Genomic DNA, 112,504 nt, shown 5'->3' with positions numbered 1-112,504 from the left:
GTCGGGGTCCTGACGAACGTCGAACAGCTGCGCGGGACCGTCGACGTGATGGATGTACTTGTACGCGCCGCGACGGATCATGTAGACCGCGCGGGTCGACCAGCTCGAGTGGTACTCGCAGAAGATCTCGCGATCCGCGTCATCCGCGTTCGCCAGCCGCACGAGCGACGTGCCCGTCAGCGAGGCGTCCTCGGGGAGGTAGCTCGCGCCGGCGCTCTCGACGATTGTGGGGAACACGTCGATGAGTGAGACGTTCGTACCGCTCACCTTCCCGGCCGGCACATCCGGCCCCGCCAGGATCATCGGCACGCCCGCGCTGCTCTCGAGCATCGTCCCCTTCTTCCACGCGCCGTGCTCGCCCAGGTGATCGCCGTGGTCCGACGTGTAGAGGATGCGGGTGTTCGCGAGGAAACCCTGCTCCTCGAGAGTCCGTAGCACCTCGCCGATCAGATCGTCTACGAACGTGGCGAGGGCGGCGTATGCGCGCAGTGCCTCTAGGGTCTGCGGGGGAGTCAACGGCACATCGAGCGCGTGCTGACGACGGAAGAACTCCAGAGCGGGATGCCGCGACCAGACCGTCGGGTCACCGCTGACCGGAAGGGTCAGATTCGCATCGCGATACATCTCCCAATACTCGGGCGGCGCGATGTACGGGAAGTGCGGCGCGACGAAGGAGACGACGAGGGCCCACGGCCGGTCGAGCCGCGATGCCTCCTCGCGGATCCACTGACACGCGAGGCGCGCGACCTCGCGGTCGTACTCGTGGTAGTCCGTGCTGCCCTCCCCGGCGTCGGTCACGTGCCGACGACTGGCCTCGTGGGTGGGGCCTCGGCCGCGCAGCAGCCCCTTGAGATTGCCAACGCCTTCCTTCACGTGGAGCGGGATCCGCTGATCGGGGAAGCCGGTCGGGTCGTCGGCGGAACGGTAGTGGAGCTTGCCAATGGTGACGACGGTGCTCCCGTTCGCCGTCAGCCGATGCCCCCAGCTGTCCCCCTCGGGGCCGAGGTACGGCGACGCGTCGTCCCAGGTCCGCGTCTCGTGCGGAGGTCGACCCGTCGCCAGGCTGGCACGCGAGGGAACACACAGAGGGCTGGGGCAGTATGCCGCGTCGAAGAGCGTGCCGGCTTCCGCCAGACGATCCAGATTCGGCGTTCGGACTTGGTCGTGCCCATAACATCCGAGATACTTGCGGCTGTGCTCGTCTGCCATCAGCAGGACGAAGTTGGCGGGCTTCATAGTCGTCTCCTGTCGTCGTCGTCAGTGGCGCACGTCGACATCGAAGTGCTCGTGGTGGAACGCTGGGTAGCCGCGAGCTCTCCGCTCGTTCGTGGTGTCTCCCTGCAGCTGCCGGACGGGGAGATCGTCGTCCTCGATGAGGTGCGCGGCCTCGCTGCGGACGCGTGCCAGGAGCCTGGAGCGCAGATCGGAGATCCGGTCGGCGTGCTCCTCCCCGAGGGCCAGGTCCATGAGCTCGTCCGGATCCGCCGCGAGGTCGAACAGCTGCTGCTGAGCTCCTTCGGGATACCAGATGTACTTCCACTGGCCGGTGACCAGCGCGAGGTACTGGATGGAGGCGCTCGGCTCAAAGCCGCTGCTGGCACCGACGAGTTCGAGGCGCTCGGTGTCTGCGAGGAGGTCGCGACCGTCGCAGTCGTCGGGCGCCACGGCACCCGCAGCGCCCAGCAGCGTCGGTAGGATGTCGGCCTGGCAGACGAGGTCGTCGCGGATCTGACCGGGGTCGAAGCCGCGCCCCTTCGGCGGACGGATGATGAAGGGAATGTGACTCGAGGGCTCGTGGAACATGAACTTGCCGCCCGAGCCGTGATCGCCCAGGTACTCGCCGTGGTCGGAGGTGAACAGCAGGAGCGACTCGTCGAGGAGCGAGCCTTCGACGCGCGAACTCTCCATCTCCCGCGTCTCTCCCGCGGGGAGATCGTGCAGAGCGGCGAGGACGCGCCCGATATTGTAGTCGATCTGTGTGACCAGCCCGTAGTACGCGGCGCGCGCTGCGCGGATCGTCTCGGGCGGGATTAGATCGGCCGACCAGCGCTGCCGGAACCTCGAAAACGCCTCGGGTGCCGTGCCCTCCTCGGCCCAGTCGCCGCGAATCGCCTCAGGGATCGGACTGTCGCGGTACATCGAGTAGTACGGCTCGGGCGGGTCGAGCGGCGGGTGCGGCTTGGAGAACGACACCCATAGGAAGAACGGAACCGTAGGGTCGCGGCGGTGCCAGATGTAGTCGACCGCGCGCTCGGCGATCCACGACGTCAGGGTCATGGACTCCGGGACGGTGGCCATTCCGGGGTACAGCTCGTTCTGACCGAGACCGTGGCGCATGGGCTGAATGCGCGACCCGCTCTCCGCCATCTCGCGGTAGTAGTCGGCCGGCAGCACCATTTCGTCGAACCCGTGCCGGGCACGCTCCGGCGTGAAGTGCATCTTCCCGATCGCGGCGGTTTGATACCCCTGCGCACGCAGCAGCGCCGGCAGGGTTCCGAGCCGGCCCATGACGGTGGAGGTGCCCGCGTTCCCCGCCATGCCGTGCCGTAGAACGGTCTTGCCCGTCATGATCGACACTCGGGCGGGGACGCAGACCGGGTTGTCGGCGTATGCCCGCGTGAAGCGCATCCCCTCGCGAGCGAGATGATCGAGATGAGGGGTTCGCAAGAACGACGGCGATCGCTCGCCGATCGTGTCGGATCGCTGCTGGTCGGTCGTGATCAGAATCAGATTCGGGCGGCTAGGCATGGAGATCCTCGGTCTCGGACGATGGTTTGTGTTCAGCGGACGCGTTCGGCGCGTTCGGCGGTCTTCATCCGGTTCAGCCGGATGCTCACGACCACCGGCGGCACGAGCAGGAGGAGCGCCGTACCGATCAGGAGCGCGAGGGAGAGCGGACGGGTGAAGAACAGGGAGAGGTCTCCCCGCCCCATCGACGAGCTCTGGATTAGCGCTGTCTCCATCATCCCGCCGAGGATGAGACCCAGGACGAGCGGCGGCGCGGGATAGCCGAATCGAGCCATCAGCAGGCCGACCGCTCCGAAGAGCACGACCATCCAGACATCCAACATCGAGTTAGCGATGGAAAATCCGCCGAATAGGCTGACCGCGATGATGACCGGGTACAGCAGCGAATACGGGATGCGCAGCAGGCTGGCGAATGCCGGGACGAACAACAGCGCCATCACCAGCAGCAGCACATTGCCGAGATAGAACGACGAGATCAGACCCCAGACGAGCTCGGGCTCATCGTTGAGAAGATTCGGCCCCGGTGCGATGCCGTAAAGGATCATCGCGCCCAGGAGGATCGCCGTCGTGGCGGAGCCCGGGATGCCGAGCGTGAGCGCCGGGATGAAGGCGCCGTTTACGGCGGAGTTGTTGGCCGCCTCGGGGGCCGCGACCCCCTCGATGGCGCCCTTCCCGAACTGAGCCCGGTTTCTTCCGATGCGCTTCTCGACGTCATACGCGAAGTACGAGGCGATCGTCGCACCGGCGCCGGGGATCGCCCCGAGGAAGAAGCCGAGGAAGGTCGACCGCCCGATGGGTGCGGCGGTGTCCTTCACGTCCTTGCGCGTGAGCAGCATGTCGCGGAAGCGCGTGCGGATCGGCTTCTCGGAAGGTGTGCCGACCTGTCGGAGAACTTCGGCGATGGCAAAGACACCGATGACTACGGGGATGAAGGCGACGCCGAGGAGAAGTTGATCGACGCCGAACGTGAAGCGATCCTGCCCCGTCTGCGGGTCAAAGCCGATGGTGGAGATCCAGACGCCGATCGCGCACGCAGCGATGCTCTTCGCCCGTTGGGACCGCGCGGTCATCGTCGCCACGCTGATAAGGGCGAAGAGCATCAGTGCGAACAGCTCGGGCGGGCCGAAGCTGAGCGCAAGGGAGGTGAGCGCGGGAGCGAGCACCATGAGCAGGGGGATGGTCAGGGTGCCCGCAACGAACGAGGCCACCGCGCTGATCGCGAGCGCGCGGCCAGCCTGCCCCTTTCGGGACATCTCGTATCCGTCGATCGCGGTCATCACGCTCGACGCCTCGCCCGGGGTGCGCAGCAGGATGGAGGTCACGCTGCCCCCGTACTGAGATCCGTAGTAGATCCCGGCGAGCATGATGAGCGCCGTCAGGGGGTCGAGCGAGGTCGTGAGCGGGATGAGAAGGGCGATGCCCGTCGCGGGCCCGAGTCCGGGCAGCACGCCCACCACCATGCCGAGCGTGACGCCGATCACGAGAAAGAGCAGATTCTCAGGACTGAACGCCGCCGCGAACCCTGCGAGAAGGTAGGAGAACGAATCCATGGCTCAACCCCCGAAGACGATGCCCGCGGGGAGCGGCACCATGAGGAGCTGGGTGAAGACGCCCCAGAGTAGTAGGCCGGTGACCGCAGCGGTCATAGATGACGCGAGGATGCTGCGCTTCTCTACGAAGAACGTGACGACGAAGACCATGAGCGTGCAGGCGAGCGCGAATCCGATGATCGGGATGACAAGCACGGTGGCGATGATGATCGCAAGCACGATGAGGATGCGGTGCGCGGGCCGAAGGCGTCCTGCTTCGACGTCGACGGTCGCCGCTCGTCGCTCCTCGGCTTCGCCGCGCTCGACGGCCGCGATCGCCTCCGCGTGGACCGCCGCCACCGGCGCCGTGCGGTGTAGGGCGATGGCGGCAGCGCTGGCGAGCACGGCGAGCCCGGCCAGGCCGGGAAGGAAGCCCGGACCGATCCTGCCGTCCGCGACCCAGATGTACCTGAGTGAGCCTGCGATGATGGCGATCCCGATCAGTCCGACGACGGCCCCTTCTACGAGCTGGTGTCGCCGCTCCGCTGTCATGATCCCGTCCCCGACAGCGCTTCCTCTGCCGTCGCGGAGAAGGTCTCGAGAAGCTCGGTGAAGTCGGCTCCGATCCGGATCTGCTCGACCGCGTTAGTGGCCTCCATGTACTCGGCGAATTCGGGCGTCTCGGTCCACTCCTGGAAAAGATCTGTCCAGTAGGCGGCTTCTGCGTCACTGAGATCGGGTGCTGCCCACAGACCCCGCACTCCCTCTACGACGACATCGAAGCCTTGTTCAACCGCGGTCGGGACGTCCGCCAGCTCCCCGGACAAACGTTCCGGACTGAACATGGCGAGCGCATGGATCGATCCGTCCTTGACGAACTCGATCGAGTTCTCGGGCGCGCTGATCGCGAAGTCAACGTCACCGGTGAGCGCGGCGCGGGTCATCTCCGGTCCGCTTGTGAAGATGACGAACTCGAACTGAGCGTCGCTGTTCTGCGCGAGCAGGTTGCTGGCGATGGCGCCCAGGTCGGCTGTTCCCCCGACGCCGACGGTCAGCGTGCGCTCCTCGGCCTCATCGATCACGTCCTGCAGGTTGTCGAAGCTCCCCGTCCGCGTGACGGCCATCGCCTCCTGCGCGGCAGGCTGGCCGACCGGGGTGAAGTCGAAGACGTTGTAGGGGACTTCGCGCTCGAGCGGGACAGTCACGATGTTCGAGCCCGAGATGAGCAGGCGGTGCGGGTTGCCCGCCTGCTGGAACACCTCGGAAGTGCCGATTGCCCCGGATGCGCCTTCACGGTTCTCCACGACGATGGTGAGACCTGGGCGGAGATCCTCGAACGCGTCGGCCATAGTGCGCGCGAACGTGTCGTTGCCTCCACCGGCTGCGAAGGGAACCGACATCGTGACATCCCGCGTCGGCTCCCAAGACTCCTCTTGGTCCTCCGGATTCGCCTGGCCGCCGGCCGCGCAGCCGGCGAGGCCGAGAGCGCCGATGAGCGCGAACGCGCCGAGAGCGCTCCACCGGCGATTGTTCGTGTGTGTGTTGCGCATGTGAATACCTCCATTGGTATGACTGCTCGGTGCGCCCGAGCGGTTATGACGGACCAGTCGGCCGCGCTGGGTGGTTCTCCGGGTCAGGTATGGGTGCGGGTGATCCGATCGCAATCCGTGAAGGAGAGGACGCGCGATCAGCGGCGCCCAGCCGTCGCGAGATCTGGCCGGCCAGCGCCGAGACGACGGCGCCGTACTCGTCTGTTCGGGGACCGACGCGGTCAGTGGGACCGGCGACGCTCAGCGCACCGAGAGGCGCGCCCGTCCGCCCGATGATGGGCGCTGCGACGCACGAGACGCCGATCTCACCCTCCTCGCGGTCGATCGAGTATCCGCGACTCCTGGCGGATTCCACGTCGAGGTCGAGACTCGCCCGATCGCCGATCGTGTTGGAAGTGAGGCGTGTGATCTCGAGCGACGACGCGATCCGCTCGTACTCCTGAGGAGACAGCGCGGAGAGAAACGCCTTCCCCAGGCCAGTCGCGTGAAGGGGGCGGCGACTGCCCATCCGTGCGCTGAGCTGGATCGTGTGCACTCCCTGCTCGCTATGCATGTACACCATCGCGTCCTCGTCATAGACAGCGAAGAAGGCCGTCTCCTGTGTCGCTTCGACGAGTTCGCGCAGATGGTCACGCACGACACGGGTGACATCGACGGTGGCATTGGCGGCGGCACCGATCTCGGCAGCCTTGATGCCCAGCCGCAAGCGGCCCGGGACGCCGGCGCCCTCGACCCAGCCCCACTCCTCAAGCGTGTGCATGAGGCGATACGCCGTGCTGCGGGTCAACTGCAGCGCATCTCCGATTTCGGCGACGCTCGCGGTCTCGCGCGCTGCGAGGACCTCGAGCGCGGCGATTCCTCGGGCGAGACTCCCCACCGGCGCACCATTGGCGAGCGGGCTCACGCGCCGGAGCACCTTTGGCGCTGTCCCACTGGTTGCGACACTGTCCCACTGCATGCTACGAATTACATACCGACCTCTGTCGCGATGTCAAGTTGCGGCTGAGGAATGTTCGACAACGACTCAGGCTCGCGTCGAGGCGGCCCGAGCCGTGCCGAACAGGCTTTCGAAGAAAAGGACCGTGCTTTCCATGCGCATCATGTCGCTCTCCACCGACTACTTCCGTCTCCCCCTTCCCCCCTCGGAGGACGGTGGGCACGGCGCGATCGACACCGAGGAGTTGGTGTTCGTGAACGTGCACACGGACCTGGCAGACGGATTCGGCTACGCGTACACGATCGGCAAAGGCGGGCGTGCGATCCGATCCCTCATCGATCACGAGATCGCAGATGCGGTGATCGGGCTCGATTTCGCTTCACCGGAGGACGCGTGGCGTCACGTCTGGCGCCGCATGCTCTACATCGGCCGGGGTGGACTCACGTCGTTCGCGATCGCGGCGCTGGACATGGCGCTATGGGATGCATACGCGAAGGCGGACGGTGTTCCGCTGTATCGCGCTATTGGGGCGCAGTCGAAGGAGCTCCCGACCTACGGCTCGGGGGTGGATCTGCAGAAGTCGACCGAGGACCTGCTCGAGCAGATCGACGGCTACAAGGCACGGGGCCTGCGTGGCGTGAAGATGAAGGTCGGCCGCCCCACTCTGAGTGAGGACATCGAGCGCGTGGCGGCCGTGCGCGACCACCTCGGGACCGCGGTCGATCTGATGGTCGACGCGAACATGGCGTGGGACCGCGACGAGGCTCTCGAAGCGGCACGGCAGCTCGAGCCATTTGAGCTTCGCTGGCTCGAGGAGCCGCTCACCCCGGAGGACATCGAGGGCCACGCCCACCTGCGCCGCGAGACGAGCACCCCGCTGTCGGTAGGAGAGAGCTTCCACTCGCCCGCGGAATTCCACGCGTACGCGAGAGCCGGCGGCAGCGACGTCTTCCAGGTGGACCCGGTCACCAATGGCGGTGTGACCGTGGCAATCGAAGCGCTGCGAGCCGCGAATGCGGCCGGTATCGATGCGAGCAGCCACTACGCGGACGAATTGAACGCACACATCCTGTGCCTCGCGGAGCGCCCAGTCTTCCTCGAGAAGCACGCGTTCGCGCTCGACGCTTATCTGGAGGATCCTCAGGAGATCGTCGACGGCTTCGTGCGCCCCTCGGAACGACCCGGGCACGGGATCGCGTTCCTCGCGGAAGCCGTCGAGCCGTTCCGGGCTGACTGATGGAACCGGGGTCCAACGGGGTGGCAGGAGCCACGCAGCGCGTGCCCCTTCCCGAATCCACCCGGCGCCAAGGCGTCATCGCCGTCGTCCGGACGCGCGACGTATCGCAACTCTCGCCGCTCCTTGAGGCCCTATGCGAGGCCGGTCTGGCGACAATCGAGTTAACCATGACGACTCCCGGGGTGCTCAATGAGCTAGCGGCGCTCATCCGTCGGTTCGACGAAGCCTGCATCGGCGTCGGCACCCTCCACGCCGCGGACGATGCCGAGCGCGCGCTCGACGCGGGAGCCCGATTCCTCGTCACGCCGTCCGCCGCCCCCGCGGTGGCAGAGATCGCTCGCCCGCGGGGCGGCGCGCTCCTTGCCGGAGCGCTCACGCCGACCGAGATAGTCCGCGCGTGGAACGACGGCGCCAGCTGTGTGAAGGTGTTCCCTGCCCAGACGGTCGGCCCGAACTACGTCCGGCACATCCACGGTCCGTATCCCGACATCCCGCTAGTTCCATCTGGAGGGGTCGGACTCGAGGACATCGTTCCGTGGATCACCGCCGGGGCGGACGCCGTGAGCATCGGCGGCCCCTTGATCGGTGGAGCTACAGAGGGTGACCTGACGGGCCTCTCGGCGAGAGTCCGCCGTGCGCTTGATCTGGTCGTGGCGGCGAGGTCATCGTGACTACCGAGCCCGCGTCGGTCGTGACCTTCGGAGAGACAATGGCGATGTTCGCCGCACGCGATGACGGTCCGCCCAGCCGAGGCGACGAATACAAGCTCAGCATGGGCGGGGCCGAATCGAATGTCGCGATCGGACTCGCCCGGCTCGGGGTTCGATCGTCCTGGGTCGGAAGGGTCGGAGACGACGCGCTCGGTCGCCTGATCGAGCGGGAGCTCCGCGCCGAGAAGGTCACCGCCCACGTGACCATCGACGATGCGTCCACCGGGCTCATGCTCAAGCATCGCCGTACGGCCCACACGCAGCAGGTGGACTACCACCGCACCGACTCGGCCGGGTCGCATATTCGCCCTGCCGATTTGGAAGGGCGGCTGACCGGCGCGAGCGTCGTCCACATGACGGGGATCACCCCGGCTCTGTCGGCGTCTGGAGCGGACGCCGTGCGCCTGGCCGTCCGAAGCCCCGCGCAGTTCGTCTCCTACGACCTGAACCATCGGACGTCACTGTGGTCGGCGACGGCCGCGCGCGCGTTTCACCAGGAGATCCTCGCCGATGTCGACGTAGTATTCGCCGGGCTGGACGAAGCGCGGCTCGTCCTCGACAAGGATTGCTCCGCCGAGGACGCTGGGCGAGGACTGCAGGAACTAGGGCCGCGCATCGCGGTCGTCAAGCTTGGATCCCGTGGCGCCCTAGCCTCCACGGGCGAGGGCATTATCGAACGCGCTGCAAAGTCGATCGTCGCGGTGGACACTGTGGGCGCGGGCGACGCGTTCGTCGCCGGATGGCTGGCCGGACACGTGGAAGGCAGAGACCTCGCAGGATGCCTGGACCTCGGTAACGCCGCCGGAGCATTCGCCTGTATGTCGTATGGCGACTGGGAGGGGTACGGAACGCGCGAAGAACTGCGGATGCTGGACCACGACGACCCCGTCACCCGCTGACACCGCCGGGATCGAGCAGGAAGGCGAGCCCCGGCGGCTAGCAAGGCCGCGCCACTAAGCCCCGCCGAACGCGAGATAGATCCCGCCCGGAGTGCCCCCGCGTAATCGCGGATAAACCCCGTCATGGGATAGATCTGAGCGCTCACAGTGCGCCGTGCTGACTGATCGACGAAGAGGCCCAAAGCGGATGCAGCGGTGGAAGAGTCTGGAATCTTTCGGCACCGTCAAGCCCGTCTCCCTGCGGCGAGACGAACCGAACTGTTGGCAGGGACTTCGTGAGGCGATGTTCGAACTGACCGAGGATGAGTTGCGACCTGAAGATGCCGCCTACCGTGCTGACCGACGACGCACTCTCGCCCTCTACGCGGGCGAGACTGGCCACGACCGACGCCGCGAGCTCCCGAGCCGCACGTTTACAGATTCGAGCCGCCACTGCGTCAGTGGATGCCAGTTCCGTCACGTCCTTCGCGAACGATGCGACTGCGGAGACCCGGAGCGGATCGGACTGCAAGCGAATGTACGCCGTCTCCGGATCTGCCCAACGGTCACGTAGCCTGTGCAGCAGTTGGGTCCGTTCGCCGCGACCGTCGTGGGCGCGCATCGCCGCCTCGAGCCCCTGGCGTCCGATCCAGTAGCCGCTGCCGGCGTCTCCCATGATGTTTCCCCAGCCGTCCACACGCGCGACATGCCTGTCCCCGACCGCAAGGGTGACCACCCCTGTGCCGGCCGCGACGACGGCTCCTCGGTCGGTGCCCAGTGCACCGAGATACGACGTGACGGAGTCGTGAGCCAGGAACACTCGATCCACGTGCAGATCTCCGAGCAGAGCCGTCAGCGCTGCGGCGTCCGAGTCATCGGCAGTCAGTCCGGAGACGCCCGCCGAGATGACCTCGACACGTGCGCCGGGGGTGTCTGTCAATGCCTTCACGACCGCAGCCAGTTGGGGCAGCAGCGGTTCGTGGGTGCGCACGCCGGGCATGACGTGTTCCGCACTCAGCGCGCCAGCTCGACGCACCCGCACCCTTATGCCGGTCTGGCCAGCATCGATCGCCAGCGCGTAATCGCCGTCGTCGGTCGTCGTCATCCTCGCCGCCTCGAGGTCGCTTGGCGCAGGGCGTTGAGGATGCGGTGCGAGCGACGGTCGGTTACCCCACCCATCTGGCTTGTCAGGAACGCGAATCCCATCCTGCGCTCGGTGTCGGCGAACGCGAGCTGCCCACCCGCGCCGTCGTGACCGAAGGACGTGGGGCTCAGAAGCGGGCGGCCCGGAGCATCCACCTGGAATCCCGTTCCCCAGCGCGGAGTTGGCAGGACCGGACTTCCCAACCGCGGCTTTCCCGAGGTGCGCGGCCGCGTCATGTCTGCCCGCACCGCTGCACTCAATGGGCGGACGTCTTCGGTTCCTGTCACCAGCGAGGACCAGACAGCGGCGACCCCGACTGCGCTGCCGATCCCGCCGGCCCCGGGGATCTCGGCGACCTGCAGGTCGGGATCGTTGAAGCCGGTGCCGTCTCCGACGAGGCTGTCCGGCAGCGCGCCGTCGAGCGTCAGCGCGCGCATCACGTTGCGGCCTCCGGGAAGTCTCTTAATGAGGTTGATGGTGAAGCGATCCATGGGTTCGACGCGTGCGACGCTTCCCAGGATGGTGCGGGGTACGCCGAACCACACGTCAGCGTGCGTGGGCGTGGCGACGATGTCGGCGAAGGCCTGGCCCACGGTGAGGCCGGTGACGCGCCGTACGACTTCACCGACGATCCATCCGAAGGTGATGGCGTGATACGACCAGCCCTCACCCGGTTGCCACAACGGCACCTGCGCCGCGAGGGCGGCGACGACGGGGTCCCACTCCACCATGTCGCTCTTGCTGACCGGCGTCGTCAGATGACTGAGGCCCGCCGCATGGGACATCACCATTCGCACTGTGACTTCGCGTTTCCCCCCTTGCGCGAACTCTGGCCAGTAGTCCACGACGGGAGCGTCAAGGTCGATGCGGTCAGACTCGACCAGACGGGCCACGAGGACCGCCAGCAATCCTTTACTGCACGAGAACAACACGGTCGGCGTGTCACGGGTCCACGGCCCGCGTCCCGTGTCACCGCCCCAGAGGTCGACAACCGTGACCCCGTCGACCATGATGCACAGGGCTGCCCCACCGCGCGGCGACGATGCGAGCGCGCTGAAGAACGCCTCCGCGACGCCTTCGTAGCCCTCGGACACTTCTCCGTGTGCGGAGCCCGCCATCGTGACCATCAGCGCACGCTCCCCACATAGCTGCCGACCACGAGATCTTGTGGTTCGAACCCGTGGGGAAGGCCGGACACCCGGATGGTTCGAACGGTGTGAGGTGGGAGGTCGAAGTAGTTCTCGCTGAAGCGCGCGCCTGGGTGTGGGGAGGTGACGCGTGTCAGGTAGGTGAACGCGCTGGACTCGACAGCCACCTCCGCGGTCGTGTCGCCTGTGATCGTCACCGTCGAGCGCAGGTCGCTCGCGGGAAGCGGGAGGTCTTTGACGTCACCGAAGAACAGGCGATTGGCCGGGAATGCGTCGTTGTCGCTGCTCACCCAGGCGTACAGCTCCGGGTTCGCGCGCAGCGGGACGGACCACACCGCGCGGGAAGTGGCCGCCTCGATGGTCAACGGGAGTTGTTCCTCGAGCATCACCGACCCGTCGAATCCACCGACGGACACGGTTGCGACGGTGACGACGGCGTTGAGCCCCGAGTTGGACACCCACAAGCTGAGCACGCCGTCCTGATGCACGAAGCTCGCGATGACGGGTGCGTAGGCTCGGGCACTCGCGTAGTAGGCAGCCTTCGGCACCGTGTCGTAGTCGATCAGCGACCAGGTGATCCCCGGCCACACGTCGTTGAACTGCCACACCAGCGTGCCGCTGCAGTTCGGCTGCCGACGCCGGTAGTGCTCGATGCCGAACTTCATGCCCTCTGCTTGAGAGACCATTGTGAAGTCCACGTACTGCTCGATCGTCTGCGGAAGCCCCGTCACGATCTCGAGCAGAGCGTCGCCCTTGTCCTTCGGGTGGTCTTTATTGTGAGCATCGAACGAGGAGCTGTGAACCGACAACTCCGACGCCGGGATCCATCTCGCGAGCGTGGAGAGAGCGGGCGACGAGTGAATGCCGAATTCGCTGATGAACCGGCCGCGGTCGCGGGCGTATCGGCGGAAGTGACGAGCCTCGCCCACGCTCGCGTAGTCAACACCCCCGCCGGCGCCGGCGTCGAAACCATGCCACACCTCCCAGGCGTGCCGGTCACCATCGAGCACACCATTGACCGCCATGAACCCTTCCGGGGTGTCCTCGCCCCAGGGGCTCCCCGGCCAGTACGTCGCGGTGGGGTCCCAGCGGCTGACCGCGTCGGGAAGGATGCGGTGAAAGATCTGCCAGCCCCAGTTTCCGGGTTCGTACTGCTGATACGCGAAGCCATGCAGCAGTTGCACCTCGTTGTTGCCGCACCACAGCGCGATGCAGGCGCGGTTGCGCAGCCGGCGTACCTGATGGTGAGCCTCCGACTCCACTTCACGCTGCAGCTCGGGGTTTTCGCTCTCATAGTCCGCGCACGCGAACATGAAGTCTTGCCAGATGAGCACACCGTTAACGTCGGCCTCGGCGTAGAACGCGTCGGACTCGTAGATGCCTCCGCCCCAAACCCGCAGCATGTTCATGCCGCCGGCCCGCGCGAGACCCACCAGCTCTCGGTAACGATCGGCGGGAATGGAACCGACCATCGTGCTCGCCGGCAGCCAGTTGGCCCCTCGCGCAAACACGGGCACTTCGTTGAGGACGAACTGGAAGAGGCGTTGGCCGTCCGGCCCCGCCGAACGGTTCAGCGCGATAGTCCTGATGCCCACCCGGTCGCTGAGGGCATCGCAGAGTTCGTCGCCATCGAAGATTTGGATCCGAACGTCGTACAGCGATGGCTGACCCAGGTCGTGTGTCCACCACAGATCGACGTCTGAGATCGTGAGCCGCCCGACGGCCTCCCCGCCGCTGACCGGGACGGTCAGGCGGTTCTTCTGGCCGGTAGGGGAGGTGAGTTCTATCTGCGCGGTCAGGGCGTGGCCGGGGCGTGTGATGTCCACTTCCACCGCGACCGTGACCTCCGCGGTTGCGTCAGCCGGGTCGATCGCATCCGTTCGAACGTGATGGCCGACGATGCGTGCGCGGCGGGTCACGACGACCTCCACTCCGCGCCAGATGCCGATCGAGGGCACGCGAGGACCGAAGTCCCAGCCCCACGAGAACATGGCCTTCCGTCGCTGCGAAGCGATGGTCAATTCCCGTGACGGACCCAGCGCGGTGACGTCCAGGTCCTCGGGAAGATCGGGCATCAGCGCGCCGGCGACTCGGCGAAGCTGCGCGACCGCGGGCTGCGAGGTAGTCAGACCCGCGAGGGGCGGGGAGAATCGCAGCACGAGGGTGTTGGATGCCTCGAGCTGCCCGTCGATCCGATACTCCGCGGCCCGGAACATGTTCTCGTGATGGCCGAGCAGGGCGCCGTTGAGCCAGATGTCGACGACCGTGTCCAACCCGTGGAACAGGAGGCTGACGGCGTCGCCCGGCCGGAGGTCGTCGGGGGTGGCGAACGTGGTCCGGTACCACCAGTCCCGGTCCTCCATCCACCGAACGGATGCCTCGTTCTGATCGAAGTAGGGGTGCTCGATCAGGCCTGCGGCCAGAAGCGACTCGTGCACGCCGCCTGGAACGATCGCGGGGGTCCACTTCACCTCGCCATTGGCGACAGCGTCCGGCGCGAGGCCGCGATTGCTGTCCGCCAGCTCGAAATCGCTGATCGGAACTCGATAGGTGGTCGATTGCGCGCTCATGGGGCACTCCCTTGTGTCTTCCGTATGGAAGTTACACCATTTTGGTAGTGACTACCAAATAGGAGTTTGCGTAGGAGCCTCTTTCCTAGGGGACAGCGTGGATGACAGGGAAGCGGATCGCAGCATGAGGGAGCTGGCCGAGGACGGCTGTCGTCACTTGGAGGTGCGGCGGTGACGGGTTGGTCTGCGCGCTCGTCACGTCGATGATCTGGAGAAGCTCCAGCGTCATGGCGGCCGTCACCCGAACTCCGAGATCGGAAGCCGGCAAGCCTTCACGCTCCGCGATCGCAACCGTGAGCTGCTCGCGGGCCTGCAGGAAGTAGTCCCACAGCTTCGCACGCGGCCCGGGAGAGCTGTCAATCAGAGATCTCAGCGATGCGATGTTGCGACCGGGATCGTCGACCGCCTGAGCGATATCGAGCAGCACTTCGCCGAGGGAAACATCGAGTGGCTCCGCGTCAGGCCTCGCCCGAAGCCGGCTCGCGCAGTCGAGAACGTCCGCGAATTGGTCCAGGAGCAACAGTTCCTTGCTCGGGAAGTAGCGGTACAACGTCGTCGTGCCGACCTCGGCCTGCTCCGCGATGCTCTCCATCTTGGTCGCCTCGTAGCCATCCCGCTCGAACAACGCGATCGCGACATCCAGCATCCGACGACGCGTTTGCGCCGCCTTTCTCTGCCTGAGATTCATGCGAAGAACACTAGCTCCTCCCAAAAGGAAGTAACTACCGAAAGGTTGACATCCAGGAGGATAGGAAGTATTAGTAGTCACTACCAAGTGGTAGCCAATACCTCTTTTTTGAGCACATAGGAGTGTCATGTCTGTCCCAGCTTCCGCCGTCGCGGCCGGCACAATTGATGCGGCGAGCACGCCCGTCGGCCGTCTTCTCCCGGCCATGTTCATCTCCAACGTCAGTGCCTTCATCGGCTTGCTGACTCCTCTTCAGGTGCTGATGACCTTGCAGTTGACGCGGATCGCGGGCCCAAGCGCAGCCGCAGCGTTCGGCATCATCACGGGGTTTGGTGCGCTCGCTGCACTCGTCGCCAGTCCTCTCGGCGGCCGGATCAGCGACCGGACAGCCGCCCGATTCGGGCGGCGCCGCACGTGGATCCTCACCGGCGCGATCGGAGGAGCGATCGCCGTCTTCGCGATGACCGGTGCCACCGAGGTTTGGCAAATGGCTCTGCTGTGGTGCGCGATTCAGGCGCTGTTCAACTTCCAGCTGGCGGCTACCAGTGCGCTCATGGCAGACCAGGTCCCCCAGCGACGGCGAGGTACGGCATCTGGGCTTCTTGGTCTATCCGCCGCGGTGGGACCTCTCGTGGGAGTGGCGGCGGTGAGCGCGGTCAGTGATCCTTTCCTGCAGTGGGTCGTCACCGCCGTGGCTGCGGCGTTCCTCGCGGTCGTCGCAGTTCTCCTGCTGCGGGACAAGCAGCACACCCCGGTCGCAGGCGGCTCCCGATTCAGCCTGCTCGAACTCGCCAAATCATTCTGGGTGAACCCGTGGCGACACCCCGCATTCGGGTGGGCTTGGCTGGTGAGGTTCCTGGTGTTCTGCGCCGTCGCGAGCTCGACCTACAACGCGTTCTTCCTAATGGACCGGTTCGGCATCACCGCAGAAGCGGTCCCGCCGACGGTGCTCGTCGTGACGCTCATCAATGTCGCAGCCCTCGCGCTGACCAGCGTCGTCGCGGGCCCGCTGTCCGACCGCCTGCAGCGCCAGAAGCCCTTCGCCGCCGGCGCGGGGATCGCGGCCGCGGCCGCTCTGACACTCATGGCCATCGCGAGCGAGATGTGGTTGGTGTACGCCGCGGCCGCGTTGCTCGGCGTGGCGATCGGTCTGGTGGGCTCCGTCGATCTGGCTCTCTGCGTGCGCGTCTTGCCGAACCGTGAGAGTGCCGGAAAGGACCTCGGCGTCATCAACATGGCCGGCTTGCTTCCGCAGTCGATCGTGCCGTTCGTCGCACCCGCGTTCATCGCCCTGGGCGGGTATTCGGCGCTCTATATCGCGCTAGGCATCACAGCGCTCCTCGGCGCTCTCGCGGTCGCGCGGATCCCAGAAGTGGGGCGTGAGAACGAGTTGCGATTCGCGCAGATCACCCGCGGCATCCCCGTAGACGCGTGACCGCCCGGCCACGTCGATGACGATCACGTCGCTTTCTTCGTACAGCCTCCGTGAACGACTCGGACCTATCGCCGCCACGTTCAGGGGTGACGACGGGACCGAGCGTGTCTTCCGTCAGGAGTTCCCGCGATCAATGAGCATGGGCGAGTTCCCTCTGCAGGTCGCGGAGCGTTGCGGCGCGACGGCGGTCGAAGCCGTCGCGTTTCAGTTCGACGGAATCGCGGACCCCGCCATTGACCTGTTCGCGGTCCACGCGCGCAGCGTCGGACTCGACCTCGTGAACGCGGCCGTCGACGACGGGGACCTGCTCGATGCAGACCCCGGCCGGCGTGCGACGGACGTCGATGTGATGAAGCGGTGGATCGGACGATTCGCCGGCGTCGGATTCCGCCACGTCCGCGTCAATGCAGGGTCGCCGTTTAGTGAGCGCAGAACCGCTCGTCCGCCGGGCTATCTCGTCGACGCTCTCGGCGATCTGGGCGCGTACGCCGCATCACACGGAGTCCGGCTGCTCGTCGAAAATCATGGAGGCTCATCGAGCGATCCGGCCTGGGTCGCCGAACTCCTGAGCACCGTCGGGGCGGACAACCTCGGTCTGCTCCTGGACACCGGCAACTTCGACGCGATCCTGACGCCGATGCTCGCCGCCTCCCTCCATCCAGACGAGAACCACGGCCTCTCGCTCGATGCACTGGATCTCAGCTCGGTGTACGACGGGATCGCTGCTCTCGCTCCACATGCGGAGTTGGTCCACATGAAGGCGCACTGGGCGACAGACTCAGGCGCCAGCGGACCTATCGACATGGACTTCGTCGTCGCAATCCTGTCCAGCCACGGGTATTCCGGGCCCCTCACACTCGAGTATGAGGGCGTCGGCGGCGATCCGTGGGCGAAAGTCAGCGCGATCATTGACCGGCTTGGTGTGGGGGCGCGGTAGATGCGGAACCGCTCTCAGTCGCACCGACCGTAGCGGGCGGTCGTGCGCGCATCGGTCCAGAAGTTCTGAGGTTCACCGGATGGCGTTGCCGATGACCGAGAGAAGCTGCAGCTTGTCGTAGCTGTCGCTGCCAGGCACCGCGGTGTACACCAGCAGCAGATGCGAGTGGTCCGGGTCGAGCAGCGTCTGGCATTGCAGGTCCAACAGCCCCACCTCTGGATGCATGAACCGCTTCCCCGAGGCGGGCCGCAGGCCGACCTCGTGGCGTTCCCACAGCTTTCGGAACTCCTCGCTCTGCTCGAGAAGGAGTTCGGCGAGGTGAGCAGCGGGTGAGTGCGGTCCGCGTCTGGCGGTGACCTCGCGTAACCCGGATACGTAGATCCTGGAGAGCTGGTCGTGGTCGTGCGCTGCGTAGCGGGCGCGCGTGGCGGGATCGGTGAACCATCGGTAGCCGAGGCTCCGTGCCGGACCGGAGTAGCCTGTCAGGTCGCCGGTAAGCGCCACGCTCATCCGCGTCTGCCGCAGAGTTTCGCCGATCTCGGTGACGACCTCGGCCGGGGTGTCGTCAAGTCGCTCCAGGATGCGCAGCAGCCCGGGGGCGATGTGCTGCTCGCTCCCGGTTCCGCGCACGGGAGGTGCGTGCCCGGCAAGGCGGAAAAGGTGGTCGCGTTCCTGATAGTTCAGGTGCAGGCCCTGCGCGATCGACGTGATCATCTGCTCGGAGGGCTGAGGACCGCGGGCGCGTTCGAGGCGAGCGTAGTAGTCCGTCGACATGTGGCACAGCGCCGCAACCTCTTCGCGACGCAGCCCGTCGGTGCGGCGCCTCTGTCCGCGGGTCAGCCCGACGTCTTCCGGTTGCAATGCCTGTCGTCTGTGGCGCAGGAACTCTGCCAGCCCCTCCCGGTCGATCTCCATGCCCGCCCTCTCGTCGCCTCTGAACCATCTTCGACCCTCGCGGGCACGTCAGCCAGGACCTGCCGATCCACCGCTCGGTCCATGATTCGGTGGAGCGGGCAACCGCGGATCGTCAGGCCGTGGATGGGATCGCACCGATGACCGACAGTCGATGAAGACCGCTACATCGGGGAAGTTGCTGCTGAACATGTGGGGAGCTCCGTTGCTTCCTCGCCGACGTCAGGCCGGGTGGCCCGTGACCAGCGTCTGCGTCGGCAGCGCGTCTCGGTCCACCGGGGTCCCGTCCTTATATACGGCATCGATCGCGCGGAGATTGCGGATGTCGTCGGTCGGATCGGCGTTCAGCAGCACGAAGTCGGCGACCTTGCCGGCTTCGATAGACCCGAGGGCGTCACCCTTGCCGTAGGAGCGGGCCACGTTGATGGTGGCCGCGGAGATCGCCCCGAGCGGCGTCATGCCCTTTTCCACCATGCTGCGTGTCCAGTGGAAGTGGTCGCCCCCCAATGTCCAGGGGCGGTCGTCACGCTCGGCATCGGTGAGATCCGCGAGATGATCGTTGCTGGCGCATCCCGCGTCGGTCCCCATAATGATCTTGGCTCCTGCCCGCACGAGGGTCCGTTCATTCTCGGAGAACGCGCCGCCGCCGAGCACCGCGGCCCAACTACCCGCCTCCTCGAGCACGTGACGGTGCTGGTCGTGCACCGTCTGTAGCTCTGCCCAGGAGTCGCTGGCGACGATCTTGTCGACAAGTTCATGAGGGTACGGCTGACCCATTGTGTAATTGGCGTGAATGAGCACGTCTGCTCCCAGCTCCAGCGATGTCTCGAGCGCCTCGACCGACAGACTGTGGGTGAGCACCGGCACGCCTGCCGCGCGGGCCTCCTCAACGATGACGTCGAGGACTGGACGCGAGAAGGTCTGGTAGCTGCGGTCTAGACCCACCGTCATGAAGATGTGATCGCTGACGGCGATCTTCAGCAAATCAACTCCGCGCTGCAGGTAGTCTCGCACCGCCGCACGCACCTCATTGCGTGGCAGGAGGCTCAGCTGATGACCGACGCCCGCCTCGAACTGGGCATCGATTCGGTTGACGAACGTCTGCGTGGCGGCGCGACGGCCGGCGAAGTGGAAGTCGGCGCTGAAGGGGCCACCCATTCCGACGATGGCACCGGCTGCGTAGATGCGGGCGCCCTGCGAGCGACCCGCGTCGATGCGATCACGCGCCGCAAGGACGTGCTCGACGGCGTTATAAGTGTCAAAGACCGTCGTTACGCCGTTGCGAAGCACCAGCTGTGCAGCCTCCTCGATCACCTCCACGTAGCGCCCCTCCCACCGGGCGAGGTACTCGATCGTGCCTGGACCGACCATGAACATCCATGCATCGAGCAAGTGCACGTTGCCGTTCACGAAGCCAGGGGTCATCCACCGTCCCGTGCCGTCGATGATCTCGGCGCCGGCCGGGATCTGCACATCGGCGGAACGGCCGGCGGTCGTGAATCGACCGTCCGTGACGAGAACCGTCGATGGGGTCAACGGGTGCCCGCCCAGACCGTCGATGAGAGTGACGTTTGTGATGGCAAGTGTTCGGGTGTTCATGCCACACCTCCTTCGCGTTGTTGAACCGACAGTATCCGAAACGATCGATTCGGTAAAGAGCGGGTTGCTCGCTCGTACACTGAGACGGTGACGGAAACGGGGCGCGAACCGGCTCTCGCCGTTGACGGTCGCGCCAAACGGTGGGAGAACCACCGCCCCGCACTCCTGCACGCCGCCACCGAGTACGCGCTGGAGACCGGCGTGGCCGAACTCACGCTGCGCCCGCTGGCGCAGGCGATCGGCACATCGATCACGTCGCTCGTGCGCCAGTTCGGTAGTAAGGATGAGCTCATCCACGAGATCTGCCGCGATCTGCAGGCCCGCATGGTCACGGCCCTGCAAGAGCTCTGGCGAGCCACCGCGGGCGACCCGGCAGAGGTTTTGCGGGCACTGTGGCAGATGTGGCTCACGCCGGAGTACATGCGCCAGTTCGCCTTCCTTTTCGAGCTATACGGGCTGGCTCTTCGACACCCCGATCGGTACGAGTGGTTTGCTAACTCCGTCGTCGAGGAGTGGATGACACCCTTCGAGGATGCGCTCATCGCTCAGGGCCACGATCTGGACCGCGCCCGCAATCTGACAACCCTCGTCTTGGGCATCGTGCGCGGACTACACCTCGATCTCGCCGCGACGCAAGACGTCGACCGCGTGAACGCGGCCTTCGAACTCTCCCTTCGAGCTTTGGCGCCTGCGCTGGCGGCCACGCAGAGGAGTAGTCCCGCGCTGGACTAGATACAGCGGGCAGGGACGTTGGTGACGTTGTAACGGTGGGCGGACTGGACTGTGGCAGCTGTGTAGTTCCCGAGCTGGGCGTCGATATGCTGCGGGAGAATCCGCGCGGAGGCGTCGGTCCGCCAGCTCGCCGGGCCGCTGGCCGGCCGGGACTGGCCCCGGATTGAATCTGCACCGTGAGCGCCTTGCCGTCCGAGACTGCGACCTGACGCATGGTGCCTCAAGTCCGGCCTGGCTCCATCGTCCATCTCCCCAGCGCAGCGGGCGTCAGCATCCAACGCGTCGGCGGAGCATAGACGGGAGATCAGCGAACGTGCAGGCCTTAGTCCATCGTTTGTCTCCAGATCGGCGAGGGTCAGACGGCGAAGCGCGCGCCGACGAGGGCCTCGGAGGCATCCCACACCCGCGGGGCGTTCTCCATGCTGGCGAAGGGAGTCCACAGTGACACTCTGGCCGGGGGGCCGCCAACGGTGCGCCGCGGGCCGTAGAACTCATCACCGCGGGCAGACGGGTCGGTGGCGGCCATGAGGGCCGGCAGCGCCGCCGACTCGGGGGTACCGGTGATGCCGATTCGAGAGAGGAATCGGATGACACGACGGCCCCCCAGCTCACGGTCGCGCCCGAGCCCGGGCTGCGCGTTCAGCAGGTTGGTCGGCGATACCCCCGGGTGGGACAGGTTGCTGGAGATCCCCCAATCGTCCCTGCGGCTGCGGGCGTCGAGCTCGCGGGCGAAGAGAGCGACGGCTATTTTGGACGACCTGTACGCCTTCATCGCGTCGTAGTCGCGCTCGGAGTTGAGGTCGTCGAACAGCACCTCGCCGTTGCGAGCCGCGATGCTCGTCTGGTGCGTGACGCGTGCGCGACCCGCGCGCAGCAGCGGCAGCAATCCGAGGGTTAGGGCAAAGTGACCGAGGTGGTTCGTGCCGAACTGCAGCTCGAATCCGTCCTTAGTGACCTGCCGATTGGGCGGGGTCATCACGCCGGCGTTGTTGATGAGGAGGTCGATCGGCCGCCCCTCCTTAGTCAGCTCCTGCACCAGCGCGGCTACCGAATCGAGTGACGAGAGGTCCAGCGAGCGGGCGGACACCTTCGCGCTGGACACTTCCTGACGGATACGCGACAGCGCCTTCTCGCCCTTCGCCGCTGATCGTACGGGGGTTATGACGTCGGTACCGGCCGCTGCGAGACGTAGCGCGATGTTCAGACCGATCCCGTCGCTCGCGCCCGTGACGACGGCGAGCCTGCCCCGCATGCCGGGGATGTCGAGGGTGGGTGCCATAATGGCTCCTTCGTTCGGAGTGGTTTTCAGCCAGGTGGACGTGATCCATGCTCCAGCCCCACCCAAACCGCATCCAGGGCTTCGCGATCCACTGTTAACGAATCCACGGCAGCGCCGCGCCGCGCCGCGAGCGCGGTGCCCGCGATGTCGGTGTTCGGCGCATGCTCTCCCCGATGTGCGCGCTGGCGATCGTTGGTGGCCTCCTCGTCGTGCTGTTCATCGCAGAACGAAACCTCCCAGACGCCGCTGCCTGACCCAGGAACATCGGGTCCGACCCTGCGCACTCCGTAAAGAAACGACTGAGGGACGATTCCCAACGAACGATGGGGCGCGAATCTCGTCCATCGCACAGCCCACGCGGTGTAGTGACCATCCATGAGTTCGTCGGTCGTGACGGGTGACGATGGGACAGATGCCCACGGTAGGGAGCCCGCAAGCCTCGGAATCACGCGGATTCAAACACTTCAAGCACGTCGTCGGGAGGGAAGGGGAAAGAATACGCCGCGCCAGTGTCCCCGAAAGCCATCCCGGCAGAAAACCCCGATAAACGGGGGCTTTCTGGCGGTGACGGTGGTGTCGGGTTTCAGGACATCGTTGACAGCTGATCGCGCGGATTCCGCTCGTGATCGTTGACGGCTGAGTCGCGACATCGTTGACACCGCGGGGCCCGTGATCGTTGACCGGTGAGTCGCGACATCGCTGACGGGGACCGCGGACACGATGGGGCGTGAAACCGAAGAACCTCGTCATCGTCCGTGCCGTCCGTGAACAAGGTCTCTCCCATGCCGAGGCCGCTGCCCGATTCGGCGTGACCCGACAATGGGTCCATACACTCGTCCGCCGTTACGACGCCGAAGGACCCGACGGTGTCGCACCGCGTTCGCGGGCTCCGCAGACCCGTCCCGGGGCCACGCCGCCGGTGATCCGCGAGCGGATCGTCCAGTTGCGTCGGGAGCTGGTCGCTCAAGGCGCGGACGCCGGCCCTGCCACCATCGCCTGGCACCTTGAGCAGGCGGGCTTCCGGGTGCCCTCGACGGCCACGATCCGCCGCATCCTGCACGCCGAAGCCCTGATCACCCCGGCACCCGAGAAGCGCCCCCGCAGCTCCTACATCCGCTTCCAAGCTGATCTGCCCAACGAGTGCTGGCAAGCCGACATCACCCACTGGCTCCTCGCCTCCGGCACCCGGGTCGAGATCCTCGACTTCCTCGACGACCACTCCCGGCTCCTCCTCGACATCCGCGCCGCGCCCGCGTTCACCGGGCCCATGGTCGTCACGCGATGACCGAGCTGATCAGCCGATACGGACCACCGATGTCCACCCTCACCGACAACGGGCTCGTGTTCACCACCCGCCTCGCACGCCACAAGGGCGCCCGCGGCGGGTTCGAGAAACTCATCGCCGCGCACGGCATCACCCAGAAGAACGGCCGCCCCGGACACCCGCAAACCCAAGGGAAGATCGAGAGATTCCACCAGACCCTGAAACGCTTCCTCGCCGCCCGACCACTGCCCGCCACGATCGACGACCTCCAGCAGCTGCTGACCGAGTTCCAGAACTGGTACAACACGAAACGCCCACACCGATCCGTCGGCCGCCGAACACCCCTCGAGGCCTACACCGCACTCCCGAAAGCCACCCCCACCGGTCCGCGGACCACAGAATGGCGCTCCCGCACCGACAAGGTCGACACGCACGGCAAAGTCACCATCCGCTACGCCGGCAAACTCCGACACCTCGGCATCGGCAAAGCCCACACCGGCACACCCGTGCTCATGCTGATCCACGACCGCGACATCGTCACCAGCAACGCGAACACCGGCGAAATCATCGCCGAGCACACCATCGACCCGACCCGGGACTACCAACCCCGGAAGCCATGAGACGCGCCGTCAACGATGACCCGACTCACCGAGCAAGCGTCACCGTCAACCCCACGAACCCACAAAAAAGTCCTGAGTCGCGACTCGTTCGTAAACGATGTCGCGACTCAGGACAATTGGCGGTGACGGTGGGATTTGAACCCACGGTAGGGGGTTACCCTACACAACTTTTCGAGAGTTGCACCTTCGGCCGCTCGGACACGTCACCGCCGACAAGCTTACGACACGCGGGCGGATGCCGCGAATCGGCGCCGAACCTCGGCTACGACGGCGCCGGGGCCCCGGCACGATGGCGTCGGCACAGGCTCACGCGTCGAGGAACGCCTCGTGGTGGTACCCCTCGGGGTCGAGCACGGCGACGGTCGACTCGGGGACCTCGAGGAAGACGCCGGGAAGGTCGTTGAGCGGCTCAGACACGACGACCTGCGCGCGGTCGCCGAAGAGCGAGAGCCGGTCCGCGTCGGGGTACATGGCCCGGATGGTGGGAACGTCGGCCGAGTGGAACAGCGAGCGCGAGCGCCCCTGTGACGAGTACCGGAACGCCCACAGCGTCTCGCCGTCCGACACGGCGAGCGTGCCCTGCATCGGGAACTGCACGCCGGCAGCGTGGCCGGCCTCCTCCACGCGACGGATCGCCGCCCCGACGGCGCCGATCGGATCGTCCGCGAGACCGAAGGTCAGCGCAAGATGGAAGAGCACCTCGGTGTCGGTCGTGCCCTGCATCAGCGGGTACAGCGACGGGTCCACGGCGAGCGCGAGCTCCCGCTTGATCAGGCCGAACTGCGAGATCGCGCCGTTGTGCATGAACAGCCAGTTGTCGTGACGGAACGGGTGGCAGTTCGTCTGCTGGATCGGCGGACCGGCGGCTGCACGCACGTGGGCGAAGAACAGCGGGCTCACGACGGCCCGGCTGATCTCGCGCAGGTTCTGGTCGTTCCACGCCGGCTCGATACTGCGGAAGACGGACGGATGCCGCAGCCCGGCGGCATCCCCATCCGCGACGGGATACCAGCCGAAGCCGAAGCCGAAGCCGTCGCCGTTCACCGTCTCGGCGCCCAGCGGCGAGTTCTGCGCCATCGCGACGACCGAGTGCTGGGCGTCGAGGATGAGGGCGGCCGGTTGCAGCGGCTCCCCCGTGTAGGCCAGCCAGCGGCACATCGCAGCCTCCCGGGTCGTCCGTCGACACCGCGGCGCGGCGCTGCCGCCATCGTAGGGCGGTGCGGTCGCTCCCGATAGCCTCGTGCGACCAGGCGGCCCTCGGTGTCGTCGGCCGGGTCTAGCGTGGGCTGGTGACCGATCATCAGCCTGCCCCCGGCACGTCGGCGCCGGTGAGCCCGATGACCGCCATCCAGCGGTCGGTGCTGTGGATCGCCGTGCTCGGCTCGTTCGTGGCCTTCCTCGACGGCACGATCGTGAACGTCGCGCTCCCCTCGATCAGCGAAGAGCTGGGTGGCGGGATCACGACGCAGCAGTGGGTCGTCGACGCCTACCTCATCACGCTGGGCGCGCTCATCCTCGTCGCGGGCTCGGTCAGCGACGCGTATGGGCGCGTACTCGTCCTGCGCATCGGGCTCATCGGTTTCGGCATCGCCTCGATCGCGATCGCGGCGGCGCCGACGGCCGAGTTCCTCATCGTCGCCCGTGCGGTGCAGGGTGCGGCGGGCGCGTTCCTCGTCCCGAGCTCGCTCGCGCTCATCACGTCGAACTTCACCGGCCCCGCGCAGAGCCGCGCCATCGGCATCTGGACCGCGATGACGACCTCCGCCATGATCGTCGGCCCGCTCATCGGCGGCGTGCTGGTCGACCTGGCGTCGTGGCGGCTCGCGTTCCTGATCAACGTGGTGCCGATCGCCGTGACGCTCGTGCTGCTGGCGCGCGGCGGGTTCCGCGACACCCGGCATCCGGGAGCATCGATCGACTGGATCGGCGCAGCACTGTGCACCCTCGGCCTCGGCGGAATGGTCTACGCCCTCATCGAGCAGCCCAACCTCGGCTGGGGCTCGCCCGTCATCTGGCTGACGCTGGTGCTCGGCGCCGGGATGTTCGCGGCGTTCATCCTCCGTCAGCGCACCACACGACACCCGATCCTGCCGCTCGACCTGTTCCGGGTGCGCAACTTCTGGACGGGCAATGTGGCGACCGCCTTCATCTACGGGGCGCTAGCCCTCAACGGCCTCGTCGTCGTCGTGTATCTGCAGGAGGGCGCCGGCCTGCCGGCCACTCTCGCGGGACTGGCGAGCCTGCCCATGACGATCCTCATGATCCTGTTCAGCTCGCGCGTCGGCGCCCTCAGTGGTCGCTGGGGTCCGCGGTTCTTCATGACGGTCGGCCCGATCACGATGGGCATCGGCGCACTGCTGCTCCTCACGACGACCACAGAGTTCTCGTACTGGTGGCAGATCCTGCCGAGCATGATCGTGATGGGCGCCGGCCTCGCCCTCACCGTCGCGCCGCTGACCTCGGCGATCCTCGGCGCGATCGAGCCCGAGCGATCGGGCATCGCGTCGGCCGTCAACAACGCCGTCGCGCGCGTCGCCGGGCTCATCGCCGTCGCCCTGCTCGCCACCATCGTCGGCGGCAGCCTCGACCTGGACGGCTTCCATCGCGCGGCCATCGTCACCGCGGCGCTCATGATCGCCGGCGGCGTCACGTCGTTCCTCGGCATCCGCAATCCGCAACGCGCGGCGACCGCGCCGCCCGCACTCTGACGACGACGGATGCCGCCACCCGGCGATGGGAGTGGGCGTGGGCACCGCCCCCTGCAAGACTGGCTCCATGGCCGTCATCGAGAACTCGAAAGTCACCATCGTCGGAGCCGGCAGCGTCGGCTCGAGCGCCGCGTACGCGGCGCTGATCCGCGGGTCCGCGCGCCATGTCGCGCTCTACGACATCGCTACGCAGAAGGTGGAGGCCGAGGTCCTCGACCTCGCGCACGGCACGCAGTTCACCGGATCGAGCGACATCATCGGCGGCAGCGACCTCTCGGTCGTCGAAGGATCGCACGTGGTCGTCATCACGGCGGGCGCGAAGCAGGATCCCGGCCAGACGCGCATCGAGCTCGCGGGAGTGAACGCCCGCATCATGAAGACGATGATGCCGCAGCTGCTCAGCGTCGCGCCCGACGCCATCTACGTCATCGTGACCAACCCGTGCGACGTCCTCACCGTGCTCGCCCAGGAGGACACGGGGCTGCCGTCCGAGCGCATCTTCGCGTCGGGAACGGTGCTCGACACCTCGCGTCTCAGGTGGAAGCTCGCCCAGCGCGCAGGCGTCTCGACGTCGAGCGTGCACGCCTACATCGTCGGCGAGCACGGCGACACCGAGTTCCCGCTGTGGTCGAAGGCGACGATCGGCACGGTGCCGATCCTCGAATGGGTGACGCCCCGCGGCGACCGGCTGACCGTCGAGGAGCTCGACCAGATCGCGATCGACGTGCGCGACGCGGCCTACAAGGTCATCCAGGGCAAGGGTGCGACGAACTACGCGATCGGCCTGTCCAGCGCCCGCATCATCGAGGCGATCCTCAACGACGAGCGCGCGGTCATGCCCGTCTCGCCGGTGCTGCGCGACTTCCACGGCGTCGACGGCGTCGCGCTGTCGGTCCCCTCGATCGTCAGCGCGGCCGGTGCAGTGCCGATCCGAGAGACCCAGTTCGACGCCCACGAGCTCGAGCTGTTCCACGCCTCCGCCGATGCGCTGAAGCAGGTCGCCGACTCGCTGCGCTGACCGCACGGATTCGCGTGCGGGCGACCGGCGCGATCGGCGCTGCCGACGCCCGGCCCGCCGCCGACGCATGTCGTGCCCTCGCCGTACGCTGAACCCATGCCCGCCGCCAGACGCCCGACGCAGACCGCGCCCTACCGGTGCACCGAGTGCGGCTGGACCACCATCAAGTGGGTCGGGCGTTGCGGCGAGTGCCAGCAGTGGGGAACAGTGGTCGAGGCCGCCGAGCAGACCGGCATCCTGCGCTCGATCACCCCGGTCTCGCCGGGTGCCGCGCGGGCGGCGCAGCCGATCACCCGCATCGACACGTCCGATGCACCCCGGCGCACGAGCGGCGTCGGCGAGTTCGACCGCGTCCTCGGCGGCGGGCTCGTGCCGGGCGCCGCGATCCTGCTGTCGGGCGAGCCGGGCGTCGGCAAGTCCACGCTGCTGCTCGAGGTCGCGGCGCGGTCGGCGAAGGCCGGGCGCCGTGTGCTGTACGCGAGCGCTGAGGAGTCCACGGCGCAGGTGCGCCTGCGGGCCGAGCGCACCGGCGCGCTGCACGACGAGCTGTACCTCGCCAGCGAGACGGACCTCGCGACCATCCTCGGGCACGTCGACGAAGTGGCGCCCGACCTGCTGATCGTCGACTCCGTGCAGACCGTGTCGTCGGCGCTGTCCGAGGGCATGGCGGGGCATCCGTCGCAGGTTCGCGAGGTTGCGGCGACCCTGATCCGCGTCGCGAAGGAGCGCGGGCTCCCGACTATCATCGTGGGCCACGTCACCAAGGACGGCTCGATCGCCGGACCGCGCATCCTGGAGCACCTGGTCGATGTGGTGTGCCAGTTCGAGGGCGACCGGCAGACGTCGCTGCGGTTCGTGCGCGCGCTCAAGAACCGCTTCGGCCCGACGGACGAGGTCGGCTGCTTCGACATGACCGGCGCAGGCATCACCGAGGTCCCCGATCCCAGCGCGCTGTTCCTCGGCCATGGCAGCACCGAGCCGGGCACGTGTGTCTCGATCGCCCTCGAGGGGCGTCGCGCGCTCCCGGTCGAGGTGCAGGCGCTGACGATCGACAGCAAGTCGGGCAACCCGCGGCGCATCGTGAACGGTGTCGATGCCGCGCGCGTGGCGACCGTGCTGGCGGTGCTCGAGAAGCGGATGAAGATCAAGACCTCGGATCAAGACGTGTACGTCTCGACGGTCGGCGGGGTGAGATTCGTCGAACCGGCGGCCGACCTCGCCATCGCGCTCGCCGTGGCCAGCGCGGTCGAGGGATGGACGATTCCCCGTCACATCGCCGCGGTCGGCGAGCTGAGCCTGGCCGGCGAGGTACGGCCCGTCACCCAGGCGACGCAGCGGCGCAGCGAAGGCGCGCGTCTCGGGTATCGGGACGTCATCGACCACCGCTCGGGGTCGCTGGGCGGCGCCGTCAGCGACGTGCGGGCTCGGTCCAAGGGCCGGCCGGGGGAAGACATCCCCGAGTTCTGAGGTTCGGCCGGTCCGCTCAGCGACCCCGAGTCCGGCGTCGACGCGAAGGGTCGGCGTACCCGAGCACGATGGGGATCACCAATCCGGCCGCGCACACGATTCCGACGAGCAGGAATTCCACCCGGCGAGTCTGCCCCGTCGTCCCCGGTGATGCAAACCCTTCGCCCGGAGAGTCCGACTTCTGTCGCGCGGGTGCCTGCCGGCGCATCAGGGTTTGGGGCGCCGAATTGTCGTTCGGGGCGCACCGGACGCGCCCCAAACGGGCGCGACGCGCCCCAAACCCGGTGAGGCTCGGCGCTGGTCGCGTCAGGCGTCCAGTGCGGCGATGAGGTCGGTGGGCGAGGCCTGCATCGGGTGCGGGCCCGCGATGTCGAAGAAGACCGTGGTGATCTCGTCCTCGTGCGCGGCGAGGAACGCCCGCAGCCACGCCGGCGCCTGGAGCGCGACCCCGGGCGGCAGCGACGCGGGCTTGTGCGCAGCGTCGCTGAACAGCAGCAGGGCGATGTCTCCGGTCTTCGGGTCGCGGTACGTCCACACCTCGCCGACATCGAGCGGGTTGTCGCGATCGCCGGGGCGCATCAGCGGCGCCACCGTTGGGCCGTGGCGCAACGCGAAGGCGACAGCGGCCATGTCCTGGGTCTGCAGCGCGTCCGCGAGTTGCGTGTTGCGGAACTCGAGCGGTTCCTTGTGCTTGTTCGCGCGCTTCTTGCCTGCCACCTATCCAGCGTAATCGCCCCGAGGACAGGTGGCGGGGCGGCCGATCAGGCGAGGAAGCCGCGCAGCAGCGCCTCCGAACCGGCGAGATGCTCGAGGATCGCCGCTTCGGCGGCATCCGGTCGTCCTGCGAGGATCGCCGTCACGATGCGCTCGTGCTGCGCGTTGGAGTGCTCGATGTTGCGCGGCAGCAGCGGGAACGTGTCGAGCCACTCGTTGACGCGGGCTCGGTTCTCCGCCGCGAGTGCGACGAGCGACGGGATGCCGGCGAGCTCGGCGATCGAGAGGTGCAGCAGCGTGTCGAGGCGGCGGTAGTCGGATGCCGATGCCTCGGCGACGACCTCGTACCGCGCCCACAGCTCGTCGCGCGCGGCGGCGTCGAGGCTTCGGGCCGCGGCGGCGCGAGCGGCGCCCGCCTCGAGTACGCGACGCAGGCCCAGGACGTCTTCGAGCTCGGCCGCCGTCACGTCGCGAGGATGCGGGGGCTGCGGAAGCGGGTCGGCGACGAACGTGCCGCCGTACCGGCCGCGACGGCGCACGAGGTAGCCGGTGTCGGCGAGTTCGCGGATCGCCTCACGCACGGTGTCCCGACTCACCGCGTACAGCACGGCGAGCTCCCGCTCCGACGGCAGCGACTCCCCCGGCGCGACGACGCCGAGCCGGATCGTCTGCACCAGGCGCGCGACGGTGTCCTCGAGTGCGTTGCCCTCGCGCACCGGCCGGTACACGGCCCTGCGCACCTCATGCAGCGGGGCGTCGGTCACGCGGTCACCGCCCATCCCCGTTCCGAACTCAGGATCGGAAGGCGCGAAGCGCCGCGACACGCCGTTCGGGGCGCCCGTCGGGCGAAGACATCCTGAGTTCGGTACATCGCGCCAGACCTCACAGGGGCGTGACGTACGCGTTGGTGATTCCGCCGTCGACGACGAACGCGGTGGCGGTGATGAACGACGCGTCGTCCGAGGCGAGGAACGCGACGGCGGCGGCGAGCTCCTCGGGCTCAGCGAAGCGGCCCATCGGCACGTGCACGAGCCGGCGCTGCGCGCGCTCGGGGTCCTTCGCGAACAGCTCCTGCAGCAGCGGCGTGTTCACCGGGCCGGGGCACAGCGCATTCACGCGGATGCCCTGCCGCGCGAACTGCACCCCGAGCTCGCGGGTCATGGCGAGCACGCCGCCCTTCGACGCCGTGTACGAGATCTGCGACGTGGCGGAGCCGAGCAGCGCCACGAACGACGCCGTGTTGATGATCGATCCCGTGCCCGCCGGCACCATGTGGCGCAGTGCCGCGCGCGAGCACAGGTAGACGCTCTTGAGGTTGACGTCCTGCACACGGTCCCACGCGGGCAGCTCGGTGGTCTCGATCGAGTCGTCGTCGGCGGGCGAGATCCCCGCGTTGTTGAACGCGATGTCGATGCGTCCGAACTCGGCCGCGACGCCGTCGAACACCGCGTTGACCTGGGTCTCGTCCGCGACATCCACCGCCCGGAACACGCCGCCGACCTCGTCCGCCGCGACCTCTCCGGTCGCCGGATCGAGGTCGGCGATCACGACGCGCGCACCCTCCGCGGCGAAGCGTCGCGCGGTGGCGAGGCCGATCCCGGAGGCGCCTCCGGTGATGATCGCGACCCGGTCCTTCAATCGCTGGGTCAGGTCCATGCTCTTCCCTCTCAGTCCGTCGCGAAGAAGACGTTCTTGGTCTCGGTGAACTCCTCCGCGGCGTCGGGGCCGAGCTCACGGCCGAGCCCTGACGCCTTCATGCCGCCGAACGGCGTCCAGTACCGCACTGACGAGTGCGAGTTCACCGACAGCACGCCGCTCTTGACGCCACGCGACACCCGCACGGCACGGCCGAGGTTCTCGGTCCAGATGGAGCCGGCGAGACCGTAGGCCGTGTCGTTCGCCAGCCGGATCGCGTCGGCCTCGTCGTCGAACGGGAGCACCGCGACGACCGGGCCGAACACCTCTTCGCGCGCGATGCGGTCTTCCGGCTCGGCGAGCACGACGGTCGGCGCGAACCAGAAGCCGTCACCCTCGGGTGCGGAGCCGCGGAAGGCGACGTTCGCCCCGTCGAGGAATCCCGCGACAGTGGAGCGATGGGATGCCGAGATCAGCGGTCCCATCTCGGTGCCCTCGTCTGCGGGGTCGCCGACCCGCCACGCCCGCACCGCCGGCTCGAGCAGCTCGAGGAACCGGTCGTACACCTTCCGCTCGACCAGGATCCTGCTGCGCGCGCAGCAGTCCTGCCCAGCGTTGTCGAACACCGCTGCCGGCGCGGCGGCCGCCGCCTTCTCGAGGTCGGCGTCGGCGAACACGATGTTGGCGCTCTTGCCGCCGAGCTCGAGGGTCACCGGCTTGAGCTCGCGCGCGCAGCCGGCGGCGACATCCGTCCCCACCGACGTGGAGCCGGTGAAGACGACCTTGCGCACGTCCGGGTGCGACACGAACCGCTGCCCGACGACCGAGCCGGAGCCGGTGATCACCGTGAACAGCCCGTCGGGGAGGCCCGCCTCGAGCGCGAGCTCACCCAGGCTGATCGCGGTGAGCGGTGTGAGCTCGGCGGGCTTGAGCACGACGGCGTTGCCGGCGGCGAGCGCCGGCGCGAAGCCCCACGACGCGATCGTCATCGGGAAGTTCCAGGGCACGATGATGCCCACGACGCCGTACGGCTCATGGAACGTCACGTCGAGCCCGCCAGCGACCGGGATCTGCTGACCGCTGAGGCGCTCCGGGGCGCCGGCGTAGAAGTTCAGCACCTGGGCGACGTGCGACGCCTCCCACCGGGCGGAGCCGATCGGGTGCCCCGAGTTCAGCACCTCGAGCTGGGCGAGCTCCTCGACGTGCGCCTCGACGACACGGGCGAAGGCACGAAGCGCGTCGGCTCGGGCCACCGGCGGCAGTGACGCCCACGAACGCTGGGCGGTGACGGCACGCGCGATGGCTGCATCCGTCTGCGCCACATCGGCGCGCGCGATCTCGCGGATCGGCTGAGCGGTCGCCGGGTTGATCACGGTGAACGTCGACGTCATGCGAGGACCCCGTTCGACGGCTGGGCGCGTTTCGTCTCGCTCGCGGTTCCTGAGCTTGACGTAGGGCGCTCGCTCAACGACCGGGAACCCCGCTGGGCGCGTTTCGTCTCGCTCGCGGTTCCTGAGCTTGACGAAGGGCGCTCGCTCAACGACCGGGAACCCGGCTGGGCGCGTTTCGTCTCGCTCGTTCCTCGCTCGCTCGACGACCGGGAACCCGTCACGGCATACACCGACGCCTGGGCGACGAGACCGGCGAAAAGGCGGCGGTCCTCGCGGTTCTCCTCGGGGTGCCACTGCACGCCGAGGACGTACCCCTCGCCGTCCGACTCGAACGCCTGCACGAGGCCGTCGTCGGTGCGCGCGGTGGCGATGAGCCGCGCGCCCAGCTGATCGATGCCCTGGTGGTGGTAGCTGTGCACGTCGAGTCCCCCGGGTCCGACGAGCTCCGCGAGACGCGACCCCTCGTCGACGACGACCTCGTTCGTCGCGAACACACCGCCGCCGACGCGGAACCGCTCGGTTCCGAGCGCCTCGGGCAGGTGCTGGTGCAGCGTGCCGCCGCGCGCGACGTTGACGAGCTGGAGCCCGCGGCAGATCGCGAGCACCGGCATGCGGCGCTGTTCCGCCCCGCGGAACAGGGCCAGCTCCCACGCGTCGCGCTCGGGACGCGCCGGGTCGGTGAGCGGATGCCGCTGGGCGCCGTACAGCGACGGGTCGACGTCGAGCCCCCCGGTGAGGATCAGACCGTCGAGGCCCTCGAGCACCGCCCCGGCTGCGGCATCCGGCTCGGGCTGCGGCGGCAGCAGCACCGCGATGCCGCCCGACGCCGTCACCGAGTCGAAGTACTGCTGCGGCAGGAAGGCGGCGCGGACGTCCCAGACCCCCTGCTTCGCCTGCTCGAGGTAGGTCGTCAGGCCGATGACCGGTCGGCGCCCTGTCCCGTCAGAGCCGTTCGAAACCACGGACTCTCTCCCAATCGGTCACGGCCGCGTCGTAGGCCTCGACCTCGATGCGCGCCTGGTTCAGGTAGTGGTCGACCATGTCGTCGCCGAAGGCGGCGCGGGCGATGGCCGACTCGTCGAACAGCTGCGCGGCCTCGCGCAGCGTCGTCGGCAGGTAGTCGACGCCGGACGTGTACGCGTTGCCCTCGAGCCGGTCGGGCAGCCGGAGCTCGTGCTCGATGCCGTGCAGGCCGCCGGCGATGATCGCCGCGATGCCGAGATACGGGTTGACGTCGCCGCCGGGCACCCGGTTCTCGACGCGAAGCGACTGACCCCGGCCGATGACCCGCAGTGCGCACGTGCGGTTGTCGATCCCCCACGCGATGCCGGTGGGAGCGAACGAGCCCTTCGCGAACCGCTTGTACGAGTTGATGTTCGGGGCGAACAGCAGCGTGAACTCGCGCAGGGTGGCGAGGATGCCGGCGATCCAGTGCTCCATGAGCGGACTGAAGCCGTGCTCGCCGTCGCCCGCCATCACGGGATCGCCGGCGACCGACCGCACCGAGAGGTGGATGTGGCAGCTGTTGCCCTCGCGCTCGTTGAACTTCGCCATGAAGGTCAGTGCCTTGCCGTGATGCGCGGCGATGGCCTTCGCGCCGTTCTTGTAGATAGCGTGCTGGTCGGCGGTCTCCTGCACCTCGGCGTAGCGGAACGCGATCTCCTGCTGGCCGAGGTTGCACTCGCCCTTGACGCCCTCGGTGTACAGGCCGGCGCCATCCATCGACAGACGGATGTCGCGCAGCAGCGGCTCGAGACGGCCCGAGGCGAGCAGGTCGTAGTCGACGTTGTAGTCGGTCGACGGGGTGAGCCCGCGGTAGCCCTTGGCCCAGGCATCCCGGTACGTGTCGTCGAAGACGATGAACTCCAGCTCGGTGCCCGAGAATGCCACCAGACCGCGGTCGGCGAGCCGGGTGCGCTGGCGGTTCAGGATGTCGCGAGGCGACTGCACGACGGGCTCGCCGTTGTCCCACGTGAGGTCCGCCATGACCAGCGCCGAGCCCGGGAGCCACGGGATGCGGCGGAGCGTCGCGACATCTGGTCGCAGCATCATGTCGCCGTACCCGGTCTCCCAGCTCGACATCGCGTAGCCGTTGACGGTGTTCATGTCGACGTCGACCGACAGGAGGTAGTTGCACGCCTCCGCGCCGTGCGGAAGCACCTCCTCCTGGAAGAGGCGCGCCGAGACGCGCTTGCCGACAAGGCGCCCCTGCGCATCGGCGAAGGCGACGACGACGGTGTCGATGTCGCCCGCGGCGATCCCGGCGTTCAGCTGCTCGACCGTGAGGTTGCCCGGCACCCGTTCCTCCTCCTGTGTCGACGTGCGACGAGACTCGTGAGCGCGGTCCCCCGAACCGCGTTCACCCGCACACTCTAGCCAAAATCCGTTTCAAAGGTAGACACAGCCCACCAATAGGCGCCACAATCGGCGGAAAGCGCGTGAGCGCACCCGAGCGCACCCCCTTCGCTAATCCTTGGAGGACCGATGTCCCAAGCGAGCAGTGCACCACAGCCGGAGTCACCGGCATCCCACACCGACAGTTCGTCGAAGGTCGCAGGGGCGACCTATAGGCGAGCCGGTCAGGACTATTTCCAGAAGCGCACCCTGAAGCGCTCGGCCGGCGTCTGGGGCCTGTGGGGCCTCGCCGTCGCCGCCGTCATCTCGGGCGACTTCTCGGGATGGAACTTCGGCATCGGCTACGCCGGCTTCGGCGGCATGCTCATCGCCTTCGCCATCCTCGTCGTCATGTACTACGGCATGATCTTCTCGATCGGCGAGATGGCGGCCGCGATGCCGCACACCGGCGGCGCGTATTCGTTCGCGCGATCCGCGATGGGGCCGTGGGGCGGCCTGGTCACCGGCGCCGCCGAGACGATCGAGTACGTCGCGACGACCGCGGTCATCGTGTACTTCTCCGCGTCCTACGCGGACGCCATCACCAGCGAGCTGCTGAGCTTCTCGATGCCGACGTGGGTGTGGTGGATCATCCTCTACGCGGCCTTCATCGCGCTGAACGCCGCCGGCGCCGCGATCTCGTTCAAGTTCGCGATCGTCGTCTCGATTATCTCGATCGCCATCATCCTGGTGTTCTCGGTGATGGCGCTCTTCTCCGGTCAGTTCAGCTGGGACAAGCTGTTCGACATCGCGCCGGATCCCGGCCAGAGCGCGTTCCTGCCGCACGGCGTGATCCCGATCCTGTTCGCCCTGCCGTACGCGATGTGGTTCTTCCTCGGCATCGAGGAGCTGCCGCTCGCGGCGGAGGAGTCGCACAACCCCGAGCGGGACATCCCGCGTGCCGGCTTCATCGCCCGCACGACCCTCATCGTCACCGGCCTGCTCGTGCTGTTCCTGAACACCGGCGTCGTGGGCGCCGAGGCGACCGGCAGCGCGGGCGAGCCGCTGCTCGACGGCTTCCGGGCGATCGTCGGCGACGAGCTGGCGGCCGTGCTCGCCCTGTTCGCCCTCATCGGCCTGCTCGCCTCGCTGCAGGGCATCATGTTCGCCTACGGGCGCAACATGTACTCGCTGTCCCGGGCGGGCTACTACCCGAAGTTCCTGTCGCTCACCGGCAAGCGTGCGACCCCGTGGGTCGCGCTCGTGGTGGGCGCGGTGATCGGCTTCATCGCCCTCGTGCTCGTCGACTCGCTCGGCGGCACCGGCGGCGTGGCGGGAGCGATCGTGCTGAACATCGCGATCTGGGGAGCGGTCATCGCCTACGCGCTGCAGATGACGTCGTACGTGATCCTGCGCCGCAAGTACCCGAACGCGAATCGTCCGTACCGCAGCCCGTGGGGCATCCCGGGTGCCGTCATCGCGGGCGCCGTCTCGGTGCTGATCTTCTTCGGCTTCTTCATCAACGAGCCGGCGCGGCCCGCCATCGTCGCGATCGCCATCGTCTACGTCGTGATCCTCGTCGGATTCGCGGTCTACTTCCGCCACCGTCTCGTGCTCTCTCCAGAAGAGGAGTACGCCCTCTCGGGCGGGAAGCACGGCGACCCGCAGGCGGAGGGGTACGACGCGATGGAGACCGAGGTGTTCGGCGACAAGCCCTAGCGGAGTTCGGCCAGAACCTCACGTGGGGGAGAGGAGCGGGGCGGTCTGGGGGCCGCCCCGCTTCGTCGTTCGCGCTCCTCAGTACAGGAGGAACTGCTTCGGCTCGGTCGACGCGATGCCGCCGATCTCGACCGAGAGGTGGTACGACGCGCCACCGCCGGGTGCCAGCGGGCGGTTGCCGTCGGCGCAGGTGCCCACGGCCGAGCGCGTCCGGTCCCACGTGAGAGGAGCGGCACTCGACACCGTCTGGCCGGCGGCGATCAGCACCACCATGTCGCTCGGCTCGCTCTGGCAGTCGGTCGAGCGCCACCAGACGTCGTCGCCGCTGGTGACCGTGAACGACTGCGCGGTGGTGCCCACGTTGAGGGTGCAGTCGGCGCCGTTGTTGGTGAGGCTGATCGAGAACTGCGGGTTCTGGTCACCCGCGTAGGTGTCGGCGCTCGTGACGGCCTCGACCGTGATCTCGCTCGCGACGCAGGGCAGCGCTGCCGGGGTCGCACCGGGAGTCGGCGTCGCACCTTCGACCACCGCGCCCTCGACGGCGCCGGTCTCGGTGCCGCCGGTGGTCGCCTGCCCGGATGGCACCGGAAGGGATTCGGCCGTGCTCTGCTGCTGCCCGGGGTCGGGCTTGTCCGACGAGTCCGTCGCGGCGACCGCCCACGGCTGGGCGATGAGGAGCCAGACGACGCCCGCGATCACGAGCAGCGCGATCAGCAGCACGACAAGACGCCGTCGACGGTACACCGCCCGAGAGGGGCGACGTCGCGGAGTGGTGCCGGTCATGCTGACAGGTTAACCGCGGCGCCTATGTTCTGCGGTCGGCGCGCCCCGCATCCGGCGAGCCGGTGCCTGTCGGCGTTGCGAACAGGGTCAGAGGCGCTTCATCATGCGGGTGTTGCCGAGGGTGTTCGGCTTCACGTGCGCCAGGTCGAGGAACTCGGCGATGCCCTCGTCGGGCGAGCGGATGAGCTGGGAGTACACGTCCGGGTCGACGACCTGCTCGCCGATCGGCTCGAAGCCGCGCCGCGTGAAGAAGTCCACCTCGAATGTCAGGCAGAACAGCCGAGACAGGCCGAGGGCTCGGGCGTTCTCCTCGAGCGCCTCGACGATCCCCCGGCCCACGCCGTGGTGCAGCCAGCCGTCCGCGACGATCAGCGTGCGGACCTCGCCGAGGTCCTCCCACATGACGTGCAGCGCGCCGCAGCCGATGAGCTCGCCGTCCGCATCCTCGGCGACGAGGAACTGCTGCGTCGCCTCGTAGAGGACGACCAGATCCTTGCCGAGCAGGATGCGCCGCTGCACGAACGGCTCGAGGAGCGCCTGGATGCGGCGGACGTCGCGCGTGCGCGCGGGCCTGACCGTGAACTCTGCCACCCGTCCAGCGTAGATGCCCACCCTCGGTCGTTGAGCGAGGGAGCGCCAGCGACCGAGACGAAACGTCGCTGGTCGGGTGCGGAGCGTTTCGTCTCGCTCGTCCCTCGCTCGCTCAACGACCGGGATCGCGGTGCACGCCCCACACCCCGGACGACGAAGAGCGGATGCCGCGGCCTGTGGCCGCGGCATCCGCTCTTCGTGAACCAACCGGTCCCTGAGCTTGTCGAAGGGTTACGCGTTCGCCGCGAGGTCGGGCGTGGCGGTGATCTCGCCGTTGTGGACGACGCCCACCGCGACCTTGTCGCCGCGGGGACCGTGCTCGAAAGCGAACTCGCCGTTCTCGACGTCGACCTTCACGTGGTCGCCCGCGTCGAGCTCGCCGTGCAGGATCTTCTCCGACAGGCGGTCTTCGACCTCGCGCTGCATGGCGCGACGAAGCGGACGGGCGCCGAGCGCCGGGTCGAACCCGATCTCGATCAGCTTGTCCTTGGCGGCATCCGATAGCTCGATCGTCATGTCGCGGTCGAGCAGCCGCTCGCCGAGGCGCTTGGTGAACAGACCCACGATCTGGCGCAGCTCATCCTTGTCGAGCTGCGGGAAGACGATGATGTCGTCGACGCGGTTCAGGAACTCGGGCTTGAAGTTGCGCTTGAGCTCTTCGTTGACCTTGCCCTTCATCCGCTCGTAGGTGGTGCCGCTGTTGCCCTCGACCTGGAAGCCGACCGGCCCGCCGGCGATCGCCGACGAACCGAGGTTCGTCGTCATGATGATCACCGTGTTCTTGAAGTCGATCACGCGACCCTGACCGTCGGTCAGGCGACCCTCTTCGAGGATCTGCAAGAGCGAGTTGAAGATGTCGGGGTGGGCCTTCTCGATCTCGTCGAAGAGCACGACCGAGAACGGCTTGCGCCGCACCTTCTCGGTGAGCTGGCCGCCCTCTTCGAATCCGACGAATCCGGGAGGGGCTCCGAACAGGCGCGACACGGTGTGCTTCTCACCGAACTCCGACATGTCGAGGGCGATCAGCGCGTGCTCGTCGTCGAAGAGGAACTCGGCGAGCGCCTTGGCGAGCTCGGTCTTTCCGACGCCCGTGGGGCCGGCGAAGATGAACGAGCCCGACGGACGCTTCGGGTCCTTGAGACCCGCGCGCTGACGGCGGATCGTCTTCGACAGAGCGGCGATCGCCTCCTCCTGGCCGATGACGCGCTGGTGCAGCGCCTTCTCCATGAAGACGAGACGGCTCGACTCCTCCTCGGTCAGCTTGAAGACCGGGATGCCCGTGGCCTGGGCGAGCACCTCGGCGATCAGGCCCTCGTCGACGACCGCGTGGGTCGCGACGTCGCCCGAACGCCACTGCTTCTCGAGGCGCAGGCGCTCGGCGAGGAGGGACTTCTCCTCGTCGCGCAGTGACGCGGCCTTCTCGAAGTCCTGCTCCTCGGAGGCGAGCTCCTTGTCTTCGCGCACCTTGGCGATCTTCTCGTCGAACTCGCGCAGCTCGGGCGGGCTGGACAGGATCGACAGGCGCAGGCGGGCGCCGGCCTCGTCGATCAGGTCGATCGCCTTGTCGGGAAGGAAGCGGTCCGAGATGTAGCGGTCGGCGAGGTTCGCCGCCGCGACGATCGCGCCGTCCGTGATCTGCACCTTGTGGTGCGCCTCGTAGCGGTCGCGCAGCCCCTTCAGGATGTTGATCGCGTGGGGCAGGCTCGGCTCGGCGACCTGGATCGGCTGGAAGCGCCGCTCGAGCGCGGCATCCTTCTCGAAGTGCTTGCGGTACTCGTCGAGCGTGGTGGCACCGATGGTCTGGAGCTCGCCACGGGCGAGGAGCGGCTTCAGGATCGACGCGGCGTCGATCGCGCCCTCGGCGGCGCCCGCACCCACCAGGGTGTGGATCTCGTCGATGAAGACGATGATGTCGCCGCGCGTGCGGATCTCCTTGGTGACCTTCTTCAGGCGCTCCTCGAAGTCACCGCGGTAGCGGGACCCGGCGATGAGCGAGCCGAGGTCGAGCGAGTAGAGCTGCTTGTCCTTGAGCGTCTCGGGCACGTCGCCCTTGACGATCGCCTGCGCGAGGCCCTCGACGACCGCCGTCTTTCCGACACCGGGCTCGCCGATGAGGACGGGGTTGTTCTTGGAGCGGCGTGACAGGATCTGCATGACGCGCTCGATCTCCTTCTCGCGCCCGATCACCGGGTCGAGCTTGTTGTCGCGCGCGGCCTGCGTGAGGTTGCGGCCGAACTGGTCGAGCACCTGCGAGCCGCCCTGGGTGGTCCCCTGGGTCTGCTCGCCCGCGCCGCTGGCGACGCCGGCGGGCTCCTTGCCCTGGTAGCCCGAGAGCAGCTGGATGACCTGCTGTCGCACCTTGTTGAGGTCGGCGCCGAGCTTGACGAGCACCTGTGCGGCGACGCCCTCGCCCTCGCGGATGAGGCCGAGCAGGATGTGCTCGGTGCCGATGTAGTTGTGGCCGAGCTGCAGCGCTTCGCGCAGAGACAGCTCGAGCACCTTCTTGGCGCGCGGCGTGAACGGGATGTGGCCGGTCGGCTGCTGCTGGCCCTGGCCGATGATGTCCTGCACCTGCTCGCGCACGGCGTCGAGCGAGATGCCGAGGCTCTCGAGGGCCTTGGCGGCGACGCCCTCACCCTCGTGGATGAGACCGAGCAGGATGTGCTCGGTGCCGATGTAGTTGTGGTTCAGCATCTTCGCCTCTTCTTGGGCGAGGACGACGACACGACGGGCACGGTCCGTGAATCTCTCGAACATCATTCACTCCTCCAGGGCGATGCGGGTCTGCTGAGCCCACTTCGCCATACATCGAGGGTAGCCAGCGGGTGGATGCCGCATACCCGTGTTCGCCGTGGGCATAGCGCGCCGTTTCTCCGTCGGTGAGCGGGCGCGGAATGCGTGGGGAGGAACACCGCGGGATCGACGGATGCCTTGACCCGCGGCATCCAATGGGCATATCGTTCTTCGATAACAACGTTTATCGATATGAAAGGCCGACGATGTACGCCACACAGCGGAACTCGACCACCCGAGCGGAAGGGATCGCGCTCGGAGTCATCGCCACCGGTGCGATCAGCGTCGCCATCGTGGCGGTGGTCGCGATCGTGCAGCGCGCTTTCGCAGTCTTCGGGGCCGACGTCACGGTGCCGCTGCCGGTCACCGGCGGCGATGTGACCGTGCTCGACGGCGTTCCCGGCATCAACGATGCGCAATACACGTCCGCGGACGTGACCTTCGCCACCGTGCCGGCCGGAACCAGCTGGATGCTGTTCCTCGAGGGTGCACTTCCTGCCCTCGCGACCATCGGCGTCTGCGGCGTGACATGGTGGCTCGGCGTCTCCCTGCTCCGCGCGCGCCCATTCCGCAGGGCGATGTCCGTGGCTATCGGCGTCGCCGCGTGCCTGGTGATCGCGGGCGGCATCTTGGGCCAGCTGTTCGGAGCGATCGGCCGGGCCATCCTCGTCGAACAGCTCGTGGAGGTGCAGGCGGCCGGGGACGCCGCCGTCTCCGAGACATTCTGGACCTTCCTCCTGCAGGTGGATCTCGCCCCGTTCGGCTGGGGTCTGGCGCTCGCGCTCATCGCGGCGTCGTTCGAGATCGGCGCGCGCCTGCAGCGCGAGACGGAAGGACTGGTGTGATGCGTGAGACGACGACCAAGGAGCGCAACGACATCCTCTCGACCCTCGTGGTCGCCGGCGTGGTCGCGGCGATCGTGGTGCTGACATCGGTTCTGCGGTGGTTCGAGACGTTCACCCTTGACGGGGTGTCGGTCCCCGTGCCGTTCGCGGGCGTGCCCGCGGACTTCGCACCCGCCGACGGCGTGCCCGAGACGACGGTGCGCGTGACGGAAGGCGACGTGATCGCCGAGGGTGTGAACGCCCTCTCCACGGTCTCGATCGGTGCGTCGATCATCGTGGGCGCGATCGCGTGGCTCGTCGTGATCGCGCTGTTCGGAACACTGGCGCTGCGGTTCCTCAGAGGACGGTTCTTCGACCCGGCCAATCCGCGCCTGCTCGACGCCGCCGGCTGGACGATGTTCGGCGGGGCGCTGGCGGTCTCCCTCCTCGATACGCTCGGGCGCAACGGCGTCCTCGCCGCCGCGGGGCTCGGCGACTTCCAGCCGAATTCCTGGGCGACCACGGCGTCGTTCATCCCGATCTGGATCGCCGCGACCGTGCTGGGTCTGATCTCGCTCGCGTTCCGCCGCGGCATCCGTCTGCAGCGCGACACGGACGGGCTCGTATGACTCCCGCCGAGGACGAGGGCCCGTCGGGCGTGCACTGCCGGCTCGACGAGCTCCTGGCCGAGCGCGGCATGACGCTCACGCGCCTGTCGGAGCTCGTCGGCGTCTCGGTCGTGAACCTCTCAATCCTGAAGAACGACCGCGCGCGCGCCATCCGCTACTCGACGCTGTCGGCGATCTGCCGGGCCCTCGACTGCGAGATCGGCGACCTCCTCGTCCGCGCCGACTGACCTCTCGGGACGTCAGTCGCTGCCGATGATGGGGATGCGGACGTTGTCGAACTCGGCGCCGGTCAGGATCGCGAAGGCTTCGGAGTCGTCGTCGAGACCGTCGACCTGGACGAGGGCGCCGCGTGGAGCCATGTCCATGGTGCAGACCTGATTCGCGGGCGGTGTCGCGAAGGTGACCGTCGCCTCGTTGCCGGCGGCGGTGGCGCTCTCGACGGTGGGAACACACGTCGACGAGCCCCAGGTCAGGACGACGAACTCGCCGTCCTCGCCCGTGAAGCCGGCGCTCGGCAGGTAGTCCGTCTCAGCACCCGGGGTGAGTCCAGGGACGCCGTCGAGATCGGTGTCGCCGTTGATGCTCTCGCCGGTCACGCGGATCTCGAGCTCCTGCGTCGGGTCGATGCCCTCCGGCAGGCCGACGACCGTCACGCGCGGGACCAGGTCCCTCGTGCAGGCGGTGTCGCCCGACGGCTCGACCAGCTCGACCGTGAGCACGCCGTTCTCGTACGTGGTTTCACCCGCGTTCGGAACGCACGTCGACGAGCCCTCGGTGACCAGGCCGATCATGCGACCGCCGTCGAGCCAGGCGGCATCGACCTCGATCTCGGTGGTCTGGCCCGAGGAGCCGGACGGCCGGGAGGGCGCCGGAGTTCCGCCGGAACCGGCGGGCGTGGCGCACGCGGTCAACAGGCCGGCGGCGAGGAGCGCAATGCCGGCAGCGACGATGAGTGAACGGGAGCGGACGGGCATGCGAGGCCTCCTGACGTTCGCGGATGCTCATCCCCGCGGCATCCGTCACCCCTATGGTGTCGCAAGCGGCGCCGGAATCTCAGCAACCGTGGTCACGCGCCGATCACGATCCGCCGGGAGAATGCCTCACTGCAGCGCGGAGGTGAGCCGCGCCAGATTGTCGAGCACGGTCGATCGGAGCGGCTGCTTCTCCCACTCCTCGAGAGTCAGCTCGCGGCTGAGCGAGCGATACATGTCCTCCACAGTCCGCATCTCGCGCACGAATTCCTCGCCGCGCACGAACAGCGAGATCTCCATGTTGAGACCGAAGGAGCGCATGTCCATGTTGCTCGACCCGATGATCGCCACCTCGTCGTCGATGGTGAGGCTCTTCGTGTGCAGAATATAGGGTTTCTCGTACATCCAGATCTTGACGCCCGCCCGCAGCAGCGCCTCGTAGTAGCTGCGCTGTGCGTGGTAGACGATCGCCTGGTCGCCCTCCTCCGACACGAACAGCTCGACATGGATGCCGCGCTGGCACGCCGTCGTGATCGCGAGCAGCAACGCCTCGTCGGGCACGAAGTACGGGCTGACCACGATGATCTTCCGCTGCGCGGCGTAGAGCAGGCCGGCGAAGAGCTTGAGGTTGTTCTGGAATTCGAAGCCCGGACCTGATGGCACTATCTGGCAGTCGAGGTCTCCTGGCCCGCTCGTCACGTCGAAGAGGTCGATCTGCTCGGTGAGGACCTCGTCGGTCTCGCTGTACCAGTCGCTGAGGAAGACGGCGTTGACCGATGCCACGACCGGACCCTCGATGCGCGCCATGAGGTCGACCCAGTGCAGGCCGCGGCGGATGTTCTTGCGCAGGTTGTACGTGGAGTCGGTCACGTTCTGCGATCCGGTGAAGGCGACGCGCCCGTCGACCACGAGCAGCTTGCGGTGGTTGCGCAGATCAGGACGCTGGTACTTGCCGCGCAGCGGCTGCACGGGCAGCATCAGATGCCACTGTGCGCCCATCGCGCTGAGCCGCTTCAGCGTCCGCCGGTAGTGCGGCTTGCCGCGGTTCGCCCAGTGGTCGAGCAGCACGCGCACCGTCACACCGCGTTCGGCCACCTCTTCCATGGCCCGGAAGAAGTTGTCGGTCGCGGCATCCGCCTGGAGGATGTAGAACTCGACGTGGACGAAGCGCTCCGCCTGACGGATCGCGTCAGCCATCGCATCCAGGCTCTCCTGGTAGACGGGGATCAGGTGCGCCGCGTTGTCGCCGGCGAGGGGCATGGCGCCGAGGTTGCGGTTCAGCGTGACCAGCGACGTGAACCAGGACGGGGCGTGCGGGCGCAGCGTGCCGAAGTCGAGCGACGCGCTGGTGTCGTGGATGTAGTCGTTGATGCGCTCCTGCTTGCGCCGCCGCTTGCGCGGCAGTCGTGGGTTGCCGATCAGCAGGAAGAGGAACACGCCCACGATCGGGATGAAGTAGATCGCGAGCAGCCACGCCATCGCTGCCGTCGGGCGCCGGTTGCGCGGGACGATGATGATCGCCGTGACACGGATCACGATGTCGACGATGAAGACGAGCACCACCCACCACGTCGCATCGAACGTGATGGTGATCATCGAGCGGGGCCTCTCGGCGAGGGTCGGCGGACCGAATTGATCGAACGGACCGGCGGATCGGACAGTGTGCTCACACTATCGGGGGTGACGGACGCCGCCTCGCACGCGGGACTGTCGGGCGCCCGGGTGCGGCGGCATGCAGCGTCGTTGCGCGCCGCGGTGCGGCGCGCGGCGGAGTACGCGTCAGCCGTCTGCGGAGGTGGAGCCGGAGGCGACCGGCGGGAGTCCGCGCTTGGCGCGCTCCTCGGCCTCGACCTTCGCGTACACGCGCCGTTCGGTGCGGTCGGCGCGGATGATGCTGCGGAGCACGAAGAAGAAGATCAGCGAAACGAGGACGGTCGGCAAGAGCGTCCAGAGCGCCGCGACCCAGTAATCCATGCCTCCAGGATACGCGGTGCGGGTATCCCCTTCCTCCCCGGGAGTTGCACGCAGGCGGACGACCGCACTTTCTCCACACAGGCGGCTCCCTTCCTCCACAGAAGGCCCCGAGTGAGACGTACTCGCGGGCTTCGACAGCTCGGCCGCATCCGCCTCCCGCGCACGACCCTCATTCGTCAGGCTCGTCACTCATGACCCCCACCGTCGTGAAAGCCGCGGATGCCGCGCAGTTCCTATCCTTCGTCCCGCGCATGCTGGGCTACCACCCGACCCGGAGCCTCGTGGTCATCCCGTTCCACGGTCCGCGGAGCCTCGGCGCCATGCGGTTCGACCTGCCCGACGGCGACGCCGAGTCGGTCGACAGCGTCGCCGCGACGGTGACCGGCATGGCGTGCCGACTGCCAGAGGCAGATGCCGTCGCCGCGATCGCGTACACCGACGTGCGGTTCCACGAGAGCGGACGGATGCCGCACCGCGAACTCTTCGCCGCGCTCGAGCGCAGAGCCGACGCCTGCGGTCTGCGGGTCACCGACCTGCTGTGCGTCGCCGTCGACGCGTGGGGCTCGTATCTCGACCACGACTGCCCGGCGGAGGGCAGGCCCCTCGGCGACCTGGCCTGGAACGGACCGAGCGGCGTGCCCGCACCCGCCGGCGACCAGGGGACAGGGGCCGAACTGCCCGAGTGCTCGGCCGAGGAGCGCGCAAGCGTGGCGAAGGCGATGGTCGCTTTCGGCGACGCGGTGGCTGTGCTGTGCGGTCCGGATGCGGGCGGCGGCCCGGATGGGGGCGGAGGTCCGGATGCGGGCGGCGGCCTGGCCGCAGACGGGGAGCCGCCCGAACGGGTCGCACGGCGGACGGCGCCGGGCTCCGGGATGCCGGAGCGCTCCGGCGTCCCGGAGCGCTCCGGGCCCGCACCGACGCGAGCCGCGGTCGGCACCGGCGACCTCGGGCCCGTTCCCGCACCGGTGACCGGCATCGTCGAGGAATCGGCATCCGTCGGCGGTGCCCCCTCGCGGGTCGACCCGCAGGCGCTCGCGGCCGTCTGCCGGCTCGACGATCTCCCGGGGTACTTCGAGGACGCCCTCTCACGCCCGCTCGACGGCGCGGCCGTATACGACACCGCCGCCCTCGTGTGGTGCCTCGCCCGGCCGTCGCTGCGGGATGTCGCGCTGGTGCAGTGGAGCGGCAACCTCGCGCAGGGCGATGAGGCGTTCGACGCACAGCTGCGCTGGGAATCCGGCGAGGAGTACCCGGCGCATCTCGCGATGCGCATGTGGGGCGAGGGCGATCCGCCGGAGCTGTCCCGGCTCGAGACGGCGCTCGCGCTGTCGCGCAGGGCAGCTGCCGTCGCGCCGCGTGAGGCGCGGCCGGGCGCGCTCGCCATGTGCGCGTGGCTGTCCTGGGCGCTCGGACGCTCGACGCACGCCGCCGCGTACGCCGAGCGGGCGTGCGAGATCGAGGCCGAGCACGGACTGTCGCAGATCGTGCTGTCGTTCGTGCACGCCGGCCACCTGCCCGACTGGGCGTTCCGGCGCGCGGGCGCGCGGTGACGCCCCGGGAGGTGCGCGCGGGCGCGCTACTTGACGAGCGGGAAGAGGATCGTCTCGCGGATGCCGAGACCGGTGACCGCCATGAGCAGACGGTCGATGCCCATCCCCATGCCCCCGGTCGGCGGCATGCCGTGCTCGAGCGCCCGCAGGAACTCCTCGTCGATGCGCATGGCCTCCAGGTCGCCGCGCGCCGCGAGCTTGGCCTGCTCGACGAAACGCTCACGCTGGATCACCGGATCGACGAGCTCGGAGTATCCCGTCGCGAGCTCGAAGCCGCGCACGTAGAGGTCCCACTTCTCCACGACGCCGGCGATCGAGCGGTGCTCGCGCACGAGCGGGCTGGTGTCGAGCGGGAAGTCCATCACGAACGTGGGGCGGGTCAGGCCGGGCTTGACGAAGTGCTCCCACAGCTCCTCGACGAGCTTGCCGTGGATCGCGTGCGGCGGCAGGTCGACACCCTCGGCCTCGGCGAGCGCCACGAGCTCGTCGAACGGCGTCTCGGGCGTGATGGTGCGACCGGCCGCGTCCGACAGCGATCCGTACATCGAGAGGCGGTCCCACTGGCCGCCGAGCTCGTACTCCGTGCCGTCAGCCCAGGTGACGGTGGTCGACCCGGCGACCGCGATCGCGGCGTTCTGGATGAGCTCCTGCGTGAGGTCGGCGATGCCGTTGTAGTCGCTGTACGACTGGTAGGCCTCGAGCATGGCGAACTCGGGGCTGTGGGTGGAGTCGGCGCCCTCGTTGCGGAAGTTGCGGTTGATCTCGAACACGCGGTCGATGCCGCCGACCACCGCGCGCTTGAGGAAGAGCTCGGGCGCGATGCGCAGGTAGAGGTCGGCGTCGAAGGCGTTCGCGTGCGTGATGAAGGGACGAGCGGACGCGCCGCCGTGCTGCACCTGCAGCATCGGCGTCTCGACCTCGATGAAGTCGCGCGACGCGAACGTCGACCGCAGGCTCGCGTTCACCTTCGCGCGGGCGACGACCGTCTCGCGCGCGCGGTCGCGCACGATGAGGTCGAGGAAGCGGCTGCGGACGCGGCTCTCCTCGCTGAGCTCGCCGTACACGTTCGGGAGCGGCAGCACGGCCTTCGAGGCGATGCGCCAGTCCGTCACCATGATCGACAGCTCGCCGCGACGGCTCGAGATGACCTCGCCCGACACGAAGACGTGGTCGCCGAGGTCGACGAGCTCCTTCCAGGCCTGCAGCGACTCCTCGCCGACGGCCGCGAGCGACACCATCGCCTGGATGCGGCTGCCGTCGCCGGCCTGCAGGCTCGCGAAGCAGAGCTTTCCGGTGTTGCGGCTGAAGACGACGCGACCCGCGATCGAGGCGGTCACACCGGTCTCGGCACCGGCCTCGAGGTCGCCGTAACGCTCACGCAGCGCCGGGATCGTGTCGGTGATCGGCACGCCGACCGGGTACGCACCGCCCGCGGCATCCGTCCGCTCCGCGATCAGACGCTCGCGCTTGGCCAGCCGCACGGCCTTCTGCTCGAAGACTTCTTCTTCGGTCGGCTCGGCGGTCTCGGCAGGCGAGGTCGTGTCGGTCACGGGATGGGCTCCTCAATGGGGTGTTCGCCGCGGAACGCGGACCCCCAAGTCTATCCGCGAGCGCTTCGCACCTTTCTGAGCGTCGGTCGCCGGGCGATCCCGCACCGCAGGACGCTCCCCCGACCGGACTGGGCACGACTCTTGGCCGGGTGGCTCCCGACGAGTAGGGTCGGGGGCGCTTCTCAGGGCGCTCCCTCGGCCGAACGGATCGAGACCATGTCGCGAGCTCACTCCACGATGTCGGATCGCAGCGGGTTCTGGGCCGTGGCGGCCGCCTTCACGACCGTGACCGCGTATGCGACGGTCCCGACGCCGCTGTACCCGCTCTACCAGGCGGCGGACGACTTCCCCGTCCCGGTGGTGACGCTCATCTTCTCGGCGTTCGCCGTCGGCGTCGTGTTCAGTCTCTTCTTAATCGGCCACATCAGCGACTGGGCGGGAAGGCGGCGAATGGCCATCGTCGCAGTTCTGATCTCGGCCGGTGCATCCGTCGTGTTCATCCTGTGGAGCTCCGTGCCCGGTCTCATCACCGCCCGCTTCATCGACGGCGTGAGTGTCGGAACGCTCACCGCCGCGGCGACAGCCCACCTCGCCGAAATGCGCGCGCGAGCACGACCCGCAGAAGCCGCGATCATCGCCGCCTCCGTCGCAGGAGCGGCCAATCTCGGCGGACTCGCCCTCGGCCCGCTCATCGGCGGGCTCTTCGCCGAGTTCCTCCCCGACCCTCTCGAGCTCCCGCACATCGTGTTCCTCGTGCTCTTCCTCGCCACGGCGGCGGTGCTCCGCGCCGTGCCGGAGACGATCGACACCTCCGCGGCTCGTCCGGCGTACCGCCCGCAACGGCTCGCCTTCCCGTCCGGATCCCGCTCGACATTCGCAGCGGCAGGCATCGGCGCGGCCGCCTCGTTCGCTCTCTTCGCTCTGTTCACCTCGCTCACGCCGACCTTCCTGCACGAGACCTTCCACGTGTCGGACCACCTCGTCGACGGCGCGACGGTCTTCGCGATCTTCGGCGCTGCGGCAACCGCCCAGCTCGTGCTCGTGCGCGTCGCACAACGGACACAACTCGTCATAGCGATCGTGTGCTTCATCGTCGGGCTCGTCTCGATCTCGGCAGGCGCGGTCGCGCCTGTGCTCGCCCTCTTCATCGTCGGCGGCATCGTCGCCGGTGCCGGCGCCGGGATCATGTTCCGCGCGGCCATCGCCGGCGCGGGAGCGCTGGCCGCGCCCGGCCGGCGCGGTGAGACGCTCGCACTCCTCTTCCTCATCGCCTACGGAGGACTCGTCGTACCCGTACTGCTCGTCGGGTGGAGTCTGACGTTCGCGGACGAGACGACCGTGCTGCTCGTCTTCGCCGCGGTGGTCCTCGTCGCAACGCTCGGCGCCGGCATCGCCATGCGTCGTCAGCTGCCCGAGGCGCGCGCGCAGTCGGGGGAGAGCGCGCGATGAGAACTCAGCCCAGAGAGCGCCTCCGGGCTTCCCGCACGCCCGGTGGGCCCGATCGGACGCTCAGGGGAAGTCGATCGGCTCGCCGAGCGGCGCCCACCGGACGCGCTCGCGCACCGCTCCGGGCGCTGCCGCCAGCACTCGGGTCGCCTCGTCCTCCTGCTGCGAGAAGTGGCTCCAGCCCTCGACGTGCACGGGCACGGCCGCACCCGGTTCGGCGAGTCCGATGAGCTCGATCGCGTCGTCGGCATCCATCGTGTAGGCGAGCGGTCCGGTGAGCGGGAACCTCACCGCACCGATGTGCACCAGGGCGACATCGGGGTGCATTCCGGCTGCGACGCGGCGCAGCGCGGGGTACATCACGGTGTCGCCCGTCATCCACAGCGCCGGGTGCGCGGCGCCCACGCCCGCCAGCGCGAAGCCGACGACCGGACCGACGATCGGACGCGTGAACGGGGCGCCGTGCCGGCACGGGGTCGCCGTGACGACGAGGTCGGGCTTGCCCTCGGCGGTGAGGGTGACCGTGTCACCGGCGCGCAGGCCGCGTGCGTCGGGGTGCGCACCCGTGGCCGACAGCCGCTTGGCGCCGGCGACCGTCGTGAGCACCGTGCGCCCGACTCCCAGGCCCGCACGGCCGGCGTCGTCGAGGTTGTCGGCGTGATCATGGTGACTCACCAGCACGAGGTCGACGTCGCCGATGTCGGCGAGCGCGATCGCGGGGCCCGTGGTCTTGCGCGAGGTCGTCCCGAGCGCGAAGGAGTAGGTGCGCCCCGGCGGGTCGAAGGTGGGGTCGGTGAGGATCCGCCACCCTTCCCATTCGACGAGAGCCGTCGGACCGCCGATCCGTGTGATGCGCATGTCGTCTCCTCGGTCCGGTGTCCGCGCTCAGCCCAGGTAGATCTCGGCGTTGTCGATCAGCCGGTGGCCCGCCACCGTCGCGGCGATGAGCGCGAGCGCGGGTCCGCTGGTGCCTTCGTCGACCGGAAGGAACGTCGCCGGATCGACGACACTCAAGTACTCCAGGCGGATGCGCGGCTCACCCATGAGCGCCGACTGGGCCGCGGCTATGCACGCGTCGATGCCACGGTCGGCGTTCGCGGCGGCGGCGTCGAGCGCCGCCGGAAGGAGTGCCGCGGCCGCGAGGTCACGGTCCTCGAGCATCCCCACCCGGGTCGACACGGGAAGGCCGTCGTCACCGCGCACGGTCTCGACCGTCGCCACCTCGACCTCGAAGAACAGGTCGCGGATCATGCGGCGCACGAGGAACACGCGCTGCCGATCCCGCTCGCCGTACACGGCGACGTCGGGCTGCACGAGATGGAACAGCTTCGCCTCGACGGTGAGCAGGCCGTCGAAGTAGAACGGGCGCGAGCGCCCCTCGTACCGCAGGCCGAGATCGCCGGCGGTGACCTTCGTCGTCGCCGAGCCGTCGGGGAGCAGCTCCTTGGCGTCGGGCGCGAAGACCACGTCGACCCCGAGCGACTCCAGCAGTCGGGCGTCGTCGTCGGGGGTGCGTAGATACGCGGCGAACTCCGCCTGCGAGGCGAAGCGCAGCGGATTGACGAACACCGACACGACGACGATGTCGGCGACCTCACGCGCTCGGTGCACGAGGTCGATGTGGCCGTCGTGGAGCGCCCCGATGGTCGAGATGAGTGCGACGCGGGCCTCGGGTGCGGCGGCGCGGACCTCGGCGAGCCGAGCACGCAACTCGTCGATGGTGCTGATCATCCTTGGATCGTAGCGGGGGGTTCGCCGGTCACCGGACCAGAGCCGGCCTCGGCGAGCGCGTGGTCGAGCGTCGTGTGCGCGAGCGCCGACAGGAACGAGCCCGGATACGGGATGCCCGCGTCCGCCAGCAGAGCGGCAGCCTGGTGCACGATGGACCGCGAGAAGACCCGCGCCGTCGCGATCGCCTCGCCGTACGCCGGCCGTGCCGATTCGTCCACGACGACGGGCTCGCAGCCGAGTTCCACGGCGAGGGCCTGCGCGATCGGAAGAACGGGTCCGGGTGCGGTGACGGCCGCGTAGGCGCTGGCGAGGGCGCGCAGATCCATCGACGTGCCGCTGAACTCGATCGCTGGATGGACCGCGAGCGGGATCGCGCCCTTGGCCACCGCAGGAGCCAGGATGCCGGCACCCCAGGCCGGATCCGTGTGCAGCACGAGCTGTCCCGGCTGCCACGCCCCGACCTCGGCCAGACCCGTGACGAGCCCTTCGAGCTGGTCGTGCGGCACGGCGATGATCACGAGCTCGCTGCGCCGGGCGACCTCCGTCGCGTCGAGTACCGGGACGCCCGGCAGGATCGCCTCGACCCGCTCCTGGTCGGAGCCCTGCGTGATCCCCACGAGCGCGTGTCCGGCGCCGCCGAGAGCGGCACCGAGCACCGGTCCGACGCGACCGGCGCCGATGATGCCGACTCCGAGTCGTCCGTCACGGGTCATGTGCGATCCTCCCCCGCATCCGCGGCCGGGGGCGCGCCGGCACCCGCGGGCGCCGGCGCGGGGTCCGCGGGCATGAGGTCCGCCGGCTCCGGTGCGCCCGTGTCGTCCTGGGCCCAGCGGTGGGTGCGGTCGGTGAACGCCGCGCGCACCGAACCACACGCAACGCCGTCGAACAGCGCCAGCGCGCTGTCGCGGTCCACCGCCGCCAGGAACGGCGACACCGGCCCCGCGACGACGTGCGCACGCACGTTCGTCACGCCCGATGCACGGTCGAGGGGCCCCTGGTACAGACCGATGCTCTGCAGGCGGGCGAGCGGCAGGATCACGAGTTTGCGCCACACGATGCCCCGACGCATCAGGAGCACGTCGTCCGTGAGACGGAAGCCGTTGCGCCGGTAGGACAGCGGCACGATCCACCACGCACGCTTCGGCGTGTTCGTGAAGGTGTCGGTCTCGCCGGGTCCGAACATGCCCTCCTGCACGACGAGCGCCCGCTCCTCGTCGGGCAGCCCCGGCTGCAGCAGCCGCAGCACGCGCTCGACGTCGGCGGCCGTGCCGACCGGCAGCGTCGTGGTGAACTGGTCCGTGCTGCCGTCGGCCGCGCTGCGGCCGGTGAGCCTGTTGATGCGGACGGTCCACCAGCCGGCGGGGCGCCACATGATCGGCTGCGTCACCTCGACCGCATGCACGCGGCCCGGGGGGACGATCTCGGTGATGGTGGTGAAGAGGCCGAACGTGATCCGGACGCCGTCGGGCGTCGGGGCGATCGCGTACCGCAGCGAGCGGACGATCGAGCGCAGCCAGTAGGCACCGAAACCGATGATCGCGGGGACGAAGCCGAACAGCAGCCACGTGATGCCCTGGCCGACCCCGATCACGATCGCGATGATCGCGAACAGGAGCCCGAGCGTCGACATGCTGAGGATGTGGGAGGCCACGAGCCGGCCCACCGGGATGTGGACGACCGACTCGAGCTCGGTCACCGGCGCTTCGGGGCCCTCGATGAGGCCGGTGATCTCACGCCCTACCGTCTGGCTCAGCGTCGCGACCCTGCCCGCGCGCCGGGGGCCGGGGGCGCCCGCGGGACCGGCGGCCGCCGACAGGCGACGCCCGGAAGCGAGGCGCAGGATGTCGGCGCGGACGGCTTCCGCGTTGGCCGTGGACAGGTACTCGAGCTTGACGTTGGCGTCGGCCCCTGCGCCGACGACCTCGAGCTTCGCCATGCCCAGCAGCCGCGCGATCATGGGACGGGTGAGGTTGACGCCCTGCACGCGGTCGAGCGGGGCGCGGCGCTGCGTGCGGAACAGGATGCCGCTGCGCACCTCGACGTCGTCGTCGGTGATCCGGAACGTGTGGAAGCGCCACGAGGTGTAGAACACCGCGACGAGCACGATGAGGGCCGCGAGCACCGCGAGTCCTGCCAGCACATAGAGGTTGTTCGCGATGATGAAGTCGATCGGGTCGCCGCCTGCGCCTTCCCACTCGCCGACCTCTTCCTCGATGTCGGGGGCGAGCCACGGCAGGAAGATGAACACGAGGCGATCGCGTAGGTTCGCGAACACGATGCCGATGACGACGATCAGGAACAGCCCGCCGCGCAGCAGCGGCGTGAGCGGGTGGAGGCGATGCCACTCGCCGTCGCTGAGCGGAGAGCGCACAAGCTGCGACGGGGGCGCGCCCGGGACGCCGGGCGAAGCGCCAGGGGCGCCGGGCGACGCGCCCGGGGCGCCGGGCGACGCGCCAGGGACGCCGGGCGACGCACCGCTGCCTTCGACGGGGCCGGGGATCGAGGTCATAGACCCGTGCGCCGACTCTCGGCGACCTCGACGAGGTGGTCGCGGAGCGTCTCGGCGGTGGACTGCTCGAGCCCGGGGATGACCACGCCGGTCGCCGCGGCCGCGGTGACGAACTTCAGCTGGGCGATGCCGAAGCCCCGGTCCAGCGGGCCATGGGTGATGTCGATCAGCTGCATGCGGCCGTAGGGGACGGCCACGAAGCGCTGCCACAGGATGCCGCGGCGGAACACCAGGTCGTCGTCGCGGAGCTGGTACCCGATCGAGCGGGCCTGGCGCGGCAGGATCACGAGGGTCCACGCGAGGATCACCGTGAGGATGCCGCCGGGGATCCACGCCCACAGCTGGTGCATGAGCAGCGTGAGCACCAGAGTGGCCGCGATGACGAGCAGCAGGAACGAGCCGGTGGAGATCAGCTGCACCGTCACGTACTTCGGCGAGATCTGATGCCAGACACCGCTTTCGAGCACGAGCCGGTTCTCGGAGCGCGGCTCGGCGATCCGCCCGAACGTGCTCCCCGCCTCAGTGGTCGTGGAGGCGGGGCTCGAGTCCGGGGTCGTCGCCTCCGGGCTGTTCGTCATCGTCGTCCTTCCGGATGGTGCACAGGTGCTCCGCGACAAGACCCGCGGCGACCAGCAGGGCGCCGCTCACGGTCGTCGCGATGACCGCTCCCAACGAGCCTAGCGAGGGCGCGACGGGCCGGGTCGCCAGGAAGACCCACAGCCCTGCTCCCACCCCGCCGACGGCGGCGCCCACGATGCTGGAGGCCTTCGCCAGCATCGCGATGCGCACGGCGCGGAAGGGGTCCACCTTCGACGTCGAGGTGCCGCGCGTGGCGCGGCGGATCGGGATCGCGAGCGCGATGACGAGAGCTCCGAGCAGCACGAGGAGGATCGGCAGGGTGACGGCCGGAGTGAAGGTGGGGCGTCCCGCCGACGTCAGGAGCTGATCGACGATGAAGCCGGCCGCGACGCCGAGGATGGCGGAGATGGCCAGCACGCCGGCACCGGTGCGCTTCATCGTCCTCCCGCCTCACGCAGCCGCCGGAGGGCGTCGTCGACACGCCCCGTGCCGGGAAGCACGGCATCGGGGTCGACGGCGAGCCACGGTCCGAGCACGAAGTCGCGCTCGGCGGCACGCGGGTGGGGCAGCAGCAGTCGCGGGTCGTCGCTGACGACATCCCCGTAGGCGATCAGGTCGAGGTCGAGCGTGCGATCCTCCCAGCCGGGCTCGCTCGCCGTGCGAGTCGCAGAGCGCACGCGTCCGTGCCGCTGCTCGATCGCGTGGAGGTAGCCCAGCAGCACCGACGGGGCCAGGCGCGTGGTGAGGATCGCCACGGCGTTCAGATACGCCGGCGCGGCGGCATTCGGCCCGTCCGGCTTCATCGCGACCGACTCGATCGGCTCCGACACCCGCACGGCGTCGACGAGCGGCACGCGGGCCAGGTCCTTGATCGCGGCCGTCATCGTCTCGGCGCGCTCGCCCAGGTTCGCCCCCAGGGCCACGACGGCCTCGACGGGTCCGCGCGGATGACGCTCGACGTCGCCGTCGAAGCCCTGAGCCAGGCGGCGGTTCATGCAACCTCCCCATCGAAGAGCTCTTCGCGCCGGGCCCGCCGGATCGTGACCGACACGTCGGCGAACGGCACCGTGATGGGCGCCTGGGGCTTGTGGACGGTGACCGCGACCATCCTCACGCCGTCGCGTGCGAGCAGGTCGTCTGCGATGCGGGCCGCGACGCCCTCGATGAGGTTCAGCGGCTCGCCGCCGACCATCTCGACGATGCGTTCGGCGACCTCGCCGTAGTGGACCGTGTCGGCGACGTCGTCGGACTCCGCCGCCTGCGCCGTGCTGACGTAGAGGGTCGCGTCGATCACGAACTCCTGGCCTTCACGACGCTCCTCGGCGAATACGCCGTGGTACCCGAATGCACGGACACCGGTCAGCGTGATCTCGTCGATGAAGTCCATCGGCTTCCTTCCTGCCAGGCGCGCGCAACGGTGAGAGCATCGCGCGTGCCGGCGACATCGTGCACGCGCACCGCCCACGCTCCCGCCTGGGCGGCGAGCGCGCTCGTCACCGCCGTCGCGAGATCCCGGCGGGCTTCGGCGGCTTCGGCGGGGTCGTCCGCGAGTGCCTCCGCGAGGAACTTCTTGCGGCTCGTGCCGAGCAGCACGCGCGGCCCGACACCGACGAGCCGGTCGAGCCCGCGCAGCATCGCCCAGTTCTGGGCGCCCTTCTTGCCGAAGCCGATGCCGGGGTCCACGATCACGCGCGACGGGGCGATGCCGGCGGATGCCGCCGCCTCGATGCGCGCGCGGAGCTCGGTGACGACCTCGTCGACGACGTCGCCGTACTGGGCCCGCGCGTACATGTAGGTCGAGTGCCCGCGCCAGTGACTGAGCGCGATGTCGGCGTCCGTGGCAGCGACCGCCGCAAGCATCTCCGGGTCGGCCAGGCCGCCCGACACGTCGTTGACGATGCGCGCCCCTGCCTCGACGGCGGCGACGGCGGTGGGGGCGTTCATGGTGTCGATGCTGACCACGACTCCCGCGTCGGCCAGCGCCCGCACGACGGGGAGCACGCGCTCCCGCTCGACGCGCGGGTCGACGCGCTCCGCGCCGGGGCGGGTCGATTCGCCGCCGACATCGAGCAGGTGGGCGCCGTCGGCGCGCAGCCGCAGCCCGTGGGCGACCGCGTCGGCGGCATCGAGGTAGCGTCCGCCGTCGCTGAACGAGTCGGGCGTCACGTTGACGATGCCCATGATGAGCGTCATCCGCGGATCCCCGAAGGCCGCGATGCCCCGATCAGCGCGACCAGCTCGGCACGCGCCGCGGGCTCGGCCAGCTCGCCGCGTGCGGCGATCGTCACGGTCGAGGCATCCGGCTGGCGCCCGCCGCGCATCGTCACGCACTCGTGCGTCGCCTCGAGGACGACCAGCACACCGCGCGCGTCCAGGGATGCCGCGATCACATCGGCGATCTGCTCGCCGAGACGCTCCTGCACCTGCGGCCGCGACGACAGGATCTCGACCACCTTGGGCAGCGCCCCGAGCCCGACGACCTGCTCGCCGGGCAGATACGCGAGGTGCGCATGACCGCGGAACGGCAGCAGGTGGTGCTCGCACACCGAGCGGAACAGGATGTCGCGCAGCATGACCGCACCGGACGGCAGCGTGTCGGGTGCCGGCCCGCGCGACACCGAGATGGTGCGCGCGAGCGGGGCTGCGGCATCCTCTCCGACTCCCGCGAAGAACTCGGTGTACGCGTCTGCCACGCGCTCGGGCGTCTGCCTCAGGCCGGGGCGCTCGGGGTCTTCGCCGATCGCCTCCAGCAGCTCGCGCACGAGCGCGGCGATGCGCTCACGGTCGACGGCCACAGGCCGAGCCTACGCGGTCGCGGGGCGCGCCTGTCCGGACGGACGACGCTTGGGCGCCTTCTCGGCGGCCGGCTGCTCGGCCTCGACGCTGGCTGCGAGGCCCGCGTCGTCCCGGCGCTGCGGCACGTCGATCGGGGGCAGGGTCGACGGCGGGCGCTGCTCGCTCGACAGCCACTGCGGGCGCGGCGGGAGGCGCTTGACGTCCTTGAAGATCTCGGCGAGCTCCAGGTGGTCGAGCGTCTCCTTCTCGAGGAGCTCCAGGGCGAGCTTGTCGAGCACGTGGCGGTTCGCGTTGATCACCTCGTAGGCCTCGTTGTGGGCCTGTTCGATGAGGTCGCGCACCTGCGTGTCGACGCGCTCGGCGATCCGCTCCGAGAACTCGCGGCCGTGACCCATGTCGCGGCCCATGAACACCTCGCCCGACGACTGCCCGAGCTTGACCGGTCCGATGTCGCCGGTCATGCCGTACTCGGTCACCATCTTGCGGGCGATGCCGGTCGCCTTCTCGATGTCGTTCGACGCACCCGTGGTCGGATCGTGGAACACGATCTCTTCCGCGACGCGACCGCCCATCGCGTAGGTGAGCTGGTCCTGCAGCTCGTTGCGGGTGACGGAGTACTTGTCGTCGAGCGGCAGCACCATCGTGTAGCCGAGGGCCTTGCCGCGCGGGAGGATCGTGACCTTCGTGACGGGGTCGGTGTGGTTCATCGCCGCCGCCGCGAGCGCGTGTCCGCCCTCGTGGTACGCGGTGATGAGCTTCTCCTTGTCCTTCATCACCCGGGTGCGGCGCTGCGGGCCGGCGATCACACGGTCGATGGCCTCATCGAGCGCGCGGTTGTCGATCAGCTGCGCGTTCGAGCGCGCGGTGAGCAGGGCGGCCTCGTTCAGCACGTTGGCGAGGTCGGCACCGGTGAAGCCGGGGGTCTTGCGGGCGACGACCTCGAGGTCGACGCCGTCGGCGAGCGGCTTGCCGCGGCCGTGCACCTCGAGGATCTTGGTGCGGCCCTTGAAGTCGGGCGCGTCGACGCCGATCTGGCGGTCGAAGCGGCCCGGACGCAGGAGTGCGGGGTCGAGGATGTCGGGGCGGTTGGTCGCCGCGATCACGATGACGTTGACCTTGGGGTCGAAGCCGTCCATCTCGACGAGCATCTGGTTGAGCGTCTGCTCGCGCTCGTCGTGACCGCCGCCCATGCCGGCGCCGCGGTGGCGGCCGACGGCGTCGATCTCGTCGATGAAGATGATCGCCGGGGAGTTGTCCTTGGCGTTGTTGAACAGGTCGCGCACGCGGCTGGCGCCGACGCCGACGAACATCTCGACGAAGTCCGATCCCGAGATCGAGTAGAACGGCACACCCGCCTCGCCCGCGACGGCGCGGGCCAGGAGCGTCTTGCCGGTTCCGGGAGGGCCGTACAGCAGCACGCCCTTCGGGATCCGGGCGCCGACAGCCTGGAACTTCGACGGGTCCTTCAGGAAGTCCTTGATCTCTTCGAGCTCTTCGATCGCCTCGTCGGAGCCCGCGACATCCTGGAAGGTAACCTGGGGCATCTCCTTCGTCACGAGCTTCGCGCGCGACTTGCCGAACTGCATGACCTTGCTGCCGCCGCCCTGGGCGCTGGACATCAGGAACCAGAACAGCAGGCCGAGCAGCAGGATCGGGAGCAGGAGCGACAGGAATCCGTCGAACCAGGTGGCGCGCGGCACCGCGTCGTTGAAGCCGTCCTCCGGGTCGGCCGCGTTGACCGCGTCGACGACCTCGGCGGCACGGGCGGTGACGTAGTAGAACTGCACGTCCGTCGCGCCGTCGTACTCCTTCGAGAGCTTCATGTCGACACGCTGATCGCCGTCGGTGTTGACGACCTCGGTGACGGTGTCACCGGAGAGCAGCTCGAGGCCCTCCTGCGTGGAGATCTGCTTCGCACCGTTCAGGCTCGAGATGAGCGAGAACCCCACGATGAGGAAGACCCCGATCAGCAGGACGTAGAAGAGCGGGTTGCGGGTGATCTTCTTGAAGTCCATGGCGCGGGCGAGAGCCCGACCCCTTTCGTCGACGTGCCATCGAGGACAGGAGAGCGCCCGTCGACGGTTGAATCAGGGTATCGCGCGCTTCCTAGGCGTCGACTGTGCATTCGCCCCGGGCGTAATCCCCGCGTCCACGGCGCTGACTACGAGTAGACGTGAGGTGCGAGGACCGCGACGTCGCGGAGGTTGCGGTACTTCTCGGCGTAGTCGAGGCCGTACCCGACGACGAACTCCGTCGGGATGTCGAAGCCGACGTACTTGCAGCGCACCTCGACCTTGGCGGCCTCGGGCTTGCGCAGCAGTGCGAAGACCTCGACGGATGCCGCGCCGCGGGCCGCGAAGTTCTCCAGCAGCCAGCTGAGCGTGAGGCCCGAGTCGATGATGTCCTCGACGATCAGCACGTGCTTGCCGAGGATGTCGGTGTCGAGGTCCTTGCGGATCTGCACGACACCGCTGGACTTGGTGCCCGCGCCGTACGACGAGACGGCCATCCAGTCCATCGTGATGTGCGTGGTGAGCGCACGGGAGAAGTCCGCCATCACCATGACCGCGCCCTTGAGGACGCCGACCAGCAGCAGGTCCTCGTCCGCGTAGTCCGCGTCGACCTGCGCCGCGATCTCGTCGAGCTTGGCTCGGATCTCCTCCTCTGTGACGAGGACTTCCGTGAGGTCGCTGGAGACGTCGGCCGCGCGCATGGGGACGAGTCTACGTGCCGGAGGCGTCGGCGCCGCGGACGGTCTGCGGGCTCACCACGAGCACCTCGACGACTTCGGCCATCTCCGGCCGCGTCTGCACCCACGTCACCTCGATGTACCACTCGCCGCCGTCGAGGTCCTTGCGGTACCCGTCGGTGATGCGGGCGCCGCCCTCGGTCTCGCGGACCTTCGACTCACGCCAGCCGTCGGCGGTAAGCCCGGCGGCGATCGCCGCGGCCGCGTCGGCCGAGGCATCCGTCTCCGCCGCGAGGTTGAGGCTCTCGCGGGCCTGCCACCAGGCGGGGTCGGATGCCGACGCCGATCCCTCGGCCGGGGCGTATCTCGGTTCGGACTCGGCGAAGCCGGACTCGGGATCGAGGTCCGCCGGAATCAGCGCCACCGTCTCGCTGAGGAGGCGGTCCGCCTCGGTCTGGTACTCGTCGAGCCGGCTTTCGGGCGTCATGCTGCATCCTCCCAGGGCGAGCGCGAAGAGGGCGACGGCGACGGCGGCGAGGAGTCGGCGCACGGCTCAGTCGACCTCCGTGTAGACGGGTTCGTAGTCGTCGCGGTCGATGCCGTCGATCACGATCGGCTGCCCGCCCGCGACGATGATCTCGTTCTCGGCGTACACCTCGGCCTGTCCGCCGGTGATCACCGCGACCATGTTCTCGAACGCCGTCGATCCGGGTGTGTACAGCGAGCTGTGGCTGTCGATCGCCGACGGCATGCCGTTGCCGGCGACGTTGTAGTCCTCGATGTCGTCGCTGTCGGCGCGCGCGGCGTCGATCACGCCCGTCTCGAGGCGCGTGACCCCGCCGGCGGTGAGAGTCGACTGCCCGTGGAGGGCGTGCAGGTCGCCCTCGCTGCCCTGGATGAGCCCGACGACCATGTCGTTGCGGCTCATCATCGCGTAGTGGGGCACGTCTGAAGTATGCGGGAAGTCGTCCACTCCCGAGACACCGTCGCCCATGCCCGCTGCGGCGACGTAGAGCACCCGGTCGGCGCGCAGCCCCGCCGCTTCGGCGAGCCCGACGGCCGCTCCGCCGTAGCTGTGGCCGAGCACGGTCAGCGTCGCGCTGCCGGGGACGGCGATGCCGGCGGCGAAGTCGCGCAGCCGCGGCGCGAGGTCGTGCGAGTACGACGTGCTCATCGCCTCGGGGATGGACTGCGGGAACGCCCCGCCCGCCCACTGGAACACCGCGGTGCTGGGGCCGGCGGCCGCCTGCAGGTCGGCGGCGCGGTCGTCGCCGAAGTCGGTCATGTTGGATCCGGTGCCGGGAACCGAGATGGCCACGGAGCGCACCCACGACGGAATGTCGCCGGTCACGGGGTCGAGGGGCCCGTGATACGTCGCGATGGCCTGGTGCGCCGGGTCGAAGACCACCACCCGGGCGCCGGTCTCGGTGCGCACCGCCCCGGTCTCGTCGACGACCTGGATCTCCTGCGTCAGCAGACCCTCGTAGTAGTCGATCAGGCGCTGCTGCTCGGCGATGAGGTCGTCGTACACCTGCTCGACGGCGCCCTGGCCCTGGTAGGAGCGGTCCACCGCGGCGTCGCGCAGCCGTTCCAGCCGCTCGATCTCCGCCTCGCGGGCAGCGATCTCGTCCTCGATGTTGAGGCGGTTCGCGGCGACGCGGTCGCCGATGGGGATGCCGTCGAGATTGCCGATGACGTGCGGGGACGCCGCGATCAGCGCATCCTTCTCCGCCCGGTCGAGGCTGTCCCAGACCTGCCTGATGAGCTCGGGGTCCCCGAGCGCGGCGATCTGCTCGGCTGTGACGGCGTCGGTGTCGCCGGCCCACAGCGCCGTAGCCGCGACGAGGCCTCCGGCATCCACGACACCATCGTGGGTGATCTCCGCGATGAGCGGGATGCCGGCCAGCCGAGCAGCCGTGTCGTGGTCGAGCTGGTCGCGCTCGTCGCGCAGCGCGTTGTACGCGTCGCGCGAGCCGCGGTAGTCGTCGATCGCCCCCTGCCAGCGGTCGAGGAGCGAAGGGTCGTCGAGATAGAGCCACGACGGGAGCACGTCGTCCCACTCCAACGTCCAGCCCACGACGAACTCCGACGCCGCGTTCAGCGCGATGGAACGCCGGGTCTGGATCGCCGCGTGATCGGACTCGGCCTCGTCCCGCGCCGACGCGGCGCGGCGCTGCAGGTCGGCCAGCGCGTCGGCGTGCTCGTCGAGCACCACGGCCGCCTCGTCGGCGGCGTCCGCGACGTCGGTGAAGCGGCCGGCGGCCACGCTGATGGGCGGCCTCAGCGCGTCCACGCTCACGGCCGTGACAGCGGTGAGCGCGCGCAGCGCGCTGTGCGCGTGGGTGCTGCGGTCGCGCTCGGCACCGGCCCGGGCGCGGAAGAACGCGGCGAGGTCGCGGATCCCGTCGACACTGCCCTCGCCGGGGTCGGCCGCCAGGCCCGGCAGCGTCATCCGGAGGCCCCGGCCAGCTGGGCGTCGAGTGCGCGGAGCTCGGTGTGGACCGTGTCGACGTCCACGGAGAGGTCGTGGCCGACACCGGCGAGCGCGCTCATGGCATGACGGATGACGGCGTCGATATCGCCGAGGGCCGACTCGACGACCGGCGACCCGAGGACGCCGAAGGCGGGACAGAACCCGTCGACCGGGGCGTCGCCCGCCTTCTGCAGGCTCCGCACCGCCTCGGCGAAATCTGAGTCTGCGAACTCGACGTCTGCCATGATCGCCACCCTATCCGGGCGCGGGCAGGCGCCCGGAGGGGACAATTCCCCATGCTCAGCCGGGGCCCGCATGCGTCGCCGTGTCTGAGCCTGCGGCTGTCCGCAGGTCAGCGCGCGGCGAACTCGATGCGGCCGCCGACGCGACGAGCGCGGCATCCGGGCAGATCGATGGGCCCCTGGCCCGACCAGTCGGTGGCGAGGCGCGCCACCTCGATCGTCTGCGACCGCGTCAGGCTCTGGTGGAACTCGCTGGCCACCACGTGCCGGATGATGCGGTTCCGCAGCGCGGCAGGGTTGGCCGCGAGAGCCGCGACCGACACCGAGATGCCGGCTTCGGCGTGCTCGACGATGTCTTCGATCGTCTCGTCGATCATCTCGTCGAAGGCCTCGGCGTCTTCGCGCAGCTGCGCGGCCGTGCGAGCGAGCGCCTCGGCGATGCCCGGCCCGAGCTCGGCCTCGAGCACCGGCAGCACAGTCTCGCGCACGCGCACCCGCGCGAAGCGGGGATCGCCGTTCTGCGGGTCGTCCCAGGGGTCGAGCCCCTCGGCCGCGCACGCCGCGCGCGTCGTCGTCCGGCGCACGTCGAGCAGCGGGCGCAGCACGAGAACGCCGTCGAGATCGGCGCCTGCGGCCATGCCCTGCAGGCTGGCGGCGCCGGCGCCGCGCGCGAGTCCCAGCAGGACCGTCTCGGCCTGGTCATCGAGCGTGTGGCCGAGCAGGATCGCCGTCGCGCCGGCGGCGCGGGCCGCGTCGAGCAGGGCGGCATAGCGCGCCTCACGAGCGGCGGCCTCCGGCCCGCCGGCTCCGGTGACCTCGACGCGGACGACGCGGGCGCCGAGTCCGAGCGCCTGCGCTTTCGCCATGGCGGCGGCCGCGGCATCCGTCGACCCGTCCTGCAGTCCGTGGTCCACCGTGACCGCTGCGGCACGCAGACCGAGCTTCGGCGCCTCGAACGCGGTCGCCGCGGCGAGGGCGAGCGAATCGGCGCCGCCAGACAGCGCCACGACCAACGTGGCACCCGGCTCGAGGCCGGTGAGTGCCCGCCGCACAGCGAGGCGCACCTCGGCGACGGCGGGGTCGAGTCCGGGTCTGCGCTCCTCCACCCGCCCACCGTACCCGGCGACCGAGGCGAATCGCCTAGCGCCTCACGACTCCGCCCGGTGCAGCGCGTTTCGTCTCGCTCGTTCCTCGCTCGCTCAACGACCGGACAACGCCGACCCCGCTTCGTCTCGCTCGTTCCTCGCTCGGCGGATTCAAGCGGTCATCGCAACAGGACAGATTTGATGATCTCATTCGGGGTCTGAAACTCGAGTCGCTTGCGGGGTCGGTCGTTGAGTTCGTGGGCGACGGCGTCGAGCTGTCCTTCGGTGAACCCATCGAGGCTGGTGCCTTTCGGGAAGTACTGGCGAAGCAGCCCATTGGTGTTCTCGTTGATGCCGCGCTGCCAGGGCGAGTGCGGGTCGCAGAAGAACACGTCGATGCCGGTATCGATGCGGACCTGTTCCCAGTCGCGCATCTCCGGACCCTGATCCCACGTCAGCGCGCCACGCAGCTGCACCGGGAGCTGTTGAATCTTCCGCGTCAGCGCGGGAGCGACTTGGTCGGGTCTGTAACCGTCGGGCAGGTGAACGAGCATCGTGAAGTTCGAGTGCCGTTCCACGAGAGTGCCGATCGCAGACAAGTTCCCCGCGCCGATGATCAGGTCGCCTTCCCAACTTCCTGGGACGGCGCGGTCGCTCGCCTCCGGCGGCCGCTTCGAGATGTTGACCATGTTGGGGATCCGGTTCTTCCTCTGTCCCACCTTTCGGCTCGGGTGGCGTAGCCCCCGCCCGGTGCGTAGATACCGGGTCAGCTCCTGTTTCAGCGCCCCACGGGACTGCACGTAGAGCGACTGGTAGATCGTCTCCGCGCTCACCTGCATCTCCGGCTCATCGGGGAACTCTCGCCGCAGCCGGCCGGCGATCTGCTCCGGCGATCGGCGCTTGGCCAGGTCCTGCTCCACTCTCGCACGCAGCGGCAGGTTGGTCGCGAGCTTCGCGGGCTTCGGCCTCTCTGCGCGACCGATCGCCGTCATCTGCGCCGTCGACGCCCGATACCGTCCGCGCACGGCGTTGCGGGTCAGTTCCCGCGACACCGTCGACGGCGCGCGTCCGATCCGTCTTGCGATCGACCGCACCGACTCGCCGCTGGCGACGCCGACCGCGATCTCTTCCCGCTCGACGAACGACAGATACCGCCCCTGCAGATTCCGGCCACGACGCGGCCTGACCCCGCCGGCAGCAACGAGCATCCGTTTCGCGGTCGTGCGATTCACGCCGATCTGCTCACCCACCTCGCTCGCGAACAGGCCGGCCTGAAAGCCCGCCCACGCCTGCTGAACCGCATCCAGCCGAAACCGCAACGCCAACTCCGCCACAACACTCTCCACTCAGTAAGTGTTGCGACCACCGCAAGAACCCAAGGCTCGCTCAACGACCGGACAACGCCGACCCCGCTTCGTCTCGCTCGTTCCTCGCTCGCTCAACGACCGGGATACCTGTACCCCGGTCGTTGAGCGAGCTTGCGAGACGAAACGCCCAGAACCTCCGGACTAGGCTTGTCGCGGCATCCCACGTCTTTCCGAAGGAGTACCACTATGGGCGCGTACGACGCCGTCATCGAGATCCCGCGCGGCAGCCGCGTGAAGTACGAGGTCGACCACGGCACCGGCCGGGTCTTCCTCGACCGCATCCTCTACACCGCGTTCGGGTACCCCACCAACTACGGGTTCTTCGAGAACACCCTGGGCGAGGACGGCGACCCGCTCGACGTGCTCGTGCTGCTCGACTTCGACCTCGCCCCCGGCGTGCTCGCGAGCGTCCGCCCGGTCGGCGTGCTGAAGATGAGCGACGAGGCCGGCGGCGACGACAAGGTCGTCGCAGTGCTCGGCAAGGACCCGCGCTGGGCGCACATCCAGGACGTGAACGACATCCCGGAGTTCACCCGCAAGGAGATCGAGCACTTCTTCGAGCACTACAAGGACCTCGAGCCCAACAAGTGGGTCAAGGTCGACGAGTGGGCGAGCGCGGCCGAGGCCGAGCGTCTCGTCGGCGAGGCCTTCGACCGCTTCAAGGAGCACGAGGGCCAGACCGCGACCCAGGGTGAGGGCGTCGCACCGAACACCCTCTGACCACTGTTGTCAAGCGAAGAGCGGATGCCGTCGGCATCCGCTCTTCGTCGTTTCAGAGTGTGTGGGTCAGACCGAGACTCCGCGGTCGGCCATGAAGTAGATCGGGTTCACCGGGGAGTTGTTGACGTACGTCTCGAAGTGGACGTGGCAGCCGAACGAGTTGCCGGTGTTGCCCTCGCTCGCGATGAGCTGGCCCGCATTGACCCACTGCCCCACGCCCACGAAGATTCCGCCGCTGCGGATGTGGCCGTAGCCGCTGCCGATGCCGCCGCCGTGGTCGATCTTGATGTAGTTGCCGTAGCCGCCGTTCCAGCCGGCGTACACGACGCGTCCGGCCGAGGCGGCGTAGATGCCCGCCCCGCAGCCGGCGGCGAGGTCGACGCCATAGTGGAACCCGCTGGAGCAATAGCTGTTGCCGCACTGCACGGTGCGGGGGCCGTAGCCCGAGCTGCGCCAGCCCGACGATGGACGCGCCCAGCCGGATCCGACGACGGCTCCGGCGCCGCCGCCACCTCCGCCGCCACCGCCGTTCTGCTGGGCGAGGCGATCGGCCTCGGCCTTGGCTGCTGCGGCGGCCGCGGCCGCGGCGGCGGCTTCGGCCTCTTTGCGGATGCGCTCGCCCTCTTGATAGTCGGCGACCGTCTTGGCGACCGTGTCCTGCAGGGCGGCGAGTTGCGCCTCGAGCTCGCCGCGCTTGGCGTTCTGCGCGTCGAGTGCGGCCTGTGCCTCTTCGGCAGCCTTCTGCGCGGCGACCATCTTCTCTTCGGCGACCTTCTGGAGCCGGTCGCGCTCGGCACGCTGCACCGCGGCCTGATCGCTCAGGCTCTGTGCCGAGTCGCGGGCGGTCACCGCCTGCGCGTAGACGTCCTGGTTGCGCTGCACGAGCTTGTCCATCGTGCCCAGGCGAGCGAGCAGGTCGTCGGCCGACGAGGCCGAGCCCGCGAAGAAGAGCTCAAGCGATGTGTCGTCGCCACCGTTGCGATACAGCTGGGCGGCGACGCGGCCGGCCTTGTTCGCGGCATCCACCGCAGCCGCCCCCTGCGTGTCGGCCTGCTGCTGCAGCTGGTCGGCACGCAGCGCCGCGTCGAAGTACGCCTGCTGCGCGACGTAGAACTCGTCGGCCAGCTGCTGCGCGATCTGCTGCTTGGCAGCGACATCGGCCTCGAGCCCGGCGATCAGCTGCTGGATCTTGGTGACCTCGGCGGCCTTGGCCGCCTCGTTGTTCTTCGCGGCGACGACGTCGTCCCACGACGGGTAGTCCGCGGCGTACGCGGGGCTGACGAGCGGGCCGACCGTGCCGGCGGTCGCGCTCAGCGCGGCGACGCCCAGAATGCCCAGTCCCAGCGCCGTGCGCCGGTTCATCGCGGGCCATAGCCGCCGCTGCTCGCTCGCGGAAGGGGCGCACCCGCACTCCGCGCCGTCGTCGGCAAGGGTCTTCACGGTGACGTTTTCGGGCTGCACCGGGTCCTCCCCTCGCGGCGTCAACTCGTTTCACACTAGCAACATCAGTAACATGCGCAACCCCCAGTGGCGCATGTCGGCCGCCGCCTCGGGCAGCGGTCACCCGGTCAGTCTGCGCCCGGGCGACGGGATCCACAAGGGCGCCACGCCCTCGATTCGCGTTTTGCCCAGTGATTACGTATGCTTGGTCCTCGGCAGTGAGCCCCAGGGTTCACCCGGCCCCATCGTTTAGCGGCCTAGGACGCCGCCCTTTCACGGCGGTAGCACGGGTTCGAATCCCGTTGGGGTCACTCCCAAAATTCAAAAGCATGGCCCTGTAGCGCAGTTGGTTAGCGTGCCGCCCTGTCACGGCGGAGGTCGCGGGTTCAAGTCCCGTCAGGGTCGCTCCGAGCGACGGGCCCTTTTTTCGAAGAGGGCCCTTCGTCTAGGACGCGGCAGGTCTTGTATGAGATGCCGCGCGGCTCTGTAGCTCAGTTGGTAGAGCGTTCGACTGAAAATCGAAAGGTCACCGGATCGATGCCGGTCGGAGCCACTGAAACCCTCTCCTAGCTTCTACATGGAGGGGGTTTCGTCCTTCCCGAGGAATTAGGCGGATCTCGCGGCATCTCCGGCTGGTGATCGAGCCGCAGATTCGACCAATTCTCGTGGTCAAAGCGAAGGGTTCGGACCGTCGTCGGAAGCTCTTGCCCACGGTTTGCCCACGAACGAATCACGCGCCGCACGGTCGAGAGCGATCGAGACGGACGTCAGATCCTCCGGAAACAGGTCTGCGTACACATCGAGCGTCATTGCGGCTGACGCGTGACAGAGCATTCGTTGCAGAATCTTCACGTTCGCGCCGGCAGAGATCGCGAGGCTCGCGGCCGTGTAGCGGAGGTCGTGAGGAGTGATGTGAGGGAAGCCATCAGGCGCCGAGAACTGAAGCTTGGCGACCGCCGGCGCGAACCCGCGCCGACGGAAGTTTCCGCCCCGGAGCACCGCGCCCTCCCGGGTTGAGAAGAGGAGATCGTTGCGCCGTCCGGTCGCGAGGTGAACGGCGATTCCTTCGTCGAGCAGAGACGGATAAGGAACGATGCGCTGCTCGTGGGTGTTCGGGGTGCCGAAGACAGGGGAGCCACGCACGTCAGCAACCGCGCGACGGACGTGCACAACTCGCTTCGCCACATCTACGTCTGCCGCCCTGCACGTGGCTCAGGCAGTGACGCTCCGCCTTCGAGAGCCTTGGGAGCTCAGGTGCATGAGTTAACAGATGCCGCAGGGGAGTGGGGCGCGCTTGTGAGATGCGAGGGCACCCGACACGACGAGAAAGACATTCCGCGTCGAGGACGCGGAATGCGTCGTCGATAGCCGGGCCACCCCCGATTGCACCTGCGCGTGGTCGATGTCGACGATCCTGACATCGACCCATTCGGGCAACACATGCTTGTCCAGCGAGTTTCGGTAGCCCGACCGAGTCGGCTTGACCCGAATCTTGCTGGCGTACCACGCCTCCGCGATCTCCGAGAAGCGCACGCGTGAGCGACTCGGGTCTACCCACTCGCCTCGCAGCTTCGGCGTCTCGACGGAGGCAAGGAAGTTCTCCGCCTCGCGCTTGGTGCGAAACCCCCGCTTGTCCGTTTGTCGGGGCGCCGGTAGCGCACGCGGTACCGACGACCAGACTTGGACTCGTGGGACTCGACGCTTCCCATATGCATAGCGTACTTTGTTCGTGTGGAACGCCCACAGAGTTAAGCAATATGAGGTCGGACGGTCGAGCAATGCCCGGTCTGGCGGCGAATCTACGTCGACCACTCTCCACCGATCGCCGCCTGCTTCCCAATTAACGGCCACGGTCTCGATGCCTTTCCCAAGCATGGATCCGGGCGCGGGCGGGTGAGCTCGTGCCGCGAGCGGCGCGACCGAGCGCAAACAGATCGACCACCAGGAACAATGCGAACAGCACCCACCAGGGCTGACCGCGATCAACGCGTTCTCGACGGGCTAGATGACGGTTACCATCGCGTCATCCCCATCCGAGCAGCGACACCACGCCGAGCGCGGCGGCGGCCACGAGCCCCGTCCACAGAACGATCGCCACGACCTGCCAGAGGATCACCCAGCCCTTATTGACGCCCGATGCCACGAAGAATGCGGCGGTGAGCTGCGTCGGTAGTGCAAGGGGTGCGAGGATGCTCGCTCCCGGAACGCCGAACCGCACCATCCAGGCGCCGAGACGCTGGCGGCCTTTCGACCGGCGAGTGGGCTTGGTATCGTCCGATGGTGCGTGCTGCCGCGGTTCGAGCACATCGACGGCGGTGGCCCCCTCGGCCGTGACGGTGCGCCGTGCCCGGACGGAGGCGCGCACTCGGGAACTGAGCAGCACAACGATCACCACGCTGAGGATGTTGCCCGCAGCACCCGCAATGGCGGCGACGATGGGATCGATTCCCGCGAGGATGCCGAGGGCGGCGGATCCTTCGCCCTCGATGTAGGGGATCATCCCCAGACCGGCGACGATGAGCGGCTGAACGAACTCCGGGAGTCCTGAGACGAAGTCCTGGAGCCCCTCATACGGGTGGGAAGCCATGACGATTCTTCTTTCTGTGTCGGGTGGCAGGAGCGCCGCGTTCTCCCAGTGAAGACCGTGTCCTCGCCACAGGGACAAGCACGGCCCCCGACTTGACCCTGTGGCGGGAACAGGGTGCGCGATGGGTCCGATGGAGAAGGTGCCGAAATGACCGATAACGTCGCGGATGAGGAGGCGCTCGCACCCCCATCGATCCCCGCTGATCCCTCGCTGGTCGAGGACGTGCTGCTGCTTTTCCAACCGTCATCCGGGATGATCGCCGGAGAGGCGACCCTGTTCTACGTCCTGGTCGGAGCGGCTGTGACCGATCTGGCACTGTCCGGGGCCATTGAGAGCCGACAGGAGCGGCGGCTGCTCCAGCGCGTGCACGCGGTCGGGGACGAGCGCCCCACCGACTCCCTGCTGGCGCCGATATGGGACGCCCTCGAGGAGAAGCCGCGCGGAGCGGGACGGTCCTCGCCAACGTCGGCCCCGGATGCGCGAAACCGCGCTCGAACGCCTCTCTCCCGCAGTTTCACCCCGAGACCCCGTGGAGCGGAGACGTCCTCACGCGGGCCAAGCAGTTCGAGCACGGTGAGTGGGAAGCGACTGCTGCGGCGTCCGCCGTCGCCCGCACCGCCGCTGCGGTCGTCACCAACGCGCTCGTCGTCGCGGTCGCGACCTCGCCCCGCCGATGAGTGAGTTCAATACGTTGACCATGGCAACGGGGTCGAACCCTTGACCCTGTGCCGCCGACATGGTCCGTGCTCAATGCAGACACTCAGTGAAGGAGAACGACATGTCCGTGCGCTTCAGCCGCACCGCCGAGGGCCTGGTCGAGCAGCCAGAGGGCTTGGGAAGCCCCTCCCTTCCTTCACGCTTATCGGCGTGCAGGAACCCTGGCGCCCCGACCTGCTGGTCGAGATCGAGGCCTCTGCCGTGATCGACTGACGCCCTCAGCGCGCTCCGTCGAACGCGACGGCGAGCAGCGCATCGATATAGGCCGCCTCCAGTGACATCCCGTGGAGCAATCGGTACTCGATCACTCCGTAGAGGATGTCGCGGAGGGTCGCCACATCCGTGTCCGCGCGGATCTCCCCTCGCTCTCGAGCGACCGATGCGCGCGCCCGGAAGGCAGTCACGTTCTGCTCGATGACCTCCCTATACACAGCCTCGAGCAGCCCGGAGTCGGATTGGCCAGCCGCCATGACTCCGCGGTAGGCCGCACCGAACCCGGTGGTCGTGATCAGCTTCACGATCCCGACCAGTTGGGACCGCATGTCGGCGAAAAAGTCGCCGGTGTCCGGGAACGTGACGACCGGGTCCAGGCTCTGCGTCGCGGCTTCGAGCACGACGGCACCGACCGAGGGCCACCATCGGTAGATCGTCTGCTTGCCAACGCACGCACGCCGAGCGATGGCCTCGATCGAAAGCTTGTCGTAGCCGAACTCATCGATAAGGGAGATCGAGGCATCGAGGATCGCCTGTCTCGATCGTTCATTTCGGACCGCGGGCACGTTGGCCACCCTAGGTGAAAGTCGACCGCGAAGCAATCCGAGACGGTTCGTATTGATATGGCGGTACAGGTGACGTATCGTTTCGCGAATTCCATCGGAAGGAGGAAGGCAATGAGTTCGTCCCGATCGCACCCCGGGGAAGACCCGCCCCGCAACTCGGATCCCGCGTCGGAAACCACGTCCTATCTCATTGCTCCGACCGTGGGTTGGGTACTGGTCAAGCTCGCGACATCCGCCCCTCACTCCTCTGCTGTCCCAGCGGTACTCAAGATCGACGCATCGAACGCGTTCGCACCTAGACGGCCGGCACGGCGTGCGGCGCACCCCTGATCGGAAGGCGATGTCATGACCTGGAGCACTCGCGAGCTCGCCGAACTCGCCGGCACCACCGTCAACACCATTCGGCATTACCACGCTCTCGGCCTTATGGAAGTTCCGGAGCGCGGATACAACGGCTACAAACACTATGGCGTCCACGATCTGATCCGACTGATCCGCATCCGCAGGCTCGTGACGCTCGGGGTCCCCCTGGCCAAGATCTGCGAGGTCAGCGAGGCAGATGAGAATTCGAGCGAAACGCTCAGGGCAGTGGACGAGGAACTCGCTGCTAGCGTCCATCGACTCCAGCGTTCCCGAGCCGACATCGCCACCATCCTGCGCGAGCGAGCACCGGCCGATGCGCCGGCGGGATTCGAATCCGCCGCATCACACCTGTCGCAGGCGGACACGTCCATCCTCCACGTCTACACGCGCTTGTTCGACGACGGCGCGATGGCAGATCTGAAACGGATGGTCGAAGTGGACGCCCAGTCCGAGGCACTGACCAGAGAGATCGATTCGCTGCTGTCCGACGCTGACGATCAACAACGGCAGCGTCTCGCGGAGCAGCTCGCTCCCGGACTCGTCAGGAACTTGATCGACTACCCGTGGCTGAATGATCCCGCCCAACGCCTGACGCGGAACCGACGAAGGGCGACGCAGACCCTGATAGAGGCCGTCGTGGCGCTCTACAACCCGGCACAGCTCGATGTCTTTGCGCGCGCAGGTGCCCTCGCCCAGGAGCAGCTGCGAGCAGACAGCGCAGCACCCCCCGAGGCGGTCACTGTCGGGTGCACGGATCGCTCGTCAAGAGGCCGAGCGGCCTGATCCCGCGGTGCCGGCGATTGCCAACGTCGACGCGATCGCGACAACCTCGACCCTCACCGCCACGCCCTCACCAGCGAAGGCCGCAAGGCCGTCACCACACTCGCCACCTGGGTCGAGGCAGACCAGCAAGACGGACGACGCCACACCGAGGCCGCCACCAGCGCGCGCACCATGAACGTGGGCGGTCGGTGAAGCTACGGCCTGCAGACCGGGCGGATCACCGCGTCGCTCGCTGAGCACCGACTGCATTCCCAACGAGGCTTCTGGGAGAGGCTCGCCTCACGGCGGGCTTTGGGCGCGAGGGAGGCGCAACTCGGTGCGCGCCTACAGTCCGCCACACCTGGTGCGTTCGTCGGTCGAGGCGTCGGGGGAACGAAAAGACGCCTCGCGTGACAGGTCCCGTTGCGCTTCAGCGAAATGCCCACCTACTCAACGGCAGGTGGGCATTTCGCTAGGCCGCCCTCAATCGTTCGCGTCCAGAGGTCGGCCGGCAAGGAATCGTCCGTGCGTGGCCGCGGGAATTGCGATGGCTGCAAGCAAGGAAATCGCCGCAGCAAGGATCACCAGCCAGGCTCCCGCCTGCTGGTTTCCCGTTGCTTGCACGAGCCAGGCGGACGCGTAGGGCACCCCGCCGCCGAAGATTGCGGCGCCTACGTTGAACGGCAGCGCCACTCCGGCGGTGCGATAGCGGGTGGGGAAGAGCTCCGCGGCCGCTGCCGTGAACCCGCCGTCGAACAGCCCAAGGAGTGCCCCAAAGAGAATCAGTCCCGCGATGGCGCTGGGCAGGTTCCCTGTCGTCGCCAACAGGAAACAGGGGTACACGAAGACGACGAGCAACGAAGTCGTGATGATCAGCATCCGCCTGCGCCCGAACCGGTCAGACAGGACGCCACCGAGCAGGGTGAAGAGCAAGGCGGCTGCGACGCCGAGCACGGTCGTCAAGATGGACTGCGTGCCCGTGAGCCCTACCGTGTTTGACAGAAACGACGTCATATAGGTGACGAGCATCCAGAGACCGACTGCGGTGGTCGCGGTGATGCCTCCCATGACCAGCATGGCTCCCGGTGACTTGCGGAACACTTCACGGACGGGTGCAGGAGACACGCGGTTTTCATCGACGAGCTGTTTGAACGGGACGGTCTCTTCAAGCCGCCAGCGCAGCAACAGCCCGACGAAGCCGAGAGGCAGCGACAACAGGAACGGGATGCGCCATCCCCAGGCTTCGAGTTGATCGGGGGTGAGCGAGACATTGAGCAGCAGAACGAGCGTGGATGCGGTCAGGAACGCCATGAACGAAGAAACGGGGGACATGCTCCCGGCGAATCCGCGACGGCGGGGCGGTGCAGCTTCGGAGAGGACGACAGTGACGCTCCCGACTTCGCCACCCGCCCCAATCCCCTGCAGGAGGCGGATCACGATGAGCAACGCTGGGGCCCAGAGCCCGATCGCCTGATACGTCGGCAGCACGCCGATGAGGAACGTTGCTCCCGACATCAGCACAACCGTGAACAGCATCACCGGCTTGCGGCCGTGTTTGTCCGCGTGTGATCCGAAGATGATGGCGCCGATCGGGCGAATGAGAAAACCTACGCCGAACACGCCGATCGCGGCGATGATCTGTGTCGTCGGGTCTGTGCCCGGGAAGAAGACTTTGGCGATCGTCGCCGCGAGGAATCCGTAGACGCCGTAGTCGAACCACTCGACGAAGTTTCCGAGCGCAGCCGCGACGATCACCCTCCGCGCTGTTCGGATGTCGGTGTGATGCGGTGGGTTCACAGCCCCCACGCGCGGTTCGGGCGTAGCGGTAAGGTTCTGCTCCATTGCCTCTTCCTGTCTATGTCGCTAACGATCGACGTCGACCGCGCCGCCAAAGTAGCATTCTCCGACAGACTGGTCAACAGACTGTCTGACAATCACCCGCCCGAGCGCTGATGTCCGCCATCCACTGCATTCATGGCGCGTCACCCCAGCGCGGAGACCTATAGAGAGTTGCGACCTTATTGCCAACAGGTTCGAAGCGACCATCGTCCGTGAGGCCCAGGAATTGAGACCAGGCACTCCGACTCGACGATGACGCCATGTGTTCCAGGTCGCTGGGTGCGGATGAATAAAGGAGGACACGATCGGCACCCCTGTTCGTTGCCACGAACCCGTACCACCGAGCATCGGCGACCGGCTCGAGTCCAGAGCAGCGTTGCCGACCGAGGCGACCAACTCCGGGGCAGTTGTCCCCTTCGGAGTGGCTCGATGCGCGCCGGGCCCTCGGCCACTCGGAGCGGGGAATGGCTCAGTATAAGTACCGAATCATGAAGTTCGTACCCGTCATCTCCGTCAGGTTGTCAGACAGTCTGCGAAAAGGGTAGACTCCCATCGCCGGGGCTCGCGCCGGCGAACAATGATTCCTACGAACTGAGGCAAAGACGCTATGAGTGCAACTCTCGGGCTCGTCCCCACTGAGAACATCCACCCCTCCCCCGCGCCGATTGCGCCGGACGTTCTCGCCCGCTACATGGAGCTCGAGGATGTGACAGGGACCGTCTCTGATGCCCTCGATCAGCTTGGAATTGCGGGGACCGTAGGCTCCTCGATTCTCAAGCCCACGATGCCGGGGCGACAGATCGTTGGCCCTGCTCTCACGCTCCGGCACGATCCGGTCTCGACGCAACCGGCTCTGAATGCCGCGCAGGGTGTCGACGCCATGGCCGAGGTGGAGGCACACCATGTCGCGCAGCCAGGAGATGTGCTGGTGATCCAGGGCATGCCCGATGTCTCGGCGATCGGCGGTCTCTCGGCGGCGATGGGGAAGCGGCAGGGGGAACTGGGTGCGGTGGTCGATGGAGGCATCCGTGACGTCTCTGCCCAGCGTGCGATCGACTTCCCGATCTGGTCGACGTCGATCTCTCCCATCACGGGAAAGTGGCGCGTCGCGACGACGGAAGTGAACGGCCCGGTACGCATCCATGACGTCCTCGTTCAGGCAGGCGATGTTGTCGTCGCCGACGACACCGGAGTTTGCTTCGTGCCGAGAGACCACGTGCTACGTGTGCTGGAGATCTGCGAGAGCATCGTCGCAAAAGAGAATGCGGTGCGCGAAAGCATCGACGCAAACGTGACGATCGCCGACATCACCGCCGGCCTGAGCAAGATGCATGCCGTGTGAAATGCCGGACCGCATGAGCCCACGCTCGTCTCGAGCAGACATCCTTCGCGAACTGCATGGTCGGCGCAATTGGGATCGTTGGGGACCCGACGACGAAAAGGGGGCGCTGAACCTCATCACCCCGCAGAAGAGAATCGCAGCGCTGTCCCTCGCGAAGACCGGAGACGTCTTCTCCCTGAGCCGACCCTTTCCGACCGAGCCCGGTCCAACCAACCCCTACCCTGCGCAACACTATCTTCGCACTGAACGTCGTGTCGGCGGCGGTGCCGCCCGCGACTTCTACGGCATCGACTATCACGGCATGGTGTCCACGCACATCGACGCACTGTGTCACACCTGGGACGACGAGGGCATGTGGGGTGGGAAGAATCCCGCAGAGGTCCTGGGCCATACAGGAAGCAGCTGGGGCGCGATCGACAAATGGCGTGACGGGATCATCACCCGCGGTGTGTTGCTCGATGTCACTCGCTTCCGAGGCGAGCCTTACGTGACGCATCAACGACCGGTGACCGGAGAAGAACTTGACGCGGTTGCCGCCCACCAACGCGTCGACGTGCAGCCTGGTGACGCTGCACTCGTGTACTCGGGCAGAGACCGCTGGGATCGCGAGCACCCGCCGTGGGGTTCCGAGTTAACGGCCGATGGGCAGCCCCGCCGTCCCGGGCTGCACGGATCATGCCTGAAGTTCGTTCGCGACCGTGACATCGCGGTGCTGGGATGGGACATGCAGGACCAGATGCCCAACGAGTGGGGAATCCCGTGGACGGTTCACGGGGCAACGTTTGCTTTCGGTGTCGCACTCGTGGACCACTGTGAGCTCTCAGCGTTGGCTGACGAGTGCGCACGCCGAGGCGTTTACGAGTTCGCCTTCATCGCGGCCCCGCTGGTCGTGGAAGGAGGCACGGGCTCACCCGTGAACCCGTTGGCGATTCTCTAGCGCACACCGACCATGTGAGCGGCTTTCGCGGCCTCGAGCTCATCGCTGACTGTCTGCATCTCGATCTGCGGGATGGCCACCTCGAACGACCTGCGGACGCGGTCAGCGGAGAGCCGCGCTGCTTGCTCGCCGTCTCGCCCTTCCAGCGCACGATAAAGCTGTTGGAATTCGGCAATCAGTTCGCGGCGCCGCGCGATACTGGATGCTGACGCGCAGCGTAGGCGACGCAATCTGGTGTAGATCTGATCGATCATCGCCTCGAGAACACGGTTACGGGTGCCTGCCAGCAGCACCTCCATGAACTGATCTCGCGCCCGGATGAAGGGATCGGCATCGGCTTCGTCGTACAAGGCGGTGAGGTCTGTGACGACGGCGCTCAGGCGTCTCACATCCTCGTCGCTTGCCCTCTCAGCGAACTGACGGGCGGCAAGGCTTTCGAGCTCTGCACGAACTTCGTAGAGGCTCTGCGCCTCGGGCAGGCTGAGTACGGCCACGACGAAGCCGCGGTTCGGTACGCTGACGACAAGTTCCTCGCTCAGCAGTTGGGTAAGCGCCTCACGAATCGACGAGCGCGACGCGCCCGTCATCTCGCACAGCTCTCGCTCCACCAGTCGCTGACCCGGCAGCAGATTGCCTTCGGTAATCGCCTCGCGAATGCTGTCGGCAATCTTCTCGCGCAGCGTCGGCGCCGGCACCACCTTCAGCAAGGCCATTTCCACCGACACCACCCACCCATCCTGATTGTCAGACACTCCGACCAGCCTACCGCGTTTTGCCGGAACGATGTGGTCGGCGAGTTGGTCTGGTTTGCGGAGTTACGGCACGATGTATCGAGTCATGACGGGAACGTCCAAGCCCCGGTAGCATCACCCTCTACACGGTCGGTCGAACTGGTCGCCGCGTCACTACATACACGCGCACGCAAGCCCAGACATCGTCGGCGTGGGAACCACCCCTGCAACCGCTACCGAGCGTTCCAGCCAGGTCTGACCCGCGCGCCGCGATGTCCGAGTCGACCCGCCGGGCCATCGCTCTCGCTGAGTTGCGCTCCGCAACTGCGCGCGGCCGCGTCGATCCCGGAAGGGTCCAGAGCGCGGGTGATGGCGGCCAATTTCGGGCGGGATGCGATGGCGCGCACGGCGTGCAGACCGTCGCGCAGCGTCACGTCTTGTAGGTAGAGCATGGGCTCACGTCGCGCCCTCCCGGCGGACGGTGACGAGATGCTCGGCCGTACGTACTGCCGCCGACGTCATGATGTCGAGATTGCCGGCGTACGCGGGCAGGTACATCGCGACACCAGTCACCTCGAGGATGACGGTGATGCTCGTATATCTGCCGCTTCTTCGAGTGGAGGGCACGGGCGGGTCGAGTTCGTCGCCCTCGTCGGTGAATCGCACAGCCTGCTTCAGACGGTATCCCGGGACGCACTCCGCCACAGCGGCTATCTGCCGCAGGACCGCGGACTCCACATCCGCGCGAGCTCCGTCATCGAAGCGGTCGGTCACGGCGAGCACGGTGTCGCGCATGATCGTGGGCGGCTCGGCCGGGTTCAGGATGATGATGGCCGTGCCACGAGCGGCCCCGCCCACCTTCGTGACGGCGGCGGACGTGCTCTCGGTGAATTCATCGATACTCGCGCGGGTGCCGGGGCCAGCCGACTTCGAAGTGATGGATGCGACGACCTCGGCGTGGAGGACGGGGACGACCGAGCCGACTGCCGCCACGACCGGGATGGTCGCCTGACCTCCGCACCTGACCATGTTGACGTTCTCGGCGCTTTTCTGCTCGGCAAGGTTCACTGCCGGCATGAGGTGGGGCCGATGGCCGCGAGGGTGAGGTCGACCAGCAGCTTGCCGTGCGGCCGCAACGCCGTCGGCTGTCGTCTCGATTCCGAGGCGGCGCGAGGGCTCTAGATGTACTGACCTCGACCGTTGTTGATTCGGTCGATGGGGGTCTTGCCTCCGATGCCGAGGTGGCGCCTGTCTAGGTTGTAGTAGTCCAACCAGGCGGGCAAGGCCGCCGCGCGAGCGGTGTTCGAGGTCCAGGCTCGGGCGTATGCCCATTCGCTCGCGAGGGTGCGGTTCAGCCGCTCCACCTTCCCGTTGGTCCAGGGGCAATGGGGACGGATGAACTTCTGGGTGATGCCGTGCGCGTCGATGACAGCATGGAACGCGGCCGACTTTCTGTAGGCGAACGCGTTGTCGCTGATGACGCGTTCGACGGTGACGCCGAGGTCGGCGTAGAACGCGATCGCGCGTTCCAGGAACCCGGCTGCGGTGGTGCCTTTCTCGTCGTCGTGGGTCTCCGCGTAGGCGACGCGGGAGTGGTCGTCGATCGCGGTGTGGACGTAGTCGTAGCCGATTCCGCGGCCGCGGACCTTCTCGCTGCGGCCGTGCATCCGCCAGCCACCGCCGTCGGGGATGCGGCCGAGCTTTCAACTCGACCCCGGAGGCCTCTCCTACGTCAACAACGATCCGGGTCAGTACATCTAGACCGTCGGAGGCCGGATCGTTACCGACCATCACACCCATCTCGAGGATGTCGCTGAGCAGCAACACGTTGAACATCAGATCCGTGCCGATGCTCCCGGATCCGATGATCGCGACCTTGACCTTTGGCATGACTCCTCCCTCGCCTATGTCTACGGCGCCGGGTAACCGACGCGAGTCGACACTCATCGGCCACCTGCGCTGGGAACGTGTCGAGAGCAAGCGCGCGTAAGGAGGACCCCCTCATACCCATCGGGATCGAGGTTCCGTGCTCGCTGCTCAAGGTCGTCGAACTCGGCGCGCACGGCATCCGCGTCACGATCTCAACGAGCTCCTTGAGGTCGGCACCGGCGCAGAACGCCCCGCTGCCAGTCACGCTCACTACGCAGAAGCCACGTGTCTCGTAGCTCCGCGTTGCCTGTGCCTCGACGCGGGAGCCGGTCCGACCCGGATGCCAGGATCGTAGGCGCCGTGCGACTACAAGGTGTCCTCCGTGAAGTTCCAACAGCGCCGCGTCGATGTTGCCGGCGCGGAGGTTGCGGAGGTAGGAACCCAGAACCTCCTGCGCGTTCATGCAATCCGGTCCCCCTTCTTGATCGTGACTGCACGACTGTCGACACCGGGCAGCATCTTCGCGGGATCACGCGTGACCACGACGTCCAAAACGCTCGGCCCTGGAGTGGCGATTGCGGTGGCGAGAGCTTCCGCCAGATCGGCCGGGTCGTCGACTCGGATACCGTGAGCGCCCATCGAGGTGGCGATGGCGGCATAGTCCATCTCGACCAGGTCAGAAGCGTGATACGAGCCTTCACCATAGACAAGATGTTGCAGCGCCTTGATGTAGCCGGAAGCGGCGTTATTGACGATGATGACCGTGAAGTTCGCATTTACGCGCAGCGCCGTCTCGAGGTCACCGAGTGCCATATTGAACCCGCCGTCGCCGGTGATGCTGACCACAGCCTGGCCGGGTGCGGCGAGCGACACCCCGATCGCGCCAGGCAGACCATATCCGATGGAAGCAAAGCCGCGATCGGCGATAAACGATCGGCCGGGGCGCTTGGTGTCGAACAACAGTCCGCCCCAGTGGGCGGCGAAACCGCCGTCAGCGATGAGATAGCCGTCCTCAGGGAGGATCGCGTTAATCTCCGTGAGCAGGCGACCCATTGCGACGGGTGTCTCATTGGTGTCCAGGCGGCCAGATACGTCCACGCGCCACTGCGCCATTCGCTTGGCGACTTCCGCCGCGTACGCGGCATTCGCGTCCGATATCCCTTTCGCCCGTGAGCCGATGGCCGCGAGGATGTCGAGAACCCCGGCGCGCGCATCGCCCCACAGCACGACTTCAGTCTCGGTCGTGCGTCGGAACTCCTCCGGAGTGGAGTCCAGGTGGATCAATCTCTTGCCGTCGAGGATCGAATAGCGCTTCGTCGCGATCTCGCCGAGCTTGCAACCGACGACGATCACGAGGTCGGATTCCGCGATGAGGGTGTTCGCAATTCGGTCGTAACGCCCGAACAGGCCCGCGCTGAGCGGATCGATGCACGCGAGTGCACCCTTGCCCGTGAGGGTGTGGGCGATGGGGATGTTGAGCGCGTGCGCGAACTGTGTCACCGCCGCGGTCGCGTCGGAGAGGTGCACTCCCCCGCCGGCCAATACGATCGGGGTGCGCGCGGTCGCAATCAGCTCCGCGGCGATGGTTACCTGAGCGGCGTCGGGGTGCGAGCGGAATGCCGGGATCCGCTGGTTCTCGACGGGCGCGGAGAACTCCTGCAGCTCGTATTCGAACATGTCGTGCGAGATGTCTTCGGGAAGATCGAGCACAACGGGTCCGGGCCGCCCAGATGTCGCGACGGCGAAGGCGCGGCGCACCAACTCCGGAATGCGCGAGCCCATCTCGATGCGGATGATGTCTTTCACTGCCGGCCGCAGGATGTCGAGCTGGCGCGTTTCCTGCGTCATGTTCTTCCACGAGTGCTGACGATGCGAGTCGCCGACGAGAGCCACGATTGGCGTTCCCGCGTTGAAAGCTTCGACCAGTCCCGTCACGAGATTGGTGGCGCCGGGACCGAGCGTCGCGTCGACAAGTCCGACGCGACCCGACGCTTTGGCGTACGCATCGGCGGCGAAAATTCCGGTGCGCTCGTCGTTGATCAAGTGGTGCGCGAGGCCGAGCCGACGGGCCGCATCGTAGAACGGCAGTAGTTGGAAACCTCCCATGCCGAAGATGGGGCCGGCATCGAAGGCCGCGAACATTCGAGCGACGGCTTCACCCCCCGAGATCGTGACGGAGGTCGAGGTGTCGGCGTCGTTGGGCAGGTGCTGCGTGATGGTCAAGAAAGTCTCCCTTATGCGTGTCAAATGGCCAGGTCAGTCGACGATGAAGCCGCCGTTGACGTCGAGGATTTCCCCGGTGATGAAGGCGCCCGCGGATGAGGAGAGAAAGGCGGTCGCTGCCGCCACTTCATCCGGGTCCCCTAGCCGGCCGATGGGAAGCGAGTCTCCGCCATCAAACCCGGACAGGTTGCGGATCATCTCGGTCGCGATGGCGGCCGGGGCTATTGCGTTGACGGTGATGCCCTCGCGCGAGTAGTCCTTGGCGAGCGATTTCGCCAGCGACAGCACCCCGGCCTTGGACGCCGCGTACGCCGCCAGGCCCGGACCACCCCCCTGCTTGCCGGCGCTGGAACCGATGAAGACGATGCGGCCGTAGCGATCACGACGCATGCCGGGAAGTACCCGCTGGGTGCACAGGACGCCCGCCGTGAGGTTCACGCGCAGCGTACGCTCCCAGTCGGCGAGCGACGTGCGCTCGAACTCCACCTGGCGGAGGATGCCGGCGTTGTTGATGAGGATCTCCGCACTTCCCGCCACGCCCTCGATCTCGGTGAACGCGGCGTCCACGGAGTTGGCGTCGCCGACATCGCACATGTGATAGGTCAGCGAGGGGTGTCGTTCCCCTTTGAGGGGAAGCGTGAGATCGAGCACGTGCACATCCGCACCCTGGTCTGACAATAGGAGGGCGATCGCCTCGCCGATACCACGAGCACCGCCCGTAACGACCGCCACGCGGTCGTTGATCCCGGGCAGAAGGAAACCCTGCTCTCTCGAGAACTTCATCGGACGTCTGATCCGACGACCCGGCGGACGCCGTCGATGATGTGAGCAGCTCCCGGAAGGACGTAGTCCTCGAGGGGCGGGCTATAGGGAACCGGGGTCGGTGTGGTGGTGATACGCAGCGGTGGCGCGCTCAAGCGCGCGAAGACATCGGGCGACTCGACGACCGCGGTGATCACTTCCGACGCGATGGAGCACATCGGCATGGATTCGTCGACGACCACCAGCCGTCCCGTGCGACTCGTCGACTCAGCGATCGTCGGCAAATCCAGTGGCGCGACCGTGCGGAGGTCGATCACCTCCGCCGAAATGCCCTCCTCTGCGAGCGCGTCGGCGGCCCGCAAGGCCTCTTTCACCATGTATCCGATCGCGGCGACGGTGACATCGGCGCCAGGGCGCGAGATGAGCGCCCGGCCGAGCTCCGCGGGACCGGCCGGCGGCACCGATTCATCATCGACAAGCGGATGCAGACGGTCGGGCTCGAAGATCATGACGGGGTTGGGGTCACGGATCGCGGCGCCGAAGAGCACTGCGGCATCGGCAGCGCCTGAGGGAACCACGAGCTTGATGCCGCCGGCGTGGGCGTAGTATGCATAGCCGGTCTGCGAGTGTTGAGCAGCTGAGCGCGTCCCGTTGAGGTAGCGGGCGCGGAAGACGATCGGGAACTCCCGCTGCCCTCCGAACATGTAGCGGATGCGGGCAGCCTGGTTGACCATCTGGTCGAAAGCAACGAAGCTGAAATTCACTGCGGAGAAGTGCAGGATTGGGCGAAGGCCCGACGCGGCGGCGCCGATCGCCATCCCGGTCATCGCGGACTCGGCGATGGGCATCTCACGGACGCGGTCGGCGCCAAACTCCGACCGGAGCCGCGCGGCCGGGTTCGTCGCCATCAGGAATACGCGGTCGTCCGCGCGCATCGCGTCGGCCATCGCCTCGTCGAGCGCTGCGGCATACGTAAGAGCGGTCATGCCCACACATCCTCAAAGGCTTCGGACAACTCGGGGAATGGGCTGTTGCGGGCGAACTCGACAGCGGCGGCCATCTGCGCCTCCACGGAATCTGCCAGCGCAATCGCCTCGGCATTCGTCATCACGCCTGCTTCCACGAGCACGTCGTGGAACCGGTCGAGCGGGTCGCGCCGGATCCAGCGTTCCAGCAGTTCGGGATCGCGGGAGTCGGCCGGGGCGGGGCCGCGGGTCGCGTGCACCGTCCGCCGGAAGGTGGTCGCTTCGATCATGGTGGGGCCGAGGCCCTTTCGCGCACGATCGACCGCGAACAGGGCTGCGGCTCGCACCGCGAGCACATCGTTGCCGTCGACGGTGATGCCTTCGACGCCGTATCCGGCGGCGAGCTCCACCACCGACGAGACAAGCGATCGCTCCGGCGGGGTGTTCACGCTCCATCCGTTGTTCTCACACACGAAAACGATGGGAAGTCGCGACATCGCGGCGATGTTCAGCGACTCGTGAAGCGGCCCCGCGGCGGCGGCGCCGTCGCCGAACATGCATGCGACGACGTTCCCGCTCCCCTGCAGCAGTTCCGCGAGCGCAGCGCCGGTGGCGATGGGTATGCCGGCGGCGACGATGCCGTTGGCGCCGAGCATGCCGATGTCGAAGTCGGCGATGTGCATCGAGCCGCCTTTGCCTTTGCAGTAGCCGTCGACGCGGCCGAAGAGCTCTGCCATCATGCGGTCAGGGTCGCCGCCCTTACCGATGCAGTGGCCGTGGCCGCGGTGTGTGCTCATGATCTTGTCGGACAGGGTCAGGGCGGCGCACACCCCGGCAGCGATCGCTTCTTCACCGATGTAGGGGTGAACAGGCCCTTCGATCTCGAGGGGCGTGCGCACCATCAGCTCCAACACGGTCTCCTCAAAGCGCCGCATCAGCAGCATTTGGCGGTACAGGCGAAGTGACTCCTCGCGGTCCGCGGCAAGTGGCTGCACGCCTGGTGTGTACTCATTCATCGATACCCCGTTCTTCTCGATCAGTCACCGGTGGCCCGCTCGATAATTAGCTTCACGACATCTCGCGCCCGCATTCCGCTTCTCGCGCCTAGCGCCAGGGCAGGTTCGTTCACGCGCGAGATGACGCCGTCGAAATAGGTAGATCGTCCGTCCCCGATGCGAGCAGTCATGGCGTCGACGGTCGCGGCCGGAATGCCTCGGAGCCCGAGCACGCCGATCCTGCCGGCGGGTCCGTCTGCTGGGACGCCTGCGTCGTTGAAGAGCGCGCCCACCGGGTTCACTTTGAGAGCGGTGCCTGGATCGCCTCCGAGAAGTTGGGCGTGGGATCCTGTCACGACGACCGACACCGAGTCGGTCGGACGGACGAGGGATGCCGAATCCAGCGCCCACACCGGAACAGACCCGCTCTCGATGATTGCGGTGCGCGTCTCTCCGACCGGGCTTGGGACGGGCTCGACCAAATCTGCGTAGGAGAGCACATCTACTGCTTCTCTCACGGTCATTCCCGCCACGCAGCCGAGCGTGAGCGCACTGTCGTTCACCTCCCCGATGCGACCGCGCCGTCTCATGTCGTCCACATCGCCGATGAGAGCCGACCGGGAATCCACAGCGGCCGCCGGCACTCGATGCGCTTGAAGGACGTCGAGTCCGGCAATGCCAGCTCCGTCGACTCCGATTCCGGCGTCGTGAAGAATGACCGCGCGGACGCCCGCCGCTAACGCGACGTGTGCCGAGTACCGCCCGCCGTGAGAGGCGGCCACTACTACCGCGCCTCGCGCTCCGTCACTGGGAAGTTGAGTGATGCTATCGACGGCGATGGCACGACCCGCCGTCGAGGCTCTACTCGGAACTTCGTTGCTCACAAGCCCCAAGTTACGGTGCTCACGAAGGGAGGCTCAATGGCGTATTTGTTTCACCATGTATAAGCTGTTCTTATACGGCGGCAGGTCCCCAGGGGAGTCGCTCGGCCGGGAAGTACCGCGGAACACGTCAATGGCCGTCAGCGCGTGGACGAAGTAGGTTCGGCCCACCTGAACGACAAATGCGGCCCAGATGCGAAGAGGGAACCGTGGACATTCGGCAACTGACGTGGTTCCTGGCGATTGCCGACGCCCGTAGCTTCAGCAAGGCGGCGGCGTCAGCCTTTGTCGCGCAGCCGGCGATGTCGCAGCAGATGCAGAAGCTTGAGCGCGAGCTCGGAGTAGAGCTGTTCGACCGAACGAGCCGGCCCATACGCCTGACTCCTGCTGGCGAGCACCTTTACGCCCGTGCGGTTCCGATCCTCGGCGAGGTGCAGAAGACGCAGATGGAGGTGCAGGAGTTCTCAGGCGAGTTCCGCGGGCGCATCGTCACGGGATCGATGCAGTACCTGGCGAGCGTTGAGATGGCGGACATCCTTGCGGCCTACCGGAACGCGCATCCCGCTGTGGAGCTGCAGATGCGAATCGGCAACTCCGGTCAACTGCTCGACTTGTTGAGGGCGCGCCAGCTCGACATCGCGTACTGTCACGCCGACGGTGTGGTCGACGAGGATGAGTTCGATGTGCGCGTCCTGCGCGAGGAGGAACTGGTCGTTATTGTCGGCCCCCGTCATCCCGCTGCCGACGGCACGACGATGAGAGTCGACGATCTGCTCGACCAGCCTCTCATCACCTTCCCTCCCGGTGCCGCATCGCATGAGGCACTGGAGCGCATATTTGCCACCGCCGGGGCAGCGCCGAAGGCATGGTTCGAGAGTGCAGACATGGCCACCGCCATCGCTTTGGTTACCCGCGGGCTGGGAGTCGCGCTTGTGCCGCGCTCGGTCGCTTCACGCGACGCGTCCATTGCGCCACTGTCCATCTCTCCCGTACCGGTCACGCTGCACGTCGCTCAGGTCTCCCGACTCGATCGACCACGGTCGCTGGCGATCGACGCGTTTGCCAGCCGGGCTGCCGCAGCGCTGTCGTCGACGAGATACAGTCCGGGCTAGATGTGCCGCCCAGGGACGTTGGTTGAGCTGTGACGCGATAGACGGTTAGCTCGCGGATCGCCATCTCCTCGGGTCCGGCGGCAGTGCCTCTCCCGGATTTCAGAGACTCGGCTACGTTCGGTCGAGGCGGGACAGCTCCTGCCGATGACCTGTTTCCGCGGCCCGAGTGATCACTTCGAGCACCCGGTGGCGATCGAGTGCGACCGCGAAGTCCGGCGCATTGGCGGTTCCGTCGCGAAGGTCGGCAGCGAACTGAGCATAGAGGCGGGCGACCCCCGCCGCGGGTGCGTCGAGCTGCAGGTCGGGAGCCGCGTAGCCAGGCGGCAGCTGAAGCACTCGGGCGGGCTCGCTGCCGCGGCGCAACGTGATGGTGAAATCGGTGAAATGGATGTACCCGGACGGCGACTCCACGCGCAGGCTGCCCTCGGTGCCCTGAATCTCCCACACCATCGCGGAGCCGGCGGAGTGCCCGGCACTGTAATGCAGCGACGTGACGACCCCGCCTTCGAGAACGCCGGCGACGATGATCTCGTCCGGCGCGTCCTTCGGCACCGGCGCACCATCGGAGAGGCGGACGCCGTCACCGCGCTGATTGGCGACGACGGCCGACACACTCTCGAACGTGCCGAGCACGCGCGCGAGCGGTTCGAGTCCGTGGCCGAGCATGATGCTCAGGAGCGTGGCGCCGTGCTCCGCCTGAGCCATGTACTCGAGCGACGGGTCGTATCGGCCGAACCACATGTCGTCGGTCAGGTGCGCTCGGATGCTCGTGCTGATCGGCGTGCCGATCACGCCCTGCGCGATCAGGTCGCGAAGGAGGCGGACCGGCGGGTGCAGGCCGCCCTGCAGCCCGGCGACCGTCCGTAGCCCCTTCTCTCGGGCGAGCCGCTCGAGCTCTTCGGCTTCCGCCAGGTTGCGCGCGAGCGGCCATTCGGCGTAGACCATCTTGCCCGCGGCCAGTGCGTCGGTGATGATCCGCCTGTGGTCGGGCACCTTGACCGCGACCACCACCAGGTCGACCTCCGGCCGCACGACGAGAGCCTCGTGCGTGTCGAAGGCGAGCTCGACGCCGAGCCGACGAGCGGTCGCATTCGCGCTTTCCATACGCGTCGTGCTGACGGCGCGGATTTGGAACGCCTCGAGCGCTCGCAGCGCCGGCACGTGAGCGATTCCACCCCAGCCACGGTCGGCACTGGCCCCGACGAGGCCGACGCCGATCCGGGTCCCTGCTGAATTCGTCATATCGATGCTCCTGACTTGCGCTCCGGGAATCGTCCCGGGCGGCGTCACAACGGTTCGTCTACGGATGGATGAAGGGGCACTCGGGCTCACGGTCGGGAACGCGCAACTGCTGCAGATCGCACGGAGGCCGGTGGGGTGTGAGCCCGAGTGTCCGAGGTGGAGGTGTTACGCCTGAGCCCAGTGCGCCTCGAGTTCGCGCGCGACATCGGCGGGACGCTCGATCATCGGCCAGTGCGAGGTGCGCAGCTTGAAGACGGCGCGCGCGCGTGTGGCATTTCCGAGCTCATCGGCGAAGCGGTGAGGAAGGAAGGGATCGTCGAGACCCCAGATCACCAGCGCCGGCGCGGTCACATCGCTCAAACCGGGCTTCCACTCCGCCCCGACCTCGATCGCGGAACGGTAAAGGGCGAGGATGCTCGCCCTCATCGTGGCATCGAGATGCCGGACCGATTCTTCTGCAGCGTCGCGCGGCATCTGCGCTTCGTGGAGGCTGGCGGCGAACTCGGCGAGGTCGAGGTCCGCCATCCACTGCTCGCCTTCGCCCGGCGTCTGCCAGATCTTCGCGAGATAGTGCCACGGGTACTCGGGATCGATGGGCCCGCTGATGCCTGTCCAGGTCCGCACCAGATCCGGTCGGACGGATGCGAGACGGCCGGTAAGCAGAGACCCCCAGTCATGACCGACGAGGTCGACGGGTTCGCCGATCTCCTCGATCTTCTTGATGAGCCAATCGAGGTACTCCTCTTTCGTCGATGTGAAGCCCGCGGGGAGGGGCACGCCGAACCCGGGGAGATCGATGGTCACGATATCTTCGCGTCGAAGGTGGGAACGAACGGTGTCCCAGAGCCGGTGGGTGTCGGGTACACCGTGGACGAGAACTGCAGGCATTTCGTATTCTCCAATTTATTGTTGTCGTGGTCGGATGGCCGGTCGGCCGGGTCAGGGAAGGATGATGACTTTGCCGTGGGTGTGGCCCGTGGCGACGAGACGGTGGGCGTCCGCGGCCTCGGCGAGCGGGAAGCTCCGGCCGATGCGTACGGTCCATGCGCCGGCGGCGATCAGGTCCAGGGCCTCCCGGACAGGCTGGCTGTCGCGGTTGCCGCTATGTCCGGCGCTGAACGCGACGCCGTATCGTGCGGCGTCGCGGTCGGCCAGAGTCACGATCCGTTCGGGGCCGCCGAGGACTTCGACGAGGGCGGGAAGGGGTCCCTTGCCGGCGGTGTCGAGCGCGGCGTCGACCCCACCCGGAGCGGCGGCACGGATGCGATCGACCAGGCCCGGGCCGTGGGCCACAGGGATCGCACCGAGACTCTGGACGAAGTCGGCGTTGGAGGTGCCGGCCACGCCGATCACGGTGACGCCGCGTCGTCGCGCGAACTGCACCGCGGCGCTACCCAATGCCCCGCTCGCTCCGGTGACCACGAGCGTGTCACCCGGACGGATGTTCAGAAGGCCGAGCGCCCGCGCCGCGTTGTCGGCGCCGATGACAGTGGCCGCGGCCTCCTCGAAGGAAACGCCGTCGGGGATCGTCGTGAAGTTGCTGCTCACCGTGTACTCGGCGTAGGAGCCCTGGCTTGCGGAGTCGGGCCACCCGGCGATGCGCTCGCCGACCAGGCTCTCGTCGACGCCCGGGCCGACCTGCTCGACGACACCCGCGAACTCGAACCCGATGATGGCGGGCGCGTGCAGGCGGAATGCTCCGGCACGCGCCTGTATCTCGGCGGGGTTCACCCCGGCGGCGCGCACCCGCGCGAGTGCCTGACCCGGACCCGGCACCGGTCGCGGAGCCTCCGCGACCTGCAGCACGGAGGGTTCACCGAACGAGGTGATGACGGCGGCTTTCATGATGGTCCTTCTCCTTCTTGTCGAGCCGGCGGCGTTTCCGCTCCGGCGTGCTTCGGCGCGCTCGCTCGCGGAGGCCGGTGGCGAGGTCGTGTTCCGAGGTCCCGTACTGGACTTCAGGACCGATCAGTACATAAGCAACGTAGGTGGGCAGAGATTTATTCGCAAGCCATGCGTCACCTCGTAGCTCTTGCAAACGGTTGGAGCGACGCTCGGGTTGGTCAAGCGACCGTTCGCGGCGAACGTGGGGGTGGTGCCCCGCCCGCGGGGCGCGCTCTCGCTCATCCGCCGACAGGCGCCAACGCGCACTCAGCATCGCGATCCGGCACCTCGAGGTTGATCAGATAGGCCTCAACCGCCGCTTCAACACATTCGTTTGCAGCCAGCAGCGTCCCGTGCTGATCGCCAACGACCGTCAGAAGCGATCCACCGAGAGTCTCCGCGAGTCGGATGCCACCGGCATGTGGTGTCACCGGGTCACCGGTCACCGACACCGTGAGCGTCGGGGGGAGGTTGCGGATCCCGTCGGCGTACGGGAAGCCCAGCGTCGGCTCGACGGGCCATCCTTCGCAGAGGTCCGACGTCTCGCGGACGGGGGTCCCCGGGTCGAGGAAAGGAGCAGCGTCGAGGGCGGCCCGTTCCAGCCCTGCGAGTTCCGCCGCGGTGAAGCGGTCCTCGTCCAGGCAGTTGATCGCCAGGGTCGCCTCGGTGCCGTTATCGTAGGCGCCTTCCGGGCTGCGACCGAGGTAGAAGTCCCGCAGAGCGAGCATGATGGCGCCGTCTCCTTGGGCGAGTTCGGAGAGTCCCTGGCTCATCACCGGCCAGGTCGCGGAGCTGTACAGCCCAGTCACCATCGCGTCGCTCACGTCGGCGAAGGTGAGTTCGCGGCCGGATGCTGTCATGAGCGGGGAGTCGACGAGTGGGCGTGTCAGCCGTTGGTACTCCTCGGTCGCCGCTGCGGGGTCACCGCCGATTACACAGGCGCCTTGCTGGGCGCAGAAGGCTGCGAACTGTTCAAACGACTTTTGGAAGCCCGCCCACTGCTGCTCGCGGCGCTCCAGAGTGGTCGCATGGGGGTCGAGCGCACCATCCAGTACAAGGGCGCGCACATTCTCGGGGAACATCTCGGCGTACACTGCGCCCAGCCTCGTGCCGTAGCTCGAACCCGCGAAGGAGAGCGCCGAGTCACCGAGCACAGCCCGCATGATGTCCATGTCACGTGCCACGTCGCGGGTACCGAGATGCGCCAGTGCCTCCTGGCCGCCCACGCTCTCGGCGCACGCCTCCACGAGCGGGCGCACACCCGAGTACGACAGCTGGCTCGCGCTGCCCGCCCCCGCGTCGCGTTCCGCGTCGCTGTAGCAATCGAGCGCGGGCACGGTCGCTCCGGTGCCGCGCGGATCGAAGCCGACGATGTCGAATCGCTCGGTCAGCGCGTTGTCGATCCAGACATCAGCGAGCTGAGCCGCGTAGCCCACCCCCGGAAACCCCGGTCCGCCCGGGTTGACGACGAGCGAGCCGATCGGGTCGTCGCCGCGCGCAGGCACGCGAAAGACTGCGATCTGCGCCAATGCCGCATCAGGGTTTTCGTAGTCCAGCGGCACCTCGACATGTCCGCACTCCCCCTCAATGACGTTCTCGGGGATGTATCCGCGCAACTCGCAGGGTTCGAGATCGAGCTGCTGTCCGTAGAACCGCTCGAGCTCTGCACCTTCCGAACCTTCCGACGGCGACGAAGCCGCGGGGGTGCACGCGGTGGCGACGAAGACGACCGACACCACGGCGGCGAGTATCGCGTGCAGGCGGCGCCGAGGCGCCCGGCGGGGGGATTGTTCGCTCATGGCGTCCAGGCCACACCCTGTCCTCGCCACAGGGTCAAGCGGTTCTCAACCTGCGTCATCTGCCTGCTGCGACGGGGCACCATTCCCGTGTAGAGGAGGATGCCTGCCACCCCGACGACCGAGGCGCGATGCCGCGGGCTGAGCTGTCGTCGGGCGCCGGTCAGGCCGTGCACCGCCGGGAATGCCGCCCCGCCCGCCTCCGTTCGGACGAGTGGTGACACGGTGTCACTACCGGGAGGACCGCCCGACCCGCAGGCTCAATAGATGAAAGCTCTGGATCTGGTGCTCAACGCAGTCATCATCCTTTCCGCGACCGTGTTCCTCGCGTATGTCGGTCTGCTCTACGACTTCGGCCTCTTCACCACGCTTCCGGAATGGATCACACGCCCATTCCTGGATCTTCCGGTGTTCCAGTACGTCGCCCTGGCCGTGTTCATCGGCGCGATGGTCGCGAAGGTCCCCGTCAGGAAGGCGATCCGGCGGCATCATCCTCGGAAGGAGCCCTGGTGATCGAGAGCGAGAGATCGACCGATTTGCACGCGATCCCTCGCATGCGGCGGATGGTGGTCGGTTCCGCCATCCTGGCGATCGCCCCGCTGTCGGTGATCGGCGTCGTCCTCACCAGCACATCCTGGTGGGAGGCGCTGTTAGTCGGACTCACCCTGGCGTTCACCACGACGCTGCTGAAGGAGTGGCGCCTCGACGGGTACGCTCCGCGCGCCGTCTTCCTGTTCGTCTTCGCTGGAGCGGCGTATCTATACGGGGCGTTCATGGCAAACAGTCCCATCAGCTTCATGCCATTCGCCGTCGTGGGCGCCCTGCTCGTCATGAAGGTTAAAGGGCACCGCCTCATCGCCTCTCTCCTCCTGGCGCTGGTCGTGGCGGGGTTCGGCGCGGTGTCCCTTCTGACGCATCTGCCGACACTCACCCTCGTCATCCAGTTCGTCGTCGTGCCGGCGGCCGGGACGCTTTACATCCTCGCGGTCGTCTTCGTCGGCGAACTGGCCTGGGAGCTCGTGCGGGAGGCCGAGCGCGCCAAACTGATCGAATCGGAGCTTGCTGTGGCGGAGGAGCGGGTGCGCTTCGCGGGCGACCTGCACGATATCCAAGGGCAGTCGCTGCACGTCATCAAACTCAAGGCGACGCTCGCCCGTCGATTGCTGGAAGACGACCCGCACCGCGCGGCGGGAGAGCTCGCCGATATCCGCTGGTTGGTCGACGACACCGTCGCGAAGACGCGCGAGCTTGCCTATGCTCGCTACGAGATTGACCTCCTCGCCGAGCTCGAGAACACGCGGGCCCTCGCCGAAGCATCGGGTATGAGCGTATCGATCCGCACCGAGCTGGACCGCTCCACCCGCGCCCACCCGCTCCTGGCCCACACGCTCCGCGAGGCCACGACCAACCTCTTGCGTCACGCGGAGCCGTCGTGGGCGACCATCACCGCCAGCGCCGTCGACGTCGAGATCTCGAACGACGGCGCTCTTGCCTCGGGTGAGATCCGTCCACGAGGACTCGCGCGACTCGAACGGCGGATCCAAGCCGTCGGCGGCGCGCTCGACTTCTCGCGGCAGGACGACGTCTTCACCGTCCGGGCGCGAATCCCTGCGCACCGCAGGGCCGCATCGACGGCACACCAGAGCAAGGTTGGGGAACGACGATGAGCAGCGGCAACGGTATCCGTGTGGTCCTCGCCGACGACGAGCAGCTGCTGCGATACACGCTGGGCGCGCTTCTGGCCCTCGACGGCTCGATCGCCATCGTCGGTCAGGCGTCGGACGGTGCCGAGGCGGTGACGGTCGCCATCCGCGAGCGGCCGGACGTGCTTGTGATCGATCTCGAGATGCCCGGTACTGACGGTCTGCACGCGGTCGAGTCGATTCGGCGCCAGATCCCCGACCAGAAGATCCTGATGCTTACACGACACGCGCGACCGGGCGTTCTTCGGCGAGCGCTGAAAGCGGGGGTTCGGGGATTTATGAGCAAGTCCGCCGATCCTGAGCTCATCGGCGACGTCATCCGCCGGTTGCACGAGGGCGGGCGATGGGTCGACCACGACGTCCTTGAGGCGTCCATGATCGATGACTCACCACTCTCGGATCGGGAGCTCGATGCGCTCCGGGAGACGCTGGAAGGGTACTCGGTGAAGGAGATCGCTGCGCGACTGCATCTCGCGCCCGGCACGGTGCGCAACTACCTTTCGAGCGCCATGCAGAAGACTCACAGGTCAACGCGACAGGAGGCCGCGCGTCATGCCCGGTCGCGCGGCTGGCTCTGAGAAGACATGTGACGCCGTGTCACTCATCTTGGTGACACCGGCGCACTACTGCGCACCGAGCATCCGGAGTGCACTGGATGCATGACCATTTCAGTGCCCAACGATCTGCCTGCTCGCGTGCGCCTCTGGCGTCGTCCTTTCCGGGTCGTGCGCGAGAATCTGCGCATCTACCTCATCCTCAACGCGTCCGCATACGGACTCACCCTCATCGGGTTCGTCCTCGGGTTGATCTTCCCCGATCTCGTCGCACAGGAGGCCGCTGGCCTGGAAGCAGACGGAACTGGCGAGCTCGTCCGCGGGCTCGTCACCACCCCCGCGCTGTTCGCGCTGGCAATCCTCGGCGTGAACCTGTTCAGCCTCAGCGCCCTCACCATCGTCTTGCCCTCTCTCATCGTGCCGTTCGCGGGACTCTCCTTCTTCGCCTACTGGGCCGTGACGACCGGGATCACCATCGCCCCCCAATCGGAGGGCGAATGGATCCTCTTCATCCCGCACTCCCTCACCCTCGTGATCGAGCTGCAGGCATACATCCTGTTCCTTCTCGGCGCCTTCCTGATCGGCAAGTACTGGCTCTTCCCGCGCACCGCGGGGGCCCGGACCCGGCGCCGAGGCTACCTGCGCGGCCTGCAGAAGCTTGGACTTCTCGCGCTCCCCGCGCTCGTCCTCCTCATCATCGGCGCCCTCTGGGAGGCGTACTCCCTTAGCTTCCTGCTGGGCGGGCTCGGGTAATTCGACTCCGGAGTCGCGTGCGCCTGCGTCGACGCCTGGGGTGCGTCGGCGCAGGCTGCTGCGGTACGGCGCCCGGTCGTGACATCGCTGGAGCCGGATCTCAACTCGCGGTGACGCTGAAGCTCCAGCCCGCCGAAGCGGTCGGTCAGCTTCCCGAACCCGGCGCTCGAGGTGGAAGCGGCCAGTTACTCCACGGTGACCGCATCCTGAACCGGGGCGTCCCAGTCGCCTTCGTCGCGGGTGCCTCGGCGGCGTTCATCACTGGAGTTGTGCTCACCATCGACGGCGGCTTGAACGCCTGGTCCTCCGCGTTATCTGGACTGCCTGGTCCGTAAGGGGGCATAATGACTGCTATGCCCGTATCGCAGACCAGACTGGGGCGACCCCGCGAGTTCGATCCCGACTACGCCCTCGAACAAGCCATGAGAGTGTTCTGGGCCAAAGGATACGAAGGGGCGAGCCTGACGGACCTGACTGAGGCGATGGGCATCACTCGCAGCAGCATGTATGCGGCGTTCGGAAACAAGGACGAGCTGTTCCGCCGGGCGGTCGAGCGGTACACGGAAGGTCCAGCCTCCTACGGATTCCGTGCACTGTCCGAGCCGACCGCACGCGAAGTGGCCGAGTCCCTTCTTCGCGGCGCAGCCGCTGCCAGCACGCTTCGCGAGGCACCCCACGGATGCCTTGGCGTCCAGGCTGCGCTGTCCGCCGGCGACAACGGGCTCACTGCCCAGAAGGTCCTCGTCGACTGGCGCCAGGATGCCGCTGCGCGCCTCGAGTCCCGATTTCTGCGTGCGCGGGCCGAGGGTGATCTGCCGGAGACCGAGGATCCGCGCACGCTGGCGACCTTCATCGTCACGGTCGCGTACGGCATCGCCGTTCAGGCGGCGACGGGAAAGAGCGAGGTGGAACTGCGTCGGGTTGCTGATGTGGCGATGAACGCGGCGTCCTGGTCCCACGACTGAGACAGGGGACTCTGCGATCGTCTTCATCGACGCCTTAGACTCACCGCCGCGTCCGCTCGACAGCAGGGTGCGGGCCCGACGCCGTGGCCCGCACCCTGCTGAGGTGTTCTACTGTCGCTGCCCGCTACGGGCCGCTTCTTCCACCCGCGCCACCAGCTGACTGTTGTGCAGCGCGTGAGCGAAGCCCGGGGTTGCAAAGGTGCCCTCGTCGATATCTCGCGCGAGACTCGCGTACACCTCTCCCACATTGATCGCGGCCCCCATCCAGAATTCCGCGGCGGTGGGACCGACACCGGACGAGACCGGCGCATCGGGTGCGTCGAACCCAACGCTCGCCGAAAGGATGAGATCGCCGACCTGAACACCTCACCGGAGTCGGTGAGCACCACCTGCGGCCACAGCCTCTCCGTCCGCGCATCCACCTCGGTGACCTGTCCGAGGACGGTCTCGATGACGTCCAGGACATGGGCGGTCGTGATCGTGAGGAAGCTGGCCCCTGCCTCCTGCTTGTTGAAGTAGTCGTATGCCGAGATAGACTCCGGGCCGTAGCCGAACGTCGTGGCGTGAACACGGGCCGAGAGAACACACCCGATGGCCCCCTTGGCGATGATCTCCACCGCGCGTCGCACCGAGGGGTTCAGGCTGCCCTGCAGACCGATCACCGTGTGCTGAGACCCCACGGCCGCGGCCATCTCCTCCGTCTCACCGAGATTCGCGCCGAGGGGAGATTCCGAGTAGACGGCCTTTCCTGCGGCGAGCGCCGCCATCACGAGATCTCGGTGGGCCGGCACTTTCACGGCGACGGTGACGAGGTCGATGTCGGGGTCGGCGATGAGGGCGTAGGGATCAGCGAACCACCGCCGTGCCCCAAATACCTTCGCGGCGCGCTTCGCCGATTCCTCGCGCCGTGTCGCCACGGCCTCCAACACGAACCGAGGCTGGGCCGCGATGGCGGGGATGTGCGACGCCCCGGCCCAACTCGCTGCGGTGTCGGCGCCGATGATTCCGACTCGGATGGGGTTTTCGCTCATGATCTTCCAATCGATGCGTGGTTAGGGTTATGTGTCGTTTAGTCCAAAAAGGGCCTGAGTCTGCCCACGCCGATCACCGCGTGGGCCGGTCAACCCACGGGGCCGCCGACCCGCTACGGGATCTCGATGGTCAGCGATCGATCGCGGCCATGTCGGCCGCCGAATGACGCTCACCCTCGGGCCGGGGGAGCGCGTCGAGCCGGGCGAGTTGGCCGGGTGAGAGCTCGAGGGCATCTGCGGCGAGGTTCTCTTCGAGCCGGGCGATTCTGGTGGTGCCCGGAATCGGTGCGAGCATGGGACCGCGGGCCAGCAGCCACGCCAGAGCCACCTGAGCCGAAGTGGCGTCGGATTCGAGCGCGACCGCCTGCACCTCATCGAGGATCGCGAGATTCCTCTGCAGGTTATCGCCGGTGAAACGGGGGTTGCTCCTGCGCCAGTCGTCGGGTGCCAGGCCGTCGAGTGTACGGATGCCGCCTGCCAGGAAGCCGTGGCCGAGCGGTGAGTACGGGACGAGTCCCGCGCCCAGCTCCGTGAGGGTGGGCAGCAGCTCGTCCTCCACGTCCCTCGTCCAGAGCGAGTACTCGGTCTGCACAGCGGTCACGGGATGCACGGCGTGCGCTCGCCGAACCGTTTCGGCACTGGCCTCCGACAGACCAAGATGGCGGACCTTTCCCTCCGCGACGAGCTCTGACAGCGCGCGGAACGTCTCCTCGATCGGCGTGTTCGGGTCGACGCGATGCTGGTAGTACAGGTCGATGACGTCGGTGCGTAGCCGACGCAGTGAGCCTTCTACGGCGATCCGCACATTTCGCGGCGAGCTGTCGAGAGCCGGTCGGCCCGTGTGCGAGATCAGCCCGAACTTGGTCGCGATCACCGCGCGATCGCGGCGTCCCTGCAGAGCTTGGCCGAGGAGGTCCTCGTTGACGAAGGGGCCGTACACCTCGGCGGTATCGAACATGGTCACGCCGAGATCTATTGCGCGGTGGATCGTGCGCACATGCCGGGCTTCTGCACCTCCTGCGCCGGTGTAGAAGGCCGACATGCCCATCACACCGAGACCCAACCGCGGGACTGCGAGCGAGCCGAGGTGCGCTGTCTTCATTCGTCCATCCATCCGTCTGCGACGCGATCCTCGATGCGTCGACTTCTGTATCGAATAGTACACAACTACGCGACTATGGGAGCCGCGCGGATGCGTCCAGGCGGTGTTCACACCACCGGGTCAAGCCGACGCAGCGACGTCCCGCTGTCGGAGCGCGACTCCTCGACCTGCAGCGCCCCATGGCGACGCTGAAGGTGAGTTCGCGCCGGGATTCCGTCATGCGCTCATAGGTGATGAGCGCGATGCGTTCGGTCATGAGTCGCGAGAGCTCCTTGACTCGTGGCGACTCTGCATCGCCGGCCGTCTGGTCGACGGGTCGGGTTACGGGTAGAGCCCCCGCATCCGGTGCGCTTCCGCGACCCGCTCGACCGCGAGGACGGTCGCCGCGGTACGGAGCGAGATACCGTTCTGAACTGAGGCGCGCAGCACTTCGCTCCACGCTTTGGTCATGCGCTGCGCGAGCCGTGCTTCGACCTCGTCTTCTTGCCACCAGTAGGCCTGGTCCGCCTGAACCCATTCGAAGTAGGAGACCGCCGCCGGCGTTCGCCAGAATGTCGGGAACCACCAGCGTGCCGCGCTCGGCGAGGATGCGGTCTGCGGCCGGCGTTGTCGGGCCGTTCGCCCCCTCCACGATCAGACGCGCCCGGACATCTTCGGCGTTGCGTTCTTGACCACACCTTCGACAGCCGCCGGACAAGCACATCCACGTCCTGCAGCAGCGGGGACTCCCGGTCGATGGCGTCCGCGGCGTCGAATCCGACAACACTCCCGTTCTCTTGCACCCACATTGCGAGAGCGTTGATGTCGAGCCCAGACTCATTCGCGATCGCACCGTACTGATCGCTGACGGCCGTCACCCGCAGGCCCGAAACGGCGAGGAACCGGGCCGCGTCGGCGCCGACCTTGCCGAAGCCCTGGACCGCTGCGGTCGCTCCGCGCGGGTCGAGCCCAAGGTGTGCCATCGCAGCGAGTGCGACGTGCGGCGGATCGTGTCGCTGCGGTTTCACCGGCGGTTGGACCGCACCGAATCGGCTATCACCTCGGCATCCCGCGCTCCACGGCGGGTCGGGTTCTCGCCCGCTATCGGATGCCGCTGCTGCACCACCTGGACCACATCACCGGCCTATCCGTGCGCAAGCCGGAGCCCGTCCGCTACGAGAAAGAAGCCCCGGGCGAGCTGGTCCACGTGGTTATCAAGAATCTCGGCAAAATCCCCGACGGCGGCGGGTGGCGCGTCCACGGCAGCCGTGTCCCGAGGTCGGCGTAGAGCCACAAGCACGGCAGCAGCGCGGCCACGAGTTCACCGTACGATACGGCCGAGGCGTGCAGATGGTTCATGTAGGCGAGGGTATGCGGTTCGGGATTGGATGCTGCGGATCCGACGTGCGTCTCGTGCAGCCTTCGCTCCTCGACGATGGCGGAGCCGGCGGAACGGCCCCAGAACATCGGCTCGTCCGCGGTCGGGGCCAGGGCGCTCGCCCGCGCGAGCATTCGCGCGTACTCGCCGAGGTAGAGTGCGTCTTGCGCCACGTAGCGGTGGAAGACCTTCCGCGGCAGCGAACCGTCGCTGGGGCCGCGAACCAAGTGACCGGCGTCGACCTGCGCGCGGACGCCGGCGGAAGCATCCCACGCCCCTGCCGACCCGGAGTCGGTCGCGGTCGTCCTGCGCCGCAGCTCGTGGAAGTGGTCGATCGGGCCGTTCCCGCTGCCGACGTGCAGCGCATCGGCGTGGGCGAGCGCGCCGGTGAGCCAGTCTTTCGCGCGTACCAGCGCGTCAGGCCACGAGGAGCCTGCCGCCCGCAGCGTGGCGAGCGCAGACGAGAGCGAACAGCCGGTGCCATGCGTGTGCCGTGTGGCGATGCGCTCGCCCAAGACCTCGTGCACGCCGTCGAGTCCCACGATCGCGGCGGGGCAGGAGCTGTCACTGAGGTGCCCGCCCTTCAGCAGCACGGTGGTGCCGGTGGCGTGCGCGAGCGCACGGGCGTCGTCGAGAGCCTACGTCCAGGTCGCCGCGCGGTCGGCCGGTGAGCACCGCGAGCTCGGCCAGGTTCGGCGTGACGAGATCGGCGATGCCGCAGAGGGCGCGGAGCGCCTCCTCGGCGGCGGGATCGAGCAAGCGATCGCCGCTCGTGGCTACCATCACCGGGTCGCGCACGACCAGCGGCGGACGCACCCGGGCGAGCCGCCCCCGCACGGCGGCGATGATCTCGGCGGACTGCAGCATACCGATCTTCACGGCGTCGATCTCGACGTCGTCGGATACCGCGTCCAGCTGGGCCGCGACAAACGCGACCGGCGGCACATGTACCTCAGTACCTCACGCACCCCGCGCGTGTTCTGGGCGGCGAGCGCCGTGACGACGGCCTGCCGTAGCCGCCGAGCGCGCCGATCGACTTCAGTCGGCCTGCACCCGCGGGATCGCGATCATCGCACGACCTCCAGCGTCGCCGCCCGCGGGAGGTCCGCAGCCACCCCGCCTCGGTGATGCCTGCACCAGCGTTGACTCCTTCCGCAGCGCCTCGAGCGCGGCAACGGGAGATCGGTCGGGCAGATCGGACAGGTGTGCTTCGATGCGCGCGTTCATCGCGACATGCCTTCGCTCGCATGATCGAGATCAGGTTCGACGGGGTGTTCTCAGCCCGCCGCGCGGGCACCCCGTGTCACTGCCGAGCAATCTAGCACGCGGCCGACTCGACTTCGCACGGGTTCATCCGGAGACGGCAGTCCATCGGTCAAAGCCTCCATCCAAGACGCGCACGTCGGTGTGGCCGGCGGTGAGGAGGATATTGGCAGCAGCGAGAGCTCTGGGGCCGGCCTTGCAGTAGACGATGATCGGATGACCGACGGGCAGATCCACGATGCCTGCTCCTTCGCTCCTGAGCCGGCTGAGCGGCAACGATCGCGATCCCGAGATGTTCGTCGAGGTGTATTCGTCGGGCTCACGGACGTCGAGCAGTACGAAGCTGGCATCGCCGGAGCTGCGGTCATGAAGGAACCCGCGCAAGTCGTCGACCGTCAGGACTCCGGCCGTCTGAGGAACAGGGGCGGCTTGACGCTCGGTGAGGTCGGCCACGCATACGCCCTGGACGCGGTCGCAGCTCAGGCCGCGAGCATTGCGGTCGGGATCAGGGACGATCCTGAGTTCCCGCCAGGCGGCGTCGGCGAGGTCGAAGATCGAAAGTCGCCCCAGAAGCGATCTTCCGGTCCCGGTGAGCAGCTTGATCGCCTCGGCCGCCATCATCGACCCGGCCACTCCGCAGAGCATCCCGAGCACGCCCGCCTCGCCGCAGGAAGGAGCGGACTCGGGTGGAGGCGCATCCGGGTACAGGTCGCGGTAGGTGGGTCCGTGGAGACTCCAGAAGACGCTCACCTGGGCGCCGAAGCGGAGGATCGAACCCCACACGCACGGCCTCTCCGTCGCCGTTGCCGCATCTGAGATGAGGTAGCGGGTAGCGAAGTTGTCGGCACCGTCGATGACGAGGTCGTAGTCCGCAAAAAGCGTCACAGCGTTGTCGCGCTCCAGCCGCAGCGCATGGGTCCGGACCTCGACGAACGGGTTGAGCCGGGCGAGGGTGTCGCGCGCTGAGTCGACCTTGAGGCGGCCGATGTCGTCAACGCCGTGCACGATCTGGCGCTGCAGGTTGCTGGCTTCCACGCGGTCGTCGTCGACGATTCCGAGAGTGCCTATGCCGGCGGCGGCGAGGTAGACCAGGACCGGGGATCCGAGGCCGCCGGCACCGATGACGAGCACTCTTGCGTTCTTCAGCCGCCGTTGGCCGACATGTCCGATTTCGGGCAAGAGGATGTGGCGCGAGTATCGGTCGAGCTCGGCGGGATCGAGACACGGCGCGGGATTCACGAGCGGTGGCACCGCGGCCGGAGTCACCGTCGTCGTCATAGGTGTGGCCGCCCTTCCATGGCGGAGGAGGCTTGGGCGACGCTGCGTCGCGGGATGCGGCCCGAGAGGTGGGCGAGCCTTCCGGCGATCACCGAGTGCCTGAAGGCCGCCGCCATGCCCGCGGGATTCTGTGCGCGGGTGACTGCGGTGGCCAGCAGCACGGCATCGCACCCGAGTTCCATCGCGAGGGCGGCGTCGGAGGCGGTGCCGATTCCGGCGTCGAGCACAATCGGAACGCCGGCGCGTTCGACGATGAGGGAGATGTTGTGGGGGTTGAGGATGCCAAGTCCCGTTCCGATGGGAGCACCCAGGGGCATGACTGCGGCGGCGCCGAGCTCTTCGAGGCGCAGCGCCAGTACCGGGTCGTCGTTGGTGTAGGCGAAGACGACGAATCCGCGAGCCACGAGCTGCTCGGTGGCGAGAGCAAGTTCGGCACCGTCTGGAAGCAGGGTGTCTTCGTCGGCGATCACCTCGAGCTTGATCCAGTCGGTGCCCAGCGCCTCCCGGGCGAGTTCGGCGGTGAGCAGCGCCTCACGTGCGGTGAGGCATCCGGCCGTGTTCGGGAGGACGCGGATGCCCTCGTCGTTCAGCAGCTGGAACAGCGAGCTGTCTGTCGACGGGTCGTGCCGGCGCATCGAGACAGTGGTCAGCTCGGTTCCCGAGGCCCGCAGCGCCTCGCCGAGCCGGGCATGGTTGGCGGCTCCGCCGGTGCCCAGGATCAGTCGTGAGCCGAGGTCGACGCCGCCGATGTGCAAGGTGTCGGTGGTCACGTCAGCCTCCCTGGGTGGCGCTGACGATCTCGACCGCATCGCCCTCGGCGAGCGCGGCGTCGGCCCATGCGGAGCGGGGAACGATGGCGGAGTTGACGGCCACGGCGATGCCGAGTGTGGAGCCGTCGCGGATACTGCCGTCTGCGGTTACCCGTACACCCAGGACCTCCTTCACCAGGTCGGCGACGGACTGTCGCGGTCGGCTCGTGTGCCGTGCACCGTTGAGTGTGATCGTGGTCATCGGGGGATCCTTTCTGCCGTGGGTACGGCGTTCGCCGGCATGAACCTGTCAGGGCGGAATGCGTTCCACCTGTGATCGGCGTGACCGTCCAGGAGCCGGAGAGTGATGTCGGCGGCGAGTGGCGCCAGCAGCACGCCGTGCCGGAAGAAGCCGGTCGCGATGATCAGCCCGCCGACGGCTCCGCCGTCGCGGCCCGTCACCCGCCCCAAGAGTGGGGCGTTGTCGGGCGTGCCCGGTCGTGCTCTGCCGGCCGCCTCGATCAGGGGCAGCTCCGCCACCGCCGGCACGACCTGCTGCGCGTCACGGAGAAGCCGGTGCACGCCGCCTGCGGACACGGCATCCATTCCGTCCTCGCGCTGCGTCGCGCCCACCACAAGCGTGCCGTCTGCGCGGGGTACGAGGTAGACGCTCCCGCCGTGCACGAGCGCGCGCACCGTGGTGCCGAGGAGGGGACGGAGCCGGTCGGGCACCCGAAGTCGAAGGATGTCGCCGTACACGGGTCGGAGGGGCAGCTCGAGCCGCCTCGGGAGGCCGTCGAGGGTCCGCGCTCCCACGCCGTTGGCGATCACGACCTCGGCGCTGCCGATCGTCGTCCCATCCGCAAGCCGGATGCCGACGACGCCGGAGTCGGGGTCGACCGGATCGCGGCGCAGCAGGCCGACCACCTGCTCACGGACGATGCTGACCCGCCCGCCCGGTCTGGCGGTGTCCGCGAGCCTGTCGATCAGCCGGGCCGCCATCATCCGCGGGTCGATCTGATGGTCCCCGGGAACGCGGTACGCGCTGGTCACCCGCGGCCCGAGCAGCGGCTCGCGGTCTCGTGCTTCCCACGTCGTGAGCGCTTCGACGTCGAGCTCAGCACTGCGATGGGCGGCGTGGAGATCGGCGAGGGCCTGCCGGTCGCCTTGGTCGACGCCGACGAGCAGCGTCTCGCTCCGACGGTAGCCCACCGCGCCGTCGGCTGGTGCGAGATCGCGCAGGAAGTCGGGATAGCGCGCCGCGGACTCCAGCATCGCCGGCAGCAGCGCGCCCTCTTGATAGTGGAACTCGCTGACCGGCGCGAGCATGCCGGCCGCCGCGAAGGTGGCGCCCTGGGCCGGTGCCGGGTCGATCAGCCGCACCGAGCGCCCGGACTGCGCTGCTCGCCATGCGATGCTCAGCCCGATGATCCCGCCGCCGACGACCACCACGTCACCGGCCGCCCGCCGATGGTGCCGCAGATTCGCCGGTACGCTGAGCCGATGTCCATGGCCACCGCACGTCTCTACCTCTGTACTGATGCGCGAACTCGTCAGGGCGACTTCGCCGACTTCGTGGATGCCGCGTTCGCGGGTGGCGTGGACATCATCCAGCTGCGGGACAAGGCCCTGGAGGGTGCCGAGCAGCTCGAGCTGCTCGGCATCCTCGCGGAGGTGGCCGACCGCCACGGCCGGCTCTGGTCCGCTAACGACCGCGCCGACATCGCCCGCGTCACCGGCGCTCCGGTGCTCCACCTCGGTCAGAAGGACCTCCCGGAGCGCCTCGCCCGGACGGTCGTGGGTCCGCATACGGTGATCGGCCTGTCCACCCATACCCCCGAGCAGGTCGACGCCGCCGCCGAGGCGGACGGCCTCGACTACTTCTGCGTCGGCCCGGTCTGGGCGACTCCGACCAAGCCGGGTCGCGCCGCCGTCGGAACCGGGCTCGTCCGCCACGCCGCGAGCATCGGCACGAACCGGCCGTGGTTCGCGATCGGCGGCATCGACCTGACGAACATCGACGAGGTGGTGGCGGCGGGCGCCGAGCGGGTCGTGGTCGTCCGGGCGATCACCGAGTCCGACGACCCCAGCGGCAGCGCGCGGCGACTGCGCGAAGCTCTGCCGGCTGTCGTGCCCGTGAGGGCGTCCTGAGAACTCGACGTCGCGCCCGGGCGCACCCTCGGTCTCCGGGTGAGCCATCCGCGGTACCTACTGCACGCGCAGTACCGGCGCCGCCGGGTAGACCCGGCCGCCGGACTCGCGTAACTCCGCGGACGTCTCCGCCATCCCGGCCCCGCAGGTCGACGCAGTGAGGAGGCGCACTGGGTCGCGCCCGCGGCCCTGAGTCCGGTACACGGTCACCGGAGCGCCGGCCGAGCCGTGCGGAGACGAGCTGAGCGAGATCCGGTCAACCAGCGCTCGGATGCCATACTCAGCGTCGCGCAGATGCGCGAGAGCGCGCGAGGAATTGACGGACTCCATGGAGGCGACCCCTACTTCCTTCGTCGGCATTACCCGGACAGGTTCGAACGGTCGCAGGCCGCGTCAGCCCGATCTCAGCCCTTGCGAGGGCACCCGTGTGGTTAGCCGCTACATTACCGCACTCGTACGAGACTTCAGGACGCGGTTAGGCGAACGAGCGACGGGACTCGTTCATCCCGCCCTGTGGATGGGGTCCATCTGCCGCTGTCGCACGATCCCGCGGAGTGGTTATCGGCGTTGTCGTAAATCACGCCTACTTCATCGTCAACCGAGACCGCTAGCGTCGTCGACGATGACAGGTACACCAGCCGGAGTTGCGCGACATTGATCCCTTACCGCGCTGCGACCGATTGACGCCCCTCCAGAGGGCAACGTCCTTCTCGGCGCGACAGCCGTTCGTCCGGCCGGCTTTCCGGGCATGTAGCTAACCGCATCGTCAAAGTTCGGCGCGCGTTAGAGGCATCCCACTGCAGCGAGCGCCGCGAAGAGCGCGTCGCTCGCCACGCCGTCGTCGTGGTTGACAGTTGAGGTGCTGTGTTCCATCGTCATCGTCTTCTTGGCAGGCGACCGAAGCGGTCGCGACGACTGATCCATCGGGGCAAGTGGCCGAAGGGCAACCCGGCTGCCGCCGAGCGGGCGGACGGACCCCTGGCGCTGCGCCGCGAGGGGCCGACGTGCTCAGCGCACGTCGACTACGAAGTCACCGGCCGAGATCGGGTTCCGAGGCCAGCGCGCGCACCATTGCCACGTAATTGCCAGTCGATCTAGAACATCCGGCGCGCCCAAAGGACGGGTACAGCCCGTCCAAGCAGGTTCAGGAGCTGCAGGCGGATTCTCTTGTGGGTCGCCACGACGCTCTCAGTGTGATCAGCCTTCGCCTTCACGCGGTGCTGAACGACGCCGCCGACGCCCGAGCTCGGATATTCCCGGAGGGACCTTCACGACGTGGCCGGGCACCTCTCTGCCCTGCTGAGGTGTCCGACCCCGCGCGGCTGGGCCTTTCCCGCACGTTCTCAGCGAACGACGGTTCGCGCTCAGCCGAGCGCACGGTCGGGGCTCGCCGCGGCACTGATGAGCGAGAAGTGGGTTGACGCCTGAGGGAAGTTGCCGAGCTGCGCACCGTCCGGCCCGATCTCCTCCGCATAGAGCCCGACGGGTTGGCGTAGGTGAACATCTTCTCGAGCGCGAGCTTGGCTTCCTGCGTCCGCAGCGTGCGGGAGTGCGTCGACGTACCAGAAGGAACACATCGAGAACGTGCCCTCCTCCACGTCGAGGCCGTCGAGGGAATGGGCAGCGTCGTAGCAGAACGCGAGCGTGTCTGTGACCAGTTAGGCCGCGATCGCGGAAACCGTGGAACGGAAGCGCGGGTCAGATGGCGAAATGAACTTCACCGCGGGCATCAGCAGGAGCGAGGCGTCGGGTACGTCACAGTTCGCATACTGCGTGAAGGCGCCGATCTCCTCGCTCCAGCCGTCCGAGAAGATGCCCGACGCAATCTTGTCCTTCACACGCGTCCACGTGGCGAGACCGCCGGGGAAGCCGCGCCGACGCGCCATTCGCAGCAATCACCGCTGCCCGGACCCGCGGACGATATTCGGGTGAAGGTGGTGCAAGACAGCGGGTCCGTCGAGTTCCGCGGCATCCAGGCCAGCATCGGCCGCGCCCTCGGCGGCCAGCGGGTCTGTGTCATGGACGCGGGCAAGACAGTGATCTTCTTCGACCTCCGCGGCACCATCATCATCGAGCACCCGCTGGCCCAAACCCGGAGCCACCCACGTCAGCAACCGCCGACCCCGCGACCCCGCCCGCAACCGACTATGAGGGATGTCATGCATCGACTGTCGGAGATGTCCTGATGCAGAAACGTCAGGCATGTCTTGATGCATCACAAGCGAACCGTCCCTCGGCGGTCGTCACGTTGCCCACGAATTGCCCACGAATGGCGCGGAACCGGGCGGATCCGCGCGGTGCCAGCGGCTCGAAGCTGACTCGGAAACCGGCGGAACTTCAGCAGCATGAGACCGTGGCGGATCGAGCAAAATCGAGCCAAGTGTGACTGAAAATCGAAAGGTCACCGGATCGATGCCGGTCGGAGCCACTGAAACCCTCTCCTAGCTTCTACATGGAGGGGGTTTTCTTCGTTGCTTTGGGATCACGGCGTACCGAGGACCCCGAATCGCCTCGTCGCTCGCTGAAGTCCTTCGGTTCGCGACCGGTCGTGATTCGCGTGCCGAACGAGTGCTGGCAGCTGGACGCGACCGAGCACGTGCTCACCGGTGGCCACAAGTGCGTTATCGTCCAGCTCATCGACGACCCGTTCCGCATCGCCGTTCCCGCACACGTCGCCTGGGCGAGACCTCCGCGGCCGCGATCACCGTGGTGAGCACGCCGAACCCGGCCGTCACGGCGACGGTCACCGCGATCAGGCCGTCCCGCATCGCTAGCGAGCTGACATCTTGTCGACGACGATGGGCTAGTCATGATCTGCATGAACGCCGACAGTTCCCGTCTCAAGTACCTGCAGAACGACGGCCACGTGTCGCTGATAGTTTCAGAACTTGCCCCACGCGCCGCCCGATGATCCCGCCGAGCATCACCCCGCGATGCCTAGCTCACGGGGCATCCGAGGAACCGAATATCGCCTCGCGCACCTGCATCGCTTCAGTCATGTCGCAGGGTCCTCCTGCTCGGAGCGCTCGTACACGAATCGACGCAGAGTGACCCAGCTGGAGGCCTTTCGGACATCCTCATCCCGATCGTCGTCCCAGGCGGCGACGGCGATTCTGTTACCGCGATAACCGAGCATTCCCGTCCTGTAACTGGAGCCGACAGGAAAGAAGCGCTCACCATCCACCGAGAAGGAGAACGACGCGAAGGATCGGAGGTCGTAGTTGACACGCAGCCAGAGAGACCACGAGATCGGGACCCTCGGCCCTTCCTCAACGTCGAGCGCAACCTCGCCGTGAACGACGTCGATGCTGCAGTCGAAGGTCGAGCGTCGCACCTGGAGGGCGGAGAACGGTGACCCGAGATTGCCCATATTCACGACCGTGCCCGGGTCAGCCGCGCCCATCTCGATGTGCAGCGTCACCTGGCCCTGCCCGCTCAGCATGCGCTGCGTCAGCAGATTCCTCACGCTGCGCGGGTCCCCAGCCCTTCGTGGGGGAAGTGCCGCCAAACGGAGCCCGGTCGCGGTCGCCTCCCAGGAATCCGGCGCGGGCTGATACACCCACTCCCACTGCGGACCGAGCGTGCGCGAGCCGAACGCGTCACTCATGCCGAGAATCGTGCTCGCCGGTCTGCTGGCAGACGGTAGCGCGGAAGTCAGCACGGCGGCTGGCCATCCGTCTGCCCAGGTCACCGGGAGAACGCTCACCGGACGTCCTTCCGGATAGCCCATTCTGCCGTGGTGCGTGACGAACACCCAATCACCCTCGACTGTTTGCAGGAGTGAACCCTGGTTGGGCTCCCTATCCCGATCAGCGGCCTCGCTCACGAGCAGGTCACGCTTCTCCCACGGCCCGTCCATCGTGGGCGCTCGCATGATGACGGCCACCCGGTTGCCGAGCGAACGAACCTCGTTATGCAGGACGTAGTACTGCCCATCGATGTGGTACGCCTTATTGCCTTCACTGGACCAGGTGTCGTCGAGGATTCGCAGGCGGTCCGGCTGAACTTCAAGGCCATCCCCCGACAGGGGCATGACGTAGGTCTTCCACCCGCTGTCGGTCGGATATCCCGGACGGCTCAGCACGAGCCACCCCTCGCCGGAGTCTGACCAGATCGGGCATGGATCGTCCCAGAACGGCTCATCCCAGATCAGCAACGGCCGGGTCCACGGGCCGGCAGGGTGGGGTGCCCTGACGACGAAGAGGCCTTCCTCGAACGTCGTGAAATATACGAAGTACGTGCCGTCATGCTCACGGATCGACCCGGCGAACATGCCGCCGCTTCCCCGCGACATCGCCTCGCCGGCATAAGCCTGCCCAAGTGCGGTGATGTCGGCGACGCAGTGCCCCGCGTACTGCCACGAGCGGAGGTCGTCGGAGCAAAGAATCGCCATGCCCGGCGAGTAGTGAAACGTTGAGCTGATCAGCCAATAGAACCCTTCGGCAAAGATAACGTCGGGGTCGGCGAAGTCCCCATCGAGCACGACGTGACCCCAGCTGCCTTCATACGGCGACATGTGTCCGATCGCCTGCGATGTGATTGCTCGCGGCTCGTTCGTCACGGGGGCGTGGTGGTCGTCGTGCGGCATCGTTTCCTCGCTTTGAGGGTGAGTTGGATGGGTTCAGCTGATCGATGCGCTGCGCGTTGATGTCGGCGCGAGAATACGTCGAGCACGGGAGCCTGGCGATCCTGGATGTCCTCGATACCCGCCAAGACGACAGAACGTCGTACGCCAGCTGCGTCGCATACATCTGATGATTATCCTCCAAACAGGATCAGACGTCGCATCCTCATGCGGGCGACGCGGCAGTGCCGGCCGCCGACGAGCCCGCCCCGCTGAGTTCCCACCGCTGAAGGCGCCATCCCGACCGCAGGTGAGTGCGCCGATGCCATCACGCAGACACGGGACGGTCGCGAGCAGCAATTGCTCGCGCCCGTCCCGCGTCCTTCAACGCGGTCAGTTCAAGCTGAAGCCGCTGAAGACCGCCGTGCCGAACTTGTTGCGGTCGTGCGAGGAGTAGATCATCCCTCCGTCCTGCGCCTCTTGGGGGGCGGACAACGTGACAGGTGACCCGACAGCTGCCCACGTGGCGCCGTCGATCGAGTAGGTGGCCGACACAGAGGAGCCGGTGCGGGTGAGCCGCAACCACACCGGGGCTTTCACATTTCGGATCTGCCACGACTTGTCAAGCAGCCCGTCGCCATTTGCGTCGTAGTTGTACGTAATGCCGTTGGAGGGCGTTACGACGAGGGCGAGGTAGCCGAGCGATTGACGCGGTTTCGTGAGGTCGTCGCGAACGACGAGTCCCGCCTTGGTCCATGCGTTGATGGGTTCTTCGCTGTCGACGCGGACGGTCATGACGGACCCATCCTTGAAGCCATCCGGCGAGAAGATCGTGCCGTACTCGTCGTCCGACTGGCTTCCACCGCTCCAGATGTCGGCGCCGGCATTGCCGATCACGAAGACGCCGTCCTTCTCGGCGAAGACGCTGGCCACCGACTCGAAGGTGCTCAGGCTGGTGACCGGCGAGGACGATACCGAGAGTGTCGTCGGCGCGCTCACCGCTGTCCCGATCTGCCCGTGGAGGTGGTAGGTGACCGAACTCGCGATGGACGCCTTTTCGATCAGCTGGCCGGTGCTCGGGGGCGGCGTCACCGTGAATCGCGCTGCGACGCTTTCGCCAGGATCGATGCTCGACTGAGCCGCATCGGCCGTCACGGACCATCCATCGGGCGCAATGAGTGCTGCGGAGACGTCCTCGAGCGCCGCGCTCACGTCGAGGTTGGTCAGCGTAGCCTCGAGAGTCGCCGACCCGCCGGGCTGGCTGGTCGCTGCAGGTATCAGGGACACCGACATAGCCGGCCGCTGCGCGTCGAGAGTGGTGCGCAGCGCCTGTGACAGGCCGGAGTCGTATACCACTCGCGCCGCCGCCAACGGCAGCACCTGGTCCAAGCCGAGCAGAACCGTCCCCGACACCGTGTTCGTCGGACCATCGAACGAGGACGCGTTCGAGCCGATGAGCCAGTTGTCCTTATAGGTGATGTTGCCGGCTCCGGCGTTCCAGGTGTTCCCGGGTGTCCGGACGCGGTAGACGTTGCGCTGGGAAGTCCACAGACCCGAGCCTTCGTCGAAGTAGGTTCCCATCGCGGTCGGAGCGACGAGGTAGTTCTTTTCCAGGACGCTTCCTGGGCTCTTGGAGAGGTTGTAGAAGGCAGCACCATCGTGCATCGTCTGCATGACATCGTGAACATAGTTGTGCGAGACAAGGGCGTCGCGGAAGGTCGTGGGCGTGTCGTAGATCGGCTGGAAGTCGTAGAGACCTCGGGTGACGTACTCCGCGTTTCCACCCACGTCGTTTGTCCCCCATCCCCATCCAGCACCGATACCGGTGTAGGGAACGTTCCAGACCTCGTTGTGCGTCACCGTCGCCCGGGTCACGTACGTGAACAGGATGCCGGTCTGGTCCTCATACACCTTCGCGACGTCATGGACGAGGTTGTCCGAGATTGCGATGTCCTTGTTCGTCATCCTCGGATCCGAGGGGTGGTGCGCATCCGGCTGTATGCCGCCGACAACGATCCCGCCGCCGGCGCTCTCGAAGAAGCGGGATCGACTGACGATCACGTCGCTCGCGCCAAGGCCGACTCCCGACGCGTGCGCATTGGCGTCCAGTCCGATTCCGAGACTCACTGAGCCCAGGTTGGTGTAGACGTTGTCGGTCAGGGCGATGTTGTTCGCGGCTGAGACCTGTACGGCGGCCGGCGCCATGCGCCAGGTATTGCGCGTGCCCTCGAACGCGCGGCAGCCTCTCCCGCAACTGTTGAAGGCGTCCGCGGGGCGCGCTGCCGTGCCGTAGGCGAAGGCACCGGACTGCTGGACGGCGTAGCCCTGGTCACTGTCGGGTGCGGTCCACGCCGTAGCGCTGAACCGGATCCCCGAGAACGTCAAGTGGTGTGCCGGATCGTCGTACGTGCCGCCGATCTGCAGCAGCGACTCGAGCCGCGGCATCTCCACATTGATGCCATTCATGCTCTGACCCTCGAGCGGCTGGTAATACACGGTGCGTGCGGCCTTGTCGTAGTACCACTCACCCGGCTCGTCGAGGAACTCGCGGGCGTTCTCGATGTAGACAGGGCCGTTGCGGAAGGGACGCTGGACGGTGTCCCAGCCCCAGGTGTTGTTGTCCCACGCGGGCTGCACCATCGTGAGGTGGTTGCCCGCAATGCTCTTGACAGGCGAGTACCGGTCGGTGAACGAGTTCACGAACTCCATCGTGACGCGGTCCTGCTGCTTGATGTCGTTCAAGTACGACAGGGCCGGTGACGTGAGGTCGACTCCCCCTGCTGTGATGGAGATGTCGCCCCGCGACAACTGGGTCCGGGCTCGGGTCGCCATCGCCCCGTCGACGTAGAGCTGACCGGGGTCGATCTGGACACTCGCCGGAACCCGCGCCTTCCAGACCGTGTTGGACCCGGGTGCAAGCGCCCACCCGCCGATTCGCGCTCCGCCGGACAACACCGGCGTTGCACCCGGCGCGGCCACCCACGCGACGGTGTGGCCCTTGCGACCCGAATCCTCGGCGCCGAATCGCAGCGGCTCGGTGAGGCGATAGGTTCCGTCCGCCAGGACGACCGTGATGTCGCCACTCATGTCAGGCGCCAGGCGCCGCACCTGTTGTTGCGCTTGGTTCAGCGAACAGGCGGCGTCTTCAGCGCAGAGCTCCCCGGTTCCCCCGGGTGCGACATGGAGCGTTCTCGTCGGTTCGTCGGCGGCGTTCGCCGCCTCGATTCCGAGGCCGACAGGAAGGATCGCCAGCAAGGACGCCAGCGCGAGGGCGCTTGCGCGGCTGCGGTGGGATGTTCGTTGGACCATTCGTCCACTCCTTCGTGGGTGATCGGTGCGGGCTGGATGCCACGGTATCGCATTAAATCATACGTATTATGTTCGCGAAAGGGTGGAGTGCGGACCTTCGGGATCGAACGCGTCCGAGCGTCAGATCTGTGGATGCGGTGCGCCGACAGGTACTCTGTTGACGTCAGCAGATGGCGAGTCATTCGGGAAGGTGCAGGGCAGATGCCGGCAGGGCGCTCTCGGTCGGTGTCCATGCGCGATGTTGCCGAGCTCGCAGGTGTTTCCGGTCAGACTGTCTCGCGGGTCGCGAACAAC

General features: G+C 67.7%; 101 protein-coding genes, 4 tRNA genes, 5 pseudogenes and 2 riboswitches (2 of these 112 running past the window's edge). Of the genes and pseudogenes, 33 read left to right on the top strand and 77 right to left on the bottom strand.

The genetic code is table 11. The features are described from left to right. The 6 genes in view from MRBLWS13_RS14615 to MRBLWS13_RS14590 are tightly spaced (at most 43 nt apart) and all read right to left on the bottom strand, a layout consistent with a single transcriptional unit that may run on beyond the window. Nucleotides 1–1,236 carry the 5' portion of a sulfatase-like hydrolase/transferase gene (locus tag MRBLWS13_RS14615; RefSeq protein WP_349426063.1) on the bottom strand. 210 nt of this gene lie to the left of the window's left edge, so only the first 1,236 of its 1,446 coding nucleotides appear in the window; it begins with the start codon at nt 1,234–1,236; its stop codon lies beyond the left edge, outside the window. A gap of 21 nt (nt 1,237–1,257) precedes the next feature. After that, nucleotides 1,258–2,748 (bottom strand): sulfatase-like hydrolase/transferase, encoded by a 1,491-nt coding sequence (locus MRBLWS13_RS14610; RefSeq protein ID WP_349426062.1) that lies wholly within the window; start codon nt 2,746–2,748, stop codon nt 1,258–1,260. A 32-nt stretch (nt 2,749–2,780) separates the two neighbouring features. Further along, a complete protein-coding gene (locus MRBLWS13_RS14605; RefSeq protein WP_349426061.1) occupies nt 2,781–4,298 on the bottom strand; it encodes a tripartite tricarboxylate transporter permease in 1,518 nt (505 codons plus the stop codon). Between the two features lie 3 nt (nt 4,299–4,301). Then, a complete protein-coding gene (locus tag MRBLWS13_RS14600) occupies nt 4,302–4,829 on the bottom strand; it encodes a tripartite tricarboxylate transporter TctB family protein (protein ID WP_349426060.1) in 528 nt (175 codons plus the stop codon). Further along, complete coding sequence (locus MRBLWS13_RS14595; protein ID WP_349426059.1) at nt 4,826–5,827, bottom strand: tripartite tricarboxylate transporter substrate binding protein; 1,002 nt, start codon at nt 5,825–5,827, stop codon at nt 4,826–4,828. The genes MRBLWS13_RS14600 and MRBLWS13_RS14595 overlap by 4 nt, the downstream gene beginning before the upstream one ends. A 43-nt stretch (nt 5,828–5,870) precedes the next feature. Then, nucleotides 5,871–6,731, bottom strand: a complete 861-nt coding sequence (locus tag MRBLWS13_RS14590) for an IclR family transcriptional regulator (protein WP_349426058.1) — start codon at nt 6,729–6,731, stop codon at nt 5,871–5,873. Nucleotides 6,732–6,783: 52 nt separating this feature from the next. Between MRBLWS13_RS14590 and MRBLWS13_RS14585 the strand changes: the two genes are divergently transcribed. The 3 genes from MRBLWS13_RS14585 to MRBLWS13_RS14575 are packed head-to-tail and all read left to right on the top strand — an operon-like array spanning nt 6,784 to nt 9,610. After that, nucleotides 6,784–8,001: a mandelate racemase/muconate lactonizing enzyme family protein gene (locus MRBLWS13_RS14585; RefSeq protein ID WP_349426057.1), complete on the top strand. Its 1,218-nt coding sequence runs from the start codon at nt 6,784–6,786 to the stop codon at nt 7,999–8,001. Between the two features lie 41 nt (nt 8,002–8,042). After that, entirely contained in the window at nt 8,043–8,672 is a 630-nt protein-coding gene (locus MRBLWS13_RS14580) for a bifunctional 4-hydroxy-2-oxoglutarate aldolase/2-dehydro-3-deoxy-phosphogluconate aldolase (protein WP_349426056.1), read from the top strand. Nucleotides 8,673–8,710: 38 nt separating this feature from the next. Next, nucleotides 8,711–9,610: a sugar kinase gene (locus MRBLWS13_RS14575; protein ID WP_349429074.1), complete on the top strand. Its 900-nt coding sequence runs from the start codon at nt 8,711–8,713 to the stop codon at nt 9,608–9,610. Between the two features lie 142 nt (nt 9,611–9,752). On the opposite strand, the gene MRBLWS13_RS14570 is transcribed toward MRBLWS13_RS14575, so the two are convergent. The 4 genes from MRBLWS13_RS14570 to MRBLWS13_RS14555 form a co-directional block, all read right to left on the bottom strand. Beyond that, nucleotides 9,753–10,694 (bottom strand): BadF/BadG/BcrA/BcrD ATPase family protein, encoded by a 942-nt coding sequence (locus MRBLWS13_RS14570; protein WP_349426055.1) that lies wholly within the window; start codon nt 10,692–10,694, stop codon nt 9,753–9,755. Further along, nucleotides 10,691–11,860 carry a serine hydrolase domain-containing protein gene (locus MRBLWS13_RS14565; RefSeq protein ID WP_349426054.1) on the bottom strand — a complete coding sequence of 390 codons (1,170 nt, stop codon included), beginning with the start codon at nt 11,858–11,860 and terminating at the stop codon, nt 10,691–10,693. The genes MRBLWS13_RS14570 and MRBLWS13_RS14565 overlap by 4 nt, the downstream gene beginning before the upstream one ends. Further along, nucleotides 11,860–14,451: a glycoside hydrolase family 2 protein gene (locus tag MRBLWS13_RS14560; RefSeq protein ID WP_349426053.1), complete on the bottom strand. Its 2,592-nt coding sequence runs from the start codon at nt 14,449–14,451 to the stop codon at nt 11,860–11,862. The genes MRBLWS13_RS14565 and MRBLWS13_RS14560 overlap by 1 nt, the downstream gene beginning before the upstream one ends. Nucleotides 14,452–14,536: 85 nt before the next feature. Continuing rightward, nucleotides 14,537–15,139, bottom strand: coding sequence for a helix-turn-helix domain-containing protein (locus MRBLWS13_RS14555; protein ID WP_349426052.1), 603 nt, complete (start codon nt 15,137–15,139; stop codon nt 14,537–14,539). Nucleotides 15,140–15,266: 127 nt separating this feature from the next. Here MRBLWS13_RS14555 and MRBLWS13_RS14550 point away from each other — a divergent pair, with 127 nt between their 5' ends. Together MRBLWS13_RS14550 and MRBLWS13_RS14545 are read left to right on the top strand one after the other, a co-directional pair. Then, on the top strand, nt 15,267–16,574 hold the full coding sequence (locus tag MRBLWS13_RS14550) for an MFS transporter (protein WP_349426051.1): 1,308 nt from the start codon (nt 15,267–15,269) through the stop codon (nt 16,572–16,574). A 16-nt stretch (nt 16,575–16,590) separates the two neighbouring features. Beyond that, the gene (locus MRBLWS13_RS14545; RefSeq protein WP_349426050.1) at nt 16,591–17,511 is read left to right on the top strand and encodes a TIM barrel protein; all 921 of its coding nucleotides are present in this window, start codon (nt 16,591–16,593) and stop codon (nt 17,509–17,511) included. A gap of 72 nt (nt 17,512–17,583) precedes the next feature. On the opposite strand, the gene MRBLWS13_RS14540 is transcribed toward MRBLWS13_RS14545, so the two are convergent. Together MRBLWS13_RS14540 and MRBLWS13_RS14535 are read right to left on the bottom strand one after the other, a co-directional pair. Then, nucleotides 17,584–18,426 carry a helix-turn-helix transcriptional regulator gene (locus tag MRBLWS13_RS14540; protein ID WP_349426049.1) on the bottom strand — a complete coding sequence of 281 codons (843 nt, stop codon included), beginning with the start codon at nt 18,424–18,426 and terminating at the stop codon, nt 17,584–17,586. Between the two features lie 219 nt (nt 18,427–18,645). After that, nucleotides 18,646–19,896 carry an amidohydrolase family protein gene (locus tag MRBLWS13_RS14535; protein ID WP_349426048.1) on the bottom strand — a complete coding sequence of 417 codons (1,251 nt, stop codon included), beginning with the start codon at nt 19,894–19,896 and terminating at the stop codon, nt 18,646–18,648. Nucleotides 19,897–20,109: 213 nt separating this feature from the next. Between MRBLWS13_RS14535 and MRBLWS13_RS14530 the strand changes: the two genes are divergently transcribed. Continuing rightward, nucleotides 20,110–20,754, top strand: coding sequence for a TetR/AcrR family transcriptional regulator (locus tag MRBLWS13_RS14530; RefSeq protein ID WP_349426047.1), 645 nt, complete (start codon nt 20,110–20,112; stop codon nt 20,752–20,754). Nucleotides 20,755–21,109: 355 nt separating this feature from the next. Here the strand turns inward: MRBLWS13_RS14530 and MRBLWS13_RS14525 are convergent, their stop codons facing one another. Continuing rightward, nucleotides 21,110–22,033 carry an SDR family oxidoreductase gene (locus MRBLWS13_RS14525; RefSeq protein ID WP_349426046.1) on the bottom strand — a complete coding sequence of 308 codons (924 nt, stop codon included), beginning with the start codon at nt 22,031–22,033 and terminating at the stop codon, nt 21,110–21,112. Nucleotides 22,034–22,781: 748 nt separating this feature from the next. Between MRBLWS13_RS14525 and MRBLWS13_RS14520 the strand changes: the two are divergent. Beyond that, nucleotides 22,782–23,917 (top strand): annotated as a pseudogene (locus MRBLWS13_RS14520) (IS481 family transposase). A 117-nt stretch (nt 23,918–24,034) separates the two neighbouring features. Here MRBLWS13_RS14520 and MRBLWS13_RS14515 read toward each other — a convergent pair. Both MRBLWS13_RS14515 and MRBLWS13_RS14510 read right to left on the bottom strand, forming a co-directional pair. After that, nucleotides 24,035–24,125 (bottom strand) — tRNA-Ser (locus tag MRBLWS13_RS14515). A 98-nt stretch (nt 24,126–24,223) separates the two neighbouring features. Then, nucleotides 24,224–25,075 (bottom strand): class II glutamine amidotransferase, encoded by an 852-nt coding sequence (locus tag MRBLWS13_RS14510; protein ID WP_349426045.1) that lies wholly within the window; start codon nt 25,073–25,075, stop codon nt 24,224–24,226. Nucleotides 25,076–25,254: 179 nt separating this feature from the next. Here MRBLWS13_RS14510 and MRBLWS13_RS14505 point away from each other — a divergent pair, with 179 nt between their 5' ends. From MRBLWS13_RS14505 to radA, 3 genes are all read left to right on the top strand, one after another. Next, nucleotides 25,255–26,625, top strand: a complete 1,371-nt coding sequence (locus MRBLWS13_RS14505; protein ID WP_349429073.1) for an MFS transporter — start codon at nt 25,255–25,257, stop codon at nt 26,623–26,625. 67 nt (nt 26,626–26,692) lie between these two features. Next, nucleotides 26,693–27,643 carry an L-lactate dehydrogenase gene (locus MRBLWS13_RS14500; RefSeq protein WP_349426044.1) on the top strand — a complete coding sequence of 317 codons (951 nt, stop codon included), beginning with the start codon at nt 26,693–26,695 and terminating at the stop codon, nt 27,641–27,643. A 96-nt stretch (nt 27,644–27,739) separates the two neighbouring features. Next, nucleotides 27,740–29,110: a DNA repair protein RadA gene (gene radA, locus MRBLWS13_RS14495; protein WP_349426043.1), complete on the top strand. Its 1,371-nt coding sequence runs from the start codon at nt 27,740–27,742 to the stop codon at nt 29,108–29,110. A gap of 306 nt (nt 29,111–29,416) precedes the next feature. Here the strand turns inward: radA and MRBLWS13_RS14490 are convergent, their stop codons facing one another. The 6 genes from MRBLWS13_RS14490 to MRBLWS13_RS14465 form a co-directional block, all read right to left on the bottom strand. Further along, nucleotides 29,417–29,827, bottom strand: a complete 411-nt coding sequence (locus MRBLWS13_RS14490) for a dehydrogenase (RefSeq protein ID WP_349426042.1) — start codon at nt 29,825–29,827, stop codon at nt 29,417–29,419. A 44-nt stretch (nt 29,828–29,871) separates the two neighbouring features. Further along, nucleotides 29,872–30,603: a GntR family transcriptional regulator gene (locus tag MRBLWS13_RS14485; protein ID WP_349426041.1), complete on the bottom strand. Its 732-nt coding sequence runs from the start codon at nt 30,601–30,603 to the stop codon at nt 29,872–29,874. A gap of 103 nt (nt 30,604–30,706) precedes the next feature. Continuing rightward, nucleotides 30,707–31,480, bottom strand: coding sequence for a 3-oxoacyl-ACP reductase (locus MRBLWS13_RS14480; protein WP_349426040.1), 774 nt, complete (start codon nt 31,478–31,480; stop codon nt 30,707–30,709). Between the two features lie 11 nt (nt 31,481–31,491). Continuing rightward, entirely contained in the window at nt 31,492–32,850 is a 1,359-nt protein-coding gene (locus MRBLWS13_RS14475; protein ID WP_349426038.1) for an aldehyde dehydrogenase family protein, read from the bottom strand. Further along, complete coding sequence (locus MRBLWS13_RS14470) at nt 32,847–33,812, bottom strand: gamma-glutamyl-gamma-aminobutyrate hydrolase family protein (RefSeq protein WP_349426037.1); 966 nt, start codon at nt 33,810–33,812, stop codon at nt 32,847–32,849. The genes MRBLWS13_RS14475 and MRBLWS13_RS14470 overlap by 4 nt, the downstream gene beginning before the upstream one ends. Beyond that, nucleotides 33,793–35,148, bottom strand: a complete 1,356-nt coding sequence (locus MRBLWS13_RS14465) for a glutamine synthetase family protein (protein WP_349426036.1) — start codon at nt 35,146–35,148, stop codon at nt 33,793–33,795. Before MRBLWS13_RS14465 ends, MRBLWS13_RS14470 begins: the two co-directional genes overlap by 20 nt. Before the next feature lie 186 nt (nt 35,149–35,334). On the opposite strand from MRBLWS13_RS14465, the gene MRBLWS13_RS14460 reads away from it, so the two are divergent. Then, nucleotides 35,335–36,903: an amino acid permease gene (locus MRBLWS13_RS14460; RefSeq protein ID WP_349426035.1), complete on the top strand. Its 1,569-nt coding sequence runs from the start codon at nt 35,335–35,337 to the stop codon at nt 36,901–36,903. Nucleotides 36,904–36,981: 78 nt separating this feature from the next. Here MRBLWS13_RS14460 and MRBLWS13_RS14455 read toward each other — a convergent pair whose 3' ends face one another. The 3 genes from MRBLWS13_RS14455 to MRBLWS13_RS14445 all read right to left on the bottom strand — a co-directional run bounded on the left by MRBLWS13_RS14455 (nt 36,982) and on the right by MRBLWS13_RS14445 (nt 41,034). Then, a complete protein-coding gene (locus MRBLWS13_RS14455; protein WP_349426034.1) occupies nt 36,982–37,686 on the bottom strand; it encodes a hypothetical protein in 705 nt (234 codons plus the stop codon). 87 nt (nt 37,687–37,773) lie between these two features. Next, entirely contained in the window at nt 37,774–38,277 is a 504-nt protein-coding gene (locus MRBLWS13_RS14450; protein WP_349426033.1) for an amino-acid N-acetyltransferase, read from the bottom strand. A 231-nt stretch (nt 38,278–38,508) separates the two neighbouring features. Beyond that, nucleotides 38,509–41,034 carry an ATP-dependent Clp protease ATP-binding subunit gene (locus MRBLWS13_RS14445; RefSeq protein WP_349426032.1) on the bottom strand — a complete coding sequence of 842 codons (2,526 nt, stop codon included), beginning with the start codon at nt 41,032–41,034 and terminating at the stop codon, nt 38,509–38,511. Nucleotides 41,035–41,276: 242 nt separating this feature from the next. Here MRBLWS13_RS14445 and MRBLWS13_RS14440 point away from each other — a divergent pair, with 242 nt between their 5' ends. Genes MRBLWS13_RS14440 through MRBLWS13_RS14430 form a run of 3 tightly spaced genes read left to right on the top strand, consistent with a single transcriptional unit; the run spans nt 41,277 to nt 42,750 of the window. Next, nucleotides 41,277–41,915 carry a hypothetical protein gene (locus MRBLWS13_RS14440; protein WP_349426031.1) on the top strand — a complete coding sequence of 213 codons (639 nt, stop codon included), beginning with the start codon at nt 41,277–41,279 and terminating at the stop codon, nt 41,913–41,915. Then, nucleotides 41,915–42,523, top strand: coding sequence for a hypothetical protein (locus tag MRBLWS13_RS14435; protein ID WP_349426030.1), 609 nt, complete (start codon nt 41,915–41,917; stop codon nt 42,521–42,523). The genes MRBLWS13_RS14440 and MRBLWS13_RS14435 overlap by 1 nt, the downstream gene beginning before the upstream one ends. Then, entirely contained in the window at nt 42,520–42,750 is a 231-nt protein-coding gene (locus MRBLWS13_RS14430) for a helix-turn-helix transcriptional regulator (protein WP_349426029.1), read from the top strand. The genes MRBLWS13_RS14435 and MRBLWS13_RS14430 overlap by 4 nt, the downstream gene beginning before the upstream one ends. Nucleotides 42,751–42,762: 12 nt before the next feature. On the opposite strand, the gene MRBLWS13_RS14425 is transcribed toward MRBLWS13_RS14430, so the two are convergent. The 3 genes from MRBLWS13_RS14425 to MRBLWS13_RS14415 form a co-directional block, all read right to left on the bottom strand. Further along, entirely contained in the window at nt 42,763–43,497 is a 735-nt protein-coding gene (locus MRBLWS13_RS14425) for a hypothetical protein (protein ID WP_349426028.1), read from the bottom strand. 126 nt (nt 43,498–43,623) lie between these two features. After that, nucleotides 43,624–45,090, bottom strand: coding sequence for a cardiolipin synthase (gene cls, locus MRBLWS13_RS14420; protein ID WP_349426027.1), 1,467 nt, complete (start codon nt 45,088–45,090; stop codon nt 43,624–43,626). Between the two features lie 183 nt (nt 45,091–45,273). After that, entirely contained in the window at nt 45,274–45,468 is a 195-nt protein-coding gene (locus tag MRBLWS13_RS14415; RefSeq protein ID WP_349426026.1) for a hypothetical protein, read from the bottom strand. A 191-nt stretch (nt 45,469–45,659) separates the two neighbouring features. Here MRBLWS13_RS14415 and MRBLWS13_RS14410 point away from each other — a divergent pair, with 191 nt between their 5' ends. Continuing rightward, nucleotides 45,660–47,018, top strand: a complete 1,359-nt coding sequence (locus MRBLWS13_RS14410; RefSeq protein ID WP_349426025.1) for a DUF4192 family protein — start codon at nt 45,660–45,662, stop codon at nt 47,016–47,018. A 26-nt stretch (nt 47,019–47,044) separates the two neighbouring features. Here MRBLWS13_RS14410 and lysS read toward each other — a convergent pair whose 3' ends face one another. Continuing rightward, the gene (lysS, locus tag MRBLWS13_RS14405) at nt 47,045–48,568 is read right to left on the bottom strand and encodes a lysine--tRNA ligase (RefSeq protein WP_349426024.1); all 1,524 of its coding nucleotides are present in this window, start codon (nt 48,566–48,568) and stop codon (nt 47,045–47,047) included. A 216-nt stretch (nt 48,569–48,784) separates the two neighbouring features. Between lysS and MRBLWS13_RS14400 the strand changes: the two genes are divergently transcribed. Further along, nucleotides 48,785–50,017, top strand: coding sequence for an MFS transporter (locus MRBLWS13_RS14400; protein WP_349426023.1), 1,233 nt, complete (start codon nt 48,785–48,787; stop codon nt 50,015–50,017). Nucleotides 50,018–50,077: 60 nt separating this feature from the next. Here the strand turns inward: MRBLWS13_RS14400 and MRBLWS13_RS14395 are convergent, their stop codons facing one another. From MRBLWS13_RS14395 to MRBLWS13_RS14315, 17 genes are all read right to left on the bottom strand, one after another. Then, on the bottom strand, nt 50,078–50,872 hold the full coding sequence (locus tag MRBLWS13_RS14395) for an MBL fold metallo-hydrolase (protein WP_349426022.1): 795 nt from the start codon (nt 50,870–50,872) through the stop codon (nt 50,078–50,080). A 27-nt stretch (nt 50,873–50,899) separates the two neighbouring features. Then, complete coding sequence (panC, locus tag MRBLWS13_RS14390) at nt 50,900–51,745, bottom strand: pantoate--beta-alanine ligase (protein WP_349426021.1); 846 nt, start codon at nt 51,743–51,745, stop codon at nt 50,900–50,902. Next, nucleotides 51,742–52,458, bottom strand: a complete 717-nt coding sequence (locus MRBLWS13_RS14385; protein ID WP_349426020.1) for a Rossmann-like and DUF2520 domain-containing protein — start codon at nt 52,456–52,458, stop codon at nt 51,742–51,744. The genes panC and MRBLWS13_RS14385 overlap by 4 nt, the downstream gene beginning before the upstream one ends. Further along, a complete protein-coding gene (locus MRBLWS13_RS14380) occupies nt 52,455–54,254 on the bottom strand; it encodes a PH domain-containing protein (protein ID WP_349426019.1) in 1,800 nt (599 codons plus the stop codon). The genes MRBLWS13_RS14385 and MRBLWS13_RS14380 overlap by 4 nt, the downstream gene beginning before the upstream one ends. Then, entirely contained in the window at nt 54,251–54,832 is a 582-nt protein-coding gene (locus tag MRBLWS13_RS14375) for a PH domain-containing protein (RefSeq protein WP_349426018.1), read from the bottom strand. The genes MRBLWS13_RS14380 and MRBLWS13_RS14375 overlap by 4 nt, the downstream gene beginning before the upstream one ends. Then, nucleotides 54,774–55,271: a DUF3180 domain-containing protein gene (locus MRBLWS13_RS14370; RefSeq protein ID WP_349426017.1), complete on the bottom strand. Its 498-nt coding sequence runs from the start codon at nt 55,269–55,271 to the stop codon at nt 54,774–54,776. Before MRBLWS13_RS14370 ends, MRBLWS13_RS14375 begins: the two co-directional genes overlap by 59 nt. After that, entirely contained in the window at nt 55,268–55,828 is a 561-nt protein-coding gene (gene folK / locus MRBLWS13_RS14365; protein ID WP_349426016.1) for a 2-amino-4-hydroxy-6-hydroxymethyldihydropteridine diphosphokinase, read from the bottom strand. The genes MRBLWS13_RS14370 and folK overlap by 4 nt, the downstream gene beginning before the upstream one ends. Next, nucleotides 55,825–56,220, bottom strand: coding sequence for a dihydroneopterin aldolase (folB, locus tag MRBLWS13_RS14360; protein WP_349426014.1), 396 nt, complete (start codon nt 56,218–56,220; stop codon nt 55,825–55,827). The genes folK and folB overlap by 4 nt, the downstream gene beginning before the upstream one ends. Continuing rightward, nucleotides 56,193–57,026, bottom strand: a complete 834-nt coding sequence (gene folP, locus MRBLWS13_RS14355; protein ID WP_349426012.1) for a dihydropteroate synthase — start codon at nt 57,024–57,026, stop codon at nt 56,193–56,195. Before folP ends, folB begins: the two co-directional genes overlap by 28 nt. Further along, nucleotides 57,023–57,628 (bottom strand): GTP cyclohydrolase I, encoded by a 606-nt coding sequence (gene folE / locus MRBLWS13_RS14350; protein ID WP_349426011.1) that lies wholly within the window; start codon nt 57,626–57,628, stop codon nt 57,023–57,025. The genes folP and folE overlap by 4 nt, the downstream gene beginning before the upstream one ends. 9 nt (nt 57,629–57,637) lie before the next feature. Further along, nucleotides 57,638–59,644, bottom strand: coding sequence for an ATP-dependent zinc metalloprotease FtsH (gene ftsH, locus MRBLWS13_RS14345; RefSeq protein ID WP_349426010.1), 2,007 nt, complete (start codon nt 59,642–59,644; stop codon nt 57,638–57,640). Nucleotides 59,645–59,790: 146 nt separating this feature from the next. Beyond that, nucleotides 59,791–60,342: a hypoxanthine phosphoribosyltransferase gene (gene hpt / locus MRBLWS13_RS14340; protein WP_349426009.1), complete on the bottom strand. Its 552-nt coding sequence runs from the start codon at nt 60,340–60,342 to the stop codon at nt 59,791–59,793. 10 nt (nt 60,343–60,352) lie between these two features. Beyond that, nucleotides 60,353–60,805, bottom strand: a complete 453-nt coding sequence (locus MRBLWS13_RS14335; RefSeq protein ID WP_349426008.1) for a hypothetical protein — start codon at nt 60,803–60,805, stop codon at nt 60,353–60,355. 66 nt (nt 60,806–60,871) lie between these two features. After that, nucleotides 60,872–62,770 (bottom strand): alpha/beta hydrolase, encoded by a 1,899-nt coding sequence (locus MRBLWS13_RS14330; RefSeq protein ID WP_349426007.1) that lies wholly within the window; start codon nt 62,768–62,770, stop codon nt 60,872–60,874. After that, on the bottom strand, nt 62,767–63,036 hold the full coding sequence (locus tag MRBLWS13_RS14325) for a hypothetical protein (protein WP_349426006.1): 270 nt from the start codon (nt 63,034–63,036) through the stop codon (nt 62,767–62,769). The genes MRBLWS13_RS14330 and MRBLWS13_RS14325 overlap by 4 nt, the downstream gene beginning before the upstream one ends. Nucleotides 63,037–63,143: 107 nt before the next feature. Then, nucleotides 63,144–64,139: a tRNA lysidine(34) synthetase TilS gene (gene tilS / locus MRBLWS13_RS14320; protein ID WP_349426005.1), complete on the bottom strand. Its 996-nt coding sequence runs from the start codon at nt 64,137–64,139 to the stop codon at nt 63,144–63,146. A gap of 158 nt (nt 64,140–64,297) precedes the next feature. After that, nucleotides 64,298–65,464 (bottom strand): IS30 family transposase, encoded by a 1,167-nt coding sequence (locus MRBLWS13_RS14315; RefSeq protein ID WP_349426003.1) that lies wholly within the window; start codon nt 65,462–65,464, stop codon nt 64,298–64,300. 207 nt (nt 65,465–65,671) lie between these two features. Here MRBLWS13_RS14315 and MRBLWS13_RS14310 point away from each other — a divergent pair, with 207 nt between their 5' ends. Beyond that, on the top strand, nt 65,672–66,205 hold the full coding sequence (locus tag MRBLWS13_RS14310) for an inorganic diphosphatase (RefSeq protein ID WP_308866032.1): 534 nt from the start codon (nt 65,672–65,674) through the stop codon (nt 66,203–66,205). A gap of 66 nt (nt 66,206–66,271) precedes the next feature. On the opposite strand, the gene MRBLWS13_RS14305 is transcribed toward MRBLWS13_RS14310, so the two are convergent. Further along, on the bottom strand, nt 66,272–67,666 hold the full coding sequence (locus MRBLWS13_RS14305; protein ID WP_349426002.1) for a M23 family metallopeptidase: 1,395 nt from the start codon (nt 67,664–67,666) through the stop codon (nt 66,272–66,274). Nucleotides 67,667–67,883: 217 nt separating this feature from the next. Between MRBLWS13_RS14305 and MRBLWS13_RS14300 the strand changes: the two genes are divergently transcribed. The 3 genes from MRBLWS13_RS14300 (at nt 67,884) to MRBLWS13_RS14290 (ending at nt 68,198) form a co-directional block, all read left to right on the top strand. Beyond that, nucleotides 67,884–67,956, top strand: a tRNA-Glu gene (locus MRBLWS13_RS14300). Nucleotides 67,957–67,976: 20 nt separating this feature from the next. Continuing rightward, nucleotides 67,977–68,050: transfer RNA gene (locus MRBLWS13_RS14295), tRNA-Asp, on the top strand. A gap of 75 nt (nt 68,051–68,125) precedes the next feature. Continuing rightward, nucleotides 68,126–68,198, top strand: a tRNA-Phe gene (locus tag MRBLWS13_RS14290). 116 nt (nt 68,199–68,314) lie between these two features. Here the strand turns inward: MRBLWS13_RS14290 and MRBLWS13_RS14285 are convergent. The 4 genes from MRBLWS13_RS14285 to MRBLWS13_RS14270 all read right to left on the bottom strand — a co-directional run bounded on the left by MRBLWS13_RS14285 (nt 68,315) and on the right by MRBLWS13_RS14270 (nt 71,737). After that, nucleotides 68,315–68,815 (bottom strand): tyrosine-type recombinase/integrase, encoded by a 501-nt coding sequence (locus MRBLWS13_RS14285; protein ID WP_349426001.1) that lies wholly within the window; start codon nt 68,813–68,815, stop codon nt 68,315–68,317. Nucleotides 68,816–68,908: 93 nt separating this feature from the next. Continuing rightward, a complete protein-coding gene (locus MRBLWS13_RS14280) occupies nt 68,909–69,520 on the bottom strand; it encodes an Arm DNA-binding domain-containing protein (RefSeq protein WP_349426000.1) in 612 nt (203 codons plus the stop codon). A gap of 148 nt (nt 69,521–69,668) precedes the next feature. Next, complete coding sequence (locus tag MRBLWS13_RS14275) at nt 69,669–70,232, bottom strand: small multidrug efflux protein (RefSeq protein ID WP_349425999.1); 564 nt, start codon at nt 70,230–70,232, stop codon at nt 69,669–69,671. 935 nt (nt 70,233–71,167) lie between these two features. Then, nucleotides 71,168–71,737: a TetR/AcrR family transcriptional regulator gene (locus MRBLWS13_RS14270; protein WP_349425998.1), complete on the bottom strand. Its 570-nt coding sequence runs from the start codon at nt 71,735–71,737 to the stop codon at nt 71,168–71,170. Nucleotides 71,738–72,073: 336 nt separating this feature from the next. Here MRBLWS13_RS14270 and MRBLWS13_RS14265 point away from each other — a divergent pair, with 336 nt between their 5' ends. After that, nucleotides 72,074–72,874, top strand: coding sequence for a MerR family transcriptional regulator (locus MRBLWS13_RS14265; RefSeq protein ID WP_349425997.1), 801 nt, complete (start codon nt 72,074–72,076; stop codon nt 72,872–72,874). A gap of 462 nt (nt 72,875–73,336) precedes the next feature. Here the strand turns inward: MRBLWS13_RS14265 and MRBLWS13_RS14260 are convergent, their stop codons facing one another. Further along, complete coding sequence (locus MRBLWS13_RS14260) at nt 73,337–74,695, bottom strand: MFS transporter (RefSeq protein WP_349425996.1); 1,359 nt, start codon at nt 74,693–74,695, stop codon at nt 73,337–73,339. Between the two features lie 604 nt (nt 74,696–75,299). Here MRBLWS13_RS14260 and MRBLWS13_RS14255 point away from each other — a divergent pair. Next, a complete protein-coding gene (locus MRBLWS13_RS14255; RefSeq protein ID WP_349425995.1) occupies nt 75,300–76,034 on the top strand; it encodes an RraA family protein in 735 nt (244 codons plus the stop codon). A gap of 13 nt (nt 76,035–76,047) precedes the next feature. Next, nucleotides 76,048–76,971: a cyclase family protein gene (locus tag MRBLWS13_RS14250; RefSeq protein ID WP_349425994.1), complete on the top strand. Its 924-nt coding sequence runs from the start codon at nt 76,048–76,050 to the stop codon at nt 76,969–76,971. Here MRBLWS13_RS14250 and MRBLWS13_RS14245 read toward each other — a convergent pair. The 8 genes and pseudogenes from MRBLWS13_RS14245 to MRBLWS13_RS14210 all read right to left on the bottom strand — a co-directional run bounded on the left by MRBLWS13_RS14245 (nt 76,968) and on the right by MRBLWS13_RS14210 (nt 85,298). Continuing rightward, complete coding sequence (locus tag MRBLWS13_RS14245) at nt 76,968–77,723, bottom strand: GntR family transcriptional regulator (RefSeq protein WP_349425993.1); 756 nt, start codon at nt 77,721–77,723, stop codon at nt 76,968–76,970. The two genes, MRBLWS13_RS14250 and MRBLWS13_RS14245, sit on opposite strands and share 4 nt — an antisense overlap. Nucleotides 77,724–78,158: 435 nt before the next feature. Beyond that, nucleotides 78,159–78,731, bottom strand: coding sequence for a hypothetical protein (locus MRBLWS13_RS14240; protein ID WP_349425992.1), 573 nt, complete (start codon nt 78,729–78,731; stop codon nt 78,159–78,161). Between the two features lie 149 nt (nt 78,732–78,880). After that, a pseudogene (locus tag MRBLWS13_RS14235) lies at nt 78,881–79,405 on the bottom strand (integrase core domain-containing protein); the annotation flags it as partial. A 625-nt stretch (nt 79,406–80,030) separates the two neighbouring features. Next, the gene (locus tag MRBLWS13_RS14230) at nt 80,031–81,794 is read right to left on the bottom strand and encodes a thiamine pyrophosphate-binding protein (protein ID WP_349425991.1); all 1,764 of its coding nucleotides are present in this window, start codon (nt 81,792–81,794) and stop codon (nt 80,031–80,033) included. Nucleotides 81,795–81,827: 33 nt separating this feature from the next. Beyond that, nucleotides 81,828–82,577: an SDR family oxidoreductase gene (locus MRBLWS13_RS14225; RefSeq protein ID WP_349425990.1), complete on the bottom strand. Its 750-nt coding sequence runs from the start codon at nt 82,575–82,577 to the stop codon at nt 81,828–81,830. Next, complete coding sequence (locus MRBLWS13_RS14220; RefSeq protein WP_349425989.1) at nt 82,574–83,542, bottom strand: transketolase C-terminal domain-containing protein; 969 nt, start codon at nt 83,540–83,542, stop codon at nt 82,574–82,576. Before MRBLWS13_RS14220 ends, MRBLWS13_RS14225 begins: the two co-directional genes overlap by 4 nt. Continuing rightward, nucleotides 83,539–84,537, bottom strand: coding sequence for a thiamine pyrophosphate-dependent dehydrogenase E1 component subunit alpha (locus MRBLWS13_RS14215; protein WP_349425988.1), 999 nt, complete (start codon nt 84,535–84,537; stop codon nt 83,539–83,541). Before MRBLWS13_RS14215 ends, MRBLWS13_RS14220 begins: the two co-directional genes overlap by 4 nt. A 20-nt stretch (nt 84,538–84,557) precedes the next feature. Next, the gene (locus tag MRBLWS13_RS14210) at nt 84,558–85,298 is read right to left on the bottom strand and encodes a hypothetical protein (protein ID WP_349425987.1); all 741 of its coding nucleotides are present in this window, start codon (nt 85,296–85,298) and stop codon (nt 84,558–84,560) included. A 308-nt stretch (nt 85,299–85,606) separates the two neighbouring features. On the opposite strand from MRBLWS13_RS14210, the gene MRBLWS13_RS14205 reads away from it, so the two are divergent. After that, entirely contained in the window at nt 85,607–86,509 is a 903-nt protein-coding gene (locus MRBLWS13_RS14205) for a LysR family transcriptional regulator (RefSeq protein ID WP_349425986.1), read from the top strand. A 111-nt stretch (nt 86,510–86,620) separates the two neighbouring features. Here MRBLWS13_RS14205 and MRBLWS13_RS14200 read toward each other — a convergent pair whose 3' ends face one another. From MRBLWS13_RS14200 to MRBLWS13_RS14185, 4 genes are all read right to left on the bottom strand, one after another. Beyond that, a complete protein-coding gene (locus MRBLWS13_RS14200) occupies nt 86,621–87,751 on the bottom strand; it encodes a Gfo/Idh/MocA family oxidoreductase (RefSeq protein ID WP_349425985.1) in 1,131 nt (376 codons plus the stop codon). A gap of 165 nt (nt 87,752–87,916) precedes the next feature. Continuing rightward, the gene (locus MRBLWS13_RS14195) at nt 87,917–88,639 is read right to left on the bottom strand and encodes an alpha/beta hydrolase (protein WP_349425984.1); all 723 of its coding nucleotides are present in this window, start codon (nt 88,637–88,639) and stop codon (nt 87,917–87,919) included. 51 nt (nt 88,640–88,690) lie between these two features. Beyond that, a complete protein-coding gene (locus MRBLWS13_RS14190; protein WP_349425983.1) occupies nt 88,691–89,596 on the bottom strand; it encodes an NADP-dependent oxidoreductase in 906 nt (301 codons plus the stop codon). A gap of 278 nt (nt 89,597–89,874) precedes the next feature. After that, nucleotides 89,875–91,434, bottom strand: coding sequence for an alpha/beta hydrolase (locus MRBLWS13_RS14185; protein WP_349425982.1), 1,560 nt, complete (start codon nt 91,432–91,434; stop codon nt 89,875–89,877). Nucleotides 91,435–91,698: 264 nt separating this feature from the next. Here MRBLWS13_RS14185 and MRBLWS13_RS14180 point away from each other — a divergent pair, with 264 nt between their 5' ends. The 5 genes from MRBLWS13_RS14180 (at nt 91,699) to MRBLWS13_RS14160 (ending at nt 95,406) form a co-directional block, all read left to right on the top strand. Beyond that, nucleotides 91,699–91,944: a hypothetical protein gene (locus MRBLWS13_RS14180; protein ID WP_349425981.1), complete on the top strand. Its 246-nt coding sequence runs from the start codon at nt 91,699–91,701 to the stop codon at nt 91,942–91,944. Then, nucleotides 91,941–93,098 carry a histidine kinase gene (locus MRBLWS13_RS14175; protein WP_349425980.1) on the top strand — a complete coding sequence of 386 codons (1,158 nt, stop codon included), beginning with the start codon at nt 91,941–91,943 and terminating at the stop codon, nt 93,096–93,098. The genes MRBLWS13_RS14180 and MRBLWS13_RS14175 overlap by 4 nt, the downstream gene beginning before the upstream one ends. Further along, nucleotides 93,095–93,712: a response regulator transcription factor gene (locus MRBLWS13_RS14170; RefSeq protein ID WP_349425979.1), complete on the top strand. Its 618-nt coding sequence runs from the start codon at nt 93,095–93,097 to the stop codon at nt 93,710–93,712. The genes MRBLWS13_RS14175 and MRBLWS13_RS14170 overlap by 4 nt, the downstream gene beginning before the upstream one ends. A gap of 81 nt (nt 93,713–93,793) precedes the next feature. After that, nucleotides 93,794–94,441 carry a hypothetical protein gene (locus tag MRBLWS13_RS14165; protein WP_349425978.1) on the top strand — a complete coding sequence of 216 codons (648 nt, stop codon included), beginning with the start codon at nt 93,794–93,796 and terminating at the stop codon, nt 94,439–94,441. 353 nt (nt 94,442–94,794) lie between these two features. Next, on the top strand, nt 94,795–95,406 hold the full coding sequence (locus tag MRBLWS13_RS14160; protein WP_349425977.1) for a TetR/AcrR family transcriptional regulator: 612 nt from the start codon (nt 94,795–94,797) through the stop codon (nt 95,404–95,406). 23 nt (nt 95,407–95,429) lie between these two features. Here MRBLWS13_RS14160 and MRBLWS13_RS14155 read toward each other — a convergent pair whose 3' ends face one another. The 4 genes and pseudogenes from MRBLWS13_RS14155 to MRBLWS13_RS14140 form a co-directional block, all read right to left on the bottom strand. Further along, the gene (locus tag MRBLWS13_RS14155; RefSeq protein WP_349425976.1) at nt 95,430–96,437 is read right to left on the bottom strand and encodes a Gfo/Idh/MocA family oxidoreductase; all 1,008 of its coding nucleotides are present in this window, start codon (nt 96,435–96,437) and stop codon (nt 95,430–95,432) included. Between the two features lie 130 nt (nt 96,438–96,567). After that, nucleotides 96,568–97,539 carry an aldo/keto reductase gene (locus MRBLWS13_RS14150; RefSeq protein WP_349425975.1) on the bottom strand — a complete coding sequence of 324 codons (972 nt, stop codon included), beginning with the start codon at nt 97,537–97,539 and terminating at the stop codon, nt 96,568–96,570. Between the two features lie 321 nt (nt 97,540–97,860). Then, a pseudogene (locus MRBLWS13_RS14145) lies at nt 97,861–98,242 on the bottom strand (hypothetical protein). Between the two features lie 49 nt (nt 98,243–98,291). Continuing rightward, a pseudogene (locus tag MRBLWS13_RS14140) lies at nt 98,292–98,501 on the bottom strand (glutamate dehydrogenase); the annotation flags it as partial. Between the two features lie 18 nt (nt 98,502–98,519). Between MRBLWS13_RS14140 and MRBLWS13_RS14135 the strand changes: the two are divergent. Further along, nucleotides 98,520–98,782 (top strand): annotated as a pseudogene (locus tag MRBLWS13_RS14135) (IS481 family transposase); the annotation flags it as partial. Here MRBLWS13_RS14135 and MRBLWS13_RS14130 read toward each other — a convergent pair. The 7 genes from MRBLWS13_RS14130 to thiO form a co-directional block, all read right to left on the bottom strand. Then, nucleotides 98,692–99,489: a bifunctional hydroxymethylpyrimidine kinase/phosphomethylpyrimidine kinase gene (locus MRBLWS13_RS14130; RefSeq protein WP_349425974.1), complete on the bottom strand. Its 798-nt coding sequence runs from the start codon at nt 99,487–99,489 to the stop codon at nt 98,692–98,694. The pseudogene MRBLWS13_RS14135 and the gene MRBLWS13_RS14130 overlap by 91 nt on opposite strands. Continuing rightward, a complete protein-coding gene (locus MRBLWS13_RS14125; RefSeq protein ID WP_349425973.1) occupies nt 99,461–99,841 on the bottom strand; it encodes a bifunctional hydroxymethylpyrimidine kinase/phosphomethylpyrimidine kinase in 381 nt (126 codons plus the stop codon). The genes MRBLWS13_RS14130 and MRBLWS13_RS14125 overlap by 29 nt, the downstream gene beginning before the upstream one ends. 93 nt (nt 99,842–99,934) lie before the next feature. Further along, nucleotides 99,935–100,123, bottom strand: coding sequence for a hypothetical protein (locus tag MRBLWS13_RS14120; protein ID WP_349425972.1), 189 nt, complete (start codon nt 100,121–100,123; stop codon nt 99,935–99,937). After that, a riboswitch (TPP riboswitch) is annotated at nt 100,114–100,207 on the bottom strand. It overlaps the preceding gene by 10 nt. Nucleotides 100,208–100,246: 39 nt before the next feature. Then, on the bottom strand, nt 100,247–101,437 hold the full coding sequence (gene moeB, locus MRBLWS13_RS14115; RefSeq protein WP_349425971.1) for a molybdopterin-synthase adenylyltransferase MoeB: 1,191 nt from the start codon (nt 101,435–101,437) through the stop codon (nt 100,247–100,249). Continuing rightward, complete coding sequence (locus MRBLWS13_RS14110) at nt 101,434–102,246, bottom strand: thiazole synthase (RefSeq protein ID WP_349425970.1); 813 nt, start codon at nt 102,244–102,246, stop codon at nt 101,434–101,436. Before MRBLWS13_RS14110 ends, moeB begins: the two co-directional genes overlap by 4 nt. After that, nucleotides 102,209–102,448, bottom strand: coding sequence for a sulfur carrier protein ThiS (gene thiS, locus MRBLWS13_RS14105; RefSeq protein ID WP_349425969.1), 240 nt, complete (start codon nt 102,446–102,448; stop codon nt 102,209–102,211). The genes MRBLWS13_RS14110 and thiS overlap by 38 nt, the downstream gene beginning before the upstream one ends. Beyond that, entirely contained in the window at nt 102,445–103,638 is a 1,194-nt protein-coding gene (gene thiO / locus MRBLWS13_RS14100) for a glycine oxidase ThiO (RefSeq protein ID WP_349425968.1), read from the bottom strand. Before thiO ends, thiS begins: the two co-directional genes overlap by 4 nt. Nucleotides 103,639–103,689: 51 nt before the next feature. On the opposite strand from thiO, the gene thiE reads away from it, so the two are divergent. Beyond that, nucleotides 103,690–104,337 carry a thiamine phosphate synthase gene (gene thiE / locus MRBLWS13_RS14095; RefSeq protein ID WP_349425967.1) on the top strand — a complete coding sequence of 216 codons (648 nt, stop codon included), beginning with the start codon at nt 103,690–103,692 and terminating at the stop codon, nt 104,335–104,337. Between the two features lie 328 nt (nt 104,338–104,665). Beyond that, nucleotides 104,666–104,774: riboswitch (TPP riboswitch) on the bottom strand. A gap of 1,221 nt (nt 104,775–105,995) precedes the next feature. On the opposite strand, the gene MRBLWS13_RS14090 is transcribed toward thiE, so the two are convergent. Continuing rightward, nucleotides 105,996–106,223 (bottom strand): hypothetical protein, encoded by a 228-nt coding sequence (locus tag MRBLWS13_RS14090; RefSeq protein WP_349425966.1) that lies wholly within the window; start codon nt 106,221–106,223, stop codon nt 105,996–105,998. Nucleotides 106,224–106,265: 42 nt separating this feature from the next. On the opposite strand from MRBLWS13_RS14090, the gene MRBLWS13_RS14085 reads away from it, so the two are divergent. Further along, a complete protein-coding gene (locus MRBLWS13_RS14085) occupies nt 106,266–106,523 on the top strand; it encodes a hypothetical protein (protein WP_349425965.1) in 258 nt (85 codons plus the stop codon). 809 nt (nt 106,524–107,332) lie between these two features. Here MRBLWS13_RS14085 and MRBLWS13_RS14080 read toward each other — a convergent pair. Both MRBLWS13_RS14080 and MRBLWS13_RS14075 read right to left on the bottom strand, forming a co-directional pair. Next, a complete protein-coding gene (locus tag MRBLWS13_RS14080; protein ID WP_349425964.1) occupies nt 107,333–108,925 on the bottom strand; it encodes a family 43 glycosylhydrolase in 1,593 nt (530 codons plus the stop codon). 369 nt (nt 108,926–109,294) lie between these two features. After that, nucleotides 109,295–111,988 (bottom strand): NEW3 domain-containing protein, encoded by a 2,694-nt coding sequence (locus MRBLWS13_RS14075; protein ID WP_349425963.1) that lies wholly within the window; start codon nt 111,986–111,988, stop codon nt 109,295–109,297. Between the two features lie 453 nt (nt 111,989–112,441). Here MRBLWS13_RS14075 and MRBLWS13_RS14070 point away from each other — a divergent pair, with 453 nt between their 5' ends. After that, on the top strand, nt 112,442–112,504 hold the 5' portion of the coding sequence (locus MRBLWS13_RS14070; RefSeq protein ID WP_349425962.1) for a LacI family DNA-binding transcriptional regulator. 948 nt of this gene lie beyond the right edge of the window; 63 of the gene's 1,011 nt are visible here — the first part of the coding sequence; its start codon is at nt 112,442–112,444; its stop codon lies off the right edge, out of view.

It is taken from the genome of Microbacterium sp. LWS13-1.2, assembly GCF_040144835.1.
In the GTDB taxonomy this organism is placed as follows: Bacteria; Actinomycetota; Actinomycetes; order Actinomycetales; family Microbacteriaceae; genus Microbacterium.
The sequence above is the reverse complement of the archived record's forward strand: the minus strand, read 5'-3'. Positions and strand labels throughout refer to the sequence as shown.

Coding starts and splice junctions, on each gene's coding strand:
- ftsH (WP_349426010.1), bottom strand. CDS start 59,644: ATGGACTTCAAGAAGATCACCCGCAACCCGCTCTTCTACGTCCTGCTG.
- MRBLWS13_RS14595 (WP_349426059.1), bottom strand. CDS start 5,827: ATGCGCAACACACACACGAACAATCGCCGGTGGAGCGCTCTCGGCGCG.
- MRBLWS13_RS14455 (WP_349426034.1), bottom strand. CDS start 37,686: ATGACCGGCACCACTCCGCGACGTCGCCCCTCTCGGGCGGTGTACCGT.
- MRBLWS13_RS14255 (WP_349425995.1), top strand. CDS start 75,300: ATGAGTGCAACTCTCGGGCTCGTCCCCACTGAGAACATCCACCCCTCC.
- MRBLWS13_RS14575 (WP_349429074.1), top strand. CDS start 8,711: ATGGCGATGTTCGCCGCACGCGATGACGGTCCGCCCAGCCGAGGCGAC.
- folB (WP_349426014.1), bottom strand. CDS start 56,220: ATGGACTTCATCGACGAGATCACGCTGACCGGTGTCCGTGCATTCGGG.
- MRBLWS13_RS14510 (WP_349426045.1), bottom strand. CDS start 25,075: ATGTGCCGCTGGCTGGCCTACACGGGGGAGCCGCTGCAACCGGCCGCC.
- MRBLWS13_RS14225 (WP_349425990.1), bottom strand. CDS start 82,577: ATGAAGTTCTCGAGAGAGCAGGGTTTCCTTCTGCCCGGGATCAACGAC.
- MRBLWS13_RS14120 (WP_349425972.1), bottom strand. CDS start 100,123: ATGAACGCGCGCATCGAAGCACACCTGTCCGATCTGCCCGACCGATCT.
- MRBLWS13_RS14480 (WP_349426040.1), bottom strand. CDS start 31,480: ATGGACCTGACCCAGCGATTGAAGGACCGGGTCGCGATCATCACCGGA.
- MRBLWS13_RS14485 (WP_349426041.1), bottom strand. CDS start 30,603: ATGGGCGGTGACCGCGTGACCGACGCCCCGCTGCATGAGGTGCGCAGG.
- folP (WP_349426012.1), bottom strand. CDS start 57,026: ATGACGCTCATCATGGGCATCGTCAACGTGACGCCCGACTCGTTCAGC.
- MRBLWS13_RS14375 (WP_349426018.1), bottom strand. CDS start 54,832: ATGACGAACAGCCCGGAGGCGACGACCCCGGACTCGAGCCCCGCCTCC.
- MRBLWS13_RS14310 (WP_308866032.1), top strand. CDS start 65,672: ATGGGCGCGTACGACGCCGTCATCGAGATCCCGCGCGGCAGCCGCGTG.
- MRBLWS13_RS14180 (WP_349425981.1), top strand. CDS start 91,699: ATGAAAGCTCTGGATCTGGTGCTCAACGCAGTCATCATCCTTTCCGCG.
- MRBLWS13_RS14525 (WP_349426046.1), bottom strand. CDS start 22,033: ATGGCACCCACCCTCGACATCCCCGGCATGCGGGGCAGGCTCGCCGTC.
- MRBLWS13_RS14195 (WP_349425984.1), bottom strand. CDS start 88,639: ATGCCTGCAGTTCTCGTCCACGGTGTACCCGACACCCACCGGCTCTGG.
- MRBLWS13_RS14170 (WP_349425979.1), top strand. CDS start 93,095: ATGAGCAGCGGCAACGGTATCCGTGTGGTCCTCGCCGACGACGAGCAG.
- MRBLWS13_RS14445 (WP_349426032.1), bottom strand. CDS start 41,034: ATGTTCGAGAGATTCACGGACCGTGCCCGTCGTGTCGTCGTCCTCGCC.
- MRBLWS13_RS14275 (WP_349425999.1), bottom strand. CDS start 70,232: ATGGCTTCCCACCCGTATGAGGGGCTCCAGGACTTCGTCTCAGGACTC.
- MRBLWS13_RS14475 (WP_349426038.1), bottom strand. CDS start 32,850: ATGACGTCGACGTTCACCGTGATCAACCCGGCGACCGCTCAGCCGATC.
- MRBLWS13_RS14440 (WP_349426031.1), top strand. CDS start 41,277: ATGTACGCCACACAGCGGAACTCGACCACCCGAGCGGAAGGGATCGCG.
- MRBLWS13_RS14220 (WP_349425989.1), bottom strand. CDS start 83,542: ATGACCGCTCTTACGTATGCCGCAGCGCTCGACGAGGCGATGGCCGAC.
- moeB (WP_349425971.1), bottom strand. CDS start 101,437: ATGACGACGACGGTGACTCCGGCCGCGGTGCCACCGCTCGTGAATCCC.
- MRBLWS13_RS14560 (WP_349426053.1), bottom strand. CDS start 14,451: ATGAGCGCGCAATCGACCACCTATCGAGTTCCGATCAGCGATTTCGAG.
- MRBLWS13_RS14430 (WP_349426029.1), top strand. CDS start 42,520: ATGACTCCCGCCGAGGACGAGGGCCCGTCGGGCGTGCACTGCCGGCTC.
- MRBLWS13_RS14075 (WP_349425963.1), bottom strand. CDS start 111,988: ATGAGTGGCGACATCACGGTCGTCCTGGCGGACGGAACCTATCGCCTC.
- MRBLWS13_RS14570 (WP_349426055.1), bottom strand. CDS start 10,694: ATGACGACGACCGACGACGGCGATTACGCGCTGGCGATCGATGCTGGC.
- MRBLWS13_RS14250 (WP_349425994.1), top strand. CDS start 76,048: ATGAGCCCACGCTCGTCTCGAGCAGACATCCTTCGCGAACTGCATGGT.
- MRBLWS13_RS14540 (WP_349426049.1), bottom strand. CDS start 18,426: ATGGAGATCGACCGGGAGGGGCTGGCAGAGTTCCTGCGCCACAGACGA.
- MRBLWS13_RS14080 (WP_349425964.1), bottom strand. CDS start 108,925: ATGCCGCACGACGACCACCACGCCCCCGTGACGAACGAGCCGCGAGCA.
- MRBLWS13_RS14545 (WP_349426050.1), top strand. CDS start 16,591: ATGACGATCACGTCGCTTTCTTCGTACAGCCTCCGTGAACGACTCGGA.
- MRBLWS13_RS14460 (WP_349426035.1), top strand. CDS start 35,335: ATGTCCCAAGCGAGCAGTGCACCACAGCCGGAGTCACCGGCATCCCAC.
- MRBLWS13_RS14090 (WP_349425966.1), bottom strand. CDS start 106,223: ATGGCGCGTCGGCGCGGCTTCCCCGGCGGTCTCGCCACGTGGACGCGT.
- MRBLWS13_RS14380 (WP_349426019.1), bottom strand. CDS start 54,254: ATGACCTCGATCCCCGGCCCCGTCGAAGGCAGCGGTGCGTCGCCCGGC.
- MRBLWS13_RS14185 (WP_349425982.1), bottom strand. CDS start 91,434: ATGAGCGAACAATCCCCCCGCCGGGCGCCTCGGCGCCGCCTGCACGCG.
- MRBLWS13_RS14415 (WP_349426026.1), bottom strand. CDS start 45,468: ATGGATTACTGGGTCGCGGCGCTCTGGACGCTCTTGCCGACCGTCCTC.
- MRBLWS13_RS14605 (WP_349426061.1), bottom strand. CDS start 4,298: ATGGATTCGTTCTCCTACCTTCTCGCAGGGTTCGCGGCGGCGTTCAGT.
- thiS (WP_349425969.1), bottom strand. CDS start 102,448: ATGACCACGATCACACTCAACGGTGCACGGCACACGAGCCGACCGCGA.
- MRBLWS13_RS14265 (WP_349425997.1), top strand. CDS start 72,074: ATGACCTGGAGCACTCGCGAGCTCGCCGAACTCGCCGGCACCACCGTC.
- MRBLWS13_RS14610 (WP_349426062.1), bottom strand. CDS start 2,748: ATGCCTAGCCGCCCGAATCTGATTCTGATCACGACCGACCAGCAGCGA.
- cls (WP_349426027.1), bottom strand. CDS start 45,090: ATGATCACCATCACGTTCGATGCGACGTGGTGGGTGGTGCTCGTCTTC.
- thiE (WP_349425967.1), top strand. CDS start 103,690: ATGTCCATGGCCACCGCACGTCTCTACCTCTGTACTGATGCGCGAACT.
- MRBLWS13_RS14435 (WP_349426030.1), top strand. CDS start 41,915: ATGCGTGAGACGACGACCAAGGAGCGCAACGACATCCTCTCGACCCTC.
- MRBLWS13_RS14150 (WP_349425975.1), bottom strand. CDS start 97,539: ATGAAGACAGCGCACCTCGGCTCGCTCGCAGTCCCGCGGTTGGGTCTC.
- MRBLWS13_RS14370 (WP_349426017.1), bottom strand. CDS start 55,271: ATGAAGCGCACCGGTGCCGGCGTGCTGGCCATCTCCGCCATCCTCGGC.
- hpt (WP_349426009.1), bottom strand. CDS start 60,342: ATGCGCGCGGCCGACGTCTCCAGCGACCTCACGGAAGTCCTCGTCACA.
- MRBLWS13_RS14555 (WP_349426052.1), bottom strand. CDS start 15,139: ATGAATCTCAGGCAGAGAAAGGCGGCGCAAACGCGTCGTCGGATGCTG.
- MRBLWS13_RS14400 (WP_349426023.1), top strand. CDS start 48,785: ATGTCGCGAGCTCACTCCACGATGTCGGATCGCAGCGGGTTCTGGGCC.
- MRBLWS13_RS14385 (WP_349426020.1), bottom strand. CDS start 52,458: ATGACCCGTGACGGACGACTCGGAGTCGGCATCATCGGCGCCGGTCGC.
- MRBLWS13_RS14215 (WP_349425988.1), bottom strand. CDS start 84,537: ATGAATGAGTACACACCAGGCGTGCAGCCACTTGCCGCGGACCGCGAG.
- MRBLWS13_RS14505 (WP_349429073.1), top strand. CDS start 25,255: ATGACCGCCATCCAGCGGTCGGTGCTGTGGATCGCCGTGCTCGGCTCG.
- MRBLWS13_RS14155 (WP_349425976.1), bottom strand. CDS start 96,437: ATGAGCGAAAACCCCATCCGAGTCGGAATCATCGGCGCCGACACCGCA.
- MRBLWS13_RS14395 (WP_349426022.1), bottom strand. CDS start 50,872: ATGCGCATCACACGGATCGGCGGTCCGACGGCTCTCGTCGAATGGGAA.
- MRBLWS13_RS14260 (WP_349425996.1), bottom strand. CDS start 74,695: ATGGAGCAGAACCTTACCGCTACGCCCGAACCGCGCGTGGGGGCTGTG.
- radA (WP_349426043.1), top strand. CDS start 27,740: ATGCCCGCCGCCAGACGCCCGACGCAGACCGCGCCCTACCGGTGCACC.
- MRBLWS13_RS14585 (WP_349426057.1), top strand. CDS start 6,784: ATGCTACGAATTACATACCGACCTCTGTCGCGATGTCAAGTTGCGGCT.
- MRBLWS13_RS14600 (WP_349426060.1), bottom strand. CDS start 4,829: ATGACAGCGGAGCGGCGACACCAGCTCGTAGAAGGGGCCGTCGTCGGA.
- MRBLWS13_RS14190 (WP_349425983.1), bottom strand. CDS start 89,596: ATGAAAGCCGCCGTCATCACCTCGTTCGGTGAACCCTCCGTGCTGCAG.
- panC (WP_349426021.1), bottom strand. CDS start 51,745: ATGATCAGCACCATCGACGAGTTGCGTGCTCGGCTCGCCGAGGTCCGC.
- MRBLWS13_RS14110 (WP_349425970.1), bottom strand. CDS start 102,246: ATGCGGTCGAGATCGTCAGCGCCACCCAGGGAGGCTGACGTGACCACC.
- folK (WP_349426016.1), bottom strand. CDS start 55,828: ATGAACCGCCGCCTGGCTCAGGGCTTCGACGGCGACGTCGAGCGTCAT.
- MRBLWS13_RS14160 (WP_349425977.1), top strand. CDS start 94,795: ATGCCCGTATCGCAGACCAGACTGGGGCGACCCCGCGAGTTCGATCCC.
- MRBLWS13_RS14425 (WP_349426028.1), bottom strand. CDS start 43,497: ATGCCCGTCCGCTCCCGTTCACTCATCGTCGCTGCCGGCATTGCGCTC.
- MRBLWS13_RS14240 (WP_349425992.1), bottom strand. CDS start 78,731: ATGGTCAGGTGCGGAGGTCAGGCGACCATCCCGGTCGTGGCGGCAGTC.
- MRBLWS13_RS14550 (WP_349426051.1), top strand. CDS start 15,267: ATGTCTGTCCCAGCTTCCGCCGTCGCGGCCGGCACAATTGATGCGGCG.
- MRBLWS13_RS14330 (WP_349426007.1), bottom strand. CDS start 62,770: ATGACGCTGCCGGGCCTGGCGGCCGACCCCGGCGAGGGCAGTGTCGAC.
- MRBLWS13_RS14410 (WP_349426025.1), top strand. CDS start 45,660: ATGACCCCCACCGTCGTGAAAGCCGCGGATGCCGCGCAGTTCCTATCC.
- MRBLWS13_RS14500 (WP_349426044.1), top strand. CDS start 26,693: ATGGCCGTCATCGAGAACTCGAAAGTCACCATCGTCGGAGCCGGCAGC.
- MRBLWS13_RS14335 (WP_349426008.1), bottom strand. CDS start 60,805: ATGACGCCCGAAAGCCGGCTCGACGAGTACCAGACCGAGGCGGACCGC.
- MRBLWS13_RS14280 (WP_349426000.1), bottom strand. CDS start 69,520: ATGCTTGGGAAAGGCATCGAGACCGTGGCCGTTAATTGGGAAGCAGGC.
- MRBLWS13_RS14165 (WP_349425978.1), top strand. CDS start 93,794: ATGACCATTTCAGTGCCCAACGATCTGCCTGCTCGCGTGCGCCTCTGG.
- MRBLWS13_RS14325 (WP_349426006.1), bottom strand. CDS start 63,036: ATGGCAGACGTCGAGTTCGCAGACTCAGATTTCGCCGAGGCGGTGCGG.
- MRBLWS13_RS14200 (WP_349425985.1), bottom strand. CDS start 87,751: ATGACGAATTCAGCAGGGACCCGGATCGGCGTCGGCCTCGTCGGGGCC.
- MRBLWS13_RS14565 (WP_349426054.1), bottom strand. CDS start 11,860: ATGGTCACGATGGCGGGCTCCGCACACGGAGAAGTGTCCGAGGGCTAC.